The sequence below is a fragment of the Kitasatospora sp. NPDC015121 genome, assembly GCF_055562955.1.
The window spans coordinates 1-113,688 of record NZ_JBVHEH010000014.1 but is presented as its reverse complement, the minus strand read 5'-3'; the positions used below and the strand labels follow the sequence as shown (position 1 = coordinate 113,688).

Annotated in this window: 96 protein-coding genes, 1 tRNA gene and 1 riboswitch (1 of these 98 only partly in view); of the genes, 46 read left to right on the top strand and 51 right to left on the bottom strand. The window is 74.1% G+C overall.

The window, feature by feature from the left end; translation table 11 throughout:
• The 4 genes from ACZ3J7_RS22035 to ACZ3J7_RS22020 all read right to left on the bottom strand — a co-directional run.
• Positions 1 to 493 carry the 5' portion of a DUF6758 family protein gene (locus ACZ3J7_RS22035; RefSeq protein ID WP_014137947.1) on the bottom strand. The gene continues 146 nt to the left of window position 1, outside the view, so the window shows 493 of its 639 coding nt (coding positions 1-493); it begins with the start codon at positions 491 to 493; the stop codon falls past the left edge of the window.
• A 248-nt stretch (positions 494 to 741) separates the two neighbouring features.
• A complete protein-coding gene (locus ACZ3J7_RS22030; protein ID WP_167544100.1) occupies positions 742 to 885 on the bottom strand; it encodes a hypothetical protein in 144 nt (47 codons plus the stop codon).
• Positions 886 to 1,251: 366 nt separating this feature from the next.
• Entirely contained in the window at positions 1,252 to 2,115 is an 864-nt protein-coding gene (locus ACZ3J7_RS22025; protein ID WP_465623683.1) for an alpha/beta fold hydrolase, read from the bottom strand.
• 147 nt (positions 2,116 to 2,262) lie between these two features.
• Positions 2,263 to 4,944: a DEAD/DEAH box helicase gene (locus ACZ3J7_RS22020; protein WP_465623681.1), complete on the bottom strand. Its 2,682-nt coding sequence runs from the start codon at positions 4,942 to 4,944 to the stop codon at positions 2,263 to 2,265.
• A 576-nt stretch (positions 4,945 to 5,520) separates the two neighbouring features.
• Here ACZ3J7_RS22020 and ACZ3J7_RS22015 point away from each other — a divergent pair.
• Positions 5,521 to 6,246: a ferritin-like fold-containing protein gene (locus tag ACZ3J7_RS22015; protein ID WP_465623679.1), complete on the top strand. Its 726-nt coding sequence runs from the start codon at positions 5,521 to 5,523 to the stop codon at positions 6,244 to 6,246.
• A 10-nt stretch (positions 6,247 to 6,256) separates the two neighbouring features.
• On the opposite strand, the gene ACZ3J7_RS22010 is transcribed toward ACZ3J7_RS22015, so the two are convergent.
• The 3 genes from ACZ3J7_RS22010 to ACZ3J7_RS22000 all read right to left on the bottom strand — a co-directional run bounded on the left by ACZ3J7_RS22010 (position 6,257) and on the right by ACZ3J7_RS22000 (position 7,696).
• Positions 6,257 to 6,532, bottom strand: a complete 276-nt coding sequence (locus ACZ3J7_RS22010) for a hypothetical protein (RefSeq protein ID WP_465623676.1) — start codon at positions 6,530 to 6,532, stop codon at positions 6,257 to 6,259.
• Positions 6,533 to 6,671: 139 nt separating this feature from the next.
• A complete protein-coding gene (locus ACZ3J7_RS22005) occupies positions 6,672 to 6,899 on the bottom strand; it encodes a DUF3107 domain-containing protein (protein WP_033259101.1) in 228 nt (75 codons plus the stop codon).
• A 140-nt stretch (positions 6,900 to 7,039) separates the two neighbouring features.
• Positions 7,040 to 7,696 (bottom strand): TetR/AcrR family transcriptional regulator, encoded by a 657-nt coding sequence (locus ACZ3J7_RS22000; protein ID WP_465623673.1) that lies wholly within the window; start codon positions 7,694 to 7,696, stop codon positions 7,040 to 7,042.
• Positions 7,697 to 7,926: 230 nt separating this feature from the next.
• Between ACZ3J7_RS22000 and ACZ3J7_RS21995 the strand changes: the two genes are divergently transcribed.
• The 5 genes from ACZ3J7_RS21995 to moeZ all read left to right on the top strand — a co-directional run bounded on the left by ACZ3J7_RS21995 (position 7,927) and on the right by moeZ (position 14,462).
• On the top strand, positions 7,927 to 8,847 hold the full coding sequence (locus ACZ3J7_RS21995) for an alpha/beta fold hydrolase (protein ID WP_465623671.1): 921 nt from the start codon (positions 7,927 to 7,929) through the stop codon (positions 8,845 to 8,847).
• 337 nt (positions 8,848 to 9,184) lie between these two features.
• On the top strand, positions 9,185 to 10,798 hold the full coding sequence (locus tag ACZ3J7_RS21990; RefSeq protein WP_465623670.1) for a DUF3492 domain-containing protein: 1,614 nt from the start codon (positions 9,185 to 9,187) through the stop codon (positions 10,796 to 10,798).
• Positions 10,795 to 11,829 carry a hypothetical protein gene (locus tag ACZ3J7_RS21985; RefSeq protein ID WP_465623668.1) on the top strand — a complete coding sequence of 345 codons (1,035 nt, stop codon included), beginning with the start codon at positions 10,795 to 10,797 and terminating at the stop codon, positions 11,827 to 11,829. The genes ACZ3J7_RS21990 and ACZ3J7_RS21985 overlap by 4 nt, the downstream gene beginning before the upstream one ends.
• A gap of 349 nt (positions 11,830 to 12,178) precedes the next feature.
• Positions 12,179 to 13,123 (top strand): NAD-dependent epimerase/dehydratase family protein, encoded by a 945-nt coding sequence (locus tag ACZ3J7_RS21980; protein ID WP_465623666.1) that lies wholly within the window; start codon positions 12,179 to 12,181, stop codon positions 13,121 to 13,123.
• Positions 13,124 to 13,283: 160 nt separating this feature from the next.
• Entirely contained in the window at positions 13,284 to 14,462 is a 1,179-nt protein-coding gene (gene moeZ / locus ACZ3J7_RS21975; RefSeq protein WP_465623663.1) for an adenylyltransferase/sulfurtransferase MoeZ, read from the top strand.
• On the opposite strand, the gene ACZ3J7_RS21970 is transcribed toward moeZ, so the two are convergent.
• A complete protein-coding gene (locus ACZ3J7_RS21970; protein ID WP_465623661.1) occupies positions 14,459 to 14,818 on the bottom strand; it encodes a hypothetical protein in 360 nt (119 codons plus the stop codon). The two genes, moeZ and ACZ3J7_RS21970, sit on opposite strands and share 4 nt — an antisense overlap.
• Before the next feature lie 91 nt (positions 14,819 to 14,909).
• Positions 14,910 to 17,633, bottom strand: coding sequence for a flippase-like domain-containing protein (locus ACZ3J7_RS21965; protein WP_465623659.1), 2,724 nt, complete (start codon positions 17,631 to 17,633; stop codon positions 14,910 to 14,912).
• A gap of 142 nt (positions 17,634 to 17,775) precedes the next feature.
• On the opposite strand from ACZ3J7_RS21965, the gene ACZ3J7_RS21960 reads away from it, so the two are divergent.
• The 4 genes from ACZ3J7_RS21960 (at position 17,776) to ACZ3J7_RS21945 (ending at position 26,067) form a co-directional block, all read left to right on the top strand.
• Positions 17,776 to 18,114, top strand: coding sequence for an MGMT family protein (locus ACZ3J7_RS21960; RefSeq protein ID WP_465623657.1), 339 nt, complete (start codon positions 17,776 to 17,778; stop codon positions 18,112 to 18,114).
• Between the two features lie 107 nt (positions 18,115 to 18,221).
• The gene (locus ACZ3J7_RS21955; RefSeq protein ID WP_465623655.1) at positions 18,222 to 21,494 is read left to right on the top strand and encodes an ATP-dependent helicase; all 3,273 of its coding nucleotides are present in this window, start codon (positions 18,222 to 18,224) and stop codon (positions 21,492 to 21,494) included.
• A complete protein-coding gene (locus ACZ3J7_RS21950) occupies positions 21,481 to 24,672 on the top strand; it encodes a UvrD-helicase domain-containing protein (RefSeq protein ID WP_465623652.1) in 3,192 nt (1,063 codons plus the stop codon). The genes ACZ3J7_RS21955 and ACZ3J7_RS21950 overlap by 14 nt, the downstream gene beginning before the upstream one ends.
• Before the next feature lie 198 nt (positions 24,673 to 24,870).
• Positions 24,871 to 26,067 (top strand): PP2C family protein-serine/threonine phosphatase, encoded by a 1,197-nt coding sequence (locus ACZ3J7_RS21945; RefSeq protein WP_465623649.1) that lies wholly within the window; start codon positions 24,871 to 24,873, stop codon positions 26,065 to 26,067.
• Between the two features lie 10 nt (positions 26,068 to 26,077).
• Here the strand turns inward: ACZ3J7_RS21945 and ACZ3J7_RS21940 are convergent, their stop codons facing one another.
• Positions 26,078 to 26,986: an endonuclease/exonuclease/phosphatase family protein gene (locus ACZ3J7_RS21940; protein WP_465623646.1), complete on the bottom strand. Its 909-nt coding sequence runs from the start codon at positions 26,984 to 26,986 to the stop codon at positions 26,078 to 26,080.
• A 112-nt stretch (positions 26,987 to 27,098) separates the two neighbouring features.
• Here ACZ3J7_RS21940 and ACZ3J7_RS21935 point away from each other — a divergent pair, with 112 nt between their 5' ends.
• The 6 genes from ACZ3J7_RS21935 (at position 27,099) to ACZ3J7_RS21910 (ending at position 34,820) form a co-directional block, all read left to right on the top strand.
• Positions 27,099 to 27,713: a PadR family transcriptional regulator gene (locus tag ACZ3J7_RS21935; RefSeq protein ID WP_465623643.1), complete on the top strand. Its 615-nt coding sequence runs from the start codon at positions 27,099 to 27,101 to the stop codon at positions 27,711 to 27,713.
• A gap of 17 nt (positions 27,714 to 27,730) precedes the next feature.
• Positions 27,731 to 28,495, top strand: a complete 765-nt coding sequence (locus ACZ3J7_RS21930) for an ABC transporter ATP-binding protein (RefSeq protein ID WP_465623641.1) — start codon at positions 27,731 to 27,733, stop codon at positions 28,493 to 28,495.
• Positions 28,492 to 31,320 (top strand): FtsX-like permease family protein, encoded by a 2,829-nt coding sequence (locus ACZ3J7_RS21925; RefSeq protein ID WP_465623638.1) that lies wholly within the window; start codon positions 28,492 to 28,494, stop codon positions 31,318 to 31,320. The genes ACZ3J7_RS21930 and ACZ3J7_RS21925 overlap by 4 nt, the downstream gene beginning before the upstream one ends.
• A 78-nt stretch (positions 31,321 to 31,398) precedes the next feature.
• The gene (locus ACZ3J7_RS21920; protein WP_465623636.1) at positions 31,399 to 32,796 is read left to right on the top strand and encodes a dipeptidase; all 1,398 of its coding nucleotides are present in this window, start codon (positions 31,399 to 31,401) and stop codon (positions 32,794 to 32,796) included.
• Between the two features lie 34 nt (positions 32,797 to 32,830).
• The gene (gene nudC, locus ACZ3J7_RS21915; protein ID WP_465623633.1) at positions 32,831 to 33,772 is read left to right on the top strand and encodes an NAD(+) diphosphatase; all 942 of its coding nucleotides are present in this window, start codon (positions 32,831 to 32,833) and stop codon (positions 33,770 to 33,772) included.
• 256 nt (positions 33,773 to 34,028) lie between these two features.
• Positions 34,029 to 34,820, top strand: coding sequence for a GntR family transcriptional regulator (locus tag ACZ3J7_RS21910; RefSeq protein ID WP_465623631.1), 792 nt, complete (start codon positions 34,029 to 34,031; stop codon positions 34,818 to 34,820).
• Positions 34,821 to 35,078: 258 nt separating this feature from the next.
• Here ACZ3J7_RS21910 and ACZ3J7_RS21905 read toward each other — a convergent pair whose 3' ends face one another.
• Positions 35,079 to 35,330: a mycoredoxin gene (locus tag ACZ3J7_RS21905; protein WP_465623629.1), complete on the bottom strand. Its 252-nt coding sequence runs from the start codon at positions 35,328 to 35,330 to the stop codon at positions 35,079 to 35,081.
• A gap of 184 nt (positions 35,331 to 35,514) precedes the next feature.
• Here ACZ3J7_RS21905 and ACZ3J7_RS21900 point away from each other — a divergent pair, with 184 nt between their 5' ends.
• From ACZ3J7_RS21900 to ACZ3J7_RS21880, 5 genes are all read left to right on the top strand, one after another.
• Positions 35,515 to 37,794: an ATP-dependent DNA helicase UvrD2 gene (locus ACZ3J7_RS21900; RefSeq protein WP_465623627.1), complete on the top strand. Its 2,280-nt coding sequence runs from the start codon at positions 35,515 to 35,517 to the stop codon at positions 37,792 to 37,794.
• Between the two features lie 159 nt (positions 37,795 to 37,953).
• A complete protein-coding gene (locus ACZ3J7_RS21895) occupies positions 37,954 to 38,370 on the top strand; it encodes a hypothetical protein (RefSeq protein ID WP_465623624.1) in 417 nt (138 codons plus the stop codon).
• Positions 38,371 to 38,543: 173 nt separating this feature from the next.
• The gene (locus ACZ3J7_RS21890) at positions 38,544 to 38,912 is read left to right on the top strand and encodes a WhiB family transcriptional regulator (RefSeq protein WP_285734674.1); all 369 of its coding nucleotides are present in this window, start codon (positions 38,544 to 38,546) and stop codon (positions 38,910 to 38,912) included.
• Entirely contained in the window at positions 38,909 to 39,322 is a 414-nt protein-coding gene (locus ACZ3J7_RS21885) for a hypothetical protein (protein WP_465623618.1), read from the top strand. The genes ACZ3J7_RS21890 and ACZ3J7_RS21885 overlap by 4 nt, the downstream gene beginning before the upstream one ends.
• A 244-nt stretch (positions 39,323 to 39,566) precedes the next feature.
• Entirely contained in the window at positions 39,567 to 40,637 is a 1,071-nt protein-coding gene (locus ACZ3J7_RS21880) for an aminoglycoside phosphotransferase family protein (RefSeq protein WP_465623615.1), read from the top strand.
• Between the two features lie 44 nt (positions 40,638 to 40,681).
• Here the strand turns inward: ACZ3J7_RS21880 and ACZ3J7_RS21875 are convergent, their stop codons facing one another.
• The 3 genes from ACZ3J7_RS21875 to ACZ3J7_RS21865 all read right to left on the bottom strand — a co-directional run bounded on the left by ACZ3J7_RS21875 (position 40,682) and on the right by ACZ3J7_RS21865 (position 44,702).
• Positions 40,682 to 41,821, bottom strand: coding sequence for a barstar family protein (locus ACZ3J7_RS21875; RefSeq protein ID WP_465624103.1), 1,140 nt, complete (start codon positions 41,819 to 41,821; stop codon positions 40,682 to 40,684).
• A 70-nt stretch (positions 41,822 to 41,891) separates the two neighbouring features.
• Positions 41,892 to 43,232 carry an ABC1 kinase family protein gene (locus tag ACZ3J7_RS21870; RefSeq protein ID WP_465623611.1) on the bottom strand — a complete coding sequence of 447 codons (1,341 nt, stop codon included), beginning with the start codon at positions 43,230 to 43,232 and terminating at the stop codon, positions 41,892 to 41,894.
• 360 nt (positions 43,233 to 43,592) lie between these two features.
• Positions 43,593 to 44,702, bottom strand: coding sequence for a ThiF family adenylyltransferase (locus ACZ3J7_RS21865; RefSeq protein ID WP_465623609.1), 1,110 nt, complete (start codon positions 44,700 to 44,702; stop codon positions 43,593 to 43,595).
• Between the two features lie 335 nt (positions 44,703 to 45,037).
• On the opposite strand from ACZ3J7_RS21865, the gene ACZ3J7_RS21860 reads away from it, so the two are divergent.
• The gene (locus ACZ3J7_RS21860) at positions 45,038 to 45,655 is read left to right on the top strand and encodes a SprT-like domain-containing protein (protein ID WP_465623607.1); all 618 of its coding nucleotides are present in this window, start codon (positions 45,038 to 45,040) and stop codon (positions 45,653 to 45,655) included.
• A 60-nt stretch (positions 45,656 to 45,715) separates the two neighbouring features.
• Here ACZ3J7_RS21860 and ACZ3J7_RS21855 read toward each other — a convergent pair whose 3' ends face one another.
• Both ACZ3J7_RS21855 and ACZ3J7_RS21850 read right to left on the bottom strand, forming a co-directional pair.
• On the bottom strand, positions 45,716 to 46,279 hold the full coding sequence (locus ACZ3J7_RS21855) for an NUDIX hydrolase (protein ID WP_465623604.1): 564 nt from the start codon (positions 46,277 to 46,279) through the stop codon (positions 45,716 to 45,718).
• Positions 46,276 to 47,880 (bottom strand): zinc-dependent metalloprotease, encoded by a 1,605-nt coding sequence (locus ACZ3J7_RS21850; RefSeq protein ID WP_465623600.1) that lies wholly within the window; start codon positions 47,878 to 47,880, stop codon positions 46,276 to 46,278. The genes ACZ3J7_RS21855 and ACZ3J7_RS21850 overlap by 4 nt, the downstream gene beginning before the upstream one ends.
• 191 nt (positions 47,881 to 48,071) lie before the next feature.
• Between ACZ3J7_RS21850 and ACZ3J7_RS21845 the strand changes: the two genes are divergently transcribed.
• The 4 genes from ACZ3J7_RS21845 to ACZ3J7_RS21830 all read left to right on the top strand — a co-directional run bounded on the left by ACZ3J7_RS21845 (position 48,072) and on the right by ACZ3J7_RS21830 (position 51,266).
• Positions 48,072 to 49,220, top strand: a complete 1,149-nt coding sequence (locus ACZ3J7_RS21845) for an NAD-dependent epimerase/dehydratase family protein (RefSeq protein ID WP_465623598.1) — start codon at positions 48,072 to 48,074, stop codon at positions 49,218 to 49,220.
• A gap of 88 nt (positions 49,221 to 49,308) precedes the next feature.
• Positions 49,309 to 49,749: a molybdenum cofactor biosynthesis protein MoaE gene (locus ACZ3J7_RS21840; RefSeq protein WP_465623594.1), complete on the top strand. Its 441-nt coding sequence runs from the start codon at positions 49,309 to 49,311 to the stop codon at positions 49,747 to 49,749.
• A 184-nt stretch (positions 49,750 to 49,933) separates the two neighbouring features.
• Positions 49,934 to 50,101, top strand: a complete 168-nt coding sequence (locus ACZ3J7_RS21835) for a hypothetical protein (RefSeq protein ID WP_465623592.1) — start codon at positions 49,934 to 49,936, stop codon at positions 50,099 to 50,101.
• A 79-nt stretch (positions 50,102 to 50,180) separates the two neighbouring features.
• On the top strand, positions 50,181 to 51,266 hold the full coding sequence (locus tag ACZ3J7_RS21830) for a YlbL family protein (protein WP_465623590.1): 1,086 nt from the start codon (positions 50,181 to 50,183) through the stop codon (positions 51,264 to 51,266).
• Between the two features lie 65 nt (positions 51,267 to 51,331).
• Here the strand turns inward: ACZ3J7_RS21830 and ACZ3J7_RS21825 are convergent, their stop codons facing one another.
• Positions 51,332 to 51,892, bottom strand: coding sequence for a PPA1309 family protein (locus ACZ3J7_RS21825; protein ID WP_465623585.1), 561 nt, complete (start codon positions 51,890 to 51,892; stop codon positions 51,332 to 51,334).
• Between the two features lie 173 nt (positions 51,893 to 52,065).
• Here ACZ3J7_RS21825 and ACZ3J7_RS21820 point away from each other — a divergent pair, with 173 nt between their 5' ends.
• The 4 genes from ACZ3J7_RS21820 (at position 52,066) to ACZ3J7_RS21805 (ending at position 59,750) form a co-directional block, all read left to right on the top strand.
• Positions 52,066 to 55,020, top strand: coding sequence for a UPF0182 family membrane protein (locus tag ACZ3J7_RS21820; RefSeq protein ID WP_465624101.1), 2,955 nt, complete (start codon positions 52,066 to 52,068; stop codon positions 55,018 to 55,020).
• A 57-nt stretch (positions 55,021 to 55,077) separates the two neighbouring features.
• Positions 55,078 to 55,151 (top strand) — tRNA-Met (locus ACZ3J7_RS21815).
• A 259-nt stretch (positions 55,152 to 55,410) separates the two neighbouring features.
• Positions 55,411 to 57,438 carry a glycosyl hydrolase family 18 protein gene (locus ACZ3J7_RS21810; RefSeq protein ID WP_465623583.1) on the top strand — a complete coding sequence of 676 codons (2,028 nt, stop codon included), beginning with the start codon at positions 55,411 to 55,413 and terminating at the stop codon, positions 57,436 to 57,438.
• A 353-nt stretch (positions 57,439 to 57,791) separates the two neighbouring features.
• Positions 57,792 to 59,750 (top strand): tetratricopeptide repeat protein, encoded by a 1,959-nt coding sequence (locus ACZ3J7_RS21805; protein ID WP_465623581.1) that lies wholly within the window; start codon positions 57,792 to 57,794, stop codon positions 59,748 to 59,750.
• 27 nt (positions 59,751 to 59,777) lie between these two features.
• Here the strand turns inward: ACZ3J7_RS21805 and hisN are convergent, their stop codons facing one another.
• From hisN to ACZ3J7_RS21780, 5 genes are all read right to left on the bottom strand, one after another.
• Positions 59,778 to 60,575, bottom strand: coding sequence for a histidinol-phosphatase (hisN, locus tag ACZ3J7_RS21800; RefSeq protein WP_465623579.1), 798 nt, complete (start codon positions 60,573 to 60,575; stop codon positions 59,778 to 59,780).
• Positions 60,576 to 60,594: 19 nt separating this feature from the next.
• The gene (locus ACZ3J7_RS21795; protein ID WP_030462823.1) at positions 60,595 to 60,918 is read right to left on the bottom strand and encodes a DMT family transporter; all 324 of its coding nucleotides are present in this window, start codon (positions 60,916 to 60,918) and stop codon (positions 60,595 to 60,597) included.
• A 100-nt stretch (positions 60,919 to 61,018) separates the two neighbouring features.
• Entirely contained in the window at positions 61,019 to 62,074 is a 1,056-nt protein-coding gene (rsgA, locus tag ACZ3J7_RS21790; protein WP_465623575.1) for a ribosome small subunit-dependent GTPase A, read from the bottom strand.
• 14 nt (positions 62,075 to 62,088) lie between these two features.
• A complete protein-coding gene (aroA, locus tag ACZ3J7_RS21785) occupies positions 62,089 to 63,408 on the bottom strand; it encodes a 3-phosphoshikimate 1-carboxyvinyltransferase (protein WP_465623572.1) in 1,320 nt (439 codons plus the stop codon).
• Positions 63,409 to 63,435: 27 nt separating this feature from the next.
• Entirely contained in the window at positions 63,436 to 64,143 is a 708-nt protein-coding gene (locus ACZ3J7_RS21780; protein ID WP_465623569.1) for a M50 family metallopeptidase, read from the bottom strand.
• Positions 64,144 to 64,258: 115 nt separating this feature from the next.
• Between ACZ3J7_RS21780 and ACZ3J7_RS21775 the strand changes: the two genes are divergently transcribed.
• The 8 genes from ACZ3J7_RS21775 to def all read left to right on the top strand — a co-directional run bounded on the left by ACZ3J7_RS21775 (position 64,259) and on the right by def (position 72,179).
• The gene (locus ACZ3J7_RS21775) at positions 64,259 to 64,996 is read left to right on the top strand and encodes an SOS response-associated peptidase (RefSeq protein WP_465623567.1); all 738 of its coding nucleotides are present in this window, start codon (positions 64,259 to 64,261) and stop codon (positions 64,994 to 64,996) included.
• Positions 64,997 to 65,423: 427 nt separating this feature from the next.
• Positions 65,424 to 66,053: an alpha/beta hydrolase family protein gene (locus ACZ3J7_RS21770; RefSeq protein ID WP_465623564.1), complete on the top strand. Its 630-nt coding sequence runs from the start codon at positions 65,424 to 65,426 to the stop codon at positions 66,051 to 66,053.
• A 325-nt stretch (positions 66,054 to 66,378) separates the two neighbouring features.
• On the top strand, positions 66,379 to 67,092 hold the full coding sequence (locus tag ACZ3J7_RS21765; RefSeq protein ID WP_100836424.1) for a sigma-70 family RNA polymerase sigma factor: 714 nt from the start codon (positions 66,379 to 66,381) through the stop codon (positions 67,090 to 67,092).
• Positions 67,089 to 67,451, top strand: a complete 363-nt coding sequence (gene rsrA, locus ACZ3J7_RS21760; protein ID WP_465623562.1) for a mycothiol system anti-sigma-R factor — start codon at positions 67,089 to 67,091, stop codon at positions 67,449 to 67,451. The genes ACZ3J7_RS21765 and rsrA overlap by 4 nt, the downstream gene beginning before the upstream one ends.
• Positions 67,452 to 67,643: 192 nt before the next feature.
• Positions 67,644 to 69,038, top strand: coding sequence for an HD-GYP domain-containing protein (locus tag ACZ3J7_RS21755; RefSeq protein WP_465623557.1), 1,395 nt, complete (start codon positions 67,644 to 67,646; stop codon positions 69,036 to 69,038).
• Complete coding sequence (locus ACZ3J7_RS21750; protein WP_465623553.1) at positions 69,035 to 70,378, top strand: HD-GYP domain-containing protein; 1,344 nt, start codon at positions 69,035 to 69,037, stop codon at positions 70,376 to 70,378. Before ACZ3J7_RS21755 ends, ACZ3J7_RS21750 begins: the two co-directional genes overlap by 4 nt.
• Before the next feature lie 107 nt (positions 70,379 to 70,485).
• The gene (locus ACZ3J7_RS21745; protein WP_465623551.1) at positions 70,486 to 71,469 is read left to right on the top strand and encodes a tetratricopeptide repeat protein; all 984 of its coding nucleotides are present in this window, start codon (positions 70,486 to 70,488) and stop codon (positions 71,467 to 71,469) included.
• 71 nt (positions 71,470 to 71,540) lie between these two features.
• On the top strand, positions 71,541 to 72,179 hold the full coding sequence (gene def / locus ACZ3J7_RS21740) for a peptide deformylase (RefSeq protein WP_465623547.1): 639 nt from the start codon (positions 71,541 to 71,543) through the stop codon (positions 72,177 to 72,179).
• A 68-nt stretch (positions 72,180 to 72,247) separates the two neighbouring features.
• Here def and ACZ3J7_RS21735 read toward each other — a convergent pair whose 3' ends face one another.
• The 4 genes from ACZ3J7_RS21735 to ACZ3J7_RS21720 form a co-directional block, all read right to left on the bottom strand.
• The gene (locus ACZ3J7_RS21735) at positions 72,248 to 73,393 is read right to left on the bottom strand and encodes an acyltransferase family protein (RefSeq protein WP_465623544.1); all 1,146 of its coding nucleotides are present in this window, start codon (positions 73,391 to 73,393) and stop codon (positions 72,248 to 72,250) included.
• Between the two features lie 93 nt (positions 73,394 to 73,486).
• Positions 73,487 to 74,506 carry a ribonucleotide-diphosphate reductase subunit beta gene (locus ACZ3J7_RS21730; RefSeq protein ID WP_465623541.1) on the bottom strand — a complete coding sequence of 340 codons (1,020 nt, stop codon included), beginning with the start codon at positions 74,504 to 74,506 and terminating at the stop codon, positions 73,487 to 73,489.
• A complete protein-coding gene (locus ACZ3J7_RS21725; RefSeq protein WP_465623537.1) occupies positions 74,506 to 76,920 on the bottom strand; it encodes a ribonucleoside-diphosphate reductase subunit alpha in 2,415 nt (804 codons plus the stop codon). Before ACZ3J7_RS21725 ends, ACZ3J7_RS21730 begins: the two co-directional genes overlap by 1 nt.
• A gap of 176 nt (positions 76,921 to 77,096) precedes the next feature.
• Positions 77,097 to 77,222: riboswitch (cobalamin riboswitch) on the bottom strand.
• Between the two features lie 94 nt (positions 77,223 to 77,316).
• Positions 77,317 to 77,811, bottom strand: a complete 495-nt coding sequence (locus ACZ3J7_RS21720; protein ID WP_465623534.1) for a GNAT family N-acetyltransferase — start codon at positions 77,809 to 77,811, stop codon at positions 77,317 to 77,319.
• 269 nt (positions 77,812 to 78,080) lie between these two features.
• Between ACZ3J7_RS21720 and ACZ3J7_RS21715 the strand changes: the two genes are divergently transcribed.
• Positions 78,081 to 79,064 carry a helix-turn-helix domain-containing protein gene (locus ACZ3J7_RS21715; protein WP_465623533.1) on the top strand — a complete coding sequence of 328 codons (984 nt, stop codon included), beginning with the start codon at positions 78,081 to 78,083 and terminating at the stop codon, positions 79,062 to 79,064.
• Between the two features lie 79 nt (positions 79,065 to 79,143).
• On the opposite strand, the gene ACZ3J7_RS21710 is transcribed toward ACZ3J7_RS21715, so the two are convergent.
• The 8 genes from ACZ3J7_RS21710 to ACZ3J7_RS21675 form a co-directional block, all read right to left on the bottom strand.
• On the bottom strand, positions 79,144 to 79,902 hold the full coding sequence (locus tag ACZ3J7_RS21710; protein ID WP_465623531.1) for a histidine phosphatase family protein: 759 nt from the start codon (positions 79,900 to 79,902) through the stop codon (positions 79,144 to 79,146).
• Between the two features lie 166 nt (positions 79,903 to 80,068).
• The gene (gene mctP, locus ACZ3J7_RS21705) at positions 80,069 to 81,655 is read right to left on the bottom strand and encodes a monocarboxylate uptake permease MctP (protein ID WP_465624099.1); all 1,587 of its coding nucleotides are present in this window, start codon (positions 81,653 to 81,655) and stop codon (positions 80,069 to 80,071) included.
• A 20-nt stretch (positions 81,656 to 81,675) separates the two neighbouring features.
• A complete protein-coding gene (locus ACZ3J7_RS21700; RefSeq protein WP_465623529.1) occupies positions 81,676 to 81,981 on the bottom strand; it encodes a DUF3311 domain-containing protein in 306 nt (101 codons plus the stop codon).
• 204 nt (positions 81,982 to 82,185) lie between these two features.
• Entirely contained in the window at positions 82,186 to 82,974 is a 789-nt protein-coding gene (locus ACZ3J7_RS21695; RefSeq protein ID WP_465623526.1) for a GntR family transcriptional regulator, read from the bottom strand.
• A 240-nt stretch (positions 82,975 to 83,214) separates the two neighbouring features.
• Complete coding sequence (locus tag ACZ3J7_RS21690) at positions 83,215 to 84,789, bottom strand: glycoside hydrolase family 3 protein (RefSeq protein ID WP_465623524.1); 1,575 nt, start codon at positions 84,787 to 84,789, stop codon at positions 83,215 to 83,217.
• Positions 84,790 to 84,851: 62 nt separating this feature from the next.
• Entirely contained in the window at positions 84,852 to 85,775 is a 924-nt protein-coding gene (locus ACZ3J7_RS21685) for a carbohydrate ABC transporter permease (RefSeq protein ID WP_465623520.1), read from the bottom strand.
• Positions 85,772 to 86,761, bottom strand: a complete 990-nt coding sequence (locus ACZ3J7_RS21680) for a carbohydrate ABC transporter permease (RefSeq protein WP_465623516.1) — start codon at positions 86,759 to 86,761, stop codon at positions 85,772 to 85,774. Before ACZ3J7_RS21680 ends, ACZ3J7_RS21685 begins: the two co-directional genes overlap by 4 nt.
• 160 nt (positions 86,762 to 86,921) lie before the next feature.
• Entirely contained in the window at positions 86,922 to 88,238 is a 1,317-nt protein-coding gene (locus tag ACZ3J7_RS21675) for an extracellular solute-binding protein (protein ID WP_465623513.1), read from the bottom strand.
• Between the two features lie 1,203 nt (positions 88,239 to 89,441).
• On the opposite strand from ACZ3J7_RS21675, the gene ACZ3J7_RS21670 reads away from it, so the two are divergent.
• The 3 genes from ACZ3J7_RS21670 to ACZ3J7_RS21660 all read left to right on the top strand — a co-directional run bounded on the left by ACZ3J7_RS21670 (position 89,442) and on the right by ACZ3J7_RS21660 (position 93,957).
• Entirely contained in the window at positions 89,442 to 90,746 is a 1,305-nt protein-coding gene (locus tag ACZ3J7_RS21670; protein WP_465623509.1) for an extracellular solute-binding protein, read from the top strand.
• Positions 90,747 to 90,956: 210 nt separating this feature from the next.
• Positions 90,957 to 92,015 carry an SIS domain-containing protein gene (locus tag ACZ3J7_RS21665; protein ID WP_465623505.1) on the top strand — a complete coding sequence of 353 codons (1,059 nt, stop codon included), beginning with the start codon at positions 90,957 to 90,959 and terminating at the stop codon, positions 92,013 to 92,015.
• 421 nt (positions 92,016 to 92,436) lie between these two features.
• Positions 92,437 to 93,957: a sensor histidine kinase gene (locus tag ACZ3J7_RS21660; protein WP_465623501.1), complete on the top strand. Its 1,521-nt coding sequence runs from the start codon at positions 92,437 to 92,439 to the stop codon at positions 93,955 to 93,957.
• Positions 93,958 to 94,342: 385 nt separating this feature from the next.
• Here ACZ3J7_RS21660 and ACZ3J7_RS21655 read toward each other — a convergent pair whose 3' ends face one another.
• Positions 94,343 to 94,594, bottom strand: coding sequence for a WhiB family transcriptional regulator (locus ACZ3J7_RS21655; protein WP_014138019.1), 252 nt, complete (start codon positions 94,592 to 94,594; stop codon positions 94,343 to 94,345).
• A 342-nt stretch (positions 94,595 to 94,936) separates the two neighbouring features.
• The gene (locus tag ACZ3J7_RS21650; protein ID WP_465623499.1) at positions 94,937 to 95,908 is read right to left on the bottom strand and encodes a diacylglycerol/lipid kinase family protein; all 972 of its coding nucleotides are present in this window, start codon (positions 95,906 to 95,908) and stop codon (positions 94,937 to 94,939) included.
• Between the two features lie 51 nt (positions 95,909 to 95,959).
• On the opposite strand from ACZ3J7_RS21650, the gene ACZ3J7_RS21645 reads away from it, so the two are divergent.
• A complete protein-coding gene (locus ACZ3J7_RS21645) occupies positions 95,960 to 96,388 on the top strand; it encodes a hypothetical protein (RefSeq protein WP_465623495.1) in 429 nt (142 codons plus the stop codon).
• Positions 96,389 to 96,531: 143 nt separating this feature from the next.
• Here ACZ3J7_RS21645 and ACZ3J7_RS21640 read toward each other — a convergent pair whose 3' ends face one another.
• The 6 genes from ACZ3J7_RS21640 to sodN form a co-directional block, all read right to left on the bottom strand.
• On the bottom strand, positions 96,532 to 97,533 hold the full coding sequence (locus tag ACZ3J7_RS21640; protein WP_465623492.1) for an RNA polymerase sigma factor SigF: 1,002 nt from the start codon (positions 97,531 to 97,533) through the stop codon (positions 96,532 to 96,534).
• 37 nt (positions 97,534 to 97,570) lie between these two features.
• The gene (locus ACZ3J7_RS21635; protein WP_465623490.1) at positions 97,571 to 97,984 is read right to left on the bottom strand and encodes an ATP-binding protein; all 414 of its coding nucleotides are present in this window, start codon (positions 97,982 to 97,984) and stop codon (positions 97,571 to 97,573) included.
• A gap of 172 nt (positions 97,985 to 98,156) precedes the next feature.
• Positions 98,157 to 98,636, bottom strand: a complete 480-nt coding sequence (locus ACZ3J7_RS21630) for a GNAT family N-acetyltransferase (RefSeq protein ID WP_465624097.1) — start codon at positions 98,634 to 98,636, stop codon at positions 98,157 to 98,159.
• A gap of 181 nt (positions 98,637 to 98,817) precedes the next feature.
• The gene (locus tag ACZ3J7_RS21625; protein ID WP_465623488.1) at positions 98,818 to 99,807 is read right to left on the bottom strand and encodes a DUF1648 domain-containing protein; all 990 of its coding nucleotides are present in this window, start codon (positions 99,805 to 99,807) and stop codon (positions 98,818 to 98,820) included.
• Entirely contained in the window at positions 99,804 to 100,151 is a 348-nt protein-coding gene (locus ACZ3J7_RS21620) for a GntR family transcriptional regulator (protein WP_465623485.1), read from the bottom strand. Before ACZ3J7_RS21620 ends, ACZ3J7_RS21625 begins: the two co-directional genes overlap by 4 nt.
• A 139-nt stretch (positions 100,152 to 100,290) precedes the next feature.
• Positions 100,291 to 100,686 (bottom strand): superoxide dismutase, Ni, encoded by a 396-nt coding sequence (gene sodN / locus ACZ3J7_RS21615; RefSeq protein WP_030457790.1) that lies wholly within the window; start codon positions 100,684 to 100,686, stop codon positions 100,291 to 100,293.
• 104 nt (positions 100,687 to 100,790) lie between these two features.
• Here sodN and sodX point away from each other — a divergent pair, with 104 nt between their 5' ends.
• Positions 100,791 to 101,198 carry a nickel-type superoxide dismutase maturation protease gene (sodX, locus tag ACZ3J7_RS21610; protein WP_465623482.1) on the top strand — a complete coding sequence of 136 codons (408 nt, stop codon included), beginning with the start codon at positions 100,791 to 100,793 and terminating at the stop codon, positions 101,196 to 101,198.
• Between the two features lie 191 nt (positions 101,199 to 101,389).
• Here the strand turns inward: sodX and ACZ3J7_RS21605 are convergent, their stop codons facing one another.
• The 5 genes from ACZ3J7_RS21605 to ACZ3J7_RS21585 form a co-directional block, all read right to left on the bottom strand.
• The gene (locus tag ACZ3J7_RS21605) at positions 101,390 to 101,980 is read right to left on the bottom strand and encodes a CGNR zinc finger domain-containing protein (protein ID WP_465623480.1); all 591 of its coding nucleotides are present in this window, start codon (positions 101,978 to 101,980) and stop codon (positions 101,390 to 101,392) included.
• Positions 101,981 to 102,139: 159 nt separating this feature from the next.
• Entirely contained in the window at positions 102,140 to 102,892 is a 753-nt protein-coding gene (locus ACZ3J7_RS21600; RefSeq protein ID WP_465624095.1) for an amino acid ABC transporter ATP-binding protein, read from the bottom strand.
• Positions 102,893 to 102,930: 38 nt separating this feature from the next.
• Entirely contained in the window at positions 102,931 to 103,980 is a 1,050-nt protein-coding gene (locus ACZ3J7_RS21595) for an amino acid ABC transporter permease (protein ID WP_465623477.1), read from the bottom strand.
• A 35-nt stretch (positions 103,981 to 104,015) separates the two neighbouring features.
• Positions 104,016 to 104,969 carry an ABC transporter substrate-binding protein gene (locus ACZ3J7_RS21590; RefSeq protein ID WP_465623475.1) on the bottom strand — a complete coding sequence of 318 codons (954 nt, stop codon included), beginning with the start codon at positions 104,967 to 104,969 and terminating at the stop codon, positions 104,016 to 104,018.
• 272 nt (positions 104,970 to 105,241) lie between these two features.
• Positions 105,242 to 106,195 carry an ABC transporter substrate-binding protein gene (locus ACZ3J7_RS21585; RefSeq protein WP_465623473.1) on the bottom strand — a complete coding sequence of 318 codons (954 nt, stop codon included), beginning with the start codon at positions 106,193 to 106,195 and terminating at the stop codon, positions 105,242 to 105,244.
• Positions 106,196 to 106,758: 563 nt separating this feature from the next.
• On the opposite strand from ACZ3J7_RS21585, the gene ACZ3J7_RS21580 reads away from it, so the two are divergent.
• Positions 106,759 to 107,952 (top strand): NAD(P)-dependent malic enzyme, encoded by a 1,194-nt coding sequence (locus ACZ3J7_RS21580; RefSeq protein WP_465623470.1) that lies wholly within the window; start codon positions 106,759 to 106,761, stop codon positions 107,950 to 107,952.
• 187 nt (positions 107,953 to 108,139) lie between these two features.
• Positions 108,140 to 109,102, top strand: coding sequence for a zinc-binding dehydrogenase (locus ACZ3J7_RS21575; RefSeq protein WP_465623467.1), 963 nt, complete (start codon positions 108,140 to 108,142; stop codon positions 109,100 to 109,102).
• Positions 109,103 to 109,166: 64 nt separating this feature from the next.
• Here ACZ3J7_RS21575 and ACZ3J7_RS21570 read toward each other — a convergent pair whose 3' ends face one another.
• The 4 genes from ACZ3J7_RS21570 to ACZ3J7_RS21555 all read right to left on the bottom strand — a co-directional run bounded on the left by ACZ3J7_RS21570 (position 109,167) and on the right by ACZ3J7_RS21555 (position 113,403).
• Complete coding sequence (locus ACZ3J7_RS21570; RefSeq protein ID WP_465623465.1) at positions 109,167 to 110,153, bottom strand: PadR family transcriptional regulator; 987 nt, start codon at positions 110,151 to 110,153, stop codon at positions 109,167 to 109,169.
• On the bottom strand, positions 110,153 to 111,046 hold the full coding sequence (locus ACZ3J7_RS21565) for a DUF4097 family beta strand repeat-containing protein (protein ID WP_465623462.1): 894 nt from the start codon (positions 111,044 to 111,046) through the stop codon (positions 110,153 to 110,155). The genes ACZ3J7_RS21570 and ACZ3J7_RS21565 overlap by 1 nt, the downstream gene beginning before the upstream one ends.
• A 226-nt stretch (positions 111,047 to 111,272) precedes the next feature.
• Positions 111,273 to 111,452, bottom strand: a complete 180-nt coding sequence (locus tag ACZ3J7_RS21560) for a DUF6104 family protein (RefSeq protein WP_014138038.1) — start codon at positions 111,450 to 111,452, stop codon at positions 111,273 to 111,275.
• A gap of 61 nt (positions 111,453 to 111,513) precedes the next feature.
• Positions 111,514 to 113,403 (bottom strand): serine/threonine-protein kinase, encoded by a 1,890-nt coding sequence (locus tag ACZ3J7_RS21555; protein WP_465623459.1) that lies wholly within the window; start codon positions 113,401 to 113,403, stop codon positions 111,514 to 111,516.
• Positions 113,404 to 113,688: the final 285 nt, after the last annotated feature.

Here is a 113,688-nt window from a genome sequence, read left to right as displayed (position 1 = left end):
GCGCCTCGCCGACGTACACCGCCCGGTCGTCCGGCGCGCCCGGCACGTGGAACATCGGGGTCGGCCGGCCCGCCGCCATCAGCTTGGCGTCGGCCGGCTTGTACAGCGCCACCGAGTCGCCCGGGTCGGGGCCGTCCAGCCCGGCGTACCGGGCGCCCAGGCCGATGCCCAGCTCCTCGGCCACCAGCACCAGTTCGCCGAACCCGCCCAGCGGGGCCGGGCCGGAGCAGGCGACGGCGGTGGCCCGGGCGCCGGAGAGGTCGTCGCCCGCGTGCGCGATGCCGGTGAACAGCCAGCCGACCGGCAGCGGCCAGGGCAGCCAGACCGGCACCTGCGAACGGTTCACCGCCACGTTCAGCGCCTCGATGCTCGGGGGGAGCACCGGCTGCATCGGGTGGACGGCGCCGTGCAGGTCGCACTGCCAGGTGTCGGAGAAGAGGCCGGGGGCGCGGACCCGACCGGCGCACCTCGGGCAGCTTGGCTCGCCCCTCATAACCGACAACGGTCCTCCCTCCGGAGTGCTGCGTCAAGGACGATCACCCGTAAGGAGTGCGTCACGAGCCGCCCCGGCGACGGCCCGGGTCCGGCTGAGGTGATGTCCCGGCCGGGGCGCCGCCAAACCCCCGCAGGTCGCGGCCCCCGAACAGACTGACGCCCCGTCATCCCAGGAGTCTCCTGCGGTGACGGGGCGTCAGTCGGGTATCGGAACGTCGGACGACTCGGAGGTGCGTCCGCGTCCGCTCACACGGCCTTGCACGGCCGGATGTACAGGCGTTCGCCGGTCTGCGCGGCGGTCTTCAGGTACTCGGAGACGGTCTCCGCGTCGGCGATCAGCCGGTCGGTCTCCGTTCCGGCGTGGTCCAGTCGAAGGATCTCGAAACGCATGGGCCTCTCCCTTCCCGTCCTCGTGCTCCGAGGCGGACTCGGCCGACGGTCGGCCACCGGACGGTGGCTCGTCGGCATGGGCTGGGTCGGACGTCCGGCAGGTGTGGTCACCCGTCGCTCCCCCACTCTCAAGCAGGACTCGGTCAGCGGCATTTTCCTTGCGGCACTGGAGGGAGGCTGGGGTGCCTCGATGACTCACTGTGCCGCGACGCTGCTTCCCGGCGGTTGCCCGCCGGTTAAATCCGTGGTCCCGGTGGCCGGAGGAGGGTGCGGCCGCCGGAGGGTACTGATCCCGGACGAAATCAAATATTACCCGAGCTAACGATTCTTGTCGCGCGAAAACCGGAGCCGACTTCTGAACGACCGTCAGGCAGACCGCCCGTGACCCGGATCGGACCAGAAACCGGCCAGGAACTCCGCGGTCTCGGCCGGCCGCTCGGTGTTCGGCGAGTGGCCCGCGCCGGCCACCGTCGACCGGGCCGCCCGCAGCCGCTCCGCCATCGCGGACTGCTCCCCGACCGGCCAGGCGTAGTCCCGCTCGCCGGACAGCACCAGTTTCGGCAGGCCGCCGACCGCCGCCAGCTCCGCCACCCGGTCCGGGGGCGCCGCCAGGTGCGCGGCGGCCGCCGCCAGCGCCAGCGGGTGGTTCGCCAGCCAGCGGCGGTGCAGGAACTCCTCGATCTCCGGCTCCACCGGCGGCACCCGCTCGCCCTCCAGCTGCCGCATCGCCTGCCAGATCGACTCCAGGTCCATCGAACCCAGCGCGTCCAGCAGCAGCGCCATCCGGCCCGCCTCCGCCGGGGCGAGCGCCGGACCGGTCGACATCAGCGTCAACGTCCGCCACGGCAGGCCGCCCGGCGCCGCGAGGACCGCCTCGCGCACCACATGCCCCCCGAACGAGTGCCCCAGCAGGTGCACCGGCCCGTCCACCCCCAGCGCGGCCGTCACCGCCCGGACGTCCGCCGCCAGCGCCGGCACGGTGTACGCGGCCGGGTCGTCCGGCCCGGCGGACTCGTACTGGCCGCGCAGGTCCACCGCGACCGTCCGGAAACCCGCCCCGGCGAGCGGCTCCAGCAGCGCGATGAAGTCCTCCTTGCTGCCGGTGAACCCCGGCACCAGCAGCGCCGTGCCGCGCACCGCCCCGGCCGGCTCGCCCCACAGCACGGCCAGCCCCGCCACCCGGCCCGCCCGCACGCACGACGGCAACTTCAAGAACGGCGGCGTACTCATCCGCTGCGGCCCCTCACCTCGACGACCACCCGACGCGACGGGGCTCACCCTACGCAGCCGGACGGGCGGGCGCGGCGGACCCGCGCGGGAACGCCGCAGGGGAGGGCGACCGGGTGCGGTCGGCCCTCCCCTGCGGGGTGCAGCCGGTTACTGCTCGACGGCCTTGCGGGTCCGGCGCGGGGCCGGGATCTCCTCGGCCGTGGTGGCCGTGGCCTTCTTGGCCGCGCGCTTGCGCGGCGCGGGGGCGGCGGCCTCCTCGGCGGCGGGCGCCTCGGTGGCGACGGCCTTCTTGGTGGCCCGCTTGCGCGGCGCGGGAGCCGGGGCTTCCTCGGCGGCGGGCGCCTCGGTGGCCACGGCCTTCTTGGCCGCGCGCTTGCGCGGCGCCGGGGCGGCGGCCTCCTCGGCGGCGGGCGCCTCGGTGGCGACGGCCTTCTTGGTCGCGCGCTTGCGCGGCGCGGGAGCCGGGGCTTCCTCGGCGGCGGGCGCCTCGGTGGCCACGGCCTTCTTGGTGGCCCGCTTGCGCGGGGCCGGGGCGGCGGCCTCCTCGGTGGCCGGGGCCTCGGTGGCCACGGCCTTCTTGGCCGCACGCTTGCGCGGGGCCGGTGCGGTGGCCGGGGTCTCCTCGACGGCGGCCGGGGCCGGGGCCGGGGCCTCAGCGACCGGGGTTTCGACGATCGGCGAGCCGGCCTTCCGGGTGGCCCGCTTGCGCGGGGCCGGTGCGGTGGCCGGGGTCTCCTCGACGGAGGCCGGGGCCGCCGGGGCGGAGGTCTCGGCGACAGGGGTCTCGGCGGCCGGGGTCTCGACGGTCGGCGAGCCGGCCTTCCGGGTGGCCCGCTTGCGCGGGGCCGGTGCGGTGGCCGGGGTCTCCTCGACGGCGGCCGGGGCCGGGGCGGAGGTTTCGGCGACCGGGGCCTGGGCGACCGGGGTCTCGACCACCGGGGCGGCGGCCTTCTTGGCGGCCCGCTTGCGCGGTGCCGGGGCCGGGGCCGCCGACTCCTCGCTCGGGGAGACCAGGGAGGTGACCGGCTTGCGCACCGGTCGCCGCTGCGGCGTCCGGGAGCGGATCACCGGCTCGGCGGCGACCGGCTCGGCCACGACGGCGACCGGCTCGGCGGCGGCGGTCGGAGCCGCGGCCTCGGTGGCGACCTGCTCCACGGCCGGGGCGCCCGGCTTGCGGGTGCGCTTGCGCGGGGTGCGGGCGGTGGCCGCGGCCTCCTCGACGGCCGGGGCCGGGGCCTCGACGGCGACCGGGGCCTCGACCGCAGCGGCGGTCTCGACGGCAGCCGCCGAGCCGCCCCGGCGGCTGCGGTTGCGGCGGCGCGGGCTGCGCCCCTCGACCGGGGTGGCCGTCGCGTCCGGGCCGGCCGTCGGGACGGGCTGCTGCTGCTCGACGGACTGCACGGACTGCGTCGCCTCGGGGGCGACGGCGGTGCTGCCGCCACGGGTGCGGCGACGCTCGCGGGAACGGCGGGCCGGGCGCTCGGCCGGGGCCGCGCTCTCGGGGGCGCCGCCCCGTCCACCGCGCGAGTCGCGGCCGTCGCGACCCTCACGGCTGTCACGACTGTCACGACCCTCACGGCTGTCACGGGAGTCGCGGGCGTCACGTCCGCCGCGGCCACCGCGTCCGCCTCGGCCGCCGGTCTCGCCGAGGTCCTCGACCTCCTCGGCGGCCAGGCCGGCCCGGGTGCGCTCGGAGCGGGGCAGGACGCCCTTGGTGCCGGGCGCGATGCGCAGCAGCTCGTAGAGGTGCGGCGAGCTGGAGTAGGTCTCCTCCGGGTCGTTGAACGGCAGTTCCAGCGCCTTGTTGATGAGCTGCCAGCGCGGGATGTCGTCCCAGTCGACCAGGGTGACGGCGGTGCCCGAGGCGCCGGCCCGGCCGGTGCGGCCGATCCGGTGCAGGTAGGTCTTCTCGTCGTCGGTGCACTGGTAGTTGATGACGTGCGTGACGCCCTCGACGTCGATGCCGCGGGCGGCGACGTCGGTGCAGACCAGGACGTCGACCTTGCCGTTGCGGAAGGCGCGCAGCGCCTGCTCGCGGGCGCCCTGGCCGAGGTCGCCGTGCACCGCGCCGGCCGCGAAGCCGCGCTTGGTGAGCTGCTCGGCGACGTCCGCAGCGGTGCGCTTGGTGCGGCAGAAGATCATCGCCAGGCCGCGGCCGTCGGCCTGCAGGATCCGGGAGACCATCTCGACCTTGTCGAGCGAGTGCGCGCGGAAGATGTGCTGCTCGATGTTGGCGACGGTGGTGCCGGTGTCGTCCGGGGCGGCGGCGCGGATGTGGGTGGGCTGGCTCATGTACCGGCGGGCCAGCGAGATGACCTGGCCGGGCATGGTGGCCGAGAAGAGCAGGGTCTGCCGCTTGGCGGGCAGCATGGTGATGATCTTCTCGACGTCCGGCAGGAAGCCGAGGTCGAGCATCTCGTCGGCCTCGTCCAGCACCAGCGAGCGGACCTTGGACAGGTCGAGCTTGCGCTGCCCGGCCAGGTCGAGCAGGCGGCCGGGGGTGCCGACCACGATGTCGACGCCCTTCTTCAGCGCCTCGACCTGCGGCTCGTACGCGCGGCCGCCGTACACGGCCAGCACGCGCACGTTGCGGACCTTGCCGGCGGTCTGCAGGTCGTTGGTGACCTGGGTGCACAGCTCGCGGGTGGGGACGACGATCAGGGCCTGCGGGCTCTCGGTGAGCTGCTCGGCGGTGGCCCGGCCGGCGGCGACGTCGGCCTGGACCACGACCCGCTCGATCAGCGGGAGGCCGAAGCCGAGGGTCTTGCCGGTGCCGGTCTTGGCCTGGCCGATGACGTCGTGGCCGCTCAGCGCGACCGGCAGGGTCATCTCCTGGATCGGGAACGGGTGGACGATGCCGACCGCCTCCAGGGCCTCGGCGGTCTCCGCGAGGATGCCGAGCTCGCGGAAGGTCGTCTTGATGGGTTCAGCGGTGGTGGACAGGGTGCTGCCTCTTCCGTGTGGAGGGCCGAGCCCGAACGCGTCCTGCCGTGCCCGGGCGGCCCCCGTGGGGGCGCGTCGGGCGGGCGGCGCGGGGGAGGGCGTCCCGTCGAACGGGTCGTGCGGCGCGCTGTCGGCGCGATCCGCGGCGGCCCTCGCTCGGCCTGATGCGGTGCCTGGGCCCGAGGCTCGGGCCAGGTCGGAGCCGATCGGGTCTCCGACCGGGCATCCGCGTACGTGAGCGCCGGGTGCTGCACCGGGCGGCCGAACGCCGCCGGGCACGACTGCGCGGCCTGCCGTCGTACGGACGGGCCGCGCCGGTCTTACACCTGGCCTCACCACCTACCATACAGTCAAGCGACGACTCGAACACGTGACGGCGGCTACTCCGGGCGGCCGCACCCCGTCGGCGGGCCGGTCGGAGGGCGGATCCGGGGGTCCGGCGGGACCACTAAGGTCGTGGCCATGGAGACTCAGGAACCCGGTGACGGACGCACCGACTCGATCGGGCCCTGGGCGGCCCGGGCCGCCGACCCGCAGTACCGGGCGGCCGTGCTGGACCTGCTCGGCGCGCTCGCGTACGGCGAGCTGAGCGCCTTCGAGCGGCTGGCCGAGGACGCCAAGTTCGCGCCCGGCATCGAGGAGAAGGCCGCGCTGGCCCGGATGGCCTCCGCCGAGTACCAGCACTTCCAGCTGCTGCACGACCGGCTGGCCGAGGTCGGCGCCGACCCGGTCGCGGTGATGGAGCCGTTCGTCGAGCCGCTGGAGAACTTCCACCGGATGACCGCCCCGTCCGACTGGCTGGAGGGCCTGGTCAAGGCCTACGTCGGCGACGCGATCGCCACCGACTTCTACCGCGAGGTGGCCGTCCGGCTCGACGACGACACCCGGGACCTGGTGCTGCGGGTGATGTCCGACACGGGGCACGCCGAGTTCGCGGTCGAGCGGGTGCGGCAGGCGATCGAGGCGGACCCGCGGGTCGGCGGGCGGCTCGCGCTGTGGGGGCGGCGGCTGATGGGCGAGGCGCTCAGCCAGGCGCAGCGGGTGGTCGCCGAGCGGGACGCGCTGTCCAACCTGCTGGTCGGCGGGGCCGAGGTGCGCGGCTTCGACCTGGTCGAGGTCGGCAAGATGTTCAACCGGATCACCGAGGCCCACACCAAGCGGATGGCCGTGCTGGGCCTGGCCTCCTAGCCGGGGCCGTTCAGCCGTGGCGGTGCCGGCCGCGGCGTCCGGGCCGCAGGTCCGGGCGGGCGGGCACCGTCACCAGCAGGGCCGAGGCCGCCAGCGCGACCGCCAGCTGCAGCAGCGGCGCGTGGCCGCTCAGCACGTAGCCGCTGATCCGGCCGCCCAGCACCGCGACCACCAGGGCGGTGCCGACCGGCATCGCCCGCGGCCCCGGGTACAGGTCCGGGCGCAGCAGCAGGGCGCCGAGCCCGACGGTCAGCCCGATCAGCACGAACGCGGTCGTCTCCCACACGGCTGCCTCCCGGGGCGCGCGACGCCGCCGCGGCGGCCGTGCCGCGGCAGCACAGCGCCTACCCGCCAGGACCCGCGCGTACGCACAGCACGGCGCCCCGTCCCCCGGGCGGGGGGACGGGGCGCCGGTGAGCGCGGGCTCAGAGCGTGCCGAAACCGACCTTGCGGACGTTCGGCTCACCGATCTCGACGTACGCGAGCCGGTCGGCCGGAACCAGCACCCGGCGGCCGTGCTCGTCGGACAGCGTGAACAGCTTGCTGGTGCCGTCCAGGGCCTTGGCGACCGCGTCCGCGACCTCTTCGGCAGATTGCGCGCTCTCCAGGACGATCTCCCGGTTCGCGTTCTGCACGCCGATCTTGACCTCCACGGCTTCCGTCCCTCCGGTAGCTGGCCGCGCGCGCCCGACCGCCGTTCGCGGTGGGCACGCCGTACGGGCATCACCTTAAGGCAGCAACGCCGCCCGGAGGCGAAGGTCGGGGGCCGGTCCGCTCAGGGCCGAATCCGCGGTCAGTCGGCCGGGTCGGCCGCGCCCTCCTGGGCGGGGTGCATCGGGAAGCCCTTCAGGCCGCGCCAGGCCAGGCTGGCGACCAGCCGGACGGCCTCGTCGCGCGGGATCTCGCCGTCCTGGGTGAGCCAGTAGCGGGCGGTGATCTGGGCCAGGCCGCAGACGCCGACCGCGAGCAGCTTCGCCTCGGCCTCGGGCAGGTCGGTGTCCTCGGCGATCACCTTGGAGACCAGGGTGGCGCTCAGGTCGGTGGCCCGGTCGACCCGCTCGCGCACGGCCGGCTCGTTGGTCAGGTCCGACTCGAAGACCAGCCGGAACGCGCCGGACTCGCTGGAGACGTAGTGGAAGTACGCCTCCATGGTCGCGGCGACCCGCTGCTTGTTGTCGTTGGTCGCCTCCAGCGCGGCCCGGGTGCCGTCGACCAGGGCGTCGCAGTGCTTGTCCAGCAGCGCGAGGTAGAGCTCCAGCTTCCCCGGGAAGTGCTGGTACAGCACCGGCTTGCTGACACCGGCCCGCTCGGCGATGTCGTCCATGGCGGCGGCGTGGTAGCCCTGGGCGACGAACACCTCCTGGGCGGCTCCGAGCAGTTGTTCACGGCGGGCGCTTCGCGGCAGGCGGGCACCGCGCGGGCGCTCCTGCGCCTCCTGGATGGCCGTCACGGCGCTCCTCACTTCACGGTCTGCGTTGGACTGGCAGGGTGATTGATTCTACTTTTCGGTAACCCGCACGCGCGCGGGTGAAGCCGAGTAAAGCGCACAACCACCCTTGTCGGGACCCCACAATACGGCGCGGACCAGGCCTGTCCACAGGTCGAGACGGGCTCGTGACGGGGGCAGTACGGCCCCGTGACCGGCCGTGTCGGCCGGGTCCGTCATTACGATCGTGCTCCATGAGCGCAGCCCCGCACCCCCTCGCCGCCCTGGAGCCGCACCGCACCGTCGAGGTGCCCGGAGCGGTGCTGGCCGTCAGCCGCCACTCCGCGCCCCGCGCGGACCTGCCGCCCGCGCTGTTCGTGCACGGCCTCGGCGGGTCCGCCGACAACTGGCTGGAGCTGCTCGACCTGCTGGCCGGCGACGTCGACGGCGAGGCCGTCGACCTGCCCGGCTTCGGGCACTCCGCGCCGCCGCCGGACGGCGACCTGTCGGTCTCCGGGCACGTCCGGGCGGTCATCGGCTACCTGGAGGAGAGCGGCCGCGGGCCGGTCCACCTGTTCGGCAACTCGCTCGGCGGCGCGGTCGCCGTCCGGCTCGCCGCGCTCCGCCCCGACCTGGTGCGCAGCCTCACCCTGATCTCCCCGGCGCTGCCCGAGCTGCCCCCGCAGCGCACCGCCTGGTCCACCGGGCTGCTGGCCGTGCCCGGCGTCGCCGAGCTGGTCCGCCGCCGGGGCCCGGCCGCCGACCCGGAGACCGCCACCGCCGACCTGCTGCGGCTGGTCTACGCCGACCCGGCCGGCATCCCCGCCCACCGCCGGGCCCGCGCGGTCGCCGAGTACCGCCGCCGGGCCGCGCTCCCGTACGCCCTCGGCGTGCTGGCCGGGTCCGCGCGCGGGATCGTCACCGCCTACACCGAGCGCGGCGGGCAGGCGCTGTGGCGGCAGGCCGAGCAGGTCGCCGCGCCGGTGCTGCTGGTCTACGGGCTCAAGGACAAGCTGGTCTCCTACCGCTCCGCCCGGCGGGCCTGCGCCGCGTTCCGGGACGCCCGGCTGCTGGTGCTGCCCGACTCCGGGCACGTGGCGATGCTGGAGCACCCCGAGCCGGTCGCCCGCGCGGTCCGCGAACTGCTGGCCGAGGCCGGGCGGGCCGGCCGGTAGCGACCGGGACCGGCCGCTACCGGCCGGGACCGACGGAGAGCACAGCGGGGGAGCGGGGCGCACGCCGGGCGCACGCGGCGCGAAGCCCGAAAACGGGGCGGGGACGCGCGAGGTCACGGGCGTTCACTCGATGGTGTGGCAAGCCGGGCCGGGCCCCTAGGGGGATCGGCCCGGAGCTCTACCGTCGTGTTGTCGGACCGAACAGGTGTGGGGGGCGAGACGGCGAGGACGGCGGACGCGGGGAGCGGACGCCGGCCGGACGGCCGTCGCGCACGGACGCACTCCCCTGTGTCGTAGGGCCGCGAACCCAGTCGAAACGCTCTGCTCTGGAGGCGTCGTGCGCATCGCTCTGCTCACCGAGGGCACCCTCACCAACGCGCAGCGTGGCGAAGGGGGCTGGTGCGGCCGCCTGGTCGACGGCCTGCGCGAGCACGAGTTCCGGCTCTACCGGCTGCTGCCCGCCGACCGCCCCGCCCCGCCCACCGGCGTCCGCGGCCTGCACGGCGTCCACGAACTGCCGATGTGGGGCCGCCGCCCCGGCGGGCGCGGACCGACCGCGCTGCGCCGCCGGGCCTACGCCAGGGCGTACGAGGAGCTCGTCCGCGCCCTGGTGATGCCCGGCGAGCGGGCCGGGTTCGGGCCCGCGCTCTACCGGCTGGCCGCGCTCGGGCGGGAGGACGACGCGCTGCCCGCGTTCCTCGCCTCCGGCCACGCGCACCGGGTGCTGGAGCGGGCCTGGCGGATGCCCGGCGCCGACACCGCCGGCGGCCAGCCGCTGGTCCGCGACGTGCTGGTCGCCGCCGACCTGCTGGAGCAGTGCCTGCGGCCGCTCTCCGCGCCCTGGTACGGCACCGGCCCGGCCGGGCTCGGCGGCGCCGACCTGTGCCACGTGGTCGGCGGCGGACCCGCCGCGCTGCCCGCGCTGGTCGCCCGCGAACTGCACGGCGTGCCGTTCGTCGTCACCGAGCACGGCCTGCACCTGCGCGAGCAGTACCGCGGCTACCGCAGCGCCCCGTACCGCTGGCCGGTGCGCGCCCTGCTGCTGTCGTTCTTCCGGCAGCTCACCGAGGAGACCTACCGGAAGGCCGGCGTGCTCACCCCCGGCAGCGAGTACGACCGGCAGTGGCAGCAGCGCTGCGGCGGCGACGCCGACCGCACCCGGATCGTCCACGAGGGCACCCCCGCCACCGGGCGGCCCGCCGCCGGCGAGGAGCCGGCGGCGCCCACCCTGGTCTGGGGCGGCGCGCTGGAGCCCGGCCGCGACCCCGAACTGATGCTGCACGCCTTCGCCCGGGTCCGGGCCGAACTGCCCGGCGCCAGACTCCGGATGTACGGCGAGGAGGGCGCGCCCGGCTACCTCGCGCACTGCCGGGCGATCGCCGAACGGCTCGGCGTCGCGGCCGACGTCGAGTTCGCCGGACGGCCGGAGAGCTCCGCCGAGGCCTGGGCGTCCGGCAGCGTCGCGGTGTTCAGCGCGCTCGCCCAGCGCAGCCCCCGGCTGCTCGCCGACGCCATGCTCAGCGGACGCGCCGTGATCGCCACCGAGGTCGGCGTCGCCCGCGAGGTGCTCGGTCCCACCGGCCTGCTGGTGCCCCCGCGCAGCCCGCGCGCCCTCGCCGCCGCCTGCCTCGCCCTGCTCACCGACCACGAGCGCCGCTCCCGGCTCGGCCTGGCCGGCCGGCTCCGGGCGCAGGAACGCTTCGCCGTGGAACCCGTGGTCGGCGCCTTCCGCGAGATCTACCTCGAACTGGTCTCCCGCTACCCCGCCTTCCCGGCCCGCCCCGGCACCCGGACCACGCCGTTCGCCCGCCCCGCCGAGTACTGGGTCGCCGGACCGGCCACCGAGGAGGCCGAGGCCGACGAGCCCGTCCGGACGGCCGACGAGCCCGCGCGGGCGGGCGCGGGCCCGGCCCGGGCGGCCGCCGGCCCCGCGCTCGCGGAGGCGCTGTGAGCGGCGGCGCAGTGGGCAGCGGTGCGGTGGGCGAAGGCGCGGTGAGCGGCGGGACGGTCGATCCGGTGCGCGAACTGTTGGACGCCAACCGGGAGTTGTGCGAACAGGCGGTCGACCCGCTGGAGATCGCCGCCGCCCTGGAGGACTCCGGCCTGGCCGCCGACGGCGCCACCCGCTACCGGCACGCCGACGTCTTCGGCCTCGCCGAGGAGCTGTACGCCCGCGTCCCGCGCCGCCCGCCCGTCCGCGAACCGCTGCCGCCCGTCGAACCGCTGCGCACCCTGCCGCTCGCCGCGCTCCGCGGCGCCGCCGCCCACCTGCTGCCGCTGCTGCCCGCCACGACGCTCGGCGGCCTGCCCGGCGGGACGGCCGCCGTCCTGCTCGGCGCGGGCGCCGGCCTGCTCACCACCCGCGCGGACGGCGCCCCGCCGCCGCCCGGACCGGACGGATGGGGGCCGACGGAGCAGGAACCGGCCGCCCGCCCGGGCCGCGGCGCACCCCCGTGGGCCGCGCTCGGCCGGGGCGCCGGCACCGGCGCGCTGCTGGCGCTGCTCGCCGCCGCCGCGCCCGGCGCGGCCGCGGCCGCGGCGCTCGGCGGGGCGGGCGCGGGCTGGGCGGCGGCCTGGCTGCGCCGGTTCGGTCAGCGACAGGGCGCGGCCGCCACGCTGGGGGAGTTCCGCTCCCGGCTGCGGCCCGCGCTGCCGCTGGCCGTGCTGGCGCAGCTGGCCGTGCTCGGCGCACTCGGCTGGGCCGCCACCGACGGACTGTCGGCCACCGGCTGGGCCGCGCTGCTGCTGCTCGGCGTCCTGCCGCTGCTGGCCGACGCCGTCCGCGACGCCGGCCGCCCGGCCGCCGCCGCGGTCACCCTCCTCACCGCCGCCACCGGCGCCACCGCCCTGGCCCTCCCGGCCCCCGCCCACTGGCTCGGCGCCTCCCCCGCCGGCGGCCTGGCCGCCGCCGTGCTCGGCCCGGCCGTCCTGCTGGCCGGCTGCGCCTGGCCACCGTCGACGAGACCGGAGGCGTACCGGTGAGAGCGGTACCCACCCGGGCCGGGAGCCCGGCGGCCGGGCGGCGGGCCGGCGGTGAGCGGGGCCGGACGGCGGGGCGGACGGTGACCGCGCCGGGGCCGTCGGGCCGGGGTGCCGCGCGGGCGGTTCCGCCTCGTGCGGTCGGGTGCCCGGCTGCCGCCGGGGCCCGGCCGGTGCGGGACGCAGTGGTGGCCGGGTGTCCGGTGACCGGGCCGTCGGCCCGGGCCCGGGGGTCGCGCCGGGGCCGGTGCGCCGGTGTCCGTGCCGTCGCCGGTGCCGTCGCGGGCCGGTGTGTCGATCAGATCGTGTGCTGCCCGGTTGGTACCGGGCCCGAGGGAAGGACTGGGACCCGATGAGGGTGCTACTGCTGGGGGCCGACGGGTTCATCGGCCGGCGGGTGGCCGACCGGCTGCTGGCGGAGGAGGGGCTCCAGGTGACCGTGCTGGGGCGGGGCGATTCCGCCGACATCCGGTTCGACCTGGCCGCGGGGAGTCCGGGGGCGCTGGCGCGGTTCCTGGACGCGGTGGCCGCGCAGGTGGTGATCAACTGCGCGGGGGCCACGTACGGGACGTCGCGGACGCTGATCCGGTCGAACACGCTCGCGGTGGCGACGGTCTGCGAGGCGATCCGGCGCAGTCGGGAGCCCGCGCGGCTGGTGCACGTCGGTTCGGCGGCCGAGTACGGTCCGGCGCAGCCCGGCGGGCCGATCCCGGAGAGCGCGGAGCCGCGCCCGGTCGGCCCGTACGGGGTGTCGAAGCTGGCGGGGACCGAGCTGGTGCTGAACTCGGGGCTGGACGCGCTGGTGCTGCGGGTGTTCGACGTGGTCGGGCCGGGCGCGCCGACGGCCTCGCTGTTCGGGCGGCTGGCGGAGGGCCTGCGGCGGGCGCTGGAGCAGGACGAGAACCAGGTGCGGATGCCCGACCTGTCCGGCCACCGGGACTTCGTGGACGTCCGGGACGTGGCGCGGGCGATCCAGGCGGCCGCGGTCTCGGCCGCCACCGGGGTGATCAACATCGGCTCCGGCCACGCCGTCCGGGCCCGGGACGCGGCGCACCTGCTGGTGCGGGCGTCCGGCTTCGAGGGCACGGTCACCGAGGACGCCCGGCAGGTGGTGCTGCCCGCGCAGCAGGCCGGTGCGGAGGGGCCGCGGGCGGCGGACGCGCGGACGGTGGTCGAGCCGGTGCAGTGGCGGCAGGCCGACGTCCGGACCGCCAGGGACCGTCTCGGATGGCGGACGCAGGTGCCGCTGGAGGAGTCGCTCGGCGACGTCTGGCTGGAGACGGCCTGCCGGGTGTGATCCGGAACGGCCGGGCCTGACCGGGGGATTGGCCCGGGGAGCCGAGGTCTCGGCATCCGGTGTCGGACATCTCACCCACTGGACCCGCTGTCTTGGAATACCCCGGGCACGTGACACTGTTGGCGTAGTCGAACAGAACCTGACGACCATCGGAGTCCCCGTGTCGCTGCCCCCCCTGGTCGAGCCCGCCGCCGAGCTCACCGTCGAAGAGGTCCGCCGGTACTCCCGCCACCTGATCATCCCCGACGTGGGCATGGACGGGCAGAAGCGGCTGAAGAACGCCAAGGTGCTGTGCGTCGGCGCCGGTGGCCTCGGGTCCCCGGCGCTGATGTACCTGGCCGCGGCCGGTGTCGGCACGCTCGGCATCATCGAGTTCGACACCGTCGACGAGTCGAACCTGCAGCGCCAGATCATCCACGGCCAGTCCGACATCGGCCGGTCCAAGGCCCAGTCCGCGCGCGACTCGGTCAAGGAGATCAACCCGCTGGTCGAGGTGATCCTGCACGAGGAGCGCCTGGACAACGACAACGTGATGGAGATCTTCTCCGGCTACGACCTGATCGTCGACGGCACCGACAACTTCGCCACCCGGTACCTGGTGAACGACGCCGCGGTGCTGCTCGGCAAGCCGTACGTGTGGGGCTCGATCTACCGCTTCGACGGCCAGGCCAGCGTGTTCTGGGCCGAGCACGGCCCCTGCTACCGCTGCCTCTACCCGGAGGCCCCGCCGCCGGGCATGGTCCCGTCCTGCGCCGAGGGCGGCGTGCTGGGCGTGCTGTGCGCCTCGATCGGCTCGATCCAGGTCACCGAGGCGATCAAGCTGCTGGCCGGCGTCGGCGAGCCGCTGGTCGGCCGTCTGATGATCTACGACGCCCTGGAGATGCAGTACCGCTCGGTGAAGGTCCGCAAGGACCCGAACTGCGCCCTGTGCGGCGAGAACCCGACCGTCACCGAGCTGATCGACTACGAGTCGTTCTGCGGCGTCGTCTCGGAGGAGGCCTCCGCGGCCGCCGTCGGCTCCACGATCACCTCCAAGCAGCTCAAGGAGTGGATCGACAACGGCGAGGCGATCGACATCATCGACGTCCGCGAGGTCAACGAGTACGAGATCGTCTCGATCCCGGGCGCCCGGCTGGTCCCGAAGAACGAGTTCCTGATGGGCAACGCCCTGCAGGACCTGCCGCAGGACAAGCGCATCGTGCTGCACTGCAAGACCGGTGTGCGCTCCGCCGAGGTCCTCGCGGTCCTCAAGTCCGCGGGCTTCGCGGACGCGGTGCACCTGGGCGGCGGCGTGATCGGCTGGGTCAACCAGATCGAGCCGCAGAAGCCCGTCTACTAGGCGACGGCGGTACCGGGACCGCCCGGTCGGGGATTCGCCTCCCCGGCCGGGCGGTTCCGTGCGTCCGGAGGAGGTCGGGGGGCGGTTGGGCCGGCCAGGCCGAGCAGGGCGCCGGTGCGGCGGATCCGGTGGTCGAAGTACGGGCCGGGGCCGGGGGTGATCCGGGCCGGGTGGCCGAACAGCTCCAGCGGGAGCGCGCCCAGCAGGCCGCCCCAGGCGCTCAGCGCGGCCGCCGGACGGTCCGTCCCGGGGACCGCCGCCGTGCCGCGGCCGGTGCCGGCCCGGCTCGGACCGGTCGACCCGACGGTCCGCGCCGTCCGGGAGACCGCGTACCAGGTCGAGCGGCCGTTCGTCACCGACGACGCCGCGAGCCGGGCGGAGTGCGGGCCGGCCCCGGTGCCGGGAGAGCGGATCGTCGCGGAGCCGGCCCGCCCCTCCTGGGGCCGGCTAGAGCGCGCCCTTGCGCTGGAGCACGTTGTAGGCGATCCAGCCCGGCAGGACGGGCAGCCAGAAGGTCAGCAGGCGGTAGAGGAAGACGGCGGGGGTGGCGGCGGTGGCGGGGACGCCCGCCACCGTGAGGGCGGTGATCAGGGCGATCTCGACCGGGCCGATGCCGCCGGGGGTGGGGATCGCGGAACCGGCCGCGTTGGCGGTGAGGAAGACCACGGCGACGGCCGCGTAGGTGACGTTGGCGCCACCGCCGAAGGCGTGCACGGAGGCGTCCAGGCAGGCGGTGAACGAGAGGGTCAGCAGGACGATGCCGCCGAAGCCGGTGACCAGCTTGCGCGGGGTCTGCATCAGGTCGAGCATCCGCGGGATCACGCCGAACAGCAGCGAGCGGACCCGGGTCACCACGAAGCGGCGCAGCGGGGCGACCGCGGCGACCACCAGGGCGAGGACGGCGGCGCTCAGGACGCCGATGATGACGGCCCGGGAGGCGCCGAGGTCGCCGTTGGTCTGCGAGCCGGTGATCAGGCCGAAGGCGAACAGCAGCAGCAGGTGCCCGCCGAGGCCGGCCAGCTGGGAGGCGCCGACCGAGGCGACCGCCTGGACCGGGCGGATGCCGGCCTTCTGCAGGTAGCGGGTGTTCAGCGCGATGCCGCCGACCGCGGCCGGGGCGACCAGCTTGACGAAGGAGCCGGCCAGCTGGGCGGCGACCGTGCGCCAGAACGGGAGCCGCTCCGGGACGAAGCCGGTCAGGCTCATCGCGGCGGCCACGTACGAGAAGGCCGAGGCGGCCAGCGCGAGCGAGGCCCAGGCCCAGTTCATCTGGGAGACCTTGAACTGGTCCGGCCGGATGGTGGTGAGCGCCAGGTAGGCGGCGAAGGCGAGCGCCACCACCATGATCAGGGTCTTGGGGCGCAGGCGCTCCAGCTTGACGGGCGCCATCGGCGCCTCGGGGGCGATCTGCAGGATCTGCGCCCGGATCCGGGCGAGCAGGTCCTCGCCGGCCCGGGCGATGTCCTCCTCGGCCTGCTGCTGGGTGCGTTCGCCGGCGGCGACCTGCTTGAGGGCGAGGGCCTGCGCGGCGGTCTTCCGCTCCTTGGTCATCCGCTGCAGGTCGCCCCGGGTCTGCCGGCTCAGGCCGACCGGCTGGAGCAGCGGCAGCGCCTCGGCGATCCGGGTCGGGCCGAGGACGGCGGTGGCGGTGGCCACCGCGCGCTCCGGGCCGACCCGCAGGGCGAAGGTGGTGAGCAGCTGGGCGACGTCGATCCGCAGGGTCAGGTCTCCGGCCGCGATGTCGCCGCCGGAGAGGTTGACCAGGCAGCCGGTGCGGTCGTCGACCGCCAGCAGGGACTCGCCGGTGAGCCGGCGGTGCGCGATCCGGCGCTCGTGCAGGGTGGCGACGGAGGCCCAGAAGGAGGCCATCACCGCGTCGCTGACCTCCTCGTCGGCGAGGTCGTCCAGCGTCCGCCCGGCGACGTTCTCGTAGACCAGGATCGCGGCGTCCGGGCCGAGTTCGGAGGTGGCGACCAGCTGCGGGGCGCGGGCCCCGGAGGCGGCGGCCGCGTACGCGATCAGCGCCTCCTGTTCGAGGGCCTGGCGCAGCGACTGGGGGCTGCGGCGGACCGCCACCGAGCGCAGCCGCAGGCGGCGCCACGCCCGGTAGAAGAAGCCGGAGGCCTGCTGCTCGCGGTCGATGATGTGGACGTCGAGCAGCGGGCCGGTCTGCTGGGTCACCAGGTAGCGGCGGGTGCCGCCGGGCGCGGGCGGCGCCAGGTGCGCGGCGGACGGGGCGAAGCCGACCTTGCGCAGGCCGATCATCAGGTGCTGCCCGGTGGGGCGGATGTTCGGCGAGCCGATCGCGTACAGCGTGCCGTACGCCACCGACCAGCCGATCAGCACGGTCAGCACCAGGGAGAGCGGGGTGGTGTTGCCGTTGATCAGCTCGGCCGCGCCGGAGAGGATCACCACCACCCACAGGGCGACCCGCCAGCGCGGCCGGCTCGACATGCCGACCGCCGTCATGTAGGCGATCACCGGCGCCAGGTAGCCGTGCACCGGGTCGGTGAGGGTCTCGCCGCCGCCCGGCGGGAACTGGGTCAGCGCGTTGCGGATCTCCTCCGGCGCGCTGGCCGCCACCCACCAGTCGACGCCCAGCGAGACGCCGTACGCCAGCACCGAGGCGAGCACGCCGTCGGCGACCCGCAGGCCGTCGCGCTTGATCAGCCGCTCGACGGCGAACGCCAGCGGCACGGTCAGCACCGCGATCGAGGAGACCAGCGCGGAGATCTTGGAGAGCACGCCGGGGATCCGGTCGGCGTTGACCGTGATGTCCTTCTCGATGCCGGTGGTGGTGGAGACCGCCACCTGCGCCAGCACGAACACCAGGATGATCAGGAACAGGCCGCCGAGGAACTTCAGCAGGTCGGACGGGCGGTGCGCGCGCGGGGCGAGCAGCGGCTCGTCGACGGCCAGGTACTCGCCGGCCGGCTCCTCGACGGCCGGCTCCCCGGCGGGTGGCGACCCGTCGTCCGCTTCCGGTGGCCGGTCCGGTGTGTCCGGACGCTCCGGCCCCTCCTCCGCCGGCAGCTGTGCGGCCACCGCGTCCTCCCCCGTGTGCCGTGCCTCCCGCGCGCGGTGGCGCAGGTCGACCGGGTGCGGGGCGGAACCGTCGGTGGCGGGCTGCTCGGAGCCCTCGTCCACGTTCAATTCGGCCGTCCCGGTCATCTGGTCTTCGTCCTCGTGTGTCGCGCTGCCCCGAAGATGCTGCCATGCCCGCCACCCGGGCGCGGTCCAGGGGCGGCATCCCGCGCGCCGGGTCGCCCGCACGGGGTGCGGGAAATCGTCCGGATGGGGAAGAATCCGTCGGATGACCGAGCCCGAGGAAGCGCCCGAGATCCCGCCGTACGCCGAGGCGGTGCTGGACCTCGCCGAACGCATCCCGCCCGGCCGGGTGATGACCTACGGGGACGTCGCCGAGTACCTGGGCCGCGGCGGCCCCCGGCAGGTCGGCCGGGTGATGGCACTGTACGGGGCGCCGGTGCCCTGGTGGCGGGTGATCCGGGCGGACGGGCGGCCGCTGCCCGGCCACGAGCACCGCGCGCTGCCCGCCTACCGGGCCGAGGGCACCCCGCTGCGCACCGTCGGCGGCGAGCCCCGGGTCGACCTCCGGGCCGCCCGCTGGGACGGGACGCCCGGACCGGCCTGACCGGGGCGATGTGCGCCGGAGGGGTCTGTGGGTGCAGGATCGTAGGCTCGTCGCGGCGAGTCCGTTCCCCGGGCCGCCGCTGAACCGCCGTACGACCCTGGACCGCAGTGACCTCACCGTTCCGCCTGGTGCGCAGCCCCCTCGCGCAGCCCGACCCGCCCGTCCTGGACGCCTTCCAGCGGGCGGTCGTCGAGCACGCCTCGGGGCCGTTGCTGGTGCTCGCGGGCCCCGGCACCGGCAAGACCACCACGCTGGTCGAGGCGGTCGCCCGGCGGGTCGCCGACGGCACCGCGCCCGAACGCGTCCTGGTGCTGACCTTCAGCCGCAAGGCCGCGATGGAGCTGCGCGACCGGATGACCGCCCGGATCGGCGCCACCGCCCCGCAGGCCACCACCTTCCACTCGTTCTGCTACGCCCTGCTCCGCGCCCACCAGGCCCCCGAGGAGTACGCCGAGCCGCTGCGCCTGCTCTCCGGCCCCGAGCAGGACGTGATGGTCCGCGAACTGCTCGCGGGCGGCGCCGAGGACGCCAGGGCGGGCGTCGGCACCATCGGCTGGCCGCTCGACCTGCGGGCCTGCCTGACCACCCGCGGCTTCGCCGACGAGGTGCGCGCCGTGCTCGCCCGCAGCCGCGAGCTCGGCCTCGGCGAGGAGGAGCTGAAGCGCTTCGCGGCGGGCGTGGAGCGCCCCGACTGGGCCGCCGCCGCGCACTTCCTGGCCGAGTACCTGGACGTGCTCGACCTGCGCGGCGTCCTCGACTACGCCGAGCTGGTGCACCGCGCCGTGCTGCTCGCCGAGCGGGCGGACGTCTCGGCCCGGCTGCGCGAGCGCTACGACGTGGTCTTCGTCGACGAGTACCAGGACACCGACCCCGCCCAGGTCCGGCTGCTGCGGCGGCTCGCCGGGGACGGGCGCGACCTGGTCGCGGTCGGCGACCCCGACCAGTCGATCTACGCCTTCCGCGGCGCCGACGTGAACGGCATCCTGGAGTTCCCCGACGCCTTCCGGCACGCCGACGGCCGGCCCGCCGAGGTCAAGGTGCTGCGGGTGTCCCGGCGCTCCGGCGCGGTGCTGCTGGCCGCCTCCCGCGAGCTGGCCCGCCGGATGCCGATGGGCCGGCTGCCCGCCGACAAGCTCGCCGCGCACCGCGCCCTGCTGCCCTCCCGGGAGGGCGGCTCGGTCGAGGTGTACACCTACCCGACGCCCGGCGCCGAGCTCGACTCGGTCGCCGACCTGCTGCGCCGCGCCCACCTGGAGGACGGCGTCCCGTGGGGCGAGATGGCCGTGCTGGTCCGGGCCGGCTCCCGGACCATACCGGCGGTGCGCCGCGCGCTGGCCGCCGCCGGCGTCCCGCTGGAGATCGACGGCGACGACCTGCCGCTGCGCGAGGAGAGCGCCGTCGTCCCGCTGCTGCTCGCCCTGCGGGTCTGCGCCGAGGGCCCCGGCGCGCTCACCGCCGACCTCGCGCACACCCTGCTCACCGGCCCGCTCGCCGCCCTGGACGGCTCCGACCTGCGCCGCCTGGGCCGCACCCTGCGCGAGGAGGAGCGCCGCGCGCTCGCCGCCGACGGCGCCCCGGGCGTGGTCCGCCCCGCCGAGGAGCTGATCCGCGAGGCCCTGGACCACCCCGACCAGCTCGCCCTGGTGGACGCCCCCTACGCCCGCCGCGCCCACGAGCTCGGCATGCTGCTGCGCAAGGTCCGCGAACTGCTGGCCGGCGGCGCCAGCGCCGAGGACGCGCTGTGGGAGCTGTGGGACGGCTCCCGGCGCTGGCGCGAACGCCTGGAGCGGGCCGCGCTGCGCGGCGGCCCCGCCGGGCGCAACGCCGACCGCGACCTCGACGCGCTGTGCGCCCTGTTCGAGACCGCCGCCCGCGCCGAGGAGCGGGTCACCGGCCACCGGGGCGCGCTCGACCTGCTCGCCGAGGTCGAGGCCCAGGACATCGCCGCCGACACCCTGCACGTGCGCGCCGTCCGCCCCGACGCCGTCCGGCTGATGACCGCGCACCGCGCCAAGGGCCTGGAGTGGCGCCTGGTCGTCGTCGCCGGCGTCCAGGAGGGCCTCTGGCCCGACCTGCGGCGCCGGGGCTCGCTGCTGGAGGCCGACCGGATCGGCCGCGACGGCCTCGCCGAACCGCTCTCCCCGGCCGCGCTGCTCGCCGAGGAGCGCCGGCTGTTCTACGTCGCCGCGACCCGGGCCAAGGAGCGGCTGGTCGTCACCGCCGTCAAGGCGCCCGCCGAGGACGGCGACGAACCCTCCCGGTTCCTGCGCGAGCTCTACCGCGAGAGCGTCGACCCGCGCACCGGCAAGGTGCTGGAGCGCGTCCCCCGGGTCAAGGTCGCCGACGTCACCGCCCGGCCGCGCCGCCCGCTGTCGGTGCCCGCGCTGGTCGCCGAACTGCGCGCCGTCACCGTCGACCCCGACCGCTCCCCGCAGCTGCGCCGGGCCGCCGCCGAACGCCTCGCCACCCTGGCCGCCGCCACCGACGAGGACGGCCGCCCGCTCGTCCCCGCCGCCCACCCCGACCAGTGGTGGGGCCTGGACGACCCGACCGCCGCCCCGCGGCCGCTGCGCGAGCCCGAGCAGCCCGTCCGGCTCTCCGGCAGCGGCCTGGAGCAGCTGGAGTCCTGCACGCTCCAGTGGTTCCTGGAGAAGGACGTCAAGGCCGGCACCACCGCCTCCGCCGCCCAGGGCTTCGGCAACGTGGTGCACGCCCTCGCCGACGAGGTCGGCTCCGGCCGCACCCCCGCCGACCTGGCCGTCCTGATGGAGCGGCTGGACACCGTCTGGGACGCCCTCGCCTTCGACGCGCCCTGGAAGTCCACCCAGGAGAAGGGCGAGGCCCGGGCCGCCCTGGAGCGCTTCCTGCGCTGGCACGTGCTGGAGCGCGAACGCGTCACCGTCGCCACCGAGCACGACTTCGACCTGACCCTGGACGTCGGCGGCGTCGCCGTCCGGATCCGCGGCTCGATGGACCGGGTCGAGGCCGACGCCGCCGGCCGGGCGTACGTCGTCGACTTCAAGACCGGCAAGCACGTCCCGACCGACAAGTCGCTGCCCGAGCACCGCCAGCTCGCCGTCTACCAGCTCGCGGTGAGCAACGGCGCGCTCGACTCGCTGCCCGGCTTCGAGCACGGCGCGGTCCCCGGCGGCGCCGAACTGGTGCAGCTGCGCGAACCCGACCGCAAGGACCCCGAGGCCCCCAAGGTGCAGCGGCAGCTGCCCGAGGAGAGCACCCCCTGGATCGAGGACCTGCTGGTCGAGACGGCCGGCAAGGTGCTCGCCGAGAGGTTCACCCCCACCGCGGGCGAGCGCTGCGGGCGCTGCGCCTTCCGCGGCAGCTGCTCCGCGCAGCGGGACGGCCGGCATGTCGTCGACTGAGCCGTTGCGGCACCCGGCCCAGCTCCGCGAACTGCTCCAGATCCCGTTCAACGACGAGCAGGTGGCGGCCATCGGCGCGCCGATGGCCCCCGGCGTGATCGTGGCCGGCGCGGGCTCCGGCAAGACCACCGTGATGGCCGCCCGGGTGGTCTGGCTGGTCGGCTCCGGCGCGGTGCGCCCCGAGCAGGTGCTCGGCCTGACCTTCACCAACAAGGCGGCCGGCGAACTCGCCGAACGCGTCCGCGCCGCCCTGCTGCGGGCCGGCGTCCGCGCCGAGGACGAGGACGCCCTCGGCGAACCGCAGATCTCCACCTACCACGCCTTCGCCGGCACCCTGCTCAAGGAGCACGGCCTGCGCCTGGGCATCGAACCCGACGTCCGGCTGCTCGCCGACGCCACCCGCTTCCAGCTCGCCGCCCGGGTGCTGCGCCAGGCCCGGGGCCCCTTCCCGGCGCTCACCGGCACCTTCTCCGCGCTGGTCGCCGAACTCGTCGCGCTGGACTCCGAGCTCGCCGAGCACCTGGTGGAGCCCGAGCGGCTGCGGGCGTACGACGAGGAGCTGCTGGACGAGCTGGCCGGCGCCAAGCTCACCAACGAGGACCTGCGGGCCGTCCCCAAAGCCGCCCGCGGCCGGCAGGAACTGCTGCGGCTGGTCGAGGACTACCGGGCCCGCAAGCAGAAGCTCGGCCTGCTCGACTTCGGCGACCAGATCGCCGCCTCCGCCCGGCTCGCCCAGCAGCGCCCCGAGGTCGGCCGGCTGCTGCGCGAGCAGTACCGGGTGGTGCTGCTGGACGAGTACCAGGACACCTCGGTTGCCCAACGCCTCATGCTGGCGGGCCTGTTCGGCGGCGAGCAGGGCGCCGGGCACCCGGTCACCGCGGTCGGCGACCCCTGCCAGGCGATCTACGGCTGGCGCGGCGCCTCGGTCGCCAACCTGGACGACTTCCCCCGGCACTTCCCGCTCGCCGACGGCGGCCGGGCGCACCGCTTCGCGCTCAGCGAGAACCGCCGCAGCGGCGGCCGGCTGCTCGACTTCGCCAACCGGCTGGCCGCCCCGCTGCGCGCCATGCACGAGGGCGTGGAGGCGCTGCGGCCCGCCCCCGGCGCCGAGCACGACGGCTTCGCCCGGGTCGCGCTGCTGCCCACCCACGCGGCGGAGGTCGACTGGCTGGCCGACTCGATCGCGCACCTGGTGCGCACCGGCACCGCGCCCGGCCGGATCGCCGTGCTCTGCCGGGCCGGCAGCTCCTTCCCCGACATCCACGCCGCGCTGGTCGCCCGGAAGGTCCCGGTCGAGGTGGTCGGCCTCGGCGGGCTGCTCCAACTCCCGGAGGTCGCCGACCTGGTGGCGGTCTGCGAGGTCCTCCAGGACCCGACCGCGAACGCCGCCCTGGTCCGGCTGCTGATCGGCCCGCGCTGGCGCACCGGCCCGCGCGACCTGGCCCTGCTCGGCCGCCGCGCCGCCGAACTCGTCCGCACCGCCCGCCCCGGCGAGCGGGACGCCCTGAGCGCCGCCGTCGCCGAGACCGACCCCACCGAGGTGGTCTCGCTCGCCGACGCGCTGGAGACCTTCGTCGACGCCGAGCAGCCCGACGACCTGCCGTTCTCGCCGGAGGCCCGGGTGCGGTTCGCCCGGTTCGCCCGGGAGATCCGCGAACTGCGCCGGGCGCTGGCCGAACCGCTGATGGACGTCCTGCACCGGGTGCTCACCGTCACCGGCCTGGAGGTCGAACTCTCCGCCTCCCCGCTGGCGCTGGCCGCCCGCCGGCGCGAGACCCTGCACTCCTTCCTGGACATCGCCGCCTCCTTCGCCGACCTGGACGGCGACCCCGGCCTGGCCGCCTTCCTGGGCTTCCTGCGCGCCGCCCAGGAGTACGAGCGCGGCCTGGACGCCGGGCTGCCCGGCGGCGAGGACACCGTCAAGGTGCTCACCGCGCACAAGTCCAAGGGCCTGGAGTGGGACGTGGTCGCCGTCCCCGGCCTGGTCAAGGGCGGCTTCCCGGCCGGCCAGGGGCGCGAGCGGTGGACCTCCGCCCGCAAGGTGCTGCCGCACGCGCTGCGCGGCGACGCCGCCACCCTGCCCGGCACCCCGGCCTGGACCGCCAAGGGCATGGGCGCGTTCAAGAAGGAGATGGCGCACCACGGCGAGGTCGAGGAACTGCGGCTCGGCTACGTCGCGTTCACCCGGCCGCGCGCGCTGCTGCTGGCCTCCGGGCACTGGTGGGGGCCGTCCCAGAAGCGCCGGCGCGGGCCGTCCGCGTTCCTCACCGCGCTGCGCGAGCACTGCGAACGGCCCGACGGCGGCGGCGAGGTCGAGCACTGGGCCGAGGAACCCGGGCCCGAGGAGCGGAACCCGGCGTTCGACGTCTCGGTGGAGACCCCCTGGCCGCTGCCGCTCGACCCGGACGCCCAGCACGCCCGCCGCCGGGTCGCCCAGGTGGTCCGGCACCGGCTGGCCGGCGCCCCCGCGCCCGGACCCGAGCCGATGGCCGTCGAGGACCAGCGGCTGCTGGCCTCCTGGGACCGCGACCTGACCGCCCTGCTCGGCGAACTGGAACGCTCCCGGCGCACCACCCGGGACGTCGAGCTGCCCGCCTCGCTCTCCGCCACCCAGCTGATGCGGCTGGCCGCCGACCCCGACGGCTTCGCCCGCGACCTGGCCCGCCCGATGCCCCGCCCGCCCGCGCCCGCCGCCCGCCGGGGCACCCGCTTCCACGCCTGGGTGCAGTCCCGCTACGACCAGCCGCTGCTGCTCGGCCCCGAGGCGCTGCCCGGCCTGGACGAGGAGGAGATCGAGGACGAGCGCGACCTGGAGCGCCTCAAGGAGGCCTTCCTGCGCGGCCCGTACGCCGGCCGCACCCCGCACGCGGTCGAGGCGCCGTTCCAACTGGTGCTCGCGGGCCGGGTGGTGCGCGGCCGGATCGACGCGGTCTACCGGGACGCCGGGGGTGGCGCAGGGTCACCGCGCTACGAGGTGGTCGACTGGAAGACCGGCCGGGAGGACTCCGGCGACCCGCTGCAGCTGGCCGTCTACCGGCTGGCCTGGGCCGAGCAGGCGGGCGTTCCGGTGGAGCAGGTCACCGCCTCGTTCTGCTACGTGCGCTCCGGCCGGGTCGAAACCCCGTCAGGACTTCCTGGCCGAAAAGAGTTGAGCGATCTTCTGATCGGGAATAGGTAGAAAAGAGTCACTCAGAGCATCCAACCCGTCACGAGATCACGCGAAACCTGTGCGCCCTGCACGTTTCGTGCCTATTGTGGGGTCGGTAACCGGTCATCCCTCGTACTCCGGCCGCCGTCAGGGCTCCCGACCCCCTGACCTCCCGTCAGACCCGCAGGTGCCGAGCAGCACCCGCACCTTCCGCTGGAGAGACCGACGTTGAGCGCGACCGGATGGATCAGGGACGTCCTCCACGGCCCCACCCCAGGCCCGGTACCCGGCACCGTCACCGGCACCTGGCCCAAGACCTCGCACGCGCTGCCGCTGGTCGGCATGCTGCTGATCCTCTCGCTCGACGCGCTGACCGGCAGTCAGGTCAGCGTCGAGCCCGCCCTGACCGCCGTCCCCGCCCTCGCCGCCGTCGTCTCCCGGCGGACGTGGTACCCGCTGCTGATCGGCGCCCTCGCCGAGGTCTGCGCCTTCGGCATGGCCTGGTACCACGAGATCCTCGGCCAGTCCGTGCACGCCGCCACCGTCGCGGCGATCGTCCTGATCGCCGGCATCGGCCACCTCTCCGCCACCCTGCGGATCCGGCAGGAACTCGCCCTCGCCGAGGCCCAGCTGGTCGCCGAGATCGCCCGCCGGGTGCTGCTCCGCTCCGTCCCCGAACGCGTCGGCCCGGTCCGGGCCGCCGTCCGCTACGCCGCGGCCGCGGCCAACGCCGCGATCGGCGGCGACCTGTACGAGGTCGTCCACACCCGGTACGGCGTGCGCGCCGTGATGGGCGACGTCCGCGGCAAGGGCCTCGCCGCGGTCGAGACCGCCGCCGCCGTGCTCGGCGCGTTCCGCGAGGCCGCGCACCAGGAGGCCGCCCTCGACAAGGTGGCCGGCTGGCTCGCGGTCAGCCTCGACCGGGCCCTGCACGAGAACGAACACCCCGGCGTCGACGAGGAGTTCGTCACCCTGGTGCTGGTCGGCGTGCGCGCCGACGGCACCCTGGAGATCGCCAACTGCGGCCACCCCGCGCCCGTCCTGCTCCGCGGCGAGGACCCGCCCCGGCTGCTCGCCGCCGACGAGACCGTCCCCCCGCTCGGCGTCCTCGACCCCGCCGACGTCCGCCCCCCGCTGCAGCTCGTCGCCGTCGAACCCGGCGACCGGATCCTGCTCTACACCGACGGCGTCATCGAGGCCCGCGACCACGGCGGCGCGTTCTACCCCCTCACCGACCGCCTCCCGCTGCTCGCCGACGACGGCCCCGGCGACATCCTGCAGCGCCTGCACGACGACGTGGTCCGCCACGTCGGCCACAAGCTCGGCGACGACGCGGCGATGCTGCTGCTCCAGTTCGACCCGGTCGCGCTGCCCGTCCAGGGCGCGTACTCGGCGGCCCGCGGGGCGGCGGACGCCGGCTGCTGAGCGGCCCGGCTCAGACCTCGACGTCGACCACCAGCGGGCGGTGGTCGGAGACCGGGGTGCGGGGGGCGGCGACCGAGCCGACGGTGCTGCGCGGGACGCCGATGCCCAGGATGTGGTCGAACTGGACCGTCGGGCGGTGCGAGGGGTAGGTGGGCGTGCGGGCCAGGTCGTACCACCCCTGCAGGCGGGTGCGCCGGGCGGTGCGCACCCGCTCGCGCCGCGCCGTGCGCTGGATCGCGTGCGCCGAGCCGAGCACGGTGCGCGGGACGGCGCCGATCAGGTTGAAGTCGCCCAGCACCAGGTAGGGCTGCGGCAGGTCGGCGATCCAGCGCCGGATCGCGGCGAGCTGCCCGACGTTCCAGCCCGGCACGAAGGACAGGTGCGCCGCCACCACGGTGAACTCCCCGCCCGGCCCGGCCAGCACCGCGGCGAGCGCCGCCCTCGGCTCGTCCGGGACGGGCGTCAGCCCGCGCCGCCCGGCGACCCGCAGCGGCAGGCCGAAGGGCGCGGGCGCGAACCGGCGGGCCCGCCAGTGCAGCACGGGCAGCCGGGTGAGCAGCGCGGTGCCGTACGAGGGCCCGGAGTCGTCGGCCAGGTCGTCGGGCCCGTAGACGGCCAGGCCGGGCCGGGCGGGGTCGGCCAGCCAGCCCGCGCCGGGGGCGGGGGTGCCGTGCAGGGCGGCGGCGAAGCGCCAGTCGGCGGCGCCCATGGCCTTCGCCGCCACGGCCGCCTGGTCGGTGCGGCCGGAGCGCTCCTGGTACCGGTCGACCTCCTGGAGGGCGAGCACGTCGGCGTCTAGCGAGGCGACGGCCCCGGCCAGCGGGGCGCCGGGCTCGGCCGGGTAGGGCGCGGGGCTGCCGTCGGGGGCGAGCGGTTGGCCGTGCAGCAGGTTGTACGTGGCGATCCGCAGTGTGGTCACGCCGACGACCGTACCGGGCGGACGTGAACGGGCCGACCGGCGCGGATGGGCGGGCGTCGCGGACGGGTGGCGGCTTGAGCGACGGGCACCATACCCGGTATACATACTCGGTATGTCGATCCGTCACGGTCTGCTCGCCCTCCTCGACCAGGGCCCGCGCTACGGCTACCAGCTGAGATCCGAGTTCGAGGCCCGCACCGGTGCGACCTGGCCGCTGAACGTCGGCCAGGTCTACACCACGCTCGGCCGCCTGGAGCGGGACGGGCTGGTGGAGTCGGCCGGCGAGGACGACGAGGGCCACCAGTTCTACGCCGTCACCGACGAGGGACGCTCCGAACTGCGCCGCTGGTTCGACACCCCGGTGCCGCGCACCAACCCGCCGCGCGACGAACTCGCGATCAAGCTCGCGATGGCGGTGACCATCCCCGGCGTGGACGTGGCCTCGGTGGTGCACGGCCAGCGCCGGCACAGCATGCAGGCCCTGCAGGACTACACCCGGCTCAAGGGCCGGGCGCTGGCCGCCGACGACGGCTCCGGCAAGGACCTGGCCTGGCTGCTGGTGCTGGAACAGCTGATCTTCCAGACCGAGGCGGAGATCCGCTGGCTGGACCACTGCGAGTCCCGGCTCGCCCAGCACGCCGGGCGCACCGCCGCCGCACCGACCGAACCCGCCGCCGCGCCGCCCGCCCGCCGCGCAGCCGAGAGCCGCGACCGCGGCCGCCTCTGAAACCCCCTGGGGGAGCGATGACCGAACAACTCAAGCCGGCCGAGCCCGTCCTGCACCTCGACCAGGTCAGCCGGACGCACGGCCACGGCGCGGCCGAGGTGCACGCGCTGCGCGCCGTCGACCTGCGGGTCTACCCCGGCGAACTGGTCGCCGTGATGGGGCCCTCCGGCTCCGGCAAGTCGACCCTGCTGACCCTGGCGGGCGGCCTGGACAGCCCGACCGGCGGCCGGGTCCTCGTCGAGGGCACCGTCCTGGGCGAGCTGGACCGCAAGCGGCTGGCCGCCGTCCGCCGCCGCTCGGTGGGCTACGTCTTCCAGGACTACAACCTGATACCCGCGCTCACCGCCGCCGAGAACATCGCGCTGCCCCGCGAGCTGGACGGCGTCTCCGCCCGGGCCGCCCGCCGCGAGGCGCTCACCGCGCTGGAGGAGCTGAACATCGCCGAGCTCGCCGACCGCTTCCCCGACGACATGTCCGGCGGCCAGCAGCAGCGCGTCGCCATCGCCCGCGCGCTGATCGGCGACCGCCGCCTGGTGCTCGCCGACGAACCCACCGGCGCCCTCGACTCCACCACCGGCGAGTCCGTGCTCGCCGTGCTGCGGGCCCGCTGCGACGCCGGCGCCGCCGCCATGATGGTCACCCACGAGGCCCGGCACGCCGCCTGGGCGGACCGGGTGGTCTTCCTGCGCGACGGCCTGCTGGTCGACGAGACCGCCCGGCAGGACGCCGGCAGCCTGCTGCTCGCCGCCGCCACCAACGCCCGCAAGGACGGCGACCGGTGAAGCCGACCGCCTGGCGCGCCGCCCTGCGGATCGCCCGCCGCGACGCGCTGCGCGCCAAGGGCCGCAGCGCCCTCGTCCTGGCGATGATCGCCCTCCCGGTGCTCGGCGTGGCCGGCGTCGACGTGGTCGCCCGCAGCGCCCAGCTGGAGCCGGCCGAGAAGGCGGCCCGGGCGATGGGCACCGCCCAGGCCTCGGTCACCATGGAGGCCCGCGGCAGCACGATCCTGCAGAGCCCCGACGCCGAGGACTACTCCTCCCGCACCCCCGAGAAGGGCGAGCAGCCGAACGCCGCGCAGCGGCGCAGCGCCGAGACCGACCCGGCCGCGCTGCTCGTCGACCTGCTGCCCGGCGCGGTGCTGGTGCCGGCCGACAACCTCAGCAGCACCACGACCACGACCAGGGAGGGCCGGATGTCGGTCACCCTGGACGAGGTCGACCTGACCGACCCGGTCTGGCAGGGCAAGCTCGACCTGGTCCGCGGCACCGCCCCGACCCGGCCCGACCAGGTCGCCGTCACCCGGAACTTCCTGGACCGCTCCGGCCTGCGGATCGGCGACCGCACCGCGCTGCACGGCCTGGACGCCGCGCCGTACACCATCACCGCCGTCGTCGAGGACCCGCAGTACCTGGACCGGACCGTGCTGTACGGCCGCCCCGGCGCGATCCTCGAACCCCTGGTGAAGGCCGACCCGAAGGCCGCCGACGCCGGACGGATCCGCGACCGGTCCACCTGGCTGGTCAAGCTCCCGGCCGGCGCGCAACTGCCCTGGTCGAAGGTGAAGGAGCTCAACGAGTACGGCTTCTCGGCGGTCTCCCGGGCCGTCCTGCTGGACCCGCCGGCCCGCGCCGAGGTGCCCTACTACGCCACCGCGTCGCGCAACCACACGGAGGTCAACAAGAGCGCCCTGGCCGCCGCCGCCGTGGTGGTCGGCATGGCGCTGCTGGAGATCGTGCTGCTGGCCGGCCCGGCGTTCGCGGTCGGCGCCCGCCGCTCGCGCCGCCAGCTCGGCCTGCTCGCGGCCGGCGGCGGCGACCGCTCGCACGTGCGGGCCGTGGTGCTGGCCGGCGGCGCGGTGCTCGGCACCGGCGGCGCGCTGCTCGGCCTGGCCGGCGGCCTCGGCCTGGTCGCGCTGCTGCGCCCGCAGGCCGAGCAGTACGGCGGCCAGCGCTTCGGCCACTTCGACGTGCAGCCGGTGGACCTGCTCGCGATCGCCCTGCTCGGCCTGGTCACCGGCCTGCTCGCGGCCGTCGTCCCCGCCGTCCAGGCCTCCCGCCAGGACGTCGTGGAGGCGCTCACCGGCCGCGGCGGCAGCAAGCCCGCCAACCGGGTGCTCGCCGTGCTCGGCGCGGTCATGGTGGCCGGCGGCTCCGCGCTGGCGCTGTTCTGCGCGGCCACCGACACCGCCGTCATCCTGGGCCTGCTCGGCGGCTCGGTGATCGCCGAGATCGGCATGCTGCTCTGCACCCCGGTGCTGATCGGCCTGTTCGGCCGGCTCGGCCGCCACCTGCCGCTCAGCCCGCGGCTCGCGCTGCGCGACTCGGTGCGCCACCGGGGCCGCACCGCGCCCGCCGTGGCCGCCGTGATGGCCGCCGTGGCCGGCGCCGTCGCGGTCGGCATCTACACCAGCAGCGACGTCGAGCAGCAGCGCCGGACGTACCGGCCGACCATGCCGGCCAACGCCGTCGCGCTGATCCAGGGCGGCAGCCCGTCCGACGAGTCCGCCCGGTTCCCGCTGATGCGCGAGTCGGTGGAGAGCAACCTGCCGGGCCTGGGCGAGCGCGCCGACGTGCTGGACCCCGTCCCGAACGCCGGGCCGTGCACCACCGGCTACCTGTGCGGGTACGTCGAGGCCGTGAAGGCGCCGGAGAAGCGCTGCCCGGCCGACGACACCGAGGACGAGGGCGAGCGCCGCAGGCTGATGGACGACCCCCGGTGCCTGGCGCAGCAGCGGCTGCCCGAGTACCCGACCAGCTTCTTCGGCAGCACCCTGGTCGGCGACGCCGCGCTGCTGCACACCCTGCTGGAGGTGCGCGACCCCGCCGCCGAGCGGGCGCTGGCCGAGGGCAAGGCCGTGGTGTTCCGCCCCGACTACGTCAGCGGCGGCAAGCTCCACCTGAAGGCCACCGAGCCGCCCACCAAGGAGGAGACGGACGCCGGGAACTACCGGGGCAGGTCCCGCGAGGTCACGGTCGACGCGGTCGAGGCGCACTCGGACGCCCCGTTCGCGGTCACCGTGATGAGCCGGCAGGCCGCCGAGCGGGCCGGACTCGGCCTGCGCCCGGCCGGGGCGATGTGGCACCCGGCCGCCGCGATCGCCGACAAGAAGGTCCAGAAGGCCACCGCCGAGCTCAGCAAGCTCGACGACAGCACCTACCTGCAGGTCGAGCAGGGCTTCAAGCCGGAGCGCCGCCTGGTCACCATCGGCCTGACCGCGTTCGCCGCCCTGGTCGCGCTCGGCGCGGCCGGCATCGCCACCGGCCTGGCCGCCGCCGACTCCCAGCAGGACCTGGCCACGCTGGCCGCGGTCGGCGCCTCCGGCGGCATCCGGCGACGGCTGTCCGGCTTCCAGTGCGGGGTGATCGCCGCGATGGGCTCGATCCTCGGCCTGCTCTGCGGCGCCGTCCCGGCGGTGTCGCTGCGGCTGATGGAGGCCCGCAACTCGACGGTCTGGATCAACGGCACCGTGGTCGGCCACGAGAAGGCGGTCATCGCCGTCCCCTGGCTGGAGCTGGCCGGACTGGTCGTCGGCCTGCCGGTGGTGGCGGTGCTGCTGGCCGCGCTGCTCACCCGCTCCCGGATCGGGCTGACCCGCCGGGCCGGCTGAACCCGCGCCGGGTGACCGTGCTCACGGCGGGGGGAGGCCGTGGGCACGCACCCGTCCGGGCGAACTAAAGTCGTCCGCATGACGAAAACGCCGGACAGCGCCGTCCGCTCCTTCATCGACCGGCACGAGGAGGCCTTCCTGGCCGACCTCGCCGACTGGCTGCGCATCCCCTCGGTCTCCGCCGACCCGGACCGGGCGGGCGAGGTCCGCCGCTCCGCCGAGTGGCTGGCCGGCAAGCTGCGCGCGACCGGGTTCCCGGTCGTCGAGGTGTGGGAGACGGACGGGCTGCCCGCGGTGTTCGCCGAGTGGCCCTCCGGCGACCCGGGCGCGCCGACCGTGCTGGTCTACGGCCACCACGACGTGCAGCCCGCCGCCCGGGAGGACGGCTGGGACACCGACCCGTTCGAGCCCACCGTGGTCGGCCGCCGGCTGTACGCGCGCGGCGCCGCCGACGACAAGGGCCAGGTCCTCTTCCACACCCTGGGCCTGCGCGCCCACCTCGCCGCCACCGGCCGCACCGCCCCCGCCGTCCACCTCAAGCTGCTGATCGAGGGCGAGGAGGAGTCCGGTTCGCCGAACTTCGCCGCCCTGGTGCGCCGCGAGGCCGGGCGGCTGGCCGCCGACGCGGTGATCGTCTCCGACACCGGCATGTGGTCCGAGACCACCCCGACCGTCTGCACCGGCATGCGCGGCCTGGCCGACTGCCAGGTCGACCTGTACGGGCCGGACAACGACATCCACTCCGGCTCCTTCGGCGGCGCCGTCCCCAACCCGGCCGACGTGGCCGCCGCCCTGGTGGCCGGCCTGCACGACGCCGACCGGCGGGTCGCCGTCCCCGGCTTCTACGACGGCGTGGTCGAACTCACCGACGAGGAGCGGGCGCTCTTCGCCGAACTGCCCTTCGACGAGGCGCAGTGGCTGCGGGTCGCCAAGTCGCACGGCACCCGGGGCGAGGCCGGCTACACCACCCTGGAGCGGGTCTGGGCCCGGCCGACCGCCGAGGTCAACGGCATCTGGGGCGGCTACACCGGCCCCGGCGGCAAGACCATCGTGCCGGCCGAGGCGCACCTCAAGCTGTCCTTCCGACTGGTCGCGGGCCAGGAGGTGGAGAAGGTCCGGGAGGCCGTCGCGGCCTGGGTTTCCGCGCAGGTGCCGGAGGGAATCCGGTACGAGATCGTCTTCCCCGGCGCGACCCGCCCCTGCCTGACCCCGCTGGACCACCCCGCGCTCCGGTCCACCGTCCGGGCGATGGAGCGGGCCTTCGAGCAGAAGGTCCTGTTCACCCGGGAGGGGGGCTCCGGCCCCGCCGCCGACCTGCAGGACGTCCTCGGGGCGCCGGTGCTGTTCCTCGGCATCTCGGTGCCCTCGGACGGCTGGCACTCGATCAACGAGAAGGTGGAGCTCGACCTGCTGCGCAAGGGCGTCGAGACCTCCGCCTACCTGTGGGGCGACCTCGCGGAGAACTTCCGGCGATGAACCCCCACCACTGCCGTACCGACCGCGAACGGGGATGGACGAGTTGAGCAGCGCACCCGACACCAAGCACCTCGCGCTGGCCCGCGCCGGGGTGGACCGGGCGGCGCACCGCCGGCTGGACGAGCCCTGGCTGGCCGCCGCCTGGAGCCACCCCAGCACCCGGGTGCTGCCGATCGCCGGCGGCGAGGCCTTCGTGGTCGACACCCCGGCCGGCAGCGAACTGGTCCTGCTGCCCTCCTTCGAGGCCCCGCAGACCGGTGACCGCTACTTCCTCGGCACCGACGAGGACGGCACCCACTACTTCGCCCTGGACTGCGAGTCGCTGCCCGGCCGGCTCGACGGCGACGCCCGCCCGGCCGGCCTGCGCGAGGTCGGCAGCAGCCTCAGCGACCGGGACTCCGGCCTGCTGGTGCACGCCGTCGCCCTGGAGCACTGGCACCGGCTGCACTCCTTCTGCTCCCGCTGCGGGCACCCCACCGAGAAGGCCGGCGCCGGCCACCTGCGCCGCTGCACCTCCTGCGCGGCCGAGCACTACCCGCGCACCGACCCGGCGGTGATCATGCTGATCACCGACGCCGAGGACCGCTGCCTGCTGGGCCGCCAGGCGCTCTGGCCGGAGGGCCGCTGGTCGACGCTGGCCGGGTTCGTCGAGCCCGGCGAGTCGATCGAGCAGACGGTCGTCCGCGAGGTGCTGGAGGAGGCGGGCGTCCGGGTCGGCGAGGTCGAGTACGTGGCCAGCCAGCCCTGGCCGTTCCCGTCCAGCCTGATGCTCGGCTTCCTCGGCCGGGCGCTGCCCGACGGCACCGGGATCACCGTGGACGGCGAGGAGCTGTCCGAGGCCCGCTGGTTCTCCCGGGAGGAACTGCGGGCCGGGATGGCCGCCGGGGAGATCCTGCCGCCGTCCGGCATCTCGATCGCCCGGTACCTGGTCGAGCTCTGGTACGGCGAACCGCTGCCGGCGGCCGCCCGCTGGTGACGGCCGCCGACCGGCGACGTCCGCCCGGCCGGTGACGTCCGCCCGCTTGGTGGCGTCCGGGGCCCGAACGCGCAACGGGGGCGTGCGGAGTGATCCGCACGCCCCCGTGGTGCGTCCACGAGGCGCGGCGCGGTGGGGGACGGAATGGTTCGGACGCGCCCGGAGCGTCCCGGCGCGGGTTTCCCGGCGCCAATTCCCGGGCGCGGTTGGCGCATTCCGCTGAAACCGCGCGACCGCACTGGCTACATTCACACGCGTGACGATCCACCGCGGCACCACCTCCTCCCCCAAGTACCAGCGGCTCGCCGCCGACCTGCGCCGCCGCATCGAGGCGGGGGAGTGGCAGGGCGGCGACCGGCTCCCGGTCGAGAACGAGCTGGAGGAGCAGTACCAGGTGGCCCGCAACACCGTGCGGCTCGCCGTCGACGTGCTGGTCAACGAGGGCCGGGTGGTGCGGGTCCAGGGCAAGGGCACCTACCTGCGGCAGCCCTCCCGGCACGACCACCGGGTGCACGCCCGCCCCGCCCGCCCGGCCCGGCCCGGGCCGCTCACCCCCAGCGGCGAGGCCTACGCCGCCGAGGCGGAGGCCGCCGGGCGGCAGCTCACCGTCGACTTCGAGGTCGCCGCCGTCCGGCCCCGCCGCGACATCGCCGCCTGGCTCGGACTGCGCCCCGAGGAGAACGTGATGATGCGCCGTCAGCTCTGCCGGGTCGACCAGGAGCCGTACGCCATCGAGGAGAGCCACTACCGGGCCGGGCTGGCCGCCGGCACCCCGCTGATGCAGGACCGGCCGGTCCCCGGCGGCGACGAGCGGATACTGGCGGAGCTCGGCCGGACCGAGACCGCCGCCGTCGACCACCTCACTGCCCGGATGCCCGACCCCGCCGAGGCCGCCTGGTTCGGCCTCGGACCCGGCGTGCCGCTGCTGGTCAACACCCGGATCAGCAGCGACCGGCGCGGCCCGATCCGGGTGGTGGAGACCCGCTACGCCGCCGACCGGGCCCGGCTGCTCTACGAACTCGGCGACGGCGCCCCGGCGGTCGGCTGAACGGGCCGGTCGGCTGCACGGCCGGTCGGTGCACGGGTGCGGGCGGGGGCGGTTGCCCGGCGGACGCGGAAAAGCCGCCGTCCGTGGCGCGCTGGGCGCTGCGGCGGCGGCTTTTCCGCGGGCGGTGGAAATCCGCGGCGGCTTCCCGCGGCGACCGATTCCTGCCGCACCGGAAGGAATTCCGGTCGGAATGCGGTCGACTTCCGGGCGGAGCCGCTCGGAAGTCGATCGGGAACGGTCGAGAACGGTCGGGAACGGTCAGACCAGGGCGGCCTGGACCTGCCGCAGGCTCGGGTTGGTCATCACGCTCTGCGCGCCAGACTCCGACACCACCACGACCGTCGGCACCGTCTGGTTGCCGCCGTTCACCGACTCCACGTAGGACGCCGAGGCCGGGTCCTGCTCGATGTTGATCTCGCTGTAGGCGATGCCCTCGCGGTCCAGCTGGCTCTTGAGGCGGTTGCAGTAGCCGCACCAGGTCGTGCTGTACATCGTGACGGTGCCGGACATAGCGCGGGACTCCTTCGGTCGGTGACGTCGATCGGGACGGACGGTGGCCGGGCGGCCGCCCGGTGCAACGCCCGGGGGGCCGGGCCCATTCCGGGCGCGTGACCGGCATGACGATCCGATCATCGCGGGGCGCCTGTGGACAACCCCGTCCGCAGTGTCCGGAGCGCCTGCGAGGATGGAGGGCATGCAGGAAGAGTTCCCGGGGTTCGACGACCCGCACGCGCAGTACGGCCCCACCCCCACCGGAGCGGACGCGGTGCTGGCCGGGCTCGACCCCGAGCAGCGCGCCGTGGCCACCGCCCTGCACGGCCCGGTCTGCGTGCTGGCCGGCGCCGGCACCGGCAAGACCCGCGCCATCACCCACCGGATCGCCTACGGCGTGCGCAGCGGCGTCTACCAGCCCGCCCAGGTGCTCGCCGTCACCTTCACCGCCCGCGCGGCCGGCGAGATGCGCGGCCGGCTGCGCCAGCTCGGGGCGGACGGCGTCCAGGCCCGCACCTTCCACTCCGCCGCGCTGCGCCAGCTCCAGTACTTCTGGCCGCGCGCCGTCGGCGGCGAGTTCCCCCGGCTGCTGGAGCGCAAGGTCCAGCTGGTCGCCGAGGCGGCCGGCCGCAGCGGCCTGCGCGTCCAGCGCACCGAACTGCGCGACCTGACCGCCGAGATCGAGTGGGCCAAGGTCACCCAGATCGTCGCCGACGACTACCCGGCCGCCCTCGCCAAGTCCGGCCGCGAGGCCCCGCGCGACCCGGCCGAGACCGTCCGGGTCTACCACGCGTACGAGGACCTCAAGCGCCAGCGCGGCCTGATCGACTTCGAGGACGTGCTGCTGCTCACCGCCGCGATCCTGGAGGACCGGCCGGAGGTCGCCGACCGGGTCCGCGCCCAGTACCGGCACTTCACCGTCGACGAGTACCAGGACGTCTCCCCGCTCCAGCAGCGCCTGCTGGAGCAGTGGACGGGCGGCGACGGCGGCGCCAGCCTCTGCGTGGTCGGCGACGCCAGCCAGACCATCTACTCCTTCACCGGCGCCACCCCCGACCACCTGCTGAACTTCCGGCACCGGCACCCCGACGCCACCGTGGTCAAGCTGGTCCGGGACTACCGCTCCACCCCGCAGGTCGTCCACCTGGCGAACGGCCTGCTCGCGCAGGCCCGCGGCCAGGCCGCCCAGCACCGGCTGGAGCTGGTCTCGCAGCGCGAGGCCGGCCCCGAGCCGGTCTACCGCGAGTACCAGGACGAGCCGACCGAGGCCGAGTCCACCGCCCGGCTGATCCGCGACCTGCTCGGCACCGGCGTGCGGGCCAGCGAGGTCGCCGTGCTGTTCCGCACCAACAGCCAGTCCGAGGTGTACGAGCAGGCCCTCGCCGACCTCGGCATCGCCTACCAGCTCAAGGGCGCCGAGCGCTTCTTCGAGCGCCCCGAGGTCCGCGAGGCCGGCGTCCTGCTCAAGGGCGCCGCCCGGGCCGCCGACGACCCGCTGACCTCCGCGGCGCCCGACCTGGCCGCCCAGGTCCGCGCGGTGCTCGCCACCCGGGGCTTCGCGCCCACCCCGCCGGCCGGCTCCGGCGCCGTCCGCGAGCGCTGGGAGTCGCTGAACGCGCTGGTCCGGCTCGCCGGGGAGTTCGAGACCGCCCGCCGGGCCGCCGACGAGAGCGCCGACCTGGCCGCCTACGTCGCCGAGCTGGACGCCCGGGCCGCCGCCCAGCACGCCCCCGCCGTCGAGGGCGTCACGCTCGCCTCGCTGCACGCCGCCAAGGGCCTGGAGTGGGACGCGGTCTTCCTGGTCGGCCTGAGCGAGGGCACGCTGCCGATCATCTACGCCAAGACCGACGAGCAGGTCGAGGAGGAGCGCCGGCTGCTGTACGTCGGCGTCACCCGGGCCCGCCGCTTCCTCACCCTCTCCTGGGCGCTCTCCCGCTCCCCGGGCGGCCGCGCCTCCCGCAAGCCCACCCGCTTCCTGGACGGCCTGCGCCCCGGCTCCGGCAGCCCCGGCGCCCGCACCCGGGGCGGGCGCGGCGGCGTGGAGCCCGGCGCGGAGCGCTCCGCCGCGCGCCGGGCCCGCGGCGGCCCGGTCAAGTGCCGGGTCTGCGAGCGCACCCTGACCGACGCCGTCGAGCGCAAGCTCCGCCGCTGCGAGGGCTGCCCGTCCACGATGGACGAGGCGCTGTACGAGCGGCTGCGCGAGTGGCGCTCGGTCAAGGCCAAGGAGCAGGGCGCCCCGGCCTACGTGGTGTTCACCGACGCCACCCTGACGGCCATCGCGGAGGACGTGCCCGGCAGCCTCGCCGAACTCTCCAGGATCTCCGGGGTCGGTGCCATGAAGCTGGACAAGTACGGCGCCGACGTGCTCTTGTTGTGTGCGGGGGAGAGTCCGGAACCGGCGGGGGAGACCGAGCCGGAGTCCGAGCACGCCCCCTCCGAGGGCGAGGCCGACGACGAGGCCGAGAACTCGCCGGAAAAATAGTTTGCGCGCCGCGCGTACGGCGCAATAGCCTGCCGGAGCGGTCAAGGGGACGAGGCCGCGAAGCTCGCAGAGGGCTTGTTTCTGCGTGCGCTGACCATCAACCAGACATCGGAGCCCGGGTGACCGGGGGCCGCGAGACGCCGAGAGGAGGCGAGTCCAGTGGAGACCAAGATGATCACGAAAATGACCACCCTGATGACCACCCTCGCCATGCCCTCGCGCGTCAGCGCTTCGGGTCTGGGTCTCGGCACGGCCGGCGGCAACGCCGGTGTCCTGCTGGCCGGTCGCTGCTCTGTCAGTGATCTCGGCAATGCTGTGGGCACCCGTGTCGAGGCAGGTCTCTCCCGTGACTGGGCGACGTTTGTCGACGGTATTTCGCTGTCCGACGAGCGACCGACCGAGGCACCGAAGGCAGTAGTGGCAGAAGCCCGGCATGGGCACTATGCGGCCGTCCTCGGTGCCGGAAGCAACAAGCAGGACCAGCAGATCTCCCTGGCCGAGGTCGCCGTGCGCGGCGCCGGAGCCGGCCGGAAGCAGGCTTTCCGCGGGCCTGGACCCTGGAGCGAACGACCCTGACTGAGTCAAAGTCACGGGCGGTGCCTCCAGGGCCGCGGAAACCCAGCAACCGGGTTCCGCGGCCCTTCTGTTTTGTCCGGTACGCAAGACCTACCCAGGCCCCACGGGGCCTCCGGACCGATCCGAACAACGGAACGGCCGGATCCACATCGAAGACGAGGAAGACGCCCACAGTGTCCACGGTCATCACACCGCCGCCCCTCCCGTCCGTACCGACCGACAAGACCGTCAAGGCCGACCAGGCCGACCCCCCGGAGGTAACACTCATGCAGCTCACCGCCATCGACGAGGCTGACTCGCTCGGGCTCCCCATCCCGTGCCGGGCCTTCGACCCGGAGGTCTTCTTCGCGGAGACCCCCGCGGACGTCGAGTACGCCAAGTCGCTGTGTGGCACCTGCCCCGTCAAGGCCGCCTGCCTCACCGGCGCCATCGAGCGCCGCGAGCCCTGGGGCGTCTGGGGCGGCGAGCTCTTCGTGCAGGGCGTCGTCGTCGCCCGGAAGCGCCCGCGTGGCCGCCCGCGCAAGACCGAGGTCATGGCGTGAACCCCGCAGCCAGGACCGTCCGCAGCGGCACCGGAGCCGTCCGCAGGGGAGAGCAGCCCCCGCTGGACACCGCTCTGCGCCACTCGGTACGCATCGCGGCCGCCAAGGCCGACGCGGAACTGACCCGTCCCTTCCCGACCACGCACCACGAGCAGGACCACCACATGAACCCCGCCGGCATCGATCCGACCGTCCGCTCCGAGCAGACCACCGAACTCCAGATCCAGAACAGGACCCTCGAGATGAATCTCCTCCAAGAATCCCTGGCGCGCGCGCATATGCAGCAACGCCTCCACGAGGCCGAGGAGCAACGCCTCGGCCTGCGGGTGCTGCGCGCGACGCGGCTGCGTCGCAAGGCCGAACGTGCCTCCCTGCGCGCCCGCAAGGCCCTCGCCGTCGCCCTGATGTGACGGACGCACCACCCCCGCCGGCCGGCCCCCACGCGGCCACGCCGGTGAACCACCCCTGAACGCCGACGGCCGACCCCCCGCCCCCGGGGTGTCGGCCGTCGGCGCGTTTCCGGCCCCCCGGAGAGCCGGTCCGGTCCCGTCTGCCCCGTTGTGCCGCATTCATGCCGGAACCGCCAGGTCGGTCCAACGTCCCTGCGCCGCACGAATGTTCGCCGTTCGAATGGATCGTGCAAGGATGTGCGCCATGTGGTCCTCCCTCCCGCTCGGCGAGAAGACGCGCGCCGCCCTCGGCACCCCGCGCAAGGTCCGCCGCCTGGTCAGCAGCCCGCGCTCCCGGGTCTGGCGGGCCGAACTCGCCGGCCGGTCGGTGGTGGTCAAGCAGCTCGTCGACTCGCCCGGCGCCGACGACCGCTACGCCCGGGAGGGCGCCGCCCTGGCCCTCGCCGCTCGACCCGGCCGCCCGGGCCGGCCGGTCGCGCCCGCGCTGATCGGCACCGACCCGGCGAACCGGGTGCTGGTGCTGGAACGGCTGGAGGACCGCACCCCGGGCCCCGACTGGCGGGCCGAGTACGCCACCGCGCTGGCCGGACTGCACGCCAGCGCCCCCGCCGACCTCGACGACCTCGCCGGGACGGCCCCCGGCACCGCGCTGCCCGCCTGGACCGGCCCGACCGAACGCGACCTCGGCTGCTTCATCGCCCTGGCCCGGATCCTCGACGTCCCCGCCCCGCCCGGCGCCCGCGCCGAGGCCGAGGCCCTGATCGACCGGCTCTCCGCCGTCCCCGTCCGGCACGCGCTGCTGCACGGCGACCCCTGCCCCGGCAACGACCTGCACACCGCCGACGGCGTCCGGTTCGTCGACTTCGAGCAGGCCTCCCTCGGCCCCGGTGCGGTCGAGTTCGCCTACCTGCGGATCGGCTTCCCCACCTGCTGGTGCTCCACCGCCGCGCCCGCCGCCGAACTCGCCGAAGCCGAAGCCGCCTACCGGGCGGCCTGGCACGCCGCCACCGGCACCCAGGCCCCCACCGCCGCCGACCTCGCCGACGCGAGCGCGAGCTGGCTGATCCGCGGCGACGCCCTCGTCCCCAAGGCCGAGCGCGGCACCGCCGACCACCTCGCCCGCCTCCACCACGGCGACTGGACCTGGGGCAACGCCACCGCCCGCCGCCGCCTCCTGCACCGCGTCCGCGCGGTCGCCGACCTGGCCGGCCCCGACACCGCCCTCCCCGTGTTCGGCCGCTTCTGCGCCACCCTCGCCGCCCGCGCCCGCACCACCTGGCCCGCCGCCGGCCCCCTCCCCACCGACCGGGGCTGACCCCGCCCGCCCGCCCGCCCGGCGGTGCGGTCCTGGTCGACCGCTCAGGCCCGGACGACCGTGACGCCGCAGCGCTCCAGGAGCCGGGCCACGTCCTCCGGGTAGCCGAGGCCGGTGGCGGAGTCGCGGTGCGCGGCCAGCTCCGCCTCGGTGGCCGCGAAGTCGTGCCAGTGCAGGGTGAACGGCGGGACGAGGCCGAAACCGCCGCCCAGGCAGTCGCGCAGGCCGTTCCACTCCCGGCCGTAGTAGCCGCCGGGGCCGAGCAGCGCCTCACCGAGCGCGCAGTGCAGGCCCGTCACGTCCTCCACCGCCGTGCCGTCGAGGTGGAACTCGCCGCCGGAGCGGTCCGCTCCGGGCGCGCGGGCGTACAGGGCCAGCGTCTGCCAGGCCTCCTTGGCGGTCCCGGTCGTGCCGCGCCAGCCGCCCGGCTCGCGCGGCGGCCCGGCCTGCCAGCGGCGCCAGACCGCGCGGGCGGCCGAGCCCGGCAGCACCCCGGGCCAGGGAGAGACCGACAGCAGGACGTCCAGCAGGCCGTCGCCGAGCACCGAGGGCCCGGTGTGCTCGACGGCCAGCCCGGTGGGGACGGGGCACAGCACCCGCCCGGCGTCGTCCAGTGCCCACAGCTGGGTGTACGTCGGCCACCCGCGGTGGCCGTCGGCCATCCGGGCCCGCAGCGGTCCGGCGGGCTCGCAGCCGATCAGCCGCACCGGCAGCGGCGCGCCCGGCGGCCGCTCCACCAGCAGGCCCGTGACCTCCGCGCCGGCCGCCAGCGACGCGTACGGGTCCACCGACAGCTCGAAGCGCTCGAAGGACTCCCGGTGGGACCGGACGTCCGCATCGTCACCGACCGCCGCCCCGACCACCAGGTCGACCAGCGCCGGATCGGCGGCGTGCGGCAGAACCGCGAGGACCTCGGCGTCCAGCAGGCCCCACCAGTACGACCGCCCGGAGGCGGCGTGCCCCGTGACGCAGGCCTCCCCGAGCCATCCGACCGCGACCCCCGGCGCGCAGCCGCGCACGACCAGCACCTCGCGCGGCGGCGGGGGCGGGTCGGCGAACAGTCCCTCGACAGCGGCGCACCGGCCCAGCAGCAGGTCCGCGCCGTCCTCCTCGTCCTCGCCGACGATCAGGTACCGCACCGGGAACGGCCGCTCCCACCGCCGCTGCTCCTCGAATCCCCGCATCCGCACCCGCGCCCCACCCTTCCCGTCGCCGCTCCCGTCCCGCGCCCCGCCCCGGCCCCGCTCCCCGGTCTCAGTCGGCCTCCGGGGCGGCGAAGCCGGGGAGCCAGTGGAGCAGTTCCTCGTGCAGGCGGACGGTGGCGCCGAGCTGGCAGAGCACGCCGATGGTGGAGAGGGTGACGCGGTGGATCAGCAGGTAGGAGGGCGGGAGGTTGAGCTGCTTGCCGAGGTTGTAGGCGGGGGAGCGCGGGTCGGCGATCCGGGCGGCCTGGGTGCGCATCCACTCGCGGCTGAAGGTGAACTGCTCGGCGCGGGTGGGCTCGATGATCGGGAGCAGGTAGTCGAGCACCGCGTCCGGGTCGAGGGAGATGCCGGCGCGGACGAAGTTCTCCTGCCGGAGCAGGTCGTACACCGCCCCGGCGTCGCCGGCCAGGGCCAGGCGCAGCGAGGTGCCGATCGTGGGGGGCAGGCCGCCGGGGAGGCGGTCGACGGTGCCGAAGTCGAGCACGCCGAGCTTCCAGCTCGCGGCGGTGCGGCCGGTCTTGACGAGCCGGAAGTTGCCGGGGTGCGGGTCGGCGTGCAGCAGGCCGGTGCGGGACGGGCCGGCGAACAGGAAGCGGGCCAGCAGCTGCCCCGCCCGGTCGCGCTCGGTGCGGGTGCCGTCCGAGATGACCCGGGAGAGCGGCTCGCCCTCCAGCCACTCGGTGACCAGCACCCGGCCGGACTGGGCGACCACCCGGGGCACCACGATGTCGGCGTCCCCGGCGAACTCCCGGGCGTGCAGCTGCTGGGACTCCGCCTCCAGCCCGTAGTCCAGCTCCTCGGTGACCCGCTCGCGCAGCTCGGCGATCAGCGGCTTGACGTCCATCCCCGGGATCAGCGGGCCCAGCACCCGGGCCAGCCGGGAGAGCTGGCCGAGGTCGCTGAGCAGGGCCTCGCCCGCGCCCGGGTACTGGATCTTGACCGCGACGTCCCGCCCGTCCTTCCAGACGGCGCGGTGCACCTGGCCGATCGAGGCGGCGGCCGACGGCTGGTCGGAGAAGGACCGGAACCGGTCCGCCCAGTCCGCGCCGAGGTCGTCGGCGAGCACCGCGTGCACGGTGCGGGTCGGCATCGCCGGGGCGGACTCCTGGAGCTTGGTGAGCGCGGCCCGGTAGGGGCCCGCGACGTCCTCCGGGAGGGCGGACTCGAAGACCGACATGGCCTGCCCGAACTTCATCGCACCGCCCTTCAACTTGCCGAGGGTCGCGAAGAGTTGCTCCGCGGTCTGGGCCTGGAGCTCGGCCGCGACCTCCTCCGCCGGGCGCCCGCCCAGGCGCTTGCCCAGGCCGAGGGTGGCCCGTCCGGCGAAGCTCAGCGGCAGGGCCGCCAGCCGGGCCGTCCGGGAGACCGCCTTGCGCGGCATGTCAGACATCGGCCGCTCCCGCCCGGTCGGCGCGGCGGGCGGCGGCCGGGGCCGCCCCGGCGCGCGGACGCCCGGTCGGCCGCTCCCGGCCGGTCCCTGCCTTGCGCGGTAGATCGCTCACCGGACCTCCTCGTCCTCCGGACCGACCGGCGCCCCGCCGGCGGTCGGTACAGCGGTGCTCCCGGGCCCGCCCGGCGGCCCGGACCGCCGCCGCCGGTCGCCCGCCGGACCCGGCGGGGTGCACCGGGCGGCGGACGGGCGGCGGAGCGGACGCGGGCTGCCGGACGCGCCCGGAGGCTCGTCCTCGGTCCCGCCCCCGGCCCCCGCGGCCCGGTCCTCCGGGCGGCGGCGGGGGTGCGAGCGCGGACCCTAGGCCATTGTGCCCGTTCGCCCCGGTGCGACGGACTGCCAGAGGCAACCGCAGTCCGGATGGCTGCGCAGCCGCAGCCGCCGCACCATGCCGTCGGCGGCGGACAGCTCGCACCAGCCGTCCACGCTCGGCGGCAGCACCCCGTCCAGGTACAGCTGGACGTGCAGCGCGGCGAGCCCGGCGACCGAGGCTGCGACCGCGCCGTCGCAGGCCGGCAGCCGGGCCCGGCCGGGGCCCTCGTCGATCAGCTGGGCCAGCAGCCGGGGCCAGGCCTCGTCCTCGTCCCGCCGGGCCAGGGTGGCGCAGCTGCCGCAGGCGGAGGCGCCGGGGACGACCAACGGGCCGACCACGCCCAGGTGTTCGAGCACCCCGGTGTACAGGTGCGGGATGCCGGCCCGCATCAGCTCCTGGGCGTCGACGGCGGCGCCGGTGTACGCGGCGGAGCCGTCCCGCGGGGCGAGCACCACCAGGGTGGGCGGCGGGGGAGCGGTCGGCGGGCGCCGGTAGCGCTCGCCGACCGGGGCGCCGGTGACGCGGTGCACCAGCTCGCGGGCGGCGGTGGAGCGCAGCCGCCCGATGTCGCCTGGCGGGAGGCCGCCGGGCGCGCAGTCCCGGGCGGCGACCCGGCCGCGGTCCAGCACCGCGACCTCGCCGATCCCGCCGGCCGCCAGCGCGGCGCCGACGGCGGCGCCGATCCGCCCGGCCCCGCGCACCTCGACCCGGGCCCGGACCCGGCCGTGCAGCACGGTCGCCGCCTCGCCCGGCGCCGGGTGCACCAGGGAGAGCGAGGACAGGTCGGGGCCCAGCAGGTCGCGCCGGGCCGGCGGGTACAGCTCCAGCACGTCCCGCAGGGCCTGGGCGTCGTCCAGCAGTTCGCTGCCGCCGAGCGAGTCGAGCACCGCCTGGCAGTACTCGGCGGTCAGGCCGAGCTTCTGCCCGGCGGCGACCAGCGCGGGGCCGTCCCGGCTGCCGTCGACCAGCTCCAGGAAGCCGGCCAGTCTGCGGTCGACGCCCTCGATCAGCCGGGCGTGCCGCCGCACGGTGCCGAACTGCAGGGTCTGCTTCTCCCGCCAGAGCCGGGACAGGGCGGGCTTGATCACGGGGCGCATGCGGGTTCCTCCCACGGTCGGGATCCCGGCGTCGGGATCGCTGGTGACCGCAGCCTGCCCGGCCGTCCGGCCGCACGGAAACCGGTTGTCCACAGCCCCGGTACGACGATCGGCTCATCGTTGTGCACAGCCTGTGGATAACGCGCCCGGGTGGTCCGGACGACCGCGCCGCCCGGGTGCCGGACTTCTGTCACGGGGACCGGGTAACGTCCTGTGCCGTGGCAGCCGGACGGGACTCCCATCGGTCGGCGCCGCGTCGGCGTGCCCGGGCAGCCTCCGGACCGGCGACCGCGGCGCCCGGTGCGCATGCCAGCACCGGGGCCGACCGCGAGTGCGTGACCGACCACGGGCACGCCCCCGGGCAGCACCCCGCCGCGGCGGCCCCCGGGGCCGTCGAGCCCGGCGGCCCCGACCGCACCGGCGGCGTCCACCGGGGCGAGGTCGAGGTGCGCCGCAGCGCCCGCCGCAGCCGCACCGTCTCCGCGTACCGCGAGGGCGACCGCACCGTGGTGCTGATCCCGGCCCGGATGTCGCACGCCGAGGAGCAGCGCTGGGTGGCCCAGATGCTCGACAAGCTGGCCGCGCGGGAGAGCCGCCGGACGCTCGGCGACGAGGCCCTGCAGTCCCGCGCGCACGAGCTCTCCCGGCTCCACCTGGGCGGCCGGGCCGTCCCCGAGCAGGTCCGCTGGGTGACCAACCAGAACTCCCGCTGGGGCTCCTGCACCCCCAGCGAGCGCACCATCAGGCTCTCCCACCGCCTGCAGGGCATGCCCGAGTACGTGATCGACTACGTCCTGCTGCACGAGCTCGCGCACCTGCTGGTCCCCGACCACGGCCCCCGGTTCTGGGCCCTGCTGGAGTCCTACCCGCGCACCGAGCGGGCCCGCGGCTACCTGGAGGGCGTCGCCTCGGCCGCCCGGCTGCCGCACGTCCCGCCCGCCCGGGCCACCTGAGCGGGCACCGCACGCGGCCCCGGCCGCCCCGGAGGGGGGTCGGGGCCGCGGCGGTGGGCGTCAGACCAGCGCGCGGGCCCGCGCCACCAGGTCGCGCACCGAGCGGTCGGTGTCGGCGGGCAGCGCGTCCCAGTCGAACCAGCGCAGGTCCAGCGACTCCTCGCTGATCAGCTCGCGCGCCCCGGCCGGGGCCAGGGCCACGTACTGGACGTCCAGGTGGGTGTTCTCCGGCCGGTCCTTCCCGGCGCAGCGCACCCGGTGCCGGTCCAGCTTCACCGGGCCGGGACGGCCGTCGACGGGCAGCAGGGCCAGTCCCTCCACGCCGGACTCCTCGACCGCCTCGCGCAGCGCGGCCGCGGCCAGCGTCCCGTCGCCGGGCTCGCAGTGGCCGCCCATCTGCAGCCACCGGCCGACCTTCGGGTGCAGGGTGAGCAGCACCCGCCCGCCCGCCGGGTCGACCACCAGCGCGCTGGCGGTGACGTGCCCCTCCAGGCAGGCCCGCCACATGCCGTCGGGGCGGTCGGCGAGGTGGGCCAGGTAGTCGCGGCGCAGGTCGTCCTGGCCGGCCCCGACAGGCGTCCACTCGGACAGGACGCGGACCGCGTCGGCGTGCAGCGAGGTCACTTGGCGGTGCCCTCCGGCCCCTGCTCGCCGTCCTCGTCCGAAGCGTCCGAAGCGTCCGGGGCCTTCGGCGCGTCCGAAGCGTCCGGGGTCTTCGGGGCGTCCGACCCCTCCGAGGAGGGCCGCTCCGGGGCCTTGCCCAGGTCGGCCTTCCCGGAGGAGGCGGCGGGGGAGGCCCCGCCGGCCGCCTCGCCGAGCAGCTTGTCCAGCGCGTCGAAGTCGAACCCGCCCTCGGCCACCGCCGCGGTGTCGCGGTGCACGAAGCCGTCCGGGTCGTCCAGGTCGGCGGCGGTGGGCAGCATGTCGGGGTGGCTCCACAGCGCGTCCCGGCCCTCGACGCCGCGGGCGTCGGCGAGCGAGGCCCACAGCCGGGAGGCGTCGCGCAGGCGGCGCGGGCGCAGTTCCAGGCCGACCAGGGTGGCGAAGGTCTGCTCGGCGGGGCCGCCGCTGGCGCGGCGGCGGCGGAGGGTCTCGCGCAGCGCGGCGGCGTGCGGCAGGTGGGGCGCGGCGGCGGCGTGCACGACGGCGTCGACCCAGCCCTCGACCAGGGCCAGCGCGGTCTCCAGCCGGGCCAGCGCGGCCTTCTGCTCGGGGGTGTCCTCGGGCTGCAGCAGGCCGCCGGCCAGCGCCTCCTGGAGGGCCTCGGGGTTGCCCGGGTCGAGCTGGCCGACCAGCTCCTCCATCCGCGAGGTGTCGACCTTGATGCCGCGCGCGTACGCCTCGACCGCGCCGAACAGGTGCGCCCGCAGCCACGGCACGTGCGCGAACAGGCGCTGGTGGGCGGCCTCGCGCAGGGCCAGGTAGAGCCGGACCTCCTCGGCCGGCACGTTCAGGCCCTCGCCGAACTCGGCGATGTTCTGCGGCAGCAGCGCGGCCTTCCCGGCGGGGGCGAGCGGCAGGCCGACGTCGGTGGAGCCGAGCACCTCGGCGGCCAGCGCGCCGAGCGCCTGCCCGATCTGGGTGCCGAACATGGCGCCGCCCATCGAGCGCATCATGCCCATCAGCGGCCCGGCCATCGCCTGCATCTCCTCGGGCAGCACGCCGCCCATGGCGTTGCCGACCCGCTCGGCGACCGGGTCGACCAGGTCCTTCCAGACCGGCAGGGTGGCCTCGATCCACTCGGCGCGGCTCCACGCCACCGCCGCGGAGGAGGTGGACGGGAACTCGGTCGCCGAGTCCAGCCAGAGGTCCGCCAGCCGGACGGCCTCGGTGACGGCGGTGCGCTCGGCCGCGCCGACCGAGCGGTCCTTGGACTTCCCCTCGGGCTGCTCGGCGACCACGGTCTGCCGGGCGATGTTCTTGGCCAGGTCCCAGTTCACCGGGCCGCCCTCGAACGAGAGCATCTGCCCGAGCTGCTGGAACGCCGCGCCGAGGTCGTTCGGGTTGAAGCCGCCCATCATCGCGGCGAACGGGTTGTCTCCGCCCTGGCCGCCGCCGCTGCCGGGGCCGCCCATGCCGAACAGCGCCCCGAAGGGGTTGCCGGTGCCGAAGCCGAACGGCTGCTGCGGGGTCGAGTCGCCCTGCTCGCCGTCCTTCTTGCCCTTGTTCTCGCCGTCCTCGGGCTCCTCGGGGGGAACGCCGAATCCGAAGGGGAGGTCGCTCACGGGGGTCCTCGATCTGGTCGGCCGTCACGCGGGTGGTGTGGCGGGAAAGTCTGCCGCCCGGGGGCTCCGAGCGGTTTCAATGGTCTCGCGGCGACCGCGCCGGGTGCACCGCCGGGGCCGAGCCTCGGGCAGGATGGTCAAGTGCGTGACACTCGTACGTCCGCACTTACGCTAACCGTGGAGGATGGCCGGTGAGTTCCCCGCCTTCGGACGTTCGCTCTGGGCTGACCGAGGGCGAGGACGCGCCGACCGACGCCGGTTCGCCGACTCCAGCCTACGGCGGCAAGCCGCTGACCGTGGCCGTCACCGGCGCGGCGGGCGTGCTCGGCGAGCGCGTCGCGCGGCGGCTGGTCGACTCGCCGCACGTGCGGCGGGTGCTCGCGGTCGACGACCGGCGCGGCGAGGTGCCCGGCGTGCAGTGGCGGGTGCTGGACGTCCGCGACCCGGCGGTGGCCGAGCGGCTCACCGGCGTCGACGTGGTGGTGCACCTGGCGATGGACCTCGGCATGGAGTCCGATCCGCGCGCCCGCAGCGCGTACAACGTGCGCGGCGCGCAGACCGTGCTGACCGCCGCCGCGGCCGCCGGGGTGCACCGGGTGGTGCTGTGCACCTCCGCGATGGTCTACGGCGCGCTGCCCGACAACGAGGTCCCGCTCGCCGAGGACTCCGAGCTGCGGGCCACCGAGGAGGCCTCGCTGGTCGGCGACCTGCTGGAGATCGAGCGGCTGGCCCGGCGCGCCCCGCGCGCCCACCCCGGGCTGCAGATCACCGTGCTGCGCCCGGCGGTGGTGGTCGGCCCCGGCATCGACACCGTGCTGACCAGGCACTTCGAGGCGCCGCGGCTGCTGGTGGTGGCGGGCTCCCGCCCGTGCTGGCAGTTCTGCCACCTGGACGACCTGGCGGCGGCGCTGGAGTACGCGGCGCTCGGCCTGGTCGAGGGCGAGGTGACGGTGGGCTGCGACGGCTGGCTGGAGCAGGAGGACGTCGAGGAGCTGTCCGGGATCCGGCGGATGGAGCTGCCGGCCTCGCTGGCGCTGGGCACCGCGGCCCGGCTGCACCGGCTGGGCCTGACCCCGGCCCCGGCCGGGGACCTCGCGTACACCATGTACCCGTGGGTGGTGTCGGGCAGCCGGCTGCACGAGGCGGGCTGGCGGCCCCGGCACACCAACGAGGAGGTGCTGGCCGAGCTGCTGTCCCAGGTGACCGGCAAGCACGCGGTGGCCGGGCGCCGGCTGGGCGGCAAGGAGGCCGCCACCAGCCTGGGCGCGGCCGGGGCGACGGTCGCGCTGATCGGCACCGCGGCGCTGGTCCGGCGGGCCCGCCGGCACCGCCGGATCTGAGCGGCACTGATTTCGCATAGTGGAATTACCGCATCGTGATACGAAAGTCCTTGCGATCCGTCGGCGGGCATGCGGAATGATGGTGGGCATGTCCGAGAACCACGACCCGATTCGCCTGCTCGCCGTCCGCGAGACCCCGCTCTCGCTGGACGAGGTGCACGCCGCGGTCGGCGACGACGCGGCCGGCGGCACCACCCTGTTCGTCGGCACGGTGCGCGACCACGACGGCGGCAAGCCGGTCGCCGCGCTGGAGTACAGCGCCCACCCGACCGCGCCGCGCGAGCTGCGCCGGGTCGCCGAGAAGGTCTGCGCGGACTTCCCGGTCCGGGCGCTGGCGGCGGTGCACCGCACCGGACGGCTGGAGATCGGCGACGTCGCGGTGATCGTCGCGGTGTCCTGCGCGCACCGGGGTGAGGCGTTCGCGGCCTCCCGGCGGCTGATCGACGACCTCAAGCACGAGGTGCCGATCTGGAAGCACCAGGTCTTCACCGACGGCGAGGAGGAGTGGGTCGGCGCGGGCTCCTGCTGAGCCGTGCCGGAGACCGGGCCGGGCGGTCCCCGTGTCCGCTCCCGGCGGCGCTCGTTGCCCATTCGGCGGTACTCCGGTCGGTGGAGAACGGGTCCGGACCCGTAACCCGGATGCCGCGCGCGCCGTTCCACCTACAGGCGGTTAATCTGCTGATACGCATGACGAGCCTGTGGGGAGTTCGAAGATGGCTGTGCTCGCCTGGTTGAGTATTCCCGTGGTCGCCGGGGTCCTGGCCGCGGTCTGGGCCACCTGGGCGGCCCGCCCGCCGAGGGCCATGACCGATCCGAGCTCGCTCGCCGAGCACGAGCGCTTCCGCGCCGCGATGGAGCGCAGCACCGGCGTCCGGGACTGAGCGGACCGGCCCCCCGGTCGGCGGTGCGGGGCGCGGACCGCCGGTACACCCGGACCCGCGCTTCCCGTACTGTCGTGCCATGCCACGCCGATCGGCGACGATGCTCGCCGCCACCCTGCTGCTGATAGGCCTGCTCTGCGCCTCGGTCCTGTTCAAGGTGCCGTTCACCGAGATGAGCCCGGGGCCGACGTACAACACCCTCGGCACGCAGGACAAGACCGGCACCCCGGTGATCACCATCACCGGCCACGAGACCTACCCGACCAGTGGCCACCTCAACATGACCACGGTCCAGGTCACCGGGGCGAACTACCAGCCCAGCCTGGTCTCGGCGATCGTCGGCTGGGTGCGGGACGACGTGCTGGTCGTCCCGCACGACAACGTCTACCCGCAGGGCCAGACCGACCAGGAGGCCCAGCAGGAGAACGCCGAGCAGTTCGCCTCCTCCGAGGACAGCGCCAAGACCGCGGCCCTCAAGCACCTGAACATCCCGGTCGGCACCGAGATCGTGGTCTCCTCGGTGGCCGCGGGCGGGCCCTCGGAGGGCAAGCTGCACGCCGGCGACCAGATCGTCGCGGTGGACGGCACCGAGATCTCCAGCCGGGAGCAGGTCGCCGAGCAGGTCACCAGGCACAAGCCCGGCGAGAGCGTGGTCTTCACGGTCGTCCCGCACGCCAAGGCCAGCGCGACGCCGGACCCGGCGGACCGGGTCGAGGTGCCGATCGTCACCGCCGAGTCCGCGGACGACGGGCCCGAGCGGGCGGTGGTCGGCATCACGCCCAGCGTGGACCACGTCTACCCGTTCAAGATCGACATCGGCCTGCAGGACGTCGGCGGCCCCAGCGCCGGCCTGATGTTCGCCCTCGGCATCGTCGACAAGCTCACCCCCACCGACCTCACCGGCGGCAGGTTCGTGGCCGGCACCGGCACCATCGACGACGACGGCGCGGTCGGCCCGATCGGCGGCATCCGGATGAAGCTGATCGCGGCCCGCGACAAGGGCGCCGAGTACTTCTTCACCCCGGCGGACAACTGCGCCGAGGCGGTCAAGGGCACCCCGTCCGGGCTGACCCTGGTCAAGGTGGAGAACCTGGACGGCGCGGTCAAGGCGCTCGACAGCATCCGGGCGGGCGACGCGGCGGCGCTGCCGGGCTGCGGCGGGTAGCGCGGGGAGCGGGCACGACGGAGGGGGACCACCGGGGTGGTCCCCCTCCGTCGTGCCCGGCGTCCCTACGAGAAGGTCGCGAGCAGGGCGTCCGTCAGGTTGGGGACGAGGTCGGGGCCGGTGAGGACCTCGCGGGCGAGGTCCTTCTCGCGCAGGCGGAGGGCGACCTCCTTGGCGCCGTCGCGCAGGACGGCCGCGGTGATCCGGACCTCCTGACGCTGCGGGTGGGTGGCCACCCAGTCGTTGATCTCCTTCTCGGAGGCGTTCTTCGGCCGGGAGGCCTCCGCGCCGGGCGGGAGCATCAGGCGCTCGACGACCAGGGCGCAGCCGACCACGCCGTCGGGCCAGGCGATGGTGCCGAGGAAGCGGTCGAGCTCGGTGCCCGGGGGGATCTCCTCCTGCTCGACCGGGGTGAGGCCGGTCGGGTTGTCGTCCAGGCCGAGCTGCGAGGCCAGCCGCGGGTTGGCCCTGCGCATCTGGGCGTTGTCGACCAGGGCGAACAGGCGGGCGGGGAGGTCCCAGCCGAGGGTCGCGGCGTGCTCGTCGATCTCCAGGGCGGCCCGGGTCAGGGGGGTGGCCGCGGGGAGGCCGGAGGCGGCGGCGGTCAGGTCAGGGGAGTCGGACATGGGGTCATCCTCACACGCCGGAGGGGGCCGTCTCCAACTCCGACGCATCCTCCGGGAACTCAGGTAAAGACCGATTAAGTTGCATGAGGGGCCGCTGTCCGTCATCGGTGCGGCAGCACGGTCCCACACACACGCAAACACACGACAGCTGAGGTGGCGCCTTGACCTTCCAGATGCCGGACCGCCCTGGTCCGGGTTCCCGAGCGAGAGTCGGCCCGCCGTCGCGCCGGACGAAGGTGCTGCTGCTGACGGCCGGCGCACTGGCCGCGCTGTTCCTGCTGTTCGTGATGTTCGCGGGCCTGTGGACCGACTGGCTGTGGTTCGACTCTGTGCACTACGGCTCGGTGTTCACCTCGCAACTGGCTGCCAAGGTCGGCCTGTTCGCGGTGTTCGGGCTGCTGATGGCGCTGGTGGTCGGCTTCAACCTGTGGCTGGCGTACCGGCTGCGGCCGCCGCTGGCGGCGATGTCGGTGGAGCAGCAGAGCCTGGACCGCTACCGGATGGGCGTCGCGCCGTTCCGCAGGTGGCTGCTGGTCGGCCTGTCGCTGCTGGTCGGCCTGGCGGCGGGCGCCGCCGCGGGCGCGCACTGGCGGACCTGGATGCTGTGGGTGAACGGCACCCCGTTCGGGGTGAAGGACAGCCAGTTCCACAAGGACGTCTCGTACTACGCGTTCAAGCTGCCCTGGTACCAGTTCGTGCTGGGCTTCGCGTTCAGCGCGGTGATCGTGTCGCTGCTGGCCGCGACCGCCGTGCACTACCTGTACGGGGGCCTGCGGCTGCAGGGGCCCGGGCGGCGGGCGAGCGTCGGGGCGCAGGGCCACCTGGCGGTGCTGCTGGGCGTGTTCGTGCTGCTGAAGGCGGTCGCGTACTGGCTGGACCGGTACGCGCTGGCGGTGAAGAGCGGGTCGTTCAAGAACGTCGACGGCTGGACCGGCCTGCGCTACGTGGACGCGAACGCGTTCCTGCCGGCCAAGACGATCCTGTTCTTCGTGGCGGTCATCTGCGCGCTGCTGTTCTTCCTGACCCCGATCCGGCGGACCTGGGCGCCGGCGCTGATCGGCTTCGGGCTGATGGCGCTCTCCGCGCTGCTGGTCGGCGGCCTCTACCCGGCGCTGGTGCAGAAGTTCCAGGTCATGCCGAACGAGCAGGCCAAGGAGACCGCGTACATCCAGAAGAACATCGACGCGACCAGGCAGGCGTACGGGATCGCGGACGCGGTCGAGCAGCAGTACGGGCCGACCGACTCCACCGACGCCGACAAGCTCAAGCGGGACGCGCAGACCATCGCCGACATCCGGCTGCTGGACCCGAACGTGGTCATGCCGACGTTCCAGCAGAACCAGGCGCTGCGCAACTACTACGCCTTCCCGAAGACCCTGGACGTCGACCGCTACGGCAAGCAGGACACCGTGCTGGGCGTGCGCGAGCTCGACCTGTCGGGCGTGCAGCAGCGCAACTTCATCAACGACCACTTCAAGTACACCCACGGCTACGGCGTGGTCGCCGCCAAGGGCAACCAGGTCGACGCCAACGGCAACCCGGTCTACACCGAGCACTCGCTGCCGGCCGAGGGCGACCTGGGCTCCTACGAGCAGCGGGTGTACTACGGCGAGAAGTCCACCATGTACTCGGTGGTCGGCCCCGGCATGGACGAGATCGACTACACCCGGGACGGCCAGCCCGACCAGACCTCGCAGTACAGCGGCGGCAGCGGCGTCTCGATGGACAACCCGCTGACCCGGGCCGCGTACGCGGTGAAGTTCGCCGAGCCGCAGCTGCTCTACTCGGGCGCGATCAAGGACGGCGCGAAGATCCTGTACGACCGCACCCCCAAGGAGCGGGTCGAGAAGGTCGCGCCGTGGCTGTCGATCGACGCCGACCCGTACCCGGTGGTCGAGAACGGCCGGCTGGTGTGGGTGCTGGACGGCTACACCACCTCGGACGGCTACCCGTTCTCGTCCAAGACGACGTTCGGCGACGCCACCAAGGACTCGCTGACCGACCAGCGCGGCCGCACCCTGACCGCCGTCAACCAGGTCAACTACATCCGCAACTCGGTGAAGGCCACCGTGGACGCGTACACCGGCGAGGTGACGCTGTACCAGTGGGACGACGCCGACCCGGTGCTGAAGACCTGGATGAAGGCGTTCCCCGGCACGGTGAAGGCGAAGGCCGACATCCCGGCCACCCTGCTGCCGCACCTGCGCTACCCGCAGGACCTGTTCAAGGTGCAGCGCGACCTGCTCGGCCAGTACCACATCACCGACGCCACCGCGTTCTTCAGCGGCACCGACATCTGGGAGGTGCCGGAGGACCCGACGATCAACACCCACGACGTCCAGCCGCCGTACTACCTGACCGTGCGGATGCCGGACGCCGAGGAGGCCAGCTTCTCGCTGACCACCTCCTTCGTGCCGTCGGGGCGCAAGAACCTGGCCGCGTTCATGACCGCCAGCGCCGACCCGGGGCCGGACTACGGCAAGCTGCGGATCCTGCGGATGACCTCCGGGTCGGGCGCGCTCGGCCCGGCGCTGACCCAGGCCAAGTTCAACTCGGACACCGACGTCGCCCGGCAGCTGTCGCTGCTGCGCACCGGCAACGACTCCGACCTGGTCTACGGCAACCTGCTGACCCTGCCGGTCGGCGGCGGCATCCTCAACGTCGAACCGGTCTACCTGGTGGCCCGGGGCGCGAAGGTGCCGGTGCTGAAGAAGGTGCTGGCGGTGTACGGCGACCGCAACGTGGCGCTGGAGGACACCCTGGACAAGGCGCTGGCGAAGGTGCTCGGCGGCGCGGCCGACGGGGCCACCACGCCGACCGCCCCGACCGACCCGACCCAGCCCGGCACGCCGACCACGCCCACCACGCCCACCACCCCGGGCGGCGGGCAGGACCCGGAGGTGGCCAAGGCGCTCGCCGACGCGCAGAAGGCCTTCGACGAGGGCCAGGCGGCGATGAAGAACGGCGACTGGACGGCGTACGGCAAGTCCCAGGAGGCGCTGAAGAAGGCGATCGCCGACGCGGTGGCCGCCGAGCAGAAGGCCGGCGGTGCCCGCCCGTCCGGTGCGCCGGCCCCGCCCGCGACGGGCGCCCCCACCACCCAGCCGTCCCCCGCACCCACGGGCTGAGCTGGGAGAACCGGTTTGTCTGTCCACCCCGTGATCGTGATACAGTGGTTTCACCGACGCGGGGTGGAGCAGCTCGGTAGCTCGCTGGGCTCATAACCCAGAGGTCGCAGGTTCAAATCCTGTCCCCGCTACTCAGTAGCGAAAGGCCCGGAGGCATCAGCCTCCGGGCCTTTGCCATTCCTTGGCGTTCCGGCCGATTGACACCCTCTGTGGTCCAGTCCAATCTGGGTCATGCCCATGACGGACGGCCCCCACCGCCCGTCCTATGTGCTGAAACTCGCATGCCAGTAACGGGAGTTGATCACGTTCTGGTTCCGTCTGCCGCTCTCCCCGACCGGGTGTCCGACGGTGTTCCTGCATCCCCACGTGACAGGAGAGAGGCACATCCGCATGCATCGCAACAACCGCAGGGCCTGGGCCGTCACGGCCGCGGCCGCCACGCTGCTCGCCGGGGCGGTGTCGCTGCTGGGAGCCCCCAGCGCGACCGCCGGACCGGGCAACACCACCGGCGCCCCCGCCACTAGCGGCGGCATGAAGGTCGCGTACTTCGACCAGTGGTCGATCTACTCGAACGCCTTCTACCTGAAGAACGTCGACACCAACGGCATGGCCGGGAAGCTCGACTACCTGCTGTACGACTTCGCCAACATCGACCCGGTCAACCTGACCTGCTTCGAGCCGAACTCGGCCGCCTCCCAGGACGAGAACAACCCGAACGCGGGCGACGGCGCGGGCGACTACTACGCCGACTACGCCAAGACCTTCGCCAACGGCAACAGCGTGGACAACTCCACCGACACCTGGAACCAGCCGCTGGCGGGCAACTTCCACCAGCTCCAGGAGCTGAAGGCGAAGTACCCGAAGCTCAAGGTCCTGATGTCGATCGGCGGCTGGACGTACTCCAAGTACTTCTCCGACGTGGCGGCCAACGACGCCGCGCGCAAGAAGTTCGTCTCGTCCTGCGTCGACATGTTCATCAAGGGCAACCTGCCCGCCCAGGGCGGCTACGGCGGCCCGGGCACCGGCAAGGGCATCTTCGACGGCTTCGACATCGACTGGGAGTACCCGGGCGGCGGCGGCCACCTCGGCAACCACGCCTCGCCGAACGACAAGCAGAACTTCACCGCCCTGCTCGCCGAGTTCCGCAGCCAGCTCAACACCCAGGGCGGCGCGGACGGCAAGACCTACGCGCTGAGCGCGGCGCTGCCGGCCGGCCAGGACAAGATCCAGTACATCGAGACCGACAAGATCGGGCAGTACCTGACCTTCGCGGACCCGATGACGTACGACATGCACGGCGGCTGGGAGGCCCAGGGGCCGACCAACCACCAGACGCCGGTCTACCAGAACCCGAACGACCCGATGAACAACGTGCCGCCGGGCAACGCCAAGTACTCGATCGACGAGGCGATCAAGGCGTACACGGTCGGCGACCCCTCGTACGGCATCCCCGGCGGGTTCCCGGCGAACAAGCTGAACATGGGCGTCCCGCTGTACTACCGCGGCTGGACGGGCGTGGCGGCCGGCGCCAACCACGGGCTGTTCCAGCCCGCCAGCGGCCCGGCCCAGGGCGCGCCGAACTCCGGCAACGTCAACGGCGTGCGGATGTACAAGGAACTGCTGGGGACGGTGGACAACCCCAGTTACACCTACTGGGACCCGGCCTCGCAGGCCGCGTACTTCTACGACGGCAACAACTTCTGGTCCGGCGAGAACGCCAAGTCGATCCAGGCGAAGATGGACTACGCGCACTGCAACGGCCTCGGCGGCTCGTTCGTCTTCTCGCTCTACGACGACCCGAACGCGGCGCTGCTCAACCCGCTGATGACGGCCACCAACGGCTCGGCCTCCACCTGCCCGGCCCCGCCGACCGGCTCGCCGACCGCCAGCCCGACCGGGCCGACCTCCTCGCCGACCGGCCCGACCAGCTCGCCCACCGGGCCGACCTCGTCCCCGACCGGCCCGACCGGCTCGCCCACCGGGCCCACCTCCTCGCCCACCGGCCCGACCTCGTCCCCGACCGGCGGCGGCATCGTGGCCAACCCGGGCCTGGAGAGCGGCGCGCTCAGCCCGTGGACCTGCGCGGGCAGCGGCGGCTCGGCCGTCAGCGGCGGCCACACCGGCTCGTACGCCCTGCAGGGCAACGCCAGCGCCGGTGACACCGCGCAGTGCCAGCAGGTGATCACGGTCAAACCGAACACCACCTACACGCTGTCCGCCTGGCTCAAGGGCACCTACACCTACCTCGGCGTCACCGGCTCCGGCGCCGACAGCTCGACCTGGACCCCCGGCGGGAGCGCGTGGACGAAGCTGTCCACCAAGTTCACCACCGGTGCCTCGGTCACCTCGGTGACGATCTGGGTGCATGGTTGGTACGGACAGGGTGCTTACCAGGCCGACGACTTCACCGTCAGCTGAGGCTGAGTCAACGTCCTTTTAAGGAAGGCCCGGAGGGAAACCCCCTCCGGGCCTTCCGCCTTGCCGGAGCGCGGAGTTGATCGACTCCGGTACGATGCGTGGCCGGGGTTTGTGAGGCCCAAGTGTCGGGAAATCGACAAAGAGCCGAAGCGATCTCGACGGTCGTCGGCCCCGCTCCGCCAAAACGGACGGAGCAGGTGTACGCGGTGTGCGGGTGATGCGACGATGGACCACGAGGGGGACGCGGCACGGCCGTTGACGGGCCGTCCGGTTCGACGTGCCCCCTGGGGGAGGCGTCCCGGGCCGGAGGCCAGGGGCGGATGCCGCGACACTCGGGGGGAGCGGGAGTCGGCATGAAGCTCATCGGCAACAGCGGAACGGGAGAACGACTGGCGGCCAGCACCACCGCGGACACCGACACCGGCGCCCGACCCACCGACCAGTCGGACCACCCGCCCACCGGCGGCCTGCCCGCCCAGCGCACCACCGCGGGCGGCGGCATCGACGTGTCCGGCTACGGCCCCGAGCAGCTCGTCCACCTGACCGCCGACCAGGTCGCCGCCGCCTCCGCCCGCGACCTCGGCGGGCCCGCCGGCGACCTCGGCGACCTCAGCGGCGACGACGACGCCGGCGACAGCTTCGAGACCGCCCTCGCCGCCCGCGAACAGGCCGCCCTCGAAACCCGCCACCGGGGCGCCGCCGACGCCGGCGACCCCAACGCCGCCAGCCAGCTCGGCGCCCTCCTGCTGCGCCGGGGCGACCTGCGCGACGCCGAACCGTACCTGCGCACCGCCGCCGCCGCCGGCCTGCGCGCCGCCGCCAACAACCTCGGCGTCCTGCTCCACCAGCAGGGCCACCGCACCGAGGCCGCCCAGTGGTGGCGGCAGGCCGCCGTGGCCGGCTCCGCCCCCGCCGCGCACGCCCTCGGCCTGCAACTGCGCGACCAGGGCGAGGAGGAGGCCGCCGAGTACTGGCTGCACTACGCCGCCGAACAGGGCCACCCGCTCGGCGCCTACGCCCTCGGCGACCTGATGGAGCACCGCCGCGACGTCCGCGCCGAACGCTGGTTCAAGGCCGCCGCCGACTCCGGCCACCGCGAGGCCGCCTACCGCCTCGCCCGGATGCGCGAGGCCGCCGGCGACAAGGAGACCGCCGAGACCTGGTACCGCACCGCCGCCGCCCGCAGCCACGCCCGCGCCGCGCTGCGCCTCGGCGTCCTGCTCGAAGCCCGCGCCGACCTCGACGAGGCCGCCCGCTGGTACCGGCAGTCCGCCCAGAACGGCGAGGCCCGCGCCGCCTGCGCGCTCGGCTTCCTGCTCCGCGACACCGGCGACCTCGCCGCCGCCGCCGAATGGTGGCAGGAGGCCGCCGAAGCCGGCGACGGCACCGCCGCCAACGCCCTCGGCGCGCTGCACGCCGGCCGCGGCGAGAACGCCGTCGCCGAACGCTGGTACCGCGCCGCGCTCGACGCCGGCGACCACAACGGCGCCTTCAACCTCGGCCTGCTCTGCGCCGGCGCCGGCCGCGAGGCCCAGGCCGAGCAGTGGTACCGCCGCGCCGCGTACGCCGGACACCGCGAGGCCTGCAACGCGCTCGCCGTCGTGCTGCTCCAGCGCGGCGACGAGTCCGGTGCCGAACCCTGGTTCTCCAAGGCCGCCGAAGCCGGCTCCGTCGACGGCGCCTTCAACCTCGGCGTCCTGCACGCCGGCCGCGGCGAGACCCGGCAGGCCCAGGAGTGGTACGCCCGCGCCGCCGCCGGGGGCCACGGCGAGGCCGCCCTGCAGCTCGCCGTCGTCCAGGAGCAGCGCGGCAACCTGGCCGGCGCCCTCGACCGCTACCGGCAGTCCGCCGACGGCGGCTCCGCGGAGGGCGCCTTCCGGCTCGCCTCGCTGCTCGACCGCCGGGGCGACGCCGACGCCGAGGCCGAGCACTGGTACGCCACCGCCGCCGACGCCGGCCACCGCCGCGCCCAGGTCCGGATGGGCGTGCGCGCCGCCGAACGCGGCGCCCTGCAGATCGCCGAGAGCTGGTACCGCCGCGCCGCCGAGGCCGGCAGCCGCAGCGCCGCCTTCAACCTCGGCCTGCTGCTCGCCCGCCAGGACAGCGAGGCCGAGGCCATGCTCTGGTACACCCGCGCCGCCGACGCCGGCCACGGCCGCGCCGCGCTCCGGCTCGCCCTGCTCGCGCTGCGCCGGGGCGAGCCGCGGCAGGCCGAGAACTGGTGCAGGCGCGCGGCGGAGTACGGCCCGGCGGAAGTCGCGGAACGCGCGGGACGACTGCTGGGAGCGCTCAACGCGGAGCTCTCGGCGTAGCGCCACCGCCGGGGCCGTCAGGCCGCGCTACACGCTCAGCGAGCGCAGCGCCGCCTCGTGCAGGACGCCGTTGGTGGCGACCGCGTCCGCGCCGGTGGGGCCGTCGATGCCGTCGAGGCCGGTGAAGCGGCCGCCGGCCTCCTGGACGATCACGCAGGGGGCGGCCATGTCCCAGAGGGAGAGCTCGGGTTCGGCGGCGATGTCGACGGCGCCCTCGGCGACCATCATGTAGGACCAGAAGTCGCCGAAGGCGCGGGTGCGCCAGCAGACCCGGGTGAGGTCGAGGAAGGCGTCCAGGCGGGCCCGCTCCTCCCAGCCGCTGAGCGAGGAGAAGGACAGCGAGGCGTCCGCGAGGCGGGAGACCTTGGAGACGTGGATGCGCTGCGCCTTGGCCAGGCTGCGGCCGGCGAACGCGCCCAGGCCCTTCGCGGCCCACCAGCGGCGGCCGAGCGCCGGGGCGGAGACGATGCCGACCACCGGGACGTGCTCGCCGTCGGGCTGCTCCTCCAGCAGGGCCACCAGGGTGGCCCAGACCGGGACGCCGCGGACGTAGTTCTTGGTGCCGTCGATCGGGTCGATCACCCAGCGGCGCGGACCGGAACCGTGCAGGCCGTACTCCTCGCCGAGCACCGCGTCGCGCGGGCGGGCCCGCTGCAGGACGGAGCGGACCAGTTCCTCGGCGGCCTTGTCGGCGTCACTGACCGGCGTCAGGTCGGGCTTGGTCTCGATCTTCAGGTCGAGCGCCCGGAAGCGCTCCATGGTGATCGAGTCGGCCGAGTCGGCGAGGACGTGGGCGAGTCGGAGGTCGTCGTGGTAGTCGGCCATGCACGGAACCCTAGCGGACTCAGTGTCCCGAACCGCTGAGCTGGAGACCGATCACGCCCGCGATGACCAGCGAGATGGAGACCAGCTTCAGGGTGGAGGAGGACTCGCCCAGGAAGACCATCCCGTACACGGCGGTGCCGGCCGCGCCGATGCCGGTCCACACCGCGTAGGCGCTGCCGACCGGGAGGGTCTTCAGCGAGAGGGTGAGCAGCCCGAAGGAGCCCAGCGCGAACAGGGCGAAGCTGATGGTGGGCCAGAGCCTGGTGAAGCCGTGGCTGAGCTTGAGGTTGACGGCGAATCCCGTTTCCAGCAGACCGGCGAGGATCACCATGGCCCATGCCATCGGGTTGACTCCCTGTCAGGTAGGACGGTGTGACCTTCCTATCGTTACCCAGCGCAGCGGGCCCAGCGACTCGCGCCGGGCGGGAAAGCGCGGTGAATTCTCAGTCGCCCTCGGAAGCCTCGCGGGTGGCCAGCAGGCGGCGCAGCGAGTACAGCCGGGCCGGATCGGCGTGCCCGTCGGCGACCCAGGCGTCCAGCGCGCAGTCCGGCTCGTCGTGCGAGCAGGCCCGCGGGCAGTCCGCGGTGCCCGGTTCGAGGTCCGGGAAGGCGTGGATGACCCGGGACGGCTCGATGTGGGACAGGCCGAAGGAGCGGAAGCCCGGGGTGTCGATCACCCAGCCCGGGTCCAGCGCCTTCTTCGAGCCCGGCTTGGCGCCGGGCGGCGGCGGCAGCCGCAGGGCCAGCGCCGAGACCGTGGTGTGCCGGCCGCGGCCGGTGACCGCGTTGACCCGGCCGGTGCTCCGCCGGTGCTCCGGGACGAGCGCGTTGACCAGGGTGGTCTTCCCGACGCCGGAGTGCCCGATGAACACCGTGGTGCGCCCGCGCAGGTGCGCGCGGACGGCCTCCGCGCCGACCGTCTCCAACTCGTCGGCCCGGGTCACCACGTAGTCGATGCCGAGCGCCGCGTACGACTCCAGCAGCTCGTCGGCCGGCGCCAGGTCCGACTTGGTCAGCACCAGCAGCGGCTCCATCCCGGCGTCGTACGCGGCCACCAGGCAGCGGTCGATCAGCCGGGGCCGCGGCTCCGGATCGGCCAGCGCGGTGACGATGGCCAGCTGCTGGGCGTTGGCGACCACGATCCGCTCGTACGGGTCGTCGTCGTCCGCGGTGCGGCGCAGCACCGAGCTGCGCTCCTCGACCCGGACGATCCGGGCCAGCGTGTCCGGCTCGCCGGACAGGTCGCCGACCACGCTGACGGTGTCGCCCACCACGACGCCCTTGCGGCCCAGCTCGCGCGCCTTCATGGCGACGACCTGGCGTTCGTCCTTCGTCCCGCCGTCGACCAGGCAGGTCATCCGGCCCCGGTCCACGGTGAGGATCATCGCCTCCGCGGCGTCCTCGTGCTTGGGCCGGATCCGGGTGCGGGGGCGGGAGCCCCGGCGGCCCGGGCGGCTGCGGATGTCGTCCTCGTCGGCGTTCTTGTCGTAGCGGCGCATGCTGGTGTCCCCCGTCAGCCCTGGCCGAGGAGGTCGGCCCACATCCGCGGGAAGTCCGGCAGGGTCTTCGCCGTGGTCGCCACGTCCTCCACCAGCACGCCGTCGACCAGCAGGCCCAGGACGGCGGCGGCGGTGGCCAGCCGGTGGTCCTCGTAGGTGTGGAACACCCCGCCGTGCAGCGGCCGGGGCCGGATCCGCAGCCCGTCCTCCGTCTCGGTGACGTCGCCGCCCAGCGCGTTGATCTCGGCGGCCAGCGCGGCCAGCCGGTCGGTCTCGTGCAGGCGCAGGTGCGCGATGCCGTACAGGTGCGACTCGGAGCCGGCCAGCGCCGCCACCGCCGCGATCACCGGAGTCAGCTCGCCGACGTCGTGCAGGTCCGCCTCGATGCCGTGGATCTTGCCGGTGCCGGTGAACTCCAGCCCCTCGTCGGTGAACTCGCAGCTGCCGCCCATCGCGGTGAAGATCTCCCGCAGCTGGTCGCCCGGCTGGTACGTGTGCCGGGGCCAGTCCCGGACGGTCACCCGGCCGCCGGTGGCCAGCGCCGCCGCGAAGAACGGGGCCGCGTTGGAGAGGTCCGGCTCGACCACCAGGTCGCGGCCGATCAGCGCGCCCGGGGTGACCCGCCAGACGTCCTTCTCGCCGCCGTCCTCCGGCGCGTCGACCTGCCCGCCCGCCTTGCGGACCATGTCGACGGTCATCCGGATGTGCGGCAGCGAGGGCACCGGACCGCCGGTGTTGCGGATCTCCACGCCGTGCTGGAACCGGGCGGCGGAGAGCAGCAGCGCCGAGACGAACTGCGAGGAGGACGAGGCGTCCACCTCCACCGGCCCGCCGTCCAGCCCGCCCGTGCCGTGCACGGTCAGCGGGAAGCCGCCGCGCCCGCCGTCGTCGATCCGGGCACCCAGCGCGCGCAGCGCGTCGATCACGCCGTGCTGCGGCCGCTCGTGGCTGCGCGGGTCGCCGTCGAAGTGCACCGGGCCGTCCGCGAGGGTGGCCAGCGGCGGCAGGAAGCGCATCACCGTCCCGGCGTTGCCCACGTCCACCCGCGCCGGGCCGAGCAGCCGCTCGGCCGGGATGACCCGCCAGGCCTCGCCGCCGCCGGTGCCGCCGGACGCCGCGTTCACCGTCTCCTCGACCGTCACGCCCAGCGCCCGCAGGCCGTCCGCCATCAGCTGCGAGTCGCGGCTGCGCAGCGGCCGGCGCACCCAGCCCGGACCGTCGGCGAGGGCGGCCAGCACCAGCGCGCGGTTGGTCGCGGACTTCGAGCCGGGGATCGTCACGGTCGCGTCCACGGCGGCGGTGGCGACGGGAGCGGGCCACAGGGAGTCGGTCATGGCGCCAGTGTATGAGGCCCGCCGCCGCTACCGGGGCAGCAGCCAGGCCGCCCCCAGCCCCAGGCAGGCCAGCGCCACCACCAGGAACAGCACCACCCACAGCGCCCCCGGCACGCCCGTCAGCCGCGCCAGCTGGTCCGCGTCCGACCCGGACCGGCCGTCGCGCCGCCGGGTCACCCACAGCTCCAGCAGCGGCCGCACCCCCGCCAGCAGCAGGAACCACACCCCCAGGTAGGCGAACGCCCCCTGCCATTCGGCCGTCCCGTACCAGGACACCGCGACGAACGCCCCGCCGGTCGCCAGCACCGCCACCACCCCGAACAGGTTGCGCAGCGTCAGCAGCATCGCCGCCAGCAGCGCGATGCCGATCCACAGCAGCGCGGTGGTCCGCCCCGCCGCCAGCAGCGCCGCCCCGCCCAGGCCCAGCAGCGACGGCGCCGGGTAGCCCGCCGCGGCGGTCAGCACCATGCCCGGGCCGGTCGCCCGGCCCGAGGACACCGTCAGCCCCGAGGTGTCCGAGTGCAGCCGGATCCCCGCCAGCTTCCGCCGGGTCAGCAGCGCCGTCAGCCCGTGCCCGCCCTCGTGCGCGATCGTCACCACCGTGCGGGCCGGCCGCCACAGCGGACGCACCGCCACCACCAGGAACGCCACCGCCGCCGTGCCCCACACCAGCCAGGACGGCGGGTCCGGCCGCGCGGCCGTCACCCGCTCCCACAGCCCCACGAAGTCCACCACGCCGACCTCCGCTCGCCGTCCGCTTCCCCTGCCCGGGGCGGGCAGCCTCCCACGGAAGGACGGGCCGCCGGTAGCCGGTGGTTCTGGCCCGCCGCGCTCTGGCAAGCTGGGCGGCATGTGCGGACGCTTCGCCTCCTCCACCGACCCCGCCGAACTGGTCCGCCTGTTCGGGGTCGAGCGGTGGGACCCGACCGAGACGATCGCCCCCAGCTGGAACGTCGCCCCCACCGCGCCGACCTACGCCGTCCTCGACCGCGCCCCGCGCGGGCAGCGCCGGCCGGTCCGGCAACTGCACGTCCTGCGCTGGGGCCTGGTGCCCGGCTGGGCGAACAGCCGGGACACCGCCGTCAAGATGATCAACGCCCGGGCGGAGACCGTCCACGAGAAGCCCGCCTACCGGCAGGCCTACGCCGCCCGGCGCTGCCTGATACCCGTCGACGGCTACTACGAGTGGCAGACCGCCCCCACCGACGACCTCTCCCGCCCGCCCCGCCGCCCCTACTTCGTCCACCGCGCCGACGGCGCCCCGCTCGCCCTCGCCGGGTTGTACGAGTTCTGGCGCGACCGCGCCCACCCCGGCGACCACCCCGACGCCTGGCTCGTCACCTGCACCATCGTCACCACCGCCGCCGAACCGCTGCTCGCCCCCGTCCACGAACGGATGCCGCTCTACCTCGGCCCCGACCGCTGGGACGCCTGGCTCGACCCGCACGCCGAGACCGCCGACCTCACCCCGCCGCCGCCCGGCGACCTGCGCGTCCACGCGGTGCCCGACGAGGTCGGCAAGATCCGCAACAACCACCCGGGACTGACCCGGCCGCGCACCGAGGACGACCGCACCACGCTGTTCTGAACGGCGACGCCCTCCCGGGCGGGGGTGCGGGGAAGTGCCCTCCGGGCGGGGGCGGGGCGGGAGATGGGTGACGCCCTTCCGGGCGGGGACGCGGGGCAGGCGGGGAGTGCCCTCCGGGCGGGGCGGAGCGGAGGATGGGCGACGCCCTCCCGGGCGGGGTGCGGGGGCGGGCGGGGGAGTGCCCTCCGGGCGGGGACGGGGCGGGGAGATGGGTGACGCCCTTCCGGGTGGGGGAGTGCCTTCCCGGGCGGGGACGCGGGGGCAGGCGGGGGAGTGCCTTCCCAGGCGGGGGAGCGCCCTCCGGACGGGGAGTGCCCTTCCGGGCGGGGACGGGGCGGGGAGATGGGTGACGCCCTTCCGGGCGGGGGCGCGGGGGCGGGCGGGGAGTGGCCTCCGGGTGGGGGTGTTCCTCTATACGCTCTGCGGCATGCAGCGGATCATCGCCACCCCCGCCGGGGACGCCCGGCTCCACTGGTTCCGGGCCGCCGAGCCGCGGGCCGTCCTGCTCCTCGGGCACGGCGCGGGCGGCGGGGTGGAGGCGCCCGACCTGCGGGCGCTCGCGGACGCGCTGCCGGCGGGCGGCGTCACCGTGGTGCTCGCCGAGCAGCCCTGGCGGGTGGCCGGGCGCAGGCTCGCCCCGGCGCCGGCCGCGCTCGACGCGGGCTGGCCCGCGCAGTTCGCCGCCGCCGCCGGGGAGGGCCTGCCGGTGTACGCGGGCGGCCGCAGCGCCGGCGCCCGGGTGGCCTGCCGGACCTCGGCCGCCCTGGGCGCGGCCGGCGTCCTCGCGCTGGCCTTCCCGCTGCACCCGCCGGGCCGGCCGGAGCGGACCCGGGCGGACGAACTGCTCGGCACCGGCCTGCCCACCCTGGTCGTCCAGGGCGGCGCGGACACCTTCGGCACCCCGGCGGAGTTCCCCGCGCTCCCGGCCGGCCACCGGCTGGTCGAGGTCCCACACGCCGGGCACGGCTTCGCCGTCCCCAAGCGGGCCCCGCTCACCCGGGAGGCCGCACTGGAGCTGGTCACCGGGGCGGTCGCCGACTGGCTCGCCCGGGCCTGAGCCCGGGGCGGCGGCAAGGCCGCGGCGCGGGACGTGAGTTGCGCCTCAGGCGGAGGGGCCGGGAATGCGGCGGCGGCCGACGGGGTTGCACGAGGCGTCAGAACATGCCCCCGGTGGAAAGGCAGGGTCCATGGGTTCGATCGCGTGCCGCGAGCGGCCGGAAGAGCGGGCCGCGCAGTCCGCGCTCCTGCCGGACTGGTCGGAGTGGGTTGTCGCGGGCGAGAAGCCGGTCAGCCCGATATCCTCGCTTGCGGGTCGGCCCGAGGTGGGCCGTGTGCGGGTTTCCGAGGAGGTGGGTCCGGTCGTCGGGACCGATGACGCGGCCGTGTCGGGCGCTGCTGGCGCCGACCAGGGCCGCCCGGAGGGCGAACAGCTCACCGGCGACGAACTGGCCGAGGCGATCGGCGAGGACACCTTCCGGGTGTCCGAGAACGAGAGCGAGGAGGCCCGGCGCGAGCGCTTCGAGCGCGACGCGCTCGGCTACCTGGACCCGATGTACTCGGCGGCGCTGCGGATGACCCGCAACCCGGCCGACGCGGAGGACCTGCTCCAGGAGGCGTTCGCCAAGGCGTACGCGTCGTTCCACCAGTTCCGCGAGGGCACCAACCTCAAGGCGTGGCTGTACCGCATCCTCACCAACACGTTCATCAACTCGTACCGCAAGAAGCAGCGCGAACCCCAGCGCACCGCGGCCGAGGAGATCGAGGACTGGCAGCTGGCGCGCGCCGAGTCGCACATGTCGACCGGCCTCCGGTCGGCCGAGGCGCAGGCGCTCGACCACCTGCCGGACAGCGACGTGAAGGACGCGCTGCAGGCGATCCCGGAGGAATTCCGGATCGCGGTGTACCTCGCGGACGTCGAGGGCTTTGCGTACAAGGAGATCGCGGACATCATGGGTACACCCATCGGTACGGTGATGTCCCGACTGCACCGTGGCCGCCGTCAGTTGCGCGGCATGCTGGAGGACTACGCCCGCGAGCGGGGGCTGGTCCCGGCCGGTACCGGTGCAGGGCAGGAAGCGAAGGGCGCGGGCTCATGAGCTGCGGCGATCCGCACGAGACCGAGTGCGGAGAGGTGCTGGACCACCTCTACGAATTCCTCGACAACGAGATGCCCGAGGGCGACTGCGCCAAGCTGCGGGTGCACTTCGACGAGTGCTCGCCGTGCTTGGAGAAGTACGGCCTGGAGCAGGCGATCAAGGCGCTGATCAAGCGCTCCTGCGGCTGCGACGACACCCCGACCGACCTCCGCGCCAAGGTGCTGGCCCGGATCGACTCGATCCGCACCCAGCGCTCCGGCGAGGTCGACACCTCGGTGATCGAGGTGTCCTCGGTGAGCGTCGAGGTGACGGTCGACGGCGCGGCCGGACACGGCTCGGCGGTCGCGACCGCCGAGTAGCGCTCACTCGATCGGGTGAGCTGTCGCTGCTCCGGCTGCGGCGATACGCGATCGTGCGCCCCGCCCCCGCGGGCGGGCCCTATTCTCTGACGAGTCCTCACGTCGGAGGGCCCGGTACGGGCGGGGGAGGCCGAGATCGCCAGCGCACGCGAACGCGAGCGGAACACCGCCGCCGCCCTGCCGGGCCGGGCCGTGGTCTACCTGGCCCTCGTCCTGGCGGCCGCGTCCGCCGTGCTGCTGCCGCTGGCCGTGGCCGGTCCCGAGTTCGACTGGCCCCGGATCGGCCTGCTCGCCCTGCTGCACCTGTGCCTGGAGTCGCTGGCGCAGGGCGCCCGCACCCCGTGCGCCCGGGTCTGGCGCCGGCTGCGCGGCCGCCCCGCCGACGAGGCGCACGCCGACCCGCGCGGCAGCGGCTTCTTCCCCGTCCTGTTCGCCGGCGTGCTGATGCTGCCGCCCGCCGCCGCCGCCCTGGTCGCGCTGCCGGGGGCGCTGCTCGGCCCGGCCGCCCACCCGCGCGGACCGCGCCGGCTGTGGAACGGCGCCCAGCTGGCGCTGGCCGCGGCCGCCGCCGCCGAGGTGTTCCGGCTGCTCGGCGGGGCCCGGCTGCTGCTCGGCACCCGCTTCCCCGGCGCCGCGCTCGGCGCGCTGGCCGCGATCCTGACGTTCTGCCTGGTCAACGGCGTGCTGGTGGCCGGCATGGTCCGGCTGACCTGCGGCGCGGCCGGCCCGGGCGCGCTGGGCGCGCTGCGCCGGGCCGCCCCCGCGGCGCTGCTGCACGGCGCCGGCGGCCTGATGATCGCGGTGCTCTGGCAGGGCCCGTACGGGGCGTTCGCCGCGGTGCTCGGCCTGCTGCCGCTGACCATCACCGCCTGGCTCTCCGCCCAGGGCCACCGCGAGCGGGCCGCGCACCGGGCCACCGTGCAGGCGCTGGTGCAGGCCGTCGAGATCAAGGACGCGTACACCCGGGGCCACAGCGAACGGGTCGGCCGGGCGTCGGTGCTGATCGCCCGCCAGCTCGGCCTGGCCGAGGAGCGGATCCGCACGCTGCACTTCGCGGGCACCCTGCACGACGTCGGCAAGCTCGCCGTGGCCACCGAACTGCTGCGCCGCAACGGCCCGTTGACCGACGCGGAGCGGCGCGCGGTGGAGGTCCACCCGGTGTTCGGGCACGAGCTGGTGCGGCAGCTGGACTTCCTCGGCGAGGGCCGGGACGGCATCCTGCACCACCACGAGCGGATGGACGGCCGCGGCTACCCGCACGGGCTGGCCGGGGAGCGGATCCCCGAGTTCGCCCGGATCATCTCGGTCGCCGACGCCTTCGACTCGATGACCTCCACCCGCTCCTACCGGCGCGGCCGGCCCGTCCCGGAGGCGGTCGCCGAACTGGAGCGGTGCGCGGGCAGCCAGTTCGACCCGGTGATGGTCGGCGCGCTGGTCCGGGCGGTCGCCGAGCACGGCTGGCAGCCCGAACCGCCGCCGCCCGGCGGCTGGGACGGCGAGGTGCCGGACATCCCGCTCGGCGTGCCCGAACCGGCCCGGCTGCCCCAGCAGAGCGGCACCGGCCTGCCGACCGGGGGAGCGGCGTGAGGAGCCGCCGCCCCGCCCCGGCCGACCTGCTGTTCGCGCTGGCCGGGCTGCTCGGCGCCGCCGCCGCCGTGCACGCCCTGACCGACGGCGTCGCCCAGGGCGGCGTCGCGCTGGCCTTCGCCGGGCTGGTCGCGCTCGGCCAGTGCGCCGGGCCCGCGCTGCCCGGCGACCGCGAACCCGCGCCGGTCGCCACCGCCGTCGCCCTCGCGTACGCGCTGCTCGGGCCGCTGCACGGGCTGCCCACCACGCACGGCGTGCTGCAGGTCGCCGCCGTCACCGCCGTCGGCACGGCGGCCGGGCTCGGCGCCCAGTACGCCGGGCGGCGGGCGCTCGCCGCGGCCCGGCACCGCTCGTGCGTCCCGCCGGTCGGTCTGGACGCGGCCGCCCGCCGGCTGGTCACGGTGGCGTTCGCCGCGCTGCTGTTCCAGCCGCTGTACAACTCCGGCATCACCGACCGGCTGTCCGGGCCCGGGTACGGGGCGCTGCTGGCGGGCGTGGCCGCGCTGGCCGCGCTGGGCGACGCGGTGCTGGCCGCCGCCCAGCAGTGCGCCCGCACCGGGCTGCGCTACGCCGCCGCGCTGGACGACCAGCTGCACGCGCTGCTCGGCATCGGCTCCGCGCAGGTCGCCACCGGACTGCTGCTGAGCCTGCTCGCCGGGGAGGCCGGACTGTGGGCGCTGCCGGTGTTCTGCCTGCCGCTGCTGCTCGCCCAGGCCTCGTTCCGGCGGGCCGCCGCCGTCCGGGCCACCACCGGGCAGACCATCGAGACGCTGGCCCGAGCCACCGAGATCGCCGGCTACACCACCCCCGGGCACGCCCGCCGGGTCGCCGACACGGCGTGCGCGCTGGGGCGCGAACTCGGGCTCGGCAGCCGGGAGCTGACGCTGCTGGAGTACGCCGCGCTGATGCACGACATCGGGCAGCTGTCGCTGGTCGAACCGGTGCCGGGCGGGGCGACCGCGCTGCTGCCGGACGGCGAGCAGCAGCGGATCGCCCGGCTCGGCAGCGAGGTGATCCAGCGCACCGGGGTGCCCCGGCAGGTGTGGCAGCAGGTCGCCCGGCTCGCCGACCCGTGCCGGCTGGCCGACGGCCGGCACGACCCGACGCTGCCGCTGGCCTCCCGGATCATCCGGGTCGCCAACGCCCACGACGACCTGCGCACCGCCGCCGCCGACCGCCCCCGGGCCGGCGCCCGGGCCGTCCTCGACCCGTTGGAGCACCTGCGGCTGGACGCCGGGCACGGCTACGACCCGGTGGTGCTGGAGGCGCTGGGCCGGCTGGGCCGCCGCGGCCACCGGGCGGCCCGGGGTCCGGACCGGCGCGGCTGCCCGGCGGCCTGAATGGCCGCGCGGGGCGCGCGGCCGGGGGCGGGCGTGGTTGGATGCGGTCGTGGCGGGAAGACCCGGAGGCGGGGCGACCCGGTGACGACCGACGGCAAGGGACCAACGTGAGGATCTTCCACCGCGCACGGCACCGTCCGTCGGCGACCTGGCGGCAGACCACCGACCGTGCGTTCACGCTGATCGGCGACGGCCGTTACGAGGACGCCGGGGCGCTGCTGGTGATGGCCGCGGACCTGGAGCCGTGGCTGTCCGACTCCTGGTTCAACCTGGCCCTGCTGCACAAGTTCCGCCGCGACTGGGAGCAGGCCCGCTCGGCCGGCCTGCGCGCCGTCGCGCTGCTCGACCGCCAGCACGGCGCCCCGGACTGGTGGAACCTCGGCATCACCGCCACCGCCCTGCAGGACTGGCCGCTGGCCCGCCGCGCCTGGCAGGCGTACGGGCTGCGGCTGCCCGGCGGGCCCGCGCTGGACGGGCCGATCGAGCTCGACCTGGGCACCACCCCGGTGCGGCTCTCCCCGGACGGCGAGTCCGAGGTGGTGTGGGGGCGGCGGCTCGACCCGGCCCGGATCGAGGTGCTGTCGATCCCGCTGCCGTCCTCCGGCCGCCGCTGGGGCGAGGTGGTGCTGCACGACGGCGCCCCGCACGGCGAGCGGGTCGCCGACGGCGTCGCCTACCCGGTCTTCGACGAGATCGAGCTGTGGGCGCCGTCCCCGGTGCCGACCTGGGTGGTGCTGCTGCAGGCCGCCACCGCCGCCGACCGGGACGCGCTGGAGAAGACCGTCGCCGACGCCGGGTACGCGGCCGAGGACTGGACGTCCTCGGTGCGGCTGCTGTGCCGCACCTGCTCGGAGTCCCGGATGGCGATCGACGACGGCCGCACCGCGCACCACGACCCGCACGACGACGGCGACCCGCTGCACCCCGGCCACCTCAGCCACCTCAGCCAGGGCTCGGCCGGCGGCCCCTGGCAGGTCGAGCGCGAGTGCGGGATCGCCGCGCCGGCCGGCCTGGTCCGCTCGCTGCTGGACCGCTGGGCCGCGGCCTCCCCGGCGACCCGCGCCTACCGGGACCTCGAAGAGGTCTGCTGACCGCGGCCGCGCCGCGCCCCGTACCCTGGACCGGTACACCAGGCGGATGCGGACGAAAGCGGAACCGAGCGATGGCCGAGCACCACGACCACGAGCACGACCACGGACACGACCACGCGCACGAGGACACCGAGCCCCAGCGGGTGGTCGGCGAGGAGCCCGACCTGTCCAAGGGCACCGCGCGTCCGATCACCGTGGTCGGCAACCCGGTGCTGCACCGCGAGGTGCGGACCGTCACCGCCTTCGACGGCGAGCTGTCCGCGCTGATCGACGACATGTTCCAGTCGATGTACGCGGCGGAGGGCGTGGGCCTGGCCGCGAACCAGATCGGTGTGGACCTGAAGGTGTTCGTCTACGACTGCCCCGACGACGAGGGCGTCCGGCACGTCGGGCACGTGGTCAACCCGGTGCTGGAGGAGCTCCCGGCCGGCCGCCGGGTGCTGGACGACGGCCAGGAGGGCTGCCTGTCCGTCCCGACCGCGTACCAGGAGCTGGCCCGCCCCGACTACGCGGCCGTCACCGGCCAGGACAAGGACGGCAACCCCGTCCGGGTCGAGGGCACCGGCTTCTTCGCCCGCTGCCTGCAGCACGAGACCGACCACCTGTACGGGTACCTGTACATCGACCGGCTCTCCAAGCGCGACCGCAAGGACGCGCTGCGGCAGATGGCCGACGGCACCCCCAAGTACGCCACCGTCCCGAACGACTGACGGGCGCCCGTAGACGTGCCGAGGGGCCCGGGAGCGACGCGCTCCCGGGCCCCTCGCCGCACGCGGGGTCAGTGCTTGCGCAGGTCGACCAGGCCGCGTTCGAGGCCGCGCTTGAGGAGGGGGGCGAAGGGCCGCTCGACCAGGCGGTGGACCAGCCAGGCGTAGACCAGCATGCCCGCCACGACGGTCGCGACCAGGGCGTAGGGGTCCATCGACCGGCGGAAGTGGTGGATCAGGATCCAGCCCGGGTACTCGTGGACCAGGTACAGCGGGTAGGTGAGGGCGCCGGCGGTGGCGAGCCACTTCCACTGGATCCGGTTGAACCAGCCGAGCGCGATCGCGAGCACCACCAGGTAGAAGACCGTGATCAGCGCCAGGGTCCGGGTGTAGGAGAGCGACAGCCAGGTGAGCCGGGACACGGTGGCCCAGATGTGCCAGGCGGACAGCGCCCAGGAGACGCCGACCAGGCCCAGGTTGATCAGGGTCGGGCCGAAGCGGTGGACCAGGAACATCGCGACGCCGGCCACGAAGTAGCTCGAGTACTGCGGGAAGAGGACGGTGTTGAGCAGCGGGAAGTCGGCGGTCACGAGGTAGACGGAGAGGATCGTCCACCCGGCGCAGAAGGCGACCACCTTGCGGTAGGTCAGGCCGCCGATCAGCAGCAGGCCGAAGAGGACGTAGAAGCGCAGCTCGACCCAGAGCGTCCAGAAGACGCCGTCGACGTGGACGCCGCCGAGCCCCTCCTGGGTCATCGTCAGGTTGGCGATGACGTTGCGGTAGGACCCCGAGAGGATCCCCCCGGCCCACGGCGGCCGGGCGATGAAGATCGCGGCGGCGGTGGTCAGCACGGCGAACCAGTAGGCGGGGAAGAGCCGGGTGATCCGGGAGGTGGCGAAGTCACCGAGCGACCGGCCCCAGCAGGACATGCAGATCACGAAGCCGCTGATCAGGAAGAAGAGCTCGACCCCGGTCCAGCCGTACTTGGTCAGGGCGTGCAGCCGGGGCATCAGGTGCCCGGCCGTGCCGCCCCAGACCGTCAGCTCACGGTCCAGTCCGGTGTAGTGGTACAGCACCACGGCCAGTGCCGCCAGCAGCCGCAGGCCGTCCAGGACGTACAGCCGGGGGCGCCGCGCCCGGCGGCCCCCGGTCGCCCCGTCCGGCTGGGAGGGAACCCCGGGGCGGGGCGCCGGTGTGGTGGTGCTGGTGCTGCTCATGAGGTCCTTGGATCTGTGGGGAACGGAGCACGACGACAGATGTCCGGCCCCGAGGTTACGGGGCCGGACATCGGACGCAGCAGGTGGGACCGCCTAGAAATCGTCGTCGAAGGAGACCGAGCCCTCGACGGCGACCTGGTAGGCGGAGACCCGGCGCTCGAAGAAGTTGGTCAGCTCCTGCACGTTCTGCAGCTCCATGAAGCCGAACGGGTTGGTGGAGCCGTACCGGACCGGCAGGCCGAGGCGGGCCAGGCGCTGGTCGGCGACCGCCTGCAGGTACTCGCGCATCGAGTCGGTGTTCATGCCGGGCAGGCCCTCGCCGCACAGGTCGCGGGCGAACTGGAGCTCGGCCTCGACGGCCTGCTCCAGCATCTCGGTGACCTGCCGGGCCATCTTGTCGTCGAAGAGGTCGGGCTCCTCCGCGCGGACGGTGTCGACCACCGAGAACGCGAAGTCCATGTGCATCGACTCGTCGCGGAACACCCAGTTGGTGCCGGTGGCCAGGCCGTGCAGCAGGCCGCGGCTGCGGAACCAGTACACGTACGCGAACGCGCCGTAGAAGAACAGGCCCTCGACGCAGGCCGCGAAGCAGATCAGGTTGAGCAGGAAGGCCCGGCGGTCCTCCTTGCTCTCCAGCGAGTCGATGTGGTCGACCGCGTTCATGTACGTGAAGCAGAACTGGGCCTTCTGCGCGATGGAGGGGATGTTCTCCACCGCCGCGAAGGCGGCGTTGCGGTCCTCCGGGTCGGGCAGGTAGGTGTCCAGCAGCGTCAGGTAGAACTGGACGTGCACGGCCTCCTCGAACAGCTGCCGCGACAGGTAGAGGCGGGCCTCGGGGGAGTTGATGTGCTTGTAGAGGCTCAGCACCACGTTGTTCGCGACGATCGAGTCACCGGTGGCGAAGAACGCGACCAGCCGGCCGATCATGTGCCGCTCGCCCTCGCTCAGCTTGGCGAGGTCGGCGACGTCGGAGTGCAGGTCCACCTCCTCCACGGTCCAGGTGTTCTTGATCGCGTCCCGGTACCGGTCGTAGAACGACGGGTAGCGCATCGGGCGCAGGGTCAGCTCGAAGCCCGGGTCGAGCAGCATCTTCTTCTGGTCTTCGGTGCTCATTACTGGCAGGCCTCGCAGGACTCGGGGTTCTCCAGCGAGCAGGCGATGGCGTCCTGCTCGGCCTGGGAGAGGGCGGGGGTCTGCACCGGGACGGGGGCGGCGGTGCGGGCGGCTCCGGACGCGGCCTGGGCGATCCGGGTCGCCGGGCGGGAGCGCAGGTAGTAGGTGGTCTTCAGACCGACCTTCCAGGCGTACGAGTACATCGAGGAGAGCTTGCCGATGGTCGGCGCCGCCATGAACAGGTTCAGCGACTGGCTCTGGTCGATGTACGGCTGACGGGCCGCGGCCAGGTCGATCAGCGCGCGCTGCGGCAGCTCCCACGCCGTGCGGTACAGCGAACGGACCTCCTGCGGCAGCCAGGTGAAGTCCTGGATGGAGCCGTTGGCGTCGCGCAGCGCGTCCCGGGTCTGCTGGTCCCAGACGCCGAGCTCCTTGAGCTCGCGCACCAGGTACGGGTTGACCTGGAGGAACTCGCCGGAGAGGGTCTCGCGCTTGAACAGGTTGGAGACCTGCGGCTCGATGCACTCGTACACGCCGGCGATCGACGCGATGGTCGCGGTCGGCGCGATCGCCAGCAGCAGCGAGTTGCGCAGGCCGACCTCGGCGATCCGGGCGCGCAGCGCGTCCCAGCGCTCGGTCCACTGCGGGTTCGCGGCGCCGAAGTGGTCGACGTGCAGCTGGCCGCGGGCGGCCCGGGTCTCGCCGTACGCCTCGTGCCGGCCGAACCGCTCGGCCAGGTCGGCGGAGCGCTCGTACGCGGTGAGCATGATGCGCTCGGCGATCAGGGTGGAGAGGGCGACCGCCTCGGCGGAGTCGAAGTCGATCCGCAGCTGGAAGAAGACGTCCTGCAGGCCCATCACGCCCAGGCCGACCGGGCGCCAGCGGGAGTTGGACGTCCCGGCCTCGGTGGTCGGGTAGAAGTTGATGTCGATCACGCGGTCGAGGAAGGTCACCGCGGTGCGGACGGTGGCGTCCAGGCGGTCCCAGTCCATCGCGTTCAGCAGGTCGGCGGCGGTGGCGCCGGGGGCGACGTGCGCGCCCAGGTTGACCGAGCCGAGGTTGCAGACCGCGGTCTCCGAGTCGTCGGTGACCTCCAGGATCTCGGTGCACAGGTTCGAGGAGTGCACCGTGCGGCCCGGCAGCGCGGTCTGGTTGGCGGCCCGGTTGGAGGCGTCCTTGAAGGTCATCCAGCCGTTGCCGGTCTGCGCCAGGGTGCGCATCATCCGGGCGTACAGGGTCTGCGCGGGGATGGTGCGCACGGCCTTGCCCGCCAGCTCGGCCTTGACGTACGCCTCGTCGAACTCGGCGCCCCACAGGTCCACCAGCTCCGGCACGTCCGCCGGGGAGAACAGCGACCAGTCGGCGTCGGCGTTGACCCGGCGCATGAACTCGTCCGGGATCCAGTGCGCCAGGTTCAGGTTGTGGGTGCGCCGGGCCTCCTCGCCGGTGTTGTCGCGGAGCTCCAGGAACTCCTCGATGTCGGCGTGCCAGGTCTCCAGGTACACGCAGGCCGCGCCCTTGCGCCGGCCGCCCTGGTTGACCGCCGCCACGGAGGAGTCCAGGGTGCGCAGGAACGGCACGATGCCGTTGGACTGGCCGTTGGTGCCGCGGATCAGCGAGCCGCGCGAGCGGATCCGCGAGTAGGACAGGCCGATGCCGCCCGCGTGCTTGGACAGCCGGGCGATCTGCGCGTACCGGTTGTAGATCGAGTCCAGGTTGTCCAGCGGCGAGTCCAGCAGGTAGCAGGAGGACATCTGCGGGTGCCGGGTGCCGGAGTTGAACAGCGTCGGCGAGCTGGTCAGGTACTCCAGGCGGCTCATCAGGGTGTACAGCTCGGCGACCTCGCGCACCGACTCCTCGGTCGTGCCGACCGCCAGGCCCGCCGCCACGCGGAGCAGGAAGTGCTGCGGGGTCTCGACCACCTTGCGGGTGATCGGGTGGCGCAGCAGGTAGCGGGACTGCACGGTGCGCAGGCCGAAGTACTCGAAGCGGTCGTCGGCCGCCTCGTCCACCAGCGAGTCGAACAGGTCGGCGTGCCGGGCCACGAACGCGGCGGTCGCGTCGCCGATCAGGCCCTCGGCGTGGCCCACGGCCACCGAGGAGGAGAACGAGGTGACCTGCTGGGTGGCGGCCTCGTCGCGGATCTCCAGCGCCAGCAGGCGGGCGGCCAGCTTCGAGTACTGCGGGTCCTCGGCGATCATCGACGCGGCGGCCTCCACGGCCAGCCCGCGCAGTTCGGCGAAGTCCGAACCGGCGTGGCGGCCGCGCAGCGCGGCGGCGGCGACGTGGCCGGGGTCCACCTGGGGGAGGTCGGTGCTGCGGTCGGTGAGCAGCCGCAGCAACGCCGCACCGGGGTCGGTGAAGGCGTCGGCGGATCCCTGGGACGGCAGGGTGACTGAGGCGGCGACGGTCAAGGCGCACTCTCTCCTGTGGCGGCGGCGGACGTGGCTCGGGTGTCCGGGACCGCACGCGGCCAGGGGAAGGCGGCACGAGGGAACGAGAACGCGTTCCGGCGCGCGAAAGACCCACCCCCGGTCCGCCCGCGAGACCGGACGGCAAAGCTGTGCTGCACAAGGCGTCTGCGGGGATGCCGTGTCGCACACCGTCTGCAGGTCCTCGGACTGCGCGGGCGTCGACTACAGCCCGCTCACCGTTGCGGGGCAGTCCCGGACTTCCACCGGGTTCCCCTGCGTCGACAGCGAGAGTGAGCATACATGTTGTGGTGGCTGGAACTGGAAGCACCAGATGTAGTGGCGCGTGTCGCGGTGGTGGCGTCGCGCGTAGACAACGAAAACGGCGCCGGCGCCGGCTCAGAACCGCGTCGCGTAGACCATCAGGTCGGTGCCGGGGGCCGGCGACCAGTCCCGCTCCGGGGCGCGGACGAAGCCCAGGGCGTGGTAGATCCGGTGTGCGGCGGTCATCCCCGGCCGGGTGGAGAACGCCATCCCGCCCAGTCCGAGTTCCCGGCTGCGGGCGATCGACGCCTCCACCAGCGCCCGGCCGACGCCCCGGCCGCGGGCCGCCGGGCCGACCGCGAGCATCCGGATCTCGCCCTCGTCGGGCCCGGCGACGTCCGCCCAGGGGGTGCCGCCGGGCGCGAAGGTCACGCAGCCGAGCACGGCTCCGGCGCCGTCGACGGCGACCAGGAGCTCGGCCTCCCGGTTCCGCCGGGCGGCGTCGCGCAGGCGCTCGACGTACGGGGAGTCGGGACGGGTGTGGCCGTCGCCGACGAAGGCCGTGACGGTGACCTCCCCGGCGGCGGCGAGGTCGTGGTCGAGGGCGCGGCGGACGAGCGGGGGCTGCATCCGGACAGTGTGCCGGACCGGCGGCGGCGCGGGTCGGCCAGGTCCGGGTCGAAGGGGTAGCCGGTCGGGCGGTGCACGGTGTCGCGGCCGGTCCGGCCGTGGCGGTCCAGGTCGCGGCCGACCAGGACGCCGATGAGGCCGAAACCGCCGATGAGGCCCAGCAGGGCGAGCGCGGTGGTCATGCCTCCACTGTCCGCCCCCGGCCCCCGGCCGACGAGTGGCAGGAACGCACCATTGCCACGAAATCCTGCCACTGCCATCCTGGGCGCATGCGGAAGCTCGACAACGTCGCCGTGGTGGTCCTCGAAGAGATCCACCCCTTCGAACTGGGCGTGGCCTGCGAGGTGTTCGGCCTCGACCGGAGCGAGGCCGGCCTGCCGGTCTACGACTTCGCGCTGGTCGGCGACCGGCCCGGACCGATGCGCACCCACGCCGGCTTCACCGTCGACGTCCCGCACGGCCCCGAGCGGCTCGCCGGCGCCGACCTGGTCATCGCCACCGCCACCGGCATCCGCGCGCACTACCCCGAACCGCTGCTCGCCGCGCTGCGGGCCGCCCACGACCGGGGCGCCCAGCTGCTGTCGATCTGCTCCGGCAGCTTCCTGCTCGGCGCCGCCGGACTGCTCGACGGCCGCCGCTGCACCACCCACTGGCAGTACGCCGCGCTGATGGCCGAGCGCTTCCCGCTGACCACCGTCGAACCCGACGTGCTGTACGTCGACGACGACCCGGTGATCACCTCGGCCGGCACCGCCGCCGGCATCGACGCCTGCCTGCACCTGGTCCGCAAGGTGCAGGGCGCCGAGGTGGCCCGGGCGATCGCCCGCCGGATGGTGGTCGCTCCGCACCGGGACGGCGGCCAGGCCCAGTTCATCAACCGCCCGCTGCCCGAGGGCGAGGGCGACTCGCTGGCCGGCGTGCTGGAGTGGATGCGCCGCCACCTCGACCGGGAGACCGGCGTCGACCAGCTCGCCCGGCTCGCCCACATGTCGCCGCGGACCTTCGCCCGCCGCTTCCGGCAGGAGACCGGCACCACCCCGCACCGCTGGCTGACCGGCCAGCGGGTGCTGTTCGCGCAGCGCCTGCTGGAGTCCACCGACGAGAGCGTCGACGCGGTCGCCGCCCGCTGCGGCTTCGGCAACGCCGCCGCGCTGCGGCACCACTTCGGCCGCCGGCTCGGCACCACCCCGCAGGCCTACCGGCGGGCGTTCGGCGGCCCGGGGCGGGCCGCCGGGACGCTCGCGCGGGCGTAGGCCGGGCGGAGGCCGGGCGGAGGCCGGGCGGAGGCCGGGCGGAGGCCGGGCGGAGGCGGGGCGTCCGGGCCCGGGGCCCTCAGGGCGTCAGGTGGCCGGTCTGGTTCCAGCCGGACGGGCGCAGCCGCCCCTCGCGGGCCCGCCAGACGCTGGTCGAGCAGTTCGCCACCGGGTCCAGCGCCAGCAGCTCGTCCTCGGTGAGCCGGTCCAGCACGTGCCGCAGCATCAGCACCGTGCAGTCGTGCGCGACCACCAGCACCGGCCGGCCCGCCTCCTCCTCGCCCAGGTCGCGCAGCAGGTCGCGCACCCGCAGCGCCACGTCCAGCCAGGACTCGCCGCCCGGCGGCCGGTAGTACAGCTCGCCCATCCGCCGCCGGCGGGCCGCCTCGGAGGGGTGGTCGCGCTCGATCGCGGCCTTGGTGAGCATCTCCAGCACGCCCAGCTCGCGGTCGCGCAGCCGTTCGTCGTGGCGCACCGTCAGGCCGACCGGCACGGCGCCGAGGCCGGACGCCTGGGCGAGCGCGATCCGGGCGGTCTCCGCGGTGCGCACGTACGGCGAGCACCACACCGAGCGCGGCCGCTCGGCGGGCGGCCGCCCGGCCCACCAGCGGCCCAGGTCGCGGGCCTGGTCCTGGCCGCGCAGGGAGAGCGGGATGTCGGCGTCCCGGCAGGTGATCGGGACGGAGAGCGCCCCGCTGGCGTCCGCGTGCCGGAACTCCACGTTGGCGGTCGACTCGCCGTGCCGGGTGGCGATCAGCACCGAGGGGAGCCGGCGCGGCCGCTCCGGCCGTTCCGCCTCCGGTCGGTGCCCGTTGCGCAGCGTGCTGAGGTCGGTCATGGCGGTGGCTCCCCGTGGTCGGTGGCGCGTGCGGTGTGTCGTCTTCTCCCGGTCTCTCCGCCGGACGGCCGGTCATAACAGACGATCGCGCCGTCACCCCGGTGTCGATCGGGGCAACGGCGCGACCACAGGGCGTACGGGCGCCGCCGTGCGCGCCCCCGGTGCGTCAGTGCGCCGCCGCGGGCTGCGGAGCGTGCTCCACGGCCTCGTCGCCGGCCTCCGCGGAGTAGTCGGCCTTCGAGGTCTCGTCGGCGCCCTCGGGGGCCTTCAGGGCCCGCAGCACCAGCGTCAGGACCACCGCCACCACCGCGTTCAGCACGAACGCGGTCAGGCCGATGTAGCCGGTCTCGCCGATCCACGGGATCGGCGTGCTGTTGCCGCCGAAGTGCCTGGTCGCCGCCGAGGAGATCCCCCACGCCTTCCACGTCCCGTACCCCATGCCGACCGCCCAGCCCGCCAGCAGCGCCCAGCGGTGGAACCAGCGGGTGAACAGGCCCGCCACCAGCGCCACCGCGGTCTGCAGGATCCACAGGCCGCCCAGCAGCTGGAAGTTGATCGCCACCTGCTTGTCCATCACCAGCACGAACACCAGCGCGCCGACCTTCACCAGCAGCGAGGCGATCTTCGCCACCCGGGTCTCCTCGGCCGGTGTCGCGCCCGGCTTCAGGAACTCCTTGTACACGTTGCGGGTGAACAGGTTCGCCGCCGCGATCGACATGATCGCGGCCGGCACCAGCGCCCCGATCCCGATCGCCGCGAACGCCACCCCGGTGAACCAGGACGGGAACATGTCCGCGAACAGCTGCGGCACCGCCAGCTGGCTGTTGAAGGGCTTCCCGTCCTTGCTGCCCACCCCGGCCGCGATCGCCAGGAACCCGAGCAGCGCCAGCAGGCCCAGCATCAGCGAGTACGCCGGCAGGATCGCCATGTTCCGGCGCACCGTGTTGCGCGACTTCGACGCCAGCACGCCGGTCACCGAGTGCGGGTACATGAACAGCGCCAGCGCCGACCCGAACGCCAGCGTCGCGTACGTCCACTGCCCGCCCTCGGCGAGGACCAGCTTGCCCGGCGAGCCCGGCTTCGAGAACTTCCGCGCCGCCGCGTCGAACACGTCCCCGTAGCCGCCCAGCCGCATCGGGATGTACACCACCGCGACCAGGATCACCACGTACACCAGCGCGTCCTTCACGAACGCGATCAGGGCCGGCGCCCGCAGCCCCGACGAGTACGTGTACGCGGCCAGCACGCCGAACGCCACGAACAGCGGCAGGTCCCGCAGGAACCAGTTGCCGCTGCCGCCCACGCCCAGCACGTCCAGCACCGCCTGGATGCCCACCAGCTGCAGCGCGATGTACGGCATGGTCGCCAGGATGCCGGTCAGCGCCACCGCCACCGACAGCCCCCGCGACCCGTACCGGCCGCGCACGAAGTCGGCCGGCGTCACGTACCCGTGCACCCGGGAGACCGACCAGAGCCGGGGCAGGAACAGGAACACCAGCGGGTACGCGATGATCGTGTACGGCACCGCGAAGAAGCCCATCGCGCCGGTCGCGTAGACCGCCGCCGGCACCGCGACGAAGGTGTACGCCGTGTACAGGTCGCCGCCCAGCAGGAACCAGGTCACCCACGTCCCGAAGCTCCGGCCGCCCAGCCCCCACTCGTGCAGGTGCTGGGCGTCGTCCGCCCGCCGCCAGCGCGAGGCCAGGAAGCCCATCACCGTCACCAGGACGAAGAACAGCAGGAAGACCGTCATCGCGGTCCAGTCCACGTGCTTCACGCCAGGCCCCCGTCCCGCGGACCGGCGACGGTGGGCGCGGAGACGGCGGAGGCGGCCCGGCGGGCCGCCTCGTCACGCCTGAGCAGCAGGTACGCCGTGCCGGAGAACAGCGCCGACAGCGGCACCCACAGCAGCTGGTACCAGTAGAAGAACGGCACCCCGCCCAGCTCCGGCGCGACCTTGCGGTAGGACGGCACCCACAGCATCACCACGATCGGCACCAGCAGGCACAGGCCCGCCAGCACCCGGGCGGCGGACACCACGGGCGGGGCGCCCGGGGGAGGAAGATGGGACGACGACACGAGAGGCTCCCGGAGGCTGACGAGGAGTCACCTCAGTGGCACCGCAACGCACACGGCCGTGCGTCCGCCGAGCAGCACCCTCGGTGATCGGAAGGTCCCCGCGAGGGTAGGGCAGGCGGGTGACCCTTGTCACTACCCCGTCAACCAGGAGCCGGACCGCCACCCGGACGTGTCGGCCACCCGGACGTGCCGGCCGCGCCCCGGTCAGGCCGGCCGGTTCAGCCGCGTGATGAACTTGTAGCGGTCGCCGCGGTAGATCGAGCGCACCCACTCCACCGGCGCGCCGTCCGCGTCGAAGGAGTGCCGGGACAGCTGCAGCATCGGCAGGCCCAGGTCGGAGCCGAGCAGGCCGGCCTCGCGCGGGTTGGCGAGGGTGGTCTCGATGGTCTCCTCGGCCTCGGCGACCGTCACCCCGTAGACCTCGCGCAGCGCCGTGTACAGCGAGTTGTGCTTGGCCAGGTTGCGCCGCAGCGCCGGGAAGCGCTTGGCGGACAGGTGCGCCACCTCGATCGCCATCGGGTCGCCGTTGGCCAGCCGCAGGCGCTCGATCCGCAGCACCCGGCCGCCGGGCTTGATGTCCAGCAGCGGGGCCAGCCGGTCGTCGGCGGAGATGTAGGCGACCTCGACCAGCCGGGAGGTCGGCTCCAGGCCCTGGGCGCGCATGTCCTCGGTGTACGAGGTGAGCTGCAGCGCCTGCGCGACCTTCGGCTTGGCGACGAAGGTGCCCTTGCCCTGGATCCGCTCCAGCCGGCCCTCGACGACCAGCTCCTGCAGGGCCTGCCGGACGGTGGTGCGCGAGGTGTCGAACTGGGCGGCCAGCGCGCGCTCCGGCGGGACCGGCGTACCGGCCGGCTGGGTCTCGGTCAGCTGCAGCAGGTGCCGCTTGAGGCCGTAGTACTTGGGGACCCGGGCCGTGGCGGTGGCAGGGCCGGTCTGGGTCGGCACGGTGGAGCCCTCGGCGAGCGCCGCCGCCGTGTCCCTGTCGCCACTCATGGCAGCTCTCACTCCTCGTTGGAGGCGGTCCCTTAACGGACCCCTAAGTCCTATGTAACAGCACATGTTTGCACGCACGGGGGAGCAACCGTGAGCCCCCGGCCGCATTCGCGGCCACCGGACGGCCCCGCGGCGGCCCCGCGGCGGCCTCCCGGCCGCCTCCCGACCACCGCGCGACGCCGGGTACGCGGCGGGCCCGGGACGGGCGCTGACGCCCGTCCCGGGCCCGTCCCGAGTGTCTCAGCCGGCCTGGGCGGCCGTCACCGCGAGCCCCGCGAGGGCCTCCGCGGCCGCGACCGCGCAGACCCGCGACCCGCCGTAGGTGGCCAGCGTGGTCACCCCGCTGGGGGCGAACAGCTCGGCGACCCCGTACGCGGTGCCGGTCTCCACCAGCACGGCGTCCGGCCGGTGCGCGACCAGGGCCAGCGCGGCCCGGCGCATCCAGGGGTGCCGGTGCACGTCGCGCACCACCACCACCAGCGGACGGCCGACCGCCGCGCCGAGCAGCGGGGCGGTGTCGATCTCGGCGTCGTCGGCGGCCACCGCGACGTGCAGCAGGCCGGAGCCCTCGGTCACGGTCGCGGGCGGCGCGACCCGGCTGGAGGTGGTGCCCGGCACCAGCTCGCCCAGCGGGCCCGCCACGCCCCACGGGGTCTCGTCGCCGGCCGCGATGTTCGCGCCCGGGGAGAACTCCACCACGTGCGGGACGCCGCCCAGCGGGCGGAGCTCGCCGGTGACCCGCAGCGCCCGGCGGGCGGCGGTCAGGCCGACGCCGACCTCGGCCTGCCGGCCGGCCTGGTCGGCCCGCACCCCGGCCGACCAGCGGGCCACGGCCCGGTTGCGCTCGGCCGCCTCGTGCAGGCGGGCGGCCGGCAGTCGGCCCTCGCGGACCGCCCAGACCAGGGCGTCGCGCAGGTAGACGAAGGCCGCCTCGTCGTTCAGGCCGCCGCCGACGCAGATGGTGTCGGCGCCGGCCGCGATGGCCCGCACCGAGCCGGCCGCGACGCCGTGGGTGCCGGAGATGGCGCCCATCTCGATGCCGTCGGTGACGATCAGCCCGTCGAAGCCGAGCTCCTCGCGGAGCAGGCCGGTCAGGATCCGCTGCGACATGGTCGCGGGCAGCTGGGCGTCGTAGGCGTCGAACAGGATGTGCGCCGTCATGATGCTCTTCACGCCGGCCGCGATGGCGGCGCGGAACGGCAGCAGGTGCTCGGCGAACTGGTCCAGGGCCAGGTCGATCCGGGGCAGCCCGAGGTGCGAGTCGCCGGCCGTGTCGCCGTGGCCGGGGAAGTGCTTGGCACAGGCCGCCACGCCGGCGGACTGCAGGCCGCGGACGTACGCCGCGGTGTGCCGGGCGGCCAGGTCGCCGTCGCCGCCGAAGGACCGGACGCCGATCACCGGGTTGTCCGGGTTGGAGTTGACGTCCGCGTCCGGCGCGTAGTTCAGGTTCACGCCGACGCCGGCCAGGTCGAACCCGATCGAGCGGGCGACCCGCTCGGTGAGGTCGGTGTCGTCGACCTCACCGAGCGCCAGGTTGCCCGGGTAGGAGGAGCCGCTGACCACTTCGAGGCGGGTGACGTCGCCGCCCTCCTCGTCGGTGGCGACCAGCAGGTCCCCGTTGAGCGCGTACAGCTCCGAGGTCAGCGCGGCGACCTGCTGCGGGGTGCGGATGTTGCGGCCGAACAGGGCGACGCCGCCGAGCTCGCCGTCGCCCAGTCTGCGCCGCAGCCACTCGGGCGCGGTCAGACCGGCGAAGCCGGGCTGCAGGACCGCTCCGGCGTCGCGGAGGAGATCGGCGCTTTCCGTACCGGGCATCGCCTTGTTTCCTTCCCTGGAGGTGGAGGTGTTTCAGGTGCAGTGGGGGTGAGGAAGGGGACTTAGCCCTTGACCGCACCGGCGGTGAGACCCGCCGACACCTTCTTCTGGAAGAACACGAACAGGATGATCACGGGCAGCGAGACGAGCAGGCCGCCGGCCATCTGCGAGCCGTAGTCCGCGGCACGGGTGGGCGTGGACGAGTAGAACGTCAGCCAGATCATCGAGGTCTTCGTCCCGGCGGTGTTCAGCAGGGTGCTGGCGACCACGAACTCGTTCCACGCCTGGATCCAGCTGTACACCGCGGTGGTGACCAGGCCGGGCAGGGTGAGCGGCAGGATGACGCGGAAGAACGCGCCCCACTGGGTGCAGCCGTCGACCATCGCGGCCTCGTCCAGCTCCGCCGGGATGTTCACGATGAAGGAACGCAGCGTCCAGATCACGTACGGGACGGTGAAGACCAGGTAGGCGAGGATCACACCGAGCAGCGAACCGGTCATGCCGGCGCTGTTCATCACGACGAACAGCGGGATGAGGATCGCCAGCAGGGGCACCATCTGGACCACCAGCATGGTGACGATGAAGAAGCTGCGGCCGCGGAAGTTGAACCGGGCCACGGCCACGGCGGCCAGGAAGCCGACCGCGACGCCCAGGATTACCGCACCCAGGGTGAGGATCAGGGTGTTCTGCAGGGCCGGCAGGAAGTCCTTGTCGTCGAAGATCGTCTTGTAGCTGTCGAAGGACAGCGACGACGGCCAGAACGTCGGGTCCTGGGAGATCAGGTCCTTGTTGGTCTTGAAGGTGGTCAGGATCATCCAGTAGATGGGGAAGGCCATCACGACCGCGACCAGCAGGGCGATGGTGTTCCACACCCAGGTCATGGCGCTGCTGCGGCCGACCTCGGTCTCCTTGGACCTCTTCGGCTTCTTGACCGGAGCGAGGACGGACTGCTGCGCCTCGGGAGCGGTGGGAAGGACGTCGGTCATCGCTCGTTGGCTCCGATCTTGAGCATCTGGCGGATGTAGAACACGAGCACCGCCAGCATCATGAGGATCATGACGATCGAGATCACCGAGGCCTCGCTGTACCGGGAGGACACGATGCCCTGCTGGTACAGGTAGGTGCCGATGGTCCGGTACCCCGGCTCGGGGGCGGCGTTGCGCAGCGAGTAGATCTGGGCGAAGACCTGGAAGTCCCAGATGAAGCTCAGCGCGGCGCTGATCATCAGGAAGGGCCGGATGACCGGGACGGTCACGTGGCGGAACGCCTGGAAGCTGTTGGCGCCGTCGAGCTTGGCGGCCTCCATCAGCTCCTTGGGCACCTGGGTCAGCGCGGCGTACAGGCCCAGGACGAGGAAGGGCAGGGCGCCCCAGACGATGACGGCGGCACCGACCACGTAGAGGCCGACCGTCGGGTCGGCGAACCAGTCGTAGTGCTTCCAGGACTCGTCGCCGGTGACCAGGAAGGCGATGTAGTCGACCACGCCGCCGTTGGACGAGAACAGCCAGCGGAAGATCTGGCCGTTGACCAGCGCCGGGATCGCCCAGACGAACATCATCACGGTGATCACGAGGACCCGGACCCAGTTGGAGACCCGGTTGAGCAGCAGCGCGATCAGCATGCTCAGCGCCATCGAGAGGAAGACCAGCTCGGCGGTGAAGTAGACCGAGCGGAGCACGACCTCCCAGAACTGGTTGTCGCTCAGCACCCGGGTGAACCCCTCGAAGCCGATGTACTCGGCCCGCTCCGGGTGCGCCAGCAGGGCGTAGCGGTTGACGTTCTGGAACGCCAGGTCGATCAGGCGGTACACCGGGTACGCCAGAACGCCCACGAGTGCGAGCACCGCGGGCAGCAGGAGGGTGTAGGGAATGTACTGGCCGGCCGCGAAGACGCCGCGCCGCTGCGACTTCTTCACCGGGGCAGGCCCCTGGCTCTCGGACCGCGTCACGGTCTCGTTGGTGGTCACACTCATCAGGGTCCTTCCCGGGCCCGCGGATCTGGTCGGTCCTGGCGCACGGGTAGGCAGTCCGCGCGTTCGCGGACTGCCCACCCCCTAACCTGCGCTCAGTGCGGTGGTCCGTCCGGGGAGATCCGACGGACTCCCCGGGCCGACCTGCGGTTCATTCCGGCTGTCAGCCGTTCAGGGTCTTGAGGACCCCGTCCTCGGCCTTCTTCAGCTCGGCCGCCGGGTCGCCACCGGCCGCGATCGCGCCGAAGGCGTCCTTCAGAGCGGTCTCGTTGGTGCCGGACCACAGCGGGGAGTTCGGGATGAACCAGGTCTTGCCCTCGGCGGCGGCACCGGCGGCCTCGTTGGCCGGAGCGGCCTGCTTGTAGACCGAGACCAGGTTCTTCGCGTTCGGGATCGCGTGCTTGGCGAGCGCGGTCTGCTGCGCGGTGTTGGTGAAGATCTGCAGGAAGGTCGCGCCCAGGCCGGCGTTCTTCGCGCTGGACGGGACGCCCAGGGTCGAGCCGCCGAGGAAGGCCGGGGTCGGGTCGCCCGCGTTGGTGCCCGGGAGGGCGACGGTGGCGAGCTTGTCCTTCAGGGCCGGGTTGCCGGTCTTCTCGTCGGCGACCGAGCCGACCTCCCAGCCGTTGCCGACGATGGCGGCGATGTTGCCCTTCGCCATCAGCGCGTCCTGGTCGGTCTCGTCGGAGGTGGTGCCGCCGACCGAGAAGTCCTTCTGCAGCTTGTTCCAGGTGGAGATGCCCTCGACGAACTTCGGGTCGCTGAGGGTGCTGGCCCACTTGTCGCCGGACTTCTTGGCGATGACGTCCTTGACACCGTACGAGCCGGCGCCGAAGGAGACGGCGGTGTACCAGTTCTTGCCCGGGAGGTACAGGGCGGAGAAGTTCGGGGTGCCGGCGTTGGCGGCCTTGACCTTGGTCAGGGCGTCGTTCAGCTCGGCCAGGGTGGTCGGGGCCTTGGTCACACCGGCGGCCTCGAAGAGGTCCTTGCGGTAAATCATGACGCGGGCGCCGGCGTAGTACGGCACGGCGTAGGTCTTGGTGCCGTCGGCGGACTGGCCGGCCGCGGCCAGCGAGTCCAGCCACTTGTCCGAGTTGTCGAACTTGCTCTTGACCGGGGTCAGGTCGACGAACGAGTCGGCGTCGAAGTACTTGGCACCCTGGGTGTTGCCGAGCTCGATGGCGTCGGGGGCGTTGCCGGAGAGCAGCGCGGTGTCGAGCTTGGTGGTGTAGTTCGACCAGGTCTGCCACTGGATGTCGACGTCAGCGCCGGTCTTCTGCTTGAACTCGGCCTTCGCGGCCTCGACGACGTCGTTCCACTGCTTCTGGGCGTCTTCCATCAGCCAGACGGTGATCTTCTTGCCCTTGCCGTCCGTGCTGAGGATCTCGCCCTTCGACTTGCCGTCGGACGACGAAGACGAAGAGCAAGCCGAGGCGACGAGCACGGTGGCGATAGCGGCCACGGCTGCGATCTTGCGGTTCAAACCATCCTCCAGAGGGATGAGCAAGGTAGGGCACCGGGCTGCTGGGCCGACTGGCCTGGAGCTGCGTTGTGCCGTATGTGGGGAACGTCACCGGGTGACACGGATACGAACTGCCGGGGCCGGCGGGCCGATCCGTGAGGTGGAGTAGACCATTGGTTTAGACCAACGCCTGGAGGTTGGCATGGACCAATGACGAGCGTCAAGGGTTCAAAGAGCGGTTGCACAAGCCGTTATCAACGCTTGACTCGGCCGTGTTGGACTGGACCAACGCCAGGAGGAATCGCCACCTATCGGGACACTTGGACACCCCGTCCGCCGGGCGGACGGACGGCGTGCGGCACATCTGTGGGGTCATGTCAAGTACGGCCCCCGGCGCGGGTGGTGGCAAGGGTGCGGCGCGGGGGCGGACGCGGCGCGGCCGCGGGCCGCCGGTCCGGGTGGGTCCGGGCGCGTCCGGGCGGTGGCCGAAAGCGGCGGGCCGGGCCGGTATTCGTCCCGGCCGAATGGGCCGGGGCTAATGCCGGCCGCCGGGGCGTCCCGGCTTTCCCGCGCCGGCCGCCAATACCGGGCCGGGAATCGCGGTTCGGACTTCCGCGGATTTCCCGGGTTCCGGGCGGGTCCGCCGCCCGGCGCGGGGCGCGCGCCCGGCGTTTTGCGCCGGGCCGGCCGGGATCCGGGCGCGCGGGCGGACGGGGCGGTGCCGGCGCCGGCGACGGCGCGCGAGGGGCGGTGGCGACCCGGCGGGTGCCGCCACAGGTCGGGTGGCCCGGGCGGCGGGCCGGCGGGTGGGGCCCGGGCGGCGCCGATCCCTTTCCGGAGGGAAGTCGTGCGTACTCGACCACCGGTGGCGGGACCCCGCCGACCGCCGGAGCGGGACCCCCGCCGCCCCGGCGCCCCCGCGGGGCGGCGGCCGGCCGGTGAATCCGGCGGAGCCGGGACCGGGAAATCACCCGTCCGGGGATTTCCGGAATTGCCCTTGATCCATTCCTCTCACCGAGGGTCACCTTAAGTGAGCCTAAAGTCATCCGGGAGCCGGTTCCCGGCCGGAGGTTGACGTGCCTGGACCAAGGAAGACAACGGATTGACAACGAGGTGGGCGCGAAACCGCACCCGCGTTGACGTCCCAAAATGGTCTAGGCCAAGATCCGGAAATCTGGTCTGTACCACTGCGCAGACCTCCCCGCCCCGAACCGGAGGACCGCGTTGAAGCGTCAGGTACTGGCCACGCTCAGCACAGCCGCCCTGCTGGCCACCGCCGCGGGCTGCACGTCCGGAGGCTCGTCGCCTTCCTCGACCGACGTCGACGCGAAGAACGCGACCGGCACCGTGACCGTGTGGCTGATGGACGACGCCCAGAAGAGCTGGCCCGAGCTGGTGCAGCAGGTGAACGACGAGTTCGCCGCGAAGTACCCCAACGTCCAGATCAAGCTGAGCTACCACCAGTGGCCGACCAAGGTCGCCGAACTGGACGCCGCGTTCGCCGCCGGCCAGGCCCCGGACGTGGTCGAGCTGGGCAACAGCGAGACCCTGAAGTACATCGTCAACGGTTCGCTGCTGCAGATGGACCGCGGCACCTTCGACAACTCCGACAACTGGATCAAGGGTCTCGCCGACACCTGCACGTACAACCAGACGCTCTTCTGCGTGCCGTACTACACGGGCGCCCGGATCGGCATCTACAACTCGAAGATGTTCCAGGAGGCCACCGGCTCCGCCGAGCTCCCGCAGAACGAGGACGACCTGGTCGGCGCCCTCGACAAGGTGGCGAACAAGTACAAGGGCAGCGCCGGCTACTCCTCGCTGTACCTGCCCGGCCCCTACTGGTACGCCGCGATGTCCTACGTCGCCGCGTACGGCGGCTCGATCGCCAAGTTCGACGCCGGCGGCACCTGGCACGGCACCCTGCACGAGGCCAAGGCCCAGCAGGGCCTGCAGCACTTCGTCGACCTGGTGAAGAAGTACAACAAGAGCGGCGACTACAAGGTCAACGAGGCCGACCAGGCCAAGGTGCTCGGCCACGAGAAGGCCGGCCTGATCTACGCCAACAGCTGGGAGCTCGGCATCGCCACGGCGCCGATCACCGGCACCCCGGCGCTGGAGGGCTCGCTCAAGATCGCCGCGATGCCCGGCCCGAACGGCAAGCCGCTGCCCTCCTTCATCGGCGGCTCCGACCTGGCGGTCACCGCCAAGTCGCAGAACGCCAAGGTCGCCACCGACTGGGTGCGGATGTTCACCAGCACCAAGTCCGAGCAGCTGCTGGCCGACAAGGACACCCTGCCGAACAACCTGGTCCAGCTCGCCCCGCTGAAGAACAAGCCCGCCACCGCCGCGGCCGCCAACGCGGTGCAGGACGCCTGGTTCACCCCGCTGGCCCCCGGCTGGGGCGCGATCGAGAAGCAGAACATCCTGGCCAACATGCTCAACGCGGTCTTCGCCGGCAAGAGCGTCGACCAGGCGACCAAGGAAGCCGACGCCCAGATCGACGAGCTGATCAACAACCCGGGCTGACCCGCCCGCCGGCCGACCGGGCCGGCGTCCCGCCCCTTGAGACCGGGCCCCGGCGCACCGTCACGGAGTGTGCCGCGGGGCCCGGTCGCACGTAGGATCGGGGCAGAACAGTTCCACGCAGCGAGGGTGCGGACTCGCCGCCGTTCAGAGGTCCCCGTCGGGCGTCCCGCCCCACGGGGTAGAACCATCTCTCCACGGAGGCACACCCCGATGTCCGACCCGCAGACTGTTTCCGTACCCGGCAGGATCATGTCGGCGGAGATGGCCGAGCAGCCGGCCGTCCTGCAGCGCATCCTCGACGAGGGCGCGCCCGCGATCCGTGAGATCGCCGCGCAGATCGCCGCCCGCAACCCGCGTTTCGTCCTGCTGACCGCCCGCGGCACCTCCGACAACGCCGCGCTGTACGCCAAGTACCTGATCGAGGTGCTGCTCGGCAAGCCGGCCGGCCTGACCTCGATGTCCACCACCACCGCCTACGGCGCCAAGCCGGACCTCACCGACTGCCTGGTCATCACGGTCAGCCAGTCCGGCGGCTCGCCCGACCTGGTGGCCTCCACCAAGGCGGCCCGCGAGGCCGGCGCGATCACCCTCGCGGTCACCAACAACGCGGCCTCGCCGCTGGCCGAGGTCTCCGAGTTCCACATCGACGTGCTGGCCGGCCCGGAGAAGGCGCTGCCCGCCACCAAGACCTACACCGCCGAGCTGCTGGCGCTGTACCTGCTCGTCGAGGGCCTGCGCGGCGGCGACGGCTCCGCCGCCAAGGTGCTGCCCGAGCTGGCCGCCGGCATCCTGGCCCGCCAGGGCGAGGTCAAGGACCTGGCCGAGCGCTACCGCTTCGCCCAGCGCCTGGTCATCACCTCGCGCGGCTACGGCTACCCGACCGCCCGCGAGGCGGCGCTCAAGCTGATGGAGACCACCTACATCCCGGCCTCCCCGTTCTCCGGCGCCGACCTGCTGCACGGCCCGCTGGCCATGGTCGACAACGTCTCGCCGGTCATCGCGATCGTTCCGGACGGCCGGGGCGGCGAGGCCCTGCAGCCCGTCCTGGACCGTCTGCGCGGCCGCGGCGCGGACCTGGTCGTGATCGGCCAGCAGGGCCAGGTCGACGCCGCCAGCGCGGGCTTCGCGCTGCCGGCCGGCGTGCCCGAGGAGGTCCAGCCGATCCTGGAGATCCTGCCGCTGCAGCTGCTGGCCTACGAGGTCACCATCGCCCGCGGCCAGGACCCGGACGCCCCCCGCGCGCTGGCCAAGGTCACCGAGACCCACTGACCCCACCCGGGGCGGCCCCGGCCGCCCCGGAGCGCGCAGAAGCCGCCCCCGCGAGGTCCCGCGGGGGCGGCTTCGCCGTGTCCGGGCCCCTGCGCCGGAGAGCCGGACACGTCCGGGGGTGGAACGGGGGACGGGCGGGGGCGGAAAACACTACGGGCCACGGCGCCGACACAGGACCCTCAACCTGTGCGGCACCGCAGCCCGGAGCTGTATGCCGGAGGCGGGGACCGTCCGAGAGTTGTGCGGGACCCTCGAACGACGCCTCCGACCGAGGAGCGGCCGCGCGCGGTCAGGGCAGTTGCGCGGGGGGCCTCTCCTTGGTGCATGTTCATTGTGGACTAGACCAATTGTGGTTGTCCAGGGGGGCGCCACGATTGGTCTGGACAACGTGGGCCGGGGTGGTCGGCGATACCCTCACGGTGTGCCCTCGCTGAACGAACTCGTCCGCCGCCACACCACCCTCACCGGTGCCGACGTGGAGTGGCTGCACCTCCTGGTCTCGGAGTGGCAGCTGCTCTCCGACCTGTCCTTCGCCGACCTGGTGCTGTGGATCCCCACCTGGGACGGCATCCGCTACGTCTCGGTGGCCCAGATGCGGCCCAACACCGGCCCCACCTCGTACCAGGACGACATGGTCGGCCACCTGGTGCCGCGCGGCCGCCGACCGCTGCTGGACGCCGCCTACGACGAGGGGCGGATCGTCCGCGAGGGCGACCCGGAGTGGCGGGAGGAGGTGCCGGTGCGGGTGGAGTCCATCCCGGTGCGACGGGACGGCAAGGTGCTCGGCGTGATCGCCCGCAACACCAACCTGCTCACCGTCCGCACCCCCAGCCGGCTGGAGCTCACCTACCTGCAGAGCGCCTCCGACCTGGCCCAGATGATCGCGGCCGGCACCTTCCCCTACCCCGGCGCCGAACAGGCCGACATGGACGCCGCGCCGCGGGTCGGCGACGGCCTGATCCGGCTCGACGCCGAGGGCGTGGTCACCTACGCCAGCCCCAACGCGCTCTCCGCCTACCACCGGCTCGGCCTCACCACCGACCTGGTGGGCAGTCACCTCGGCCGGAGCACCGCCGAACTGGTCCCGCCCAGCCGGGGCGCCGTGCACGAGGCCCTGGTCAAGATGGCCAGCGGCTGGGCGCCCCGGCAGACCGAGATCGAGGCCCAGGGCGGCGTGGTCACCCTGCGGACCATTCCGCTCAAGCCCAAGGGCACCCCCACCGGCTCCCTGGTGCTCTGCCGGGACGTCACCGAACTGCGCCGCCGTGACCGCGAGTTGATGACCAAGGACGCCACCATCCGGGAGATCCACCACCGGGTCAAGAACAACCTGCAGACCGTCGCCGCGCTGCTGCGCCTGCAGTCCCGCCGGATGGACTCGGACGCCGGCCGGGCCGCCCTCGACGAGGCCGTCCGCCGGGTCGGTTCGATCGCCATCGTGCACGAGACCCTCTCGCAGGCCCTGGACGAGTCGGTCGCGTTCGACGAGATCGCCGACCGGGTGCTCGCCATGGTGATGGAACTCTCCCAGGACGGACGGGTGGTGACCCGCCGCAGCGGCTCCTTCGGCATCCTCTCCGCCGAGGTCGCCACCCCGCTCGCGATGGTCCTCACCGAGCTCACCCAGAACGCCCTGGAACACGCCTTCGGCCCCAGCACCTCCGGCAACCTGGAGGTCAGCGCGCTGCGCGGCCGCGCCCCGGCCGGCGGCAAGGGCTGGTCCGACACCTGGAACAACGGCGTGAAGCCCGAGGAGTACCTGCTGATCACCGTGCAGGACGACGGCCGCGGCATGCCCGAGGGCTTCGACCCGCAGACGGCCGGCAACCTCGGCCTGCAGATCGTCCGCACCCTCGCCACCGGCGAACTCGGCGGCACCTTCGACATGGTGGCCACGCCCGAGGGCGGCACCAAGGTGGTGCTGGAGATCCCGGTCCGCTAGCGGGCCCGGCGCCGGGCCCTCGCCCTCCGGGGGAGGGGGCTCCGCGCCGGTCCGGGCCGGAAGACGGGCCAGAAGACAGAAACGAGGCCCCGCCGACCGGGGGGGGGTGGGTCGGCGGGGCCTCTCGACCCGGTCCGGCCGTCGGGGGGAGTCGGCCGGAACGGGGGCTTCTGGTGTGGCGCGACGCCCGCCCCGTGCATTGCACACGGTGAGCGCCACAGGCCAACGATATTGCTCTAAGTGAACAGTATCAAGTGCCTGGGCGGCTCGCGTCGTCGGCCCCGCGGATCGAGCGGGGCCCGTTCGGGAAGGCTCGGCCGGCCAAACGCGGCCGAACCCTTGATCGTGGGTTGATCCGTACTGCTCTGACGCGGTGTCAGCTGGTTCAGGCGGTGCGGGCCCGGTTGCGGGCGGCGCGGCGCTTCATCGCACGACGCTCGTCCTCGCTCATGCCGCCCCAGACGCCGGCGTCCTGGCCGGTCTCCAGCGCCCACTGCAGGCACTGCTCCATCACGGGACAGCGGCGGCACACGGCCTTGGCTTCCTCGATCTGCAGCAGAGCAGGGCCGGTGTTCCCGATCGGGAAGAACAGCTCCGGGTCCTCTTCGCGGCAGACAGCGCGGTGGCGCCAGTCCATGGTCGTCCAACTCCTCCGGTCGTCGGGTGGTGGCCCGGCGACTCACTCGAATGGCTTGTGAATGTGAACGCTTTCACGAATCCCGCAACAGCAAAAGGGACCAAAGGCCCATCGGGCCCGGGCGGTCTGTGCTGAGGGGGGTTCGGCGATTCGTTGGGCCCTCCCGCGGTGTCCCGCTGTGGTGTCCCGATCGCCATGTAGAGGTTCGCAAACCTCGAAGCCGGATACAACCCCCTTCGGCAAGAAATTTTTGATTCTTCGGTGTCGCCTACCTCACAGGCAGTACTTCTATGGGGTGAAGGGGCTCGAACGTTCGAGAGCAAGGCGACACCCCCCTTCTGGTCACACAATCACACGCAGTGCCCGTCGTACGCCTGTGAAACTGACGCGACTCCTGTCTCCAAGGTGGTCCCCGTCGACCTGAAACGGGGCCGGTTCCTCTGAAACCAAGGTGAAGTGCCGAACGTCGTGATAGGAGACGAGGTGCTTCCCGGCGGGGCCGGCCGGGCGTTCGCCCCCCTCCGCGGCGGGCAGCGGACGGAGGATCTGACGGACCGTCCGGGCGGTCCGGAACGCGGTCATTCGAGTGATGCCGAAGATGTCGAGATCGGTTTCGAAGGACGCCGAGGGCGACGGGAAGACCGGACGCGAACCCAGGAACGTCCACGGCGAAGTGTTCGAGACTATGGCCATCACCATGCCCGGAACCGGGTCCCGGCCATTGATCTCCAGGGAGATCGGCCCCGAACGGCGGTGTTCACGTTCGGTGACGTAGTGCCGGAGCGCCTCGACGACGTAGAGCGCGTGCGTGGACTTGCGCCCCGCACGGCGCTGGCGCTCCACCCGGCCGACCACGCCCGCGTCGAAACCCAGGCCCGCCGTGAACGTGAACCAGCGGTCCGGCAGCCCGTCGGTCAGCGCCTTGCCCAGGCCGATCGCCCGCTCCCGGCGGTCCGCCAGCGCGTCCAGCAGCGCGCCGGTCGCCTCCACCGGGTCGTTCGGCAGGCCCAGCGCCCGGGCGAACACGTTGGTCGAACCGCCCGGCACCACCGCCAGCCGCGGCACCCGGTCGCCCGGCCCGTGCGCCAGCAGGCCGTTCACCACCTCGTTGACCGTGCCGTCGCCCCCCAGCGCCACCACCAGGTCCACCGCGCCGTCCTCGGCCGCCTGCTGCGCCAGGTCGCGGGCGTGGCCGCGGTACTGGGTCTGCGCGACGTCCAGCTTCAGGTCGCTGCGCAGGGCATGGGTCAGGACGTCCCGGGTCCGGCCACTGGTGGTGGTCGCCTTCGGGTTCACGACCAGGAGAGCGCGCATGGTGATCAGCCTACGACCCGCCCGACGCGGGCCCACCGTTACCCTGGCCCGGTGACCGCTGAAACCGCCTCCACCCCCGCTGCCACCGCCCGGCCCGTCCCGCTGCTCGTCGGCGCGGCGCTCACCGCGCTGGAGGGCGCGGCGATGGCCGGCTGGGGCGTCTACAACCTGCTGTCCGGCTTCGTCGGAGCGGACGCCGACTTCGGCCGCGCCGAGCTGGGCGGCGCCGTCCTGCTGCTGATGGGCCTGCTGCCGGTGCTGGCCGCCCGCGCGCTGCTGCGCGGACGGCGCTGGGGCCGCAGCCCCGCCGTGCTCACCAACTCCATCTGCCTGCCCGTCGCGTACTACATGTGGCAGTCCGGCGGCGTGATGGCCGCCGTCGGCGTCGCCGTCGGGCTGCTCGGCCTGGCCGGCATCGTCGGCCTGCTCAACCCCAAGGTGACCGCCGTGCTCTACGGCACCCCCGACGACGGGCGGTAGGCCCCGCCACGGCCCCGCCACGGCGCCGCGACGGCGCCGTACGTCGCTGCGTGCGCGGCAGCGCGCCCGCGGGACGCCGCAGGGCCCGTCCCCGGGTGGGGGCGGGCCCTGCGGCGCTCGGGCGCGGGCGTGCGCGGTCGCTCCTACTCCTCGACCAGCAGCTTCTCGCGCAGCTGCGCGAGGGTGCGGGCCAGCAGCCGGGAGACGTGCATCTGGGAGATGCCGACCTCGGCCGCGATCTGCGACTGGGTCATGTTCCGGAAGAACCGCAGCACCAGGATCTTCTGCTCCCGGGGCGGGAGTTGGGCCAGCAGCGGCTTCAGCGACTCGCGGTACTCGACGCCCTCCAGTGCCTCGTCGGTGGCGCCCAGGGTGTCCGCCACGGCCGGCGACTCGTCGTCGCTGTCCGGCACGTCCAGCGAGAGCGTGGAGTACGCGTTGGCGGACTCCAGGCCCTCCAGCACGTCCTCCTCCGAGATGCCCAGGTGCTCGGCCAGCTCGTGCACCGTCGGCGACCGGCCGTGCCGCTGGGACAGTTCGCTGGTCGCCGTGGTCAGCGACAGCCGCAGCTCCTGGAGGCGGCGCGGCACCCGCACCGCCCAGCCCTTGTCGCGGAAGTGCCGCTTGATCTCGCCGACGATGGTCGGCGTCGCGTACGTGGAGAACTCCACCCCGCGCTCGTGGTCGAACCGGTCCACCGACTTGATCAGGCCGATGGTGGCGACCTGGGTCAGGTCGTCCAGCGGCTCGCCGCGGTTGCGGAAGCGACGGGCCAGGTGCTCCACCAGCGGGATGTGCATCCGGACCAGCTGGTTGCGGATCTCCACCCGCTCCGCCGACCCCTCCGGCAGCTCGGACAGCCGCACGAACAGCGCCCGGGCCGCCTCGCGGTCCGGGGCGCCGCTGCGGTGCCCCTGCGCCGGCACGGTCGAGCGGACGGCCTCGGCGGCCACCGCCGGAACGTCGTCCGCCGCGGGCGGGACGACGGGCTCGGCAGCGGGCGCCGGCTCGGGCCGCTCGGGCTTCGGATCGGTCGGCTGGCTCATCCGGTGGGAGTCCTTCGCGGGGGCTTCGTCAGGGGTGGCGGTGCGGGCGACGCCCGCCTGCGGCGGTACGACGGCAACTGTGCGGTCCAGATCACTCACGGCGGTCACCCGTTCCGTTCCGAGAACACGTCACTGGCTACGGCTGGCCCGGCGACCCGCCGCGCTTCTTGTGCAGGCTGATGGAGACCGTGTTGTCCGGAGCGACCGTCGAGTCGACCTCGCCGGCCAGCGCGGAGAGCACCGTCCAGGCAAAGGTGTCCCGCTCCGGGGCCCGGCCGTCGGTGGTCGGCGCCGACACGGTCACCCGCAGCGCGTCGCCCACCAGGCGGAACTCGCAGCTCAGGATCGAGCCCGGCACCGCCTGCTGGAGCAGGATCGCGCAGGCCTCGTCCACCGCGATCCGGAGATCCTCGATCTCGTCCAGGGTGAAGTCCAGCCGTGCCGCGAGACCGGCCGTCGCCGTCCGCAGCACCGAGAGATAGGCGCCCGCCGCGGGCAGCCGGACCTCAACGAAGTCCTTCACTCCGGGCTCGCCGTCGATCTGGGACACCCTCACCTCCTGGGTGGCGCACGGTGCTTGCGGCCGGGGGAGCTGCCAACACCACTACTGGCTCGGTTCAACTGCCTTGTGCCCCGAGACGTTACCGCGCCCGGGGTCGGTCTGTCGTGATCTCGCACCACCGTCACGGGAACGAGGGATCACCGTTCGAACAGGAGCGTGCTCAGCGCGGGACGGAGCCGAGCTCGGCGAGCGCGCCGTCGGTCAGCCGGAAGACCGTCCACTCGTCCATCGGCACCGCGCCGAGCGACTTGTAGAAGCCGATCGACGGCTCGTTCCAGTCCAGCACCGACCACTCCAGGCGCTGGTAGCCGCGCTCCACGCAGATCCGGGCCAGCTCGGTCAGCAGCGCCTTGCCGTGGCCGCCGCCGCGCTTCTCCGGGCGGACGTAGAGGTCCTCCAGGTAGATGCCGTGGGTACCGCGCCAGGTCGAGAAGTTCCGGAACCAGAGCGCGAAACCGACCCGCTCGCCCGACTCCTCCTCGGCGATCAGGCCGAACACCGCCGGGTGCTCGCCGAACAGCGCGTCGTGCAGCTGCTCCTCGGTGGCCCTGGCCTCGGACAGTGCGCGCTCGTACTCGGCGAGTTCGCGGATCATGGCGCGGATGAAGGGGACGTCGTCGGGAGTCGCGGTGCGGATCATACGGTCGAGCGTACTCATCTCACCCCTCCATCCGGAATGGGCTTTATGCCCGGGGCGGCACCGCCGGAAACGGGCTCCGGGCGGTGCGCCCCGGGCAGCGGGGACCGGGGCCGGCCGTGGTGCGGTCAGCCGGCGAGCAGGACGAGCAGGACGAGCAGGACGAGCAGGGCGAGCGGTGCGGTCAGGCGGCGGGCCGCCGGGCGAGCAGGGCGTTCAGCAGGGCCGCGCCGTGGGCGGCGTCGCCGACGCTCACCGCGAAGTCGTGGCCGTTGCCCCGCAGCCGCACCACCAGGCACTCGCCGGAGCGCAGCATCACCGTCGTGCCGAGGCCGTTGAGCCGGTAGCCCCAGCCGCCGACCTGGGCCGCGCTGCGCCGCTCGACCCGGGCCGACTCCAGCTCCGCCAGCGTCCAGCGGCGGGTCGGCAGGCCGAACGGGCCCAGCGCCACCTCCAGGCCCGCCGCCGAGACCCGGGCCCGCACCGACGAGCAGCAGGCGGTCGCCAGGCAGACCACCGCGAACGTCGCGAACAGCGCCCAGCCCCACGACCCCCCGAACAGGCCGGTCGCCGCGCCCGCCAGCGCCAACGCCGCCAGCGTGCCGCTCGCCAGCGCGACGCCGCGCAGCGAAGGGCTCACCGCCCACGAGAACCACACCGCGCGCTCGCCCTCGGCGAGTTCCAGCACCGGCCCGGCCGGCGCCGGGGGAGCGGCGGCGGCCAGGCCCCGGCCGCCCAGCAGCCGCACCGCGGCGGCGGTCAGCAGCGCCGCCGCGAACGCGCCCAGCAGCCAGCCGAGCGGCAGCCCGGCGCCGTGCCAGTCGGCGTGGTCCAGGTTGGCGCGGACGGCGGCGGTCTGCAGGCCGAGGAACAGCACCCCGCCCGCCAGCAGCCCCGCCAGGTTCCACACCCGCAGCAGCGGATCCGCCCGGCGCAGCCCCAGCAGGGCCAGGCCGCCCACCGTCGCCCAGATCAGCGCCGGCACCAGGCAGGCGGCCCAGAGCGGCATCGAACCGTTCGCGCTGCCGCCGTTCCAGTGCGTGGCCACCGGGTCCGGCAGCCGGTCGGCGACGGTCAGCGGCAGCGCGGCGGTCAGCGCCGCCGTCCCCGCGACCCAGAGCGCCGGCCACAGCAGGCCGCTCCGCTTCGTGCTCGTGCTCTCCGGCCCGGTCACGGTATCCCCCTGATCATCTCGATGAGTTCGGCCCTGCTGTACCCGCTCCGGGCCGCCTCCGCGACCAGCGCGCGGGCCTGCTCCAGCAGCCCCGAGCGCCGCTCGGCGCCGTCCGCGACGGTCACGCCGCGGCCCCGGCGGAACTCCAGCAGCCCGTCGTCGCGCAGGTCGCGCAGGCCGCGCAGCACGGTGTTCACGTTGACGTCCAGCGCCTCCGCGAGCTCCTTCGCCGAGGGCAGTCGGTCGCCCGGGCGGCACTCGCCCTCGGCGACGGCGCGGCGGACGGCGGCGGCGACCTGCTCGTGCAGGGGCCGGGTGTCCTTGGTGTCCAGTCTCAGCAGCATGGTGCTAATGAAACTAGCACCATTCGCTTCATGGGGGAATGGTGGGGGGTGGGGCGGGGGTGGGGGCTGGGGCCGGAAATGCGAAACACCCGGTCACCGGCGGAGCCGGTGACCGGGTGTCGCGTGAACTGGTGGCGCGTCAGGCCTTCTTGGTCTCCCAGAAGATGGCGTCGATCTCGGCGATCAGGTCGAGCAGGGCCTGGCCGGTCGCCGGGTCGGTGGACGCCTTGGCGGCCGAGGCGGCCTTGCCGGCCCGGTTGAACAGGTCGTGCAGGCCCGGGTAGGCCTCGAAGTGCGGGGCCTTGAAGTAGTCGGTGTGCAGCACCGAGAGGTGGTGCTTGACCAGCTCGGCGCGCTCCTCCTTGATGACGATGGCGCGAGCACGGAACTCGGCGTCCTCGTTGGCCTGGTACTTCTCCTGAGTCGCCTTCACGGACTCGGCCTCGATGCGGGCCTGGGCCGGGTCGTACACGCCGCAGGGCAGGTCGCAGTGGGCGTGGGCGGTGACTCGCGGAGCAAACAGACGAGAGAACATGGGGGTCCTTCCTTAGATCGTCTTCCCGCGCCCGACATTACCCTCACCTCGGGCCGAAATCCCCGCCGCCCCGGAGGCCTAGGGCAAAAGAAGGAGTTCGAACCGTGCGATTTGGGACACCGTTCGGCATCGCCGACATCGCCGGCCCGTCCATGCGTCGACTGCTCTCGGACGGCGACCGGGTGCTGGTCCGCTACGGTGCGCCGCTGCGACCGGGAGCGGTCGCGCTGTTCCGGCACCCGCTCCAGCAGGACCTGTTGGTGGTCAAGCGCGCGGCGGACCGTCGGCCGGACGGCTGGTGGATGCTCTCCGACAACCCGTTGGTGCGCACCGACAGCCGCGAATACGGCGCGGTGCCGGACGAGTTGGTGCTCGGCCGGGTGCTGCTGCGGCTGGCGCCCCGACCGGCCTGGCTGGCCCCGGGGCGCCGGCTGGAGCGCCTGCTGCGGGGGCGGCCGCCGCGGCTGGCCGAGCGCTTCGGCGTCAGCGTTCCGTTCGACGACGCCCTGTGACGTGGCACCGATGTCACGTCAACTCATGACGCGGCAATTCATGACACGGCATCGGTGATGTGGCAGCTCATGACGCGACACGGATGACGCGACACGGATGACGCGACACGGATGACCCGGCAACTGGTGACCCGACATCGATGTTGCGTCATCGATGACCTGGCACCTCATGTCGCGTCACCGATGTCGTGTCACAGTTCCTGGACCGCCAGCGCGCGTTGGGCCTCCTGGCGCTTGCGGGCCCGGTACGCGGCGACGTTGGCGCGGGTGGCGCAGCGGTCGGAGCAGTAGCGGCGGGAGCGGTTGGTGGAGGTGTCGAGGTAGGCGTTGCGGCAGGGGGCGGCCTGGCAGATGCCGAGGCGGTCGACGCCGAGGCCGGTGAGGTGGATGGCCAGGCCCATGCAGGCGACGGCGGCGTAGTTGGCGGCCGCGGTGGGGGCGTTGTCGGCGAGGTGCAGGTGCCAGTTGGGGCGGCCGGTGTCGTCCAGGTCGTCGTGGCCGGAGACCAGCGGGCTGACGGGGTACTCCACCATCAGGCTGTTGAGCAGGTCGACGGCCCGGACGTCCTCGCCCCCGGCGGCGGCCTCGAAGACGCCGCGCAGCCGGGTGCGGACGGCGCGCAGCCGGGGCAGGTCGGCCTCGTCGGCGAGCGCGGCGGCCCGGGAGGGGCCGCCGAACAGGGCGCGGACGGCCTCCACCGAGGTGAGGTCGTCGGTGCCGCGGTCGGGCTCCTCGCTGTTGACCAGCCGGACGGCGAAGTCGGCGTACGAGGCGAGCTCCACGGGAGTCCTTCCGGCCGGGGTGTAACGGGTCGAATGACTCCAGGGTATTACAGGTGCGGGCGGACGCGCCGGTGCCCGCCGTGCGCGGGGGCGCAGGGCGGGCACCGGGGGCGTACCGGGTGCACGGCGGGCGTGCGGCAGGTGTGCGAGCGGGCGGGGTCAGAGCACCTTGGAGAGGAACGCGCGGGTGCGTTCGTGCTTCGGGTCGCCCAGCACCTCGCGCGGGTGGCCGGACTCGACGACCACGCCGCCGTCCATGAAGACCAGCGCGTCGCCGACCTCGCGGGCGAAGCCCATCTCGTGGGTGACCACGATCATCGTCATGCCGTCCTCGGCGAGGCCGCGCATCACGTCGAGCACCTCGCCGACGAGTTCGGGGTCGAGCGCCGAGGTGGGCTCGTCGAACAGCATCAGCTTGGGCCGCATGGCCAGTGCCCGGGCGATCGCGACGCGCTGCTGCTGGCCGCCGGAGAGCTGGGAGGGGTAGTTGCCGGCCTTGTCGGCCAGGCCGACCCGCTCCAGCAGGGCCATCGCCCGCTCCCGGGCCTCGGCCCGGCCCTCCTTCTTGACCCGCAGCGGGGCCTCGACGATGTTCTCCAGCGCGGTCATGTGCGGGAACAGGTTGAAGCGCTGGAACACCATGCCGATGTCCTGGCGCTTGAGGGCGACCTCGCGGTCCTTCAGCTCGTAGAGCCGGTCGCCCTTCTGCCGGTAGCCGACCAGTTCGCCGTCGACGTACAGCCGGCCGGCGTTGATCTTCTCCAGGTGGTTGATGCAGCGCAGGAAGGTGGACTTGCCGGAGCCGGACGGGCCGACCAGGCAGAACACCTCGCTCTGCCGCACCTCCAGGTCGATGCCCTTGAGCACCTCCACCTGCCCGTAGGACTTGTGCACGCCCTCGGCCCGGACCATCGGGTGGTCGGGGGCCGCCTGCGGCTTGGTCAGGTCGGTCATGCGTCCTTCCCTCCGTCCGATGCGCCGCCACCCGGTGCGCCGCCACCCGGCGTACCGTCGCCCGGTACGCCGCCGCCCGCCGCGCCGCCGGTCCCCGGGGAGGGGGAGGCGGCGGGCTTGGCGGCGGGGGCGCGGCGGGTGAGGAGCGCGCGGGCCCGCTGCAGCGGGGTGGGCGGCAGCGTCCGGTTGGCGCCGCGGGCGAAGTGGCGTTCCAGGTAGTACTGGCCGACGGTGAGGATCGAGGTCAGCAGCAGGTAGTAGATCGACACCGCGATCATCGCGGGGATCGGCTTGTAGGTGCGGGTGGCGATGTCGTGCCCGGCGGTGAACAGCTCCACCAGGGCGATCACCTGCACCAGCGAGGTGGTCTTCAGCATCGAGATGGTCTCGTTGCCGGTCGGCGGGATGATCACCCGCATCGCCTGCGGCAGCACGATCCGGCGCAGCGCGGTGGCCCGGCTCATGCCGAGCGCGTGCGCGGCCTCGGCCTGGCCCTCGTCCACCGACTGGATGCCGGCCCGGACGATCTCCGCCATGTAGGCGGCCTCGTTGAGGCCGAGGCCGAGCAGGGCGGCGGTGAACACCGGCACCAGGGTGTTGGAGTCCTGGGACCAGAAGGCCGGGCCGAACGGGACGCCGAGCGAGATCTGCTTCCACAGCACGCCGATGTTGTTCCAGAGCACCAGCTGCACCAGCACCGGGGTGCCGCGGAAGATCCAGATGTAGAGCCAGGCGGTGCCGGAGAGCACCGGGTTGCGGGAGAGCCGCATCACGGCGAGCAGCACCCCGCCGACCACGCCCATCAGCATGGCCAGCACGGTCAGTTCCAGGGTGGACCAGATGCCGTGGATGACGGTGGGGTCGCGCAGCACGGCGCCGATGAAGGCCCAGTCCAGCGCCTGGTTGGTGAACAGGACGTGCAGCAGCATCGCGGCGAGCACCGCGATGACCGCCACGGAGGCCCAGCGGCCGGGGTGGCGGACGGGAACGGCCTTGATGGCCTCGGGTCGTCCCCGGCCCGCCGGTCCCTGGTCGGTCGTCTTCACGTGGTTACCTCGTCAGGGGTTCGGGTGACGGGGCGTCAGCTCTGGGCGGCGTTGATCTCGGAGGTGGTGACCGCGCCGGCGGCCACGCCCCACTTGTCGAGGACGGTCTTGTAGGTGCCGTCCGCGATCAGCGACTTGATCGCGCCCTGGACGGCCGGGCTGAGCGGCGAGCCCTTGGCCAGGATCACGCCGTAGGGGGCGGAGCCGTAGGTCTCGCCGAGCTTCTCCAGCTGGCCGCCGGTCTGCTTGAGGGCGTAGTCGACGACCGGGGAGTCGGCCAGCATGACCTGCTCGCGGCCGGAGACCAGGGCCTGGGCGACGTCGGTCTGCAGCGCGAAGCGGTCGCCGTCGTTCGGGATGGCGGGCTTGCCGGCCTTGGCGCAGTCCGGGTTGCGGGTGTCCTTGATCTCGTCGGCCTGGGTGGTGCCGTCCTGGACGGCGACCTTCTTGCCGCACAGGTCGTCCAGCACGATCTTGTCCGGGTTGCCCTTCTTCACGGCTGCGGAGGTGCCGGCCGAGAAGTAGGTGACCATGTCGACCTGCTCCTGGCGCTCCTTGGTCGCGGTGAAGGAGCTCATGCCGAGCTGGTACTTGTTCGACTGGACGCCCGGGATGATGTCGGTGAAGCCGGCGCTCTGGAACTCGGCGGTCAGGCCCAGCTTCTGGGCGATGGCCACGCCGAGGTCGACGTCCATACCGACGATCTTGCCCTTCTCGTCCTTGAACTCGTTGGGCGCGTACGAGGTGTCGGAGCCGATCACCAGCTTGCCGGTGGACTTCAGCTCGGCCGGGACGAGGCCGGCCAGTGCCGGGTCGGCCTGGACGGCGGGGATCGCCTGGGTGGGGATCGGGGCCGCGCCCGAGGTGGTGGTGGTCGAGGTGGCCGAGCTGCCGCAGGCGGTGAGCAGCAGCGTGCCGGCGGCCAGGGCGGCGGCCGCGGCGAGCGACCGGGAGGTGCGCGGGGCGCGCGGAGTGCGGGGAGCGGGCATGGGGGGATCTCCTCCGTGGGATCGGACGGGGTGCCGCGCCGCGGGCGGGGCGGTGCGGTACAGCGGGGTCGGTGCTCGCCACCCTCCGCCGAGGTGACAGGTGGTTCCGATGTGTGGGGAATCCTGCCACTGTGGGTGGGAAATCGGAGCCCGCGGCAGATCAAAATCGGATAACAGGACTGCCGTGTGTCCGCTATGCGGAACTTTTCCCCGATCATGTCACCCGATGCATACTCATGCACCGGGTGACCGCCCCTTGGTCCGACGACCCGTCAGAAGCTCCCGTTCACCACCGCGCTCTGCACCGCGCCGCTGCTCAGCCCCCACTTGGCCAGCACCTTGTCGTACTCCCCGCCGCGGATCAGCTGGTCCAGCGCCTTCGCCACCACGTCCCGCAGCGCGGCGTCCTCCTTGGCGAACGCGATCCCGTACGGCGCGACCTGCAACTCCGGGCCGGCCACCTGGAACTGGGCGCCGGCCCGCCCGTTCTTCACCGCGTGCTGCGCCACCGGGGTGTCGTTCAGGTCCGCCGCCGCCCGGCCCTGGGCGACCAGCGCCAGCGCCTGGTCGTCGGTCTCGGTCTCGGTCACGGTCAGCTTCTTGCCGGCCTTCTGGCAGGCCCCGACCTGGCGCTCCACCAGCACCGCCTGGACGGTGTCGCGCTGCAGGGCGACGGTCCGCCCGCACAGGTCGTCCAGCTTGGCGATCTTCTGCGGGTTGCCCTTGGCCACCACGATCGAGGTGCCGGTGACGAAGTAGTCGACGAAGTCCAGGCCGTCGTTGACCTTGCGGGCCTCGTCGTCGGTGCCGTCCCGGCGCTGCGGGTTGTCGGTCATCCCGGACATCACCAGGTCGTACTCGTGGGCCTGCAGCCCCAGCCGCAGCCGGTCGAACGGCACGTCGCTGAACTGCACCCGGACGCCCAGCACGCCGCCGAGCGCGTTGGCCAGGTCCACGTCCAGGCCGTCCGGGGCGCCGCCCTCCGCCTTGAAGCCGATCGGCGCGTACGTCAGGTCCGCGCCGACCCGCAGCACGCCCGCCGAACGCACCGGGGCGGGCAGCAGGGCGTGCAGGTCGGACGCCGGACCGGCGGCGCCGCCGCCGCCCGACGACGAGGAGGTGGAGGCGCACCCCGTCAGCAGCAGCGAGCCGGTCACCGCGGCGGCGGTCAGCGCGCCGGCCCGGTGCGGGGTGCGGGATCTGGCGGGGGGAGTGGCCGTCGACATCTTGGGTCCTCCTGTGGGAGAGGGAGCGGGCCCCCGCCGCCGCGCGCTGGTGTGCGCGACCTGGTGCGACGGGGCAGGACGGGGCCCGACGTGCGCGGGAACGTCCGGACAACGGTGGTCGAACACCGGATACTGCCATCCCACCCTGATGGATCGGGTAGCGGGTGTGTCAGAATCTGGTATCGGGTGACCCCCGACGCAGAACTCAGACCGCCGGTTCGCCACAGGGCCGGGGGCGCGGACGAACGGAAGCCCTCACCGGCTCCGTATCGGAGGCGCCGGTTTCCCCTCCGTGTCTGCGTTCACTCCTGCGAGTGCCCTGCGGACCCCTCGCTCCTCAGGGGTCACGCGGACAAGAAGGACCCGGCACAGGTGCGGTGCCGACGTCCGGACGAACAAGCGCAGAACACCTAAAACCCTCACCCGAGGGCGCCGCCCGACGGCAGCGCCCCGACCCGGACACGGGTACGCCGCAGGCGGCGTGCCCGTACTCGCGCATTGCCGCGCCAGGGTCGAAGTCCGTCGGACGCGCGCCTTCGCCGATACATGACGAAGAGGTCATTGTGGCAGCGGAGATCATCACCGACACCCAGAGCACCGACGATCCGGTCGACGCCGTCTTCGCGCTGCACCGCGGCGGCAAGATGGAGATCCGGGCGACCGTCCCGGTGCGCGACGCGGACGACCTGTCGCTCGCCTACACCCCGGGCGTGGCCCGGGTCTGCACCGCCATCGCCGAACGACCCGAACTGGTCGACGACTACACCTGGAAGTCCAACACGGTCGCCGTGGTCACCGACGGCACCGCGGTGCTCGGCCTCGGCGACATCGGCCCGGAGGCCTCGCTGCCCGTGATGGAGGGCAAGGCCATCCTGTTCAAGCAGTTCGGCGGCGTCGACGCGGTGCCGATCGCGCTCGCCTGCACCGGGGTCGACGAGATCGTCGAGACCGTGGTCCGGCTCGCCCCGTCCTTCGGCGGCGTCAACCTGGAGGACATCTCCGCCCCCCGCTGCTTCGAGATCGAGAAGCGGCTCCAGGAGCGGCTGGACATCCCGGTCTTCCACGACGACCAGCACGGCACCGCGATCGTCACCACCGCCGCCCTGTGGAACGCCGCCAAGGTGACGGGCCGCCAGGTCGGCGACCTGCGCGCGGTCATCTCCGGCGCGGGCGCGGCCGGCATCGCGATCGCCAAGATGCTGCTCGCCGCCGGCATCGGCGACGTCGCGGTCTGCGACCGCCGGGGCGTGGTCCACCAGGGCCGCGCGGACCTCACCGACGCCAAGGCGGAGATCGCGGCGCTCACCAACCGGGCCGGCCTGCAGGGCGGCCTGGCCGAGGCGCTGAAGGGCGCGGACGTGTTCATCGGCGTCTCCGGCGGCACCGTCCCGGAGGAGGTCGTCGCCACCATGGCGCCCGGCTGCTTCGTCTTCGCGATGGCCAACCCCACCCCGGAGATCCACCCCGAGGTCGCCCACCGCTACGCGGCGGTGGTCGCCACCGGACGCTCCGACTTCCCGAACCAGATCAACAACGTGCTGGCCTTCCCGGGCATCTTCGCCGGCGCGCTGTCGGTCCGGGCCGGCCGGATCACCGAGGGGATGAAGCTCGCCGCGGCGAAGGCGCTGGCCGGCGTGGTCGCCGACGAGCTGACCCCGCAGAAGGTCATCCCGTCGCCCTTCGACGAGCGGGTCGCCCCCGCGGTCACCCGCGCGGTCGCCGAGGCCGCCCGGGCGGAGGGCGTCGCGCGGGCCTGACCCGCGCGCACGGTCGTGGGGTCCGCCCGGACGGCAGCACCGCCGTCCGGGGCGGACCCGCGCCGTTCCCGGGCCCGTCGGCAGTGCTGCGGCGGCGGCGCCAACGTCCGCGCCCGGAAAGCAATATGGGGACGTTCACAGTGAGTCGCGGTTACCAGGCGGGCGGGTGCCCGGTTAGGGTCCGGGCATGTTCGCTGCCTACGCCGCCCGCATCAGTCCCGACGACCCGCTGAGCGCACTGGAACTGGGCGAGCTGCCCGAACCGGAGGCCCGGCCCGGCTGGAGCGTGGTCACGGTGAAGGCCGCCACGCTCAACCACCACGACCTGTGGTCGCTGCGCGGGGTCGGCCTGCCCGCCGAGCGGCTGCCGATGGTGCTCGGCTGCGACGCCGCCGGCGTGGACGAGGACGGCAACGAGGTGGTGATCCACTCGGTGGTCGGCCAGAGCGGCCACGGCGTCGGCCCGCACGAGCCGCGCTCCATCCTGACCGAGCGCTACCAGGGCACCTTCGCCCAGCGGGTCGCCGTACCGACCTGGAACCTGCTGCCCAAGCCGGCGGAGCTCAGCTTCGAGCAGGCCGCCTGCCTGCCCACCGCCTGGCTGACCGCCTACCGGATGCTGTTCACCAACGCCGGCGTCAAGCCCGGCGACACCGTGCTGGTGCAGGGCGCCGGCGGCGGGGTGTCGACCGCGCTGGTGGTGCTGGCGAAGGCCGCCGGGCTGCGGGTCTGGGTCACCGGCCGGGACGAGGCGAAGCGGGCCCGCGCGGTCGAGCTCGGCGCCGACGCCGCGTACGAGAGCGGGGCCCGGCTGCCCGAGCGGGTGGACGCGGTGCTGGAGACGGTCGGCGCCGCGACCTGGTCGCACTCGGTGAAGTCGCTGCGCCCGGGCGGCACCCTGGTGATCTCGGGGGCGACCAGCGGGCCGAACCCGAAGGCCGCCGAGCTGAACCGGATCTTCTTCCTGGAGCTCAAGGTGGTCGGCTCGACCATGGGCTCCAAGGAGGAGCTGGCCGGGCTGCTGGCGCTGTGCGCCAACGCCGGGGTGCGGCCGGTGATCGACTCGGTGCTGCCGCTGGCCGGGGCCCGGGAGGCGTTCGCCCGGCTGGAGCGCGGGGACGTGTTCGGCAAGCTGGTGCTCACCCCCTGAGGCCCGCGCCGGAAGCGGCGGAGCGCCCCCGACCCGTCCTGGGGGGCGCTCCGCCGTTTCCGGGTCAGCGCGGGAACAGCGCGCCGGCGGCGGCCGCCAGCGCCCGCTGGGCGCGGGCCAGCCGGGCGGCGTCCACGCCCCGGTCGCGGGCGGTGTCCCGGACGTGGTCGCGGAAGCGGTCGAGCAGGCGCTCCAACTCGCGGGCCGGGTCGCCGGCCGGGTCGGTGCGGGCCCAGTCGGGCAGCTCGACGGGGGACTCCTCCGGCGCGGCGGCGTCCTTGTCGAGGTCGATCCGGACGGACGGCTCCTCGGTCGTGCCCCAGCGCGCCGCGTCCGCCAACGAGCCCAGGCCGCGGGTGAGTTCGGCCAGGCCCTCGGCCAGCCCGGCCGACCAGTCGCCGCCCGCGGCGTGCGCGGCCCGGACCTGCTCCTCCACCCGGCGCTTGAGCCGCAGCGCCTCCTGCTGGGCGGCGGTGCGGGCCGCCTTGGACTGCTCGCGCAGCTTCCTGGCCTCCGCCTCGGCGGCCCTGGCCTGCTGCCGGGCGGCCTTCTCCTGCTCCTTGGCGCGCCGGGCCTGCTCCTTGGTCTCCGCCTTCAGCCGGGCGAACTCCTCCTTGGCCCGCTGCCAGGACTCCTGGTCCCGCCAGGGCGACCCGCCGCCGGACGCCTCGGGGACGGCCTGGTTCCACAGCTCGGCCCGCAGGTCCTTGGCGTTGTCCCGGACGTCCTGCCGGATGGCGCCGGCCAGCTGGCCGACCGAGTCGTGGATCTCCGCCTCCAGGTCGGTCAACTCGGCCGAGCGGGAGGCGAGTTCGTCGCGACCGGCGTCGGTCAGCCGGTAGACCTTGCGGCCGCCCTCGGTGGCGTGGCTGACCAGGCCCTCCGCCTCCAGCTTGGCGAGCCGGGGGTAGACGGTGCCCGCGGAGGGCGCGTATAGGCCGTGGAAGCGCTCCTCCAGCAGGCGGATCACCTCGTAGCCGTGCCGGGGGCTCCCGTCGAGCAGCTTCAGCAGGTAGAGGCGGAGCCGTCCGTGGCCGAACACCGGTGTCATCAGGACTCCTTGGTCAGGTCGAGCGGAGTCGCGGACAGCTCCTTGGGCTGCGGCTCCTCCTCGGGGTCGGGGCGGCGCTGGACGGTGACCGCGCCGGTGACGGTGGTCACCGAGAGGCGGCCGCGGCCGGTGCCGAGCTGGCCGGAGAGCTTCTTGGAGCCCCAGCCGCCGCCGACGCTGAGCTCGGCGAACGCGCTGGAGAGCGTGCCGCTGGTGGTGCCGGCCTCTACCTTGGCGTCGGCCAGGGCGGGCAGCCGGACGCCGACCGCACCGGAGACGCTGTTGACGGCGATGTCGGTGGGGGTGGCGGCGTCCAGGTCCAGGGTGACGGCGCCGGAGACCGAGTGGGCCCGGATCCTCGTCGCCGAACCGGCCACCAGGGTGACCGCGCCGGACACCGTGTTGACCTTTAGCTCGCCGGACAGGCCCTCGGCGTCGACGTCGCCCGAGACGGTGTTGGCGCTCACCTGGCCGCTCAGGCCGGCCAGCGTGGTGGCGCCGCTGGCGCCGTGCACCCCGACCTCACCGGCGATGCCGGAGACGGTGGCGTCCGCCGAGACGGTGCCGACCCGGACCACGGTGGCGGCGGGCACCGCCACCGTCAGGTCGACGCTGCGCTTGCGGCGCAGGCCGGAGAAGAAGGACTTGACCGTCTGCACGGACTTCACGGCCTCGCCGAACTCGCTCCAGCTGAGGTCCTTGTAGGTCACCGTGAGGACGCCGTCGACCAGGGTGACCTGGAGCGGCTCGCCCTCCAGTCGGGACACCTCCAGCCGGGCCGGCCCCTCGGTCGGGACCACGTTCACCGCGCCGTCGACCACGCGCACGTGCAGGGTGTGCACGGCCTCGTCGAAGGCGATCCGCTCGCTGCTGTCTACCGTCCACTGGGTCATTTCCGGCTCCCCGTCCTCCCATACGCGATGTATCGCGTCTTCTGCTCTTCACGATATATCGCGTGGCGCGGAAGTCAAGGAGCCCCGACCCCGATCCCGACCCGGACCGCACCCCGAGGGGCCGCTCCGGGTCGGGACCGGGGGAACCCCGAGGGGCCCGGGAACGCGAACGGCCCGGAAGGCGAACTCGCCTTCCGGGCCGCGCCGCTGACGCCTCGTCAGCCGGTCACTCGTCGTCCTCGTCGTCCAGCCGGGCCAGCCAGGTCGCCAGCCGCTCCACCGGCACCTCGAAGTCCGGGTTCAGGTCCACGAACTCCCGCAGGCGCTCGGCCAGCCACTCGAAGGTGACCTCCTCCTGGCCACGCCGGCTCTCCAGCTCCTCGATGCCGCGGTCGGTGAAGTACACGGTGGTTCGCTCCGGGGGTGCGGGTTCTCGGTCCGTCGAGCCCAGGATAGTGCGGCCCGGGTCAGCCGTTGTACCGGTAGTAGCTGAGCGAGAGCGACACCGCGCCGTCGTTGGTGACGTTGCCGATCTTCATGATCGCCACGCTCCAGGTCTGCCGGTTGCGCACGCAGATCATCCGGCCGGGCGGGAGGTCGGCGTACGGGAAGTCGGCGCTCGGGTTCTTGTCGATCGCCTCCGAGCACTCCTGCGGGGTCAGCGAGTCCGACTTGCTGAGGTAGCGGTCGTAGCCGTCCGCCACCCGCAGCGCGTCGTAGTTGGGCCGCAGGAAGACGTCGTTGTTGGAGGAGGCCGGCACCACCTTGCCGTTGAGCAGGTCGAAGCCGTAGTCGCTGCTGGGCACCGACAGCTCGCGGTCGGTGTACACCGGGCTGAACCCGGCGGCGGCCCCGCTCTTGCGGGCGGAGGGTGAGGCGGAGCCCGCGGGCTTCGACGAGGTGCCCGACGGGGTGCTCGACGGCGGGGGCGTCACCTGGTCCTGGCTGCCGCCGCCGACGCCCGCCGCGTTCGGCGAGGACACCGGGCTCTGCGCCACCGTTTGGCCGCCCGCGTCCTTCTCCTTGTCGTCCCCGCTCAGCTTCTTCATCAGCACCAGCCCGCCCGCGGTGCCCGCCAGCAGCGTCACCAGCGCGACCACCAGCAGGGTCCTCCAGGACACCCCGCCGCGCCGCTCCGCCCTCCCCGCCTTCGCGGGGGCCGGAGCGGGCTCGGCGGCCAGCGGGACGGCGGGGGCGGGCGGCGGCGTGTGCCGCTCGGTCAGCCGCAGCGTCGGGTCGGCGGCCGGGCCGGTGACCGCCTCCGAGGCCGGGACGGGCGGCCCGAACGCGCCGGACGGCTGGTGCACCGGCGGCGCGCTCGGCAGCGCGACCGGGGGAGCCGACGGCGGCGCGGACGGCATGGTCGGCGGCATGGCCGGGAACGCGGCCGGGGGCGCCGCCGGCAGCGGGGTCGGCGGGGTCCGCGGCAGGTCGGAGCGCCGGGTGATCTCGGTGTTCACCTGCCCCGGCAGCCAGTCCTCGCCGAACCGCAGCTGCCCGCCGACCACCGGGTGCTCCCGGGCCGCCTGGATGATCTCGGCGGGCGTCGGCCGCTCGGCCGGGTCCTTCGCCAGGCAGCGCGCGACCAGCTCGCGCAGCGGCGCCGGCACCGTGCTCAGGTCCGGCTCCTCGTGCACCACCCGGTACAGCACCGCGGTGTCCGGCCCGTCGCCGAACGGCGGCGCCCCGCCCGCCACGTACGCGGCCAGCGCGCCCAGCGCGAACACGTCGGTGGCCGGGGTGACCGGCCGGCCCTGGGCCTGCTCCGGCGACATGAACGCGGGCGAGCCGATCCGGTAGCCGGTGCCGGTCAGCGCCGTCGCGTCGGCCGCCCGGGCGATCCCGAAGTCGATCACCCGCGGCCCGTCCGAGGCCACCAGCACGTTGGCCGGCTTGAGGTCCCGGTGCACCACCTGCACGCTGTGGATCGCCTGCAGCGCCTCCGCGATGCCGCCCACCAGCAGCAGCACCGTCCGCACCGGCAGCGCCCCGTGCTCGCGCACCACCTGCTGCAGCGACGGCCCCGGCACGTACGAGGTGACCAGCCACGGCGCGCCCGACTCCAGGCCGCCGGAGTCGATCACCTGCGCCGTGTACAGCCCGTGGATCCGCTGCGCGCTGCTCACCTCCTGGGCGAACCGGCGGCGGAACTCCCCGTCCTCGGCGAACTCCGGACGCACCACCTTCAGCGCCACCGGACGCCCGCCCGGCGTGTACGACAGGTAGACCCGGCCCATGCCGCCCGCGCCGAGGCGGGCGAACAGCCGGTAGCCGCCGACCTCCCGGGGGTCGTCCGGCAGCAGGGGCTGGAAGACCGGCGGAAGCGGTGCGGAGTGCTGCGGAGTGTCGGCGGCCATGCTGAGGGTCCCCCTTGGATGCACGTGTCGAAAGACGGCCGTCCGGCGCGCGGCACCGGAAACGGCGAACCATAACCTATCGACCCGTCAGATCCCCTGCAGCCCACGGGCGTCCCCCGAAGCGTCACGGTCCGGGAACGGTGCCGCCCCGCCTCCCGGGGTGTGGGGGCGGGGCGGGGTGGTGCCGGGCGCGGGGGTGGGGTCAGAGGGAGAAGACCTCGTCGACCAGGGCGCGCTGTTCGGCGGTGTGGCGCTTGGCGGAGCCGACGGCGGGCGCGGAGGAGG

What these genes read in the sequence shown, in the direction of transcription:
- ACZ3J7_RS22030 (WP_167544100.1), bottom strand. Translation starts at nt 885, where the DNA reads ATGCGTTTCGAGATCCTTCGACTGGACCACGCCGGAACGGAGACCGAC.
- ACZ3J7_RS22025 (WP_465623683.1), bottom strand. Translation starts at nt 2,115, where the DNA reads ATGAGTACGCCGCCGTTCTTGAAGTTGCCGTCGTGCGTGCGGGCGGGC.
- ACZ3J7_RS22020 (WP_465623681.1), bottom strand. Translation starts at nt 4,944, where the DNA reads ATGACCCTGCCGGTCGCGCTGAGCGGCCACGACGTCATCGGCCAGGCC.
- ACZ3J7_RS22015 (WP_465623679.1), top strand. Translation starts at nt 5,521, where the DNA reads ATGGAGACTCAGGAACCCGGTGACGGACGCACCGACTCGATCGGGCCC.
- ACZ3J7_RS21995 (WP_465623671.1), top strand. Translation starts at nt 7,927, where the DNA reads ATGAGCGCAGCCCCGCACCCCCTCGCCGCCCTGGAGCCGCACCGCACC.
- ACZ3J7_RS21980 (WP_465623666.1), top strand. Translation starts at nt 12,179, where the DNA reads ATGAGGGTGCTACTGCTGGGGGCCGACGGGTTCATCGGCCGGCGGGTG.
- ACZ3J7_RS21965 (WP_465623659.1), bottom strand. Translation starts at nt 17,633, where the DNA reads ATGACCGGGACGGCCGAATTGAACGTGGACGAGGGCTCCGAGCAGCCC.
- ACZ3J7_RS21960 (WP_465623657.1), top strand. Translation starts at nt 17,776, where the DNA reads ATGACCGAGCCCGAGGAAGCGCCCGAGATCCCGCCGTACGCCGAGGCG.
- ACZ3J7_RS21950 (WP_465623652.1), top strand. Translation starts at nt 21,481, where the DNA reads ATGTCGTCGACTGAGCCGTTGCGGCACCCGGCCCAGCTCCGCGAACTG.
- ACZ3J7_RS21935 (WP_465623643.1), top strand. Translation starts at nt 27,099, where the DNA reads ATGTCGATCCGTCACGGTCTGCTCGCCCTCCTCGACCAGGGCCCGCGC.
- ACZ3J7_RS21930 (WP_465623641.1), top strand. Translation starts at nt 27,731, where the DNA reads ATGACCGAACAACTCAAGCCGGCCGAGCCCGTCCTGCACCTCGACCAG.
- ACZ3J7_RS21920 (WP_465623636.1), top strand. Translation starts at nt 31,399, where the DNA reads ATGACGAAAACGCCGGACAGCGCCGTCCGCTCCTTCATCGACCGGCAC.
- nudC (WP_465623633.1), top strand. Translation starts at nt 32,831, where the DNA reads ATGGACGAGTTGAGCAGCGCACCCGACACCAAGCACCTCGCGCTGGCC.
- ACZ3J7_RS21905 (WP_465623629.1), bottom strand. Translation starts at nt 35,330, where the DNA reads ATGTCCGGCACCGTCACGATGTACAGCACGACCTGGTGCGGCTACTGC.
- ACZ3J7_RS21900 (WP_465623627.1), top strand. Translation starts at nt 35,515, where the DNA reads ATGCAGGAAGAGTTCCCGGGGTTCGACGACCCGCACGCGCAGTACGGC.
- ACZ3J7_RS21880 (WP_465623615.1), top strand. Translation starts at nt 39,567, where the DNA reads ATGTGGTCCTCCCTCCCGCTCGGCGAGAAGACGCGCGCCGCCCTCGGC.
- ACZ3J7_RS21875 (WP_465624103.1), bottom strand. Translation starts at nt 41,821, where the DNA reads ATGCGGGGATTCGAGGAGCAGCGGCGGTGGGAGCGGCCGTTCCCGGTG.
- ACZ3J7_RS21870 (WP_465623611.1), bottom strand. Translation starts at nt 43,232, where the DNA reads ATGTCTGACATGCCGCGCAAGGCGGTCTCCCGGACGGCCCGGCTGGCG.
- ACZ3J7_RS21865 (WP_465623609.1), bottom strand. Translation starts at nt 44,702, where the DNA reads ATGCGCCCCGTGATCAAGCCCGCCCTGTCCCGGCTCTGGCGGGAGAAG.
- ACZ3J7_RS21840 (WP_465623594.1), top strand. Translation starts at nt 49,309, where the DNA reads ATGTCCGAGAACCACGACCCGATTCGCCTGCTCGCCGTCCGCGAGACC.
- ACZ3J7_RS21835 (WP_465623592.1), top strand. Translation starts at nt 49,934, where the DNA reads ATGGCTGTGCTCGCCTGGTTGAGTATTCCCGTGGTCGCCGGGGTCCTG.
- ACZ3J7_RS21830 (WP_465623590.1), top strand. Translation starts at nt 50,181, where the DNA reads ATGCCACGCCGATCGGCGACGATGCTCGCCGCCACCCTGCTGCTGATA.
- ACZ3J7_RS21825 (WP_465623585.1), bottom strand. Translation starts at nt 51,892, where the DNA reads ATGTCCGACTCCCCTGACCTGACCGCCGCCGCCTCCGGCCTCCCCGCG.
- ACZ3J7_RS21820 (WP_465624101.1), top strand. Translation starts at nt 52,066, where the DNA reads ATGCCGGACCGCCCTGGTCCGGGTTCCCGAGCGAGAGTCGGCCCGCCG.
- ACZ3J7_RS21810 (WP_465623583.1), top strand. Translation starts at nt 55,411, where the DNA reads ATGCATCGCAACAACCGCAGGGCCTGGGCCGTCACGGCCGCGGCCGCC.
- ACZ3J7_RS21805 (WP_465623581.1), top strand. Translation starts at nt 57,792, where the DNA reads ATGAAGCTCATCGGCAACAGCGGAACGGGAGAACGACTGGCGGCCAGC.
- hisN (WP_465623579.1), bottom strand. Translation starts at nt 60,575, where the DNA reads ATGGCCGACTACCACGACGACCTCCGACTCGCCCACGTCCTCGCCGAC.
- ACZ3J7_RS21795 (WP_030462823.1), bottom strand. Translation starts at nt 60,918, where the DNA reads ATGGCATGGGCCATGGTGATCCTCGCCGGTCTGCTGGAAACGGGATTC.
- rsgA (WP_465623575.1), bottom strand. Translation starts at nt 62,074, where the DNA reads ATGCGCCGCTACGACAAGAACGCCGACGAGGACGACATCCGCAGCCGC.
- aroA (WP_465623572.1), bottom strand. Translation starts at nt 63,408, where the DNA reads ATGACCGACTCCCTGTGGCCCGCTCCCGTCGCCACCGCCGCCGTGGAC.
- ACZ3J7_RS21775 (WP_465623567.1), top strand. Translation starts at nt 64,259, where the DNA reads ATGTGCGGACGCTTCGCCTCCTCCACCGACCCCGCCGAACTGGTCCGC.
- ACZ3J7_RS21770 (WP_465623564.1), top strand. Translation starts at nt 65,424, where the DNA reads ATGCAGCGGATCATCGCCACCCCCGCCGGGGACGCCCGGCTCCACTGG.
- rsrA (WP_465623562.1), top strand. Translation starts at nt 67,089, where the DNA reads ATGAGCTGCGGCGATCCGCACGAGACCGAGTGCGGAGAGGTGCTGGAC.
- def (WP_465623547.1), top strand. Translation starts at nt 71,541, where the DNA reads ATGGCCGAGCACCACGACCACGAGCACGACCACGGACACGACCACGCG.
- ACZ3J7_RS21735 (WP_465623544.1), bottom strand. Translation starts at nt 73,393, where the DNA reads ATGAGCAGCACCAGCACCACCACACCGGCGCCCCGCCCCGGGGTTCCC.
- ACZ3J7_RS21730 (WP_465623541.1), bottom strand. Translation starts at nt 74,506, where the DNA reads ATGAGCACCGAAGACCAGAAGAAGATGCTGCTCGACCCGGGCTTCGAG.
- ACZ3J7_RS21720 (WP_465623534.1), bottom strand. Translation starts at nt 77,811, where the DNA reads ATGCAGCCCCCGCTCGTCCGCCGCGCCCTCGACCACGACCTCGCCGCC.
- ACZ3J7_RS21715 (WP_465623533.1), top strand. Translation starts at nt 78,081, where the DNA reads ATGCGGAAGCTCGACAACGTCGCCGTGGTGGTCCTCGAAGAGATCCAC.
- ACZ3J7_RS21710 (WP_465623531.1), bottom strand. Translation starts at nt 79,902, where the DNA reads ATGACCGACCTCAGCACGCTGCGCAACGGGCACCGACCGGAGGCGGAA.
- mctP (WP_465624099.1), bottom strand. Translation starts at nt 81,655, where the DNA reads ATGACGGTCTTCCTGCTGTTCTTCGTCCTGGTGACGGTGATGGGCTTC.
- ACZ3J7_RS21695 (WP_465623526.1), bottom strand. Translation starts at nt 82,974, where the DNA reads ATGAGTGGCGACAGGGACACGGCGGCGGCGCTCGCCGAGGGCTCCACC.
- ACZ3J7_RS21690 (WP_465623524.1), bottom strand. Translation starts at nt 84,789, where the DNA reads ATGCCCGGTACGGAAAGCGCCGATCTCCTCCGCGACGCCGGAGCGGTC.
- ACZ3J7_RS21685 (WP_465623520.1), bottom strand. Translation starts at nt 85,775, where the DNA reads ATGACCGACGTCCTTCCCACCGCTCCCGAGGCGCAGCAGTCCGTCCTC.
- ACZ3J7_RS21680 (WP_465623516.1), bottom strand. Translation starts at nt 86,761, where the DNA reads ATGAGTGTGACCACCAACGAGACCGTGACGCGGTCCGAGAGCCAGGGG.
- ACZ3J7_RS21665 (WP_465623505.1), top strand. Translation starts at nt 90,957, where the DNA reads ATGTCCGACCCGCAGACTGTTTCCGTACCCGGCAGGATCATGTCGGCG.
- ACZ3J7_RS21655 (WP_014138019.1), bottom strand. Translation starts at nt 94,594, where the DNA reads ATGGACTGGCGCCACCGCGCTGTCTGCCGCGAAGAGGACCCGGAGCTG.
- ACZ3J7_RS21650 (WP_465623499.1), bottom strand. Translation starts at nt 95,908, where the DNA reads ATGCGCGCTCTCCTGGTCGTGAACCCGAAGGCGACCACCACCAGTGGC.
- ACZ3J7_RS21630 (WP_465624097.1), bottom strand. Translation starts at nt 98,636, where the DNA reads ATGATCCGCACCGCGACTCCCGACGACGTCCCCTTCATCCGCGCCATG.
- ACZ3J7_RS21620 (WP_465623485.1), bottom strand. Translation starts at nt 100,151, where the DNA reads ATGCTGCTGAGACTGGACACCAAGGACACCCGGCCCCTGCACGAGCAG.
- sodN (WP_030457790.1), bottom strand. Translation starts at nt 100,686, where the DNA reads ATGTTCTCTCGTCTGTTTGCTCCGCGAGTCACCGCCCACGCCCACTGC.
- ACZ3J7_RS21600 (WP_465624095.1), bottom strand. Translation starts at nt 102,892, where the DNA reads ATGGTCCGGGCCGAGGGCGTGCACAAGTCCTACGGGCAGGTGGAGGTG.
- ACZ3J7_RS21590 (WP_465623475.1), bottom strand. Translation starts at nt 104,969, where the DNA reads ATGCCCGCTCCCCGCACTCCGCGCGCCCCGCGCACCTCCCGGTCGCTC.
- ACZ3J7_RS21585 (WP_465623473.1), bottom strand. Translation starts at nt 106,195, where the DNA reads ATGTCGACGGCCACTCCCCCCGCCAGATCCCGCACCCCGCACCGGGCC.
- ACZ3J7_RS21575 (WP_465623467.1), top strand. Translation starts at nt 108,140, where the DNA reads ATGTTCGCTGCCTACGCCGCCCGCATCAGTCCCGACGACCCGCTGAGC.
- ACZ3J7_RS21570 (WP_465623465.1), bottom strand. Translation starts at nt 110,153, where the DNA reads ATGACACCGGTGTTCGGCCACGGACGGCTCCGCCTCTACCTGCTGAAG.
- ACZ3J7_RS21565 (WP_465623462.1), bottom strand. Translation starts at nt 111,046, where the DNA reads ATGACCCAGTGGACGGTAGACAGCAGCGAGCGGATCGCCTTCGACGAG.
- ACZ3J7_RS21555 (WP_465623459.1), bottom strand. Translation starts at nt 113,403, where the DNA reads ATGGCCGCCGACACTCCGCAGCACTCCGCACCGCTTCCGCCGGTCTTC.